The sequence below is a fragment of the Dietzia sp. 179-F 9C3 NHS genome, from assembly GCF_045369825.1.
GTDB lineage: Bacteria > Actinomycetota > Actinomycetes > Mycobacteriales > Mycobacteriaceae > Dietzia.
Map to the genome: position 1 here is coordinate 121,188 of NZ_JBIQES010000008.1, position 94,078 is coordinate 215,265.

The window sequence follows — 94,078 nt, forward strand, 5'->3', positions numbered from 1 at the left end:
CAAGGGGATCCCGGTGAGCCGGGACTCGATCTGGGCGCAGATGGGGTCGCACGGGTGGCGGCTCGTGTCCAACGTGTCAGTCGACAAGGTGTGGTCGGCGCTGCGGGCGCGCCCGCTCAAGCCCGGCGAGTGACCGCGGCGCCGCCCGGTGCCGGGCCGCTCCGTGCTGCGCCGTTAGGTGTGGAACTCGCCGCAGTCCACGGTGAGCGTCTGCCCGGTGATCCCCGACGCGCGGTCGGAGAGAAGGAAGAGCACGGGGTCCGCGATCTCGTCCTCGGTCGGCAGGCGGCGTAGGTCCATCTTGGCGGCCGTGTGCTGGTAGACGTCCTCGAGCGTGCCGCCGTACTTGCCGGCGAGATGCTCGAAGTAGGCCTTGAGGGTGTCGCCGTAGATGTAGCCGGGGGCGACGGTGTTGACCCGGATGCCGCGCGGCCCGAGCTCGGTGGCCAGGGAGTGACCGAGCGCGACCAGGGCGGTCTTGGCGATCTTGTAGCCGGCGTAGCGCTCGCGCGAGTGGTGGATGACGGCCGAGGCCATCATCACGACCGAGCCGCCGGACCGCTCACCCGTGCCCGAGCCGCCTGCGCCCCCCGCCTCGAGCAGCGGCGTGAACTCCTGGGTGGCACGCAGGGCGCCGAGGACGGACAGGTCGATGCCGCGCGCGATCTGTTCGTGGTCGGTCTGCGCGAGCGGCTTCATGCTGGGCGTGGCAAAGGCGCTGTTGACCAGACCGTGGACCGCGTCGGTGTGCTCGGCGACCTTCTCCCGGAGTACCCGGACCGACGTGGCGTCGGAGGCGTCCACCGCCACGGAGTAGGCGCGGCCCCCGGCGGACCGGATGTCGTGGACCATGGCGTCGAGCCGGGAGGCGGTGCGAGCGGCGACGACGACGGTGGCCCCCTCCGCGGCGGCGCGCAGGGCGAGCCTGCGCCCGAAACCCGGTCCCGCGCCGACGATCACGATGGTCTTGCCCTCGAGGAGTCCGGTCCGCTGTTGCTGCGCCATGCCCCCATCCAACCAGCCCCGCCCCCCGGTCGGGCGCGCGTCAAGAGGATGTTCACCTGCGCGGGCTACGATCCCCCGGTGCCCACCATCCCGGACCAGTATCTTCGCAGTTCACAGGCCCCGCCGCCGCGCACGCTCCTCGACGTGCTCGAGGCGGCGGCGGACGCCCACCCGGACGCGCCGTGCCTCGACGACGGCACCCGCGTCCTGAGCTACGCCGAGGTCTGGCGGGAGATCCACACCGCCGCCGCCTGGATGCACGACCAGGGCGTCGGCGCGGGCGACGCGGTGGGCATCCACATGCCGTCCGGCGGCGTCGAGCTGTACCTGGCGATCCTGGCCACGCTGGCCGCCGGTGCCGCGTACGTGCCCGTGGACGTGGAGGACCCGGCCGAGCGTGCCGAGCTCGTCTTTGGCCAGGCCCGCGTCGCCGCGATCTACACGGCCGAGGGGATGCGGGTCACCGGCGCCTCCGGTCCGGTCGGGGACGACCGCCGCCGCGGTCCCGGACCCGACGACGACTGCTGGGTCATCTTCACGTCCGGCACCACAGGCCTGCCCAAGGGCGTGGCCGTGACGCACCGCAGCGCCGCCGCCTTCGTGGACGCCGAGTCGCGGATCTTCCTGCAGGACGCCCCGCTCGGCCCCGGCGACCGCGTCCTCGCCGGCCTGTCCGTGGCGTTCGACGCGAGCTGCGAGGAGATGTGGCTGGCCTGGGCCCACGGCGCGTGCCTGGTCCCGGCGCCGCGGTCGATCGTCAAGTCGGGTCTCGACCTGGGCCCCTGGCTGCAGAAACGCGGCATCACCGTCATCTCCACCGTGCCGACGCTGGCCTCGATGTGGCCGGACGCGATGCTCGCCGACGTGCGCCTGGTGATCCTCGGTGGCGAGGCCTGCCCGCCCGAGCTCGCCGCCCGCCTACAGTGGCCGGGCCGCGAGGTGTGGAACACGTACGGCCCCACCGAGGCCACCGTGGTCGCCTGCGCGGCCCCGCTGACGGGCGCTGGCGAGGTGAGCATCGGGCTGCCGTTGGACGGCTGGGACCTCGCCGTCGTCGACTCCTCCGGCCACCCCGTGGCCTATGGCGAGGCGGGTGAGCTGGTGATCGGCGGCGTGGGGCTGGCCCGCTACCTCGACCCCGCGAAGGACGCCGAGAAGTACGCGCCGATGCCGAGCCTCGGCTGGGAACGCGCGTATCGCTCGGGCGACGTGGTGCGGCTCGAGGCGGACGGCCTGTACTTCAACGGCCGCGTGGACGACCAGGTCAAGATCGGCGGCCGCCGCCTCGAGCTGGGCGAGGTCGACACCGCCGTGTCCGCCCTGCCCGGGGTGAGCGCGGGCGCCGCGGCGATCAAGAAAACCGATGCCGGGCAATCGGTGCTGGTGGCCTACCTCGTGGCCGAGGATCCGGAGACGTTCGACCTCGGCCACGCCGCCGGCATCCTGCGCGAACACCTGCCCGCCGGCGTCGTCCCGCGCCTGGCGCTGGTGGACGACCTGCCCACCCGCACCTCCGGCAAGGTGGACCGCGCCGCGCTGCCGTGGCCGCTCGCGCAGACCTCGGCGGCGGACTCCGACCTCGACGGCACGGAGGCGTGGGTGGCCGAACTGTGGTCCTCAGCGCTCGGGGCCGACGTCTCCGGCGTCGACGAGGACTTCTTCGCCCTCGGCGGCGGCTCGCTGGCCGCCGCGCACGTCGTGGTGGCCGTCCGCGAGCGCTTCCCCGCCGTCACCGTGGGCGACATCTACGACCGGCCCCGCCTCGGCGACTTCGCCGCCTACCTCGACGAGCTCGAGCCCGTGGCCTCCGTGGAGCCGCGCGAGGTCCGGCCCGTCGGCCGCGGTGCGCAACTGCTCCAGGTGGCCGCGACGATCCCGCTACTCACCGTGACCGGCCTGCAGTGGCTCACCTGGCTGGGCGTGGCCAACAATGTGGCCGCGTGGGCGGGCGTGCAGTGGGCGCGGCCCGTGTCGTGGTGGGTGCTGGCCGTGCTCGCGGTGCTACTCATCCTGCCCGCCGGCCGGATGGTGGTGACGGCGGGCCTGTGCCGCGCGCTCATGGCGGGCGTCCGGCCCGGGACGTACCCGCGGGCCGGGTCCGTGCACCTGCGGCTCTGGGCAGCCGAGCGGCTCGTCGAGACCTCCGGGGCGGTCTCCCTCGGCGGCGCCGGGTGGCTGGTGGCCTTCGCTCGGTTACTCGGCGCGCGGATCGGCCGCGGCGTGGACCTGCACACCCTGCCGCCGGTGACCGGCCTGCTCACCGTGGGCGCCCACGCCTCGATCGAGCCCGAGGTGGACCTCGCCGGCTACTGGATCGACGGCGACGTGGTGCACATCGGCGCCGTGGAGATCGGCGAGAACGCCGTGGTGGGCGCGCGCTCGACCCTGCTGCCGGGCGCGACCGTCGGCCGCGGGGCGCACGTCGAGATCGGCTCCGCTGTGGTGGGCTCGGTGAAGGCCGGCAAGCGCTACGCCGGCTCGCCCGCGCTCAAGCGGGGCAAGCGCGGGTCGAGCTGGCCGCGCGAACTGGCCCCGCACAGCCGCGCGTGGAGCGTCGTCTATCAGCTCTCCGCCGGGATCCTGGGCGCGCTGCCGCTGCTCGCCCTGGGCGCCGGCCTCGCCGTGGTGGCCTGGGGCACCCGCGACGCCGCCGGCTCCGCCGAGCTCGTCGTGCGCGCGGCACTGTGGTCGCTGCCCGGCGCGCTGCTCGCCCTGGCGCTCTTCGCGGCTGTCACCCTGGTGTCTATCCGGCTGCTCTCGCTCGGCCTGCGGGAGGGCTTCCACCCCGTCCACTCGCGCGTCGCGTGGCAGGGCTGGTGCTCGGAGCGGCTCATGGACGCCGCCCGCACCTGGCTCTACCCGCTGTACGCCTCGATGCTCACCCCGGCCTGGCTGCGGGCCCTGGGCGCGCGGATCGGCAAGGACGTCGAGGCCTCCACCGTGCTGCTCATCCCCTCGCTCACCACGGTCCGCGACGGCGCCTTCCTCGCCGACGACACCATGGTCGCCCCCTACGAACTGGGCTCCGGCTGGATGCGGCTCGAGCACGCGCAGATCGGCAAGCGCGCATTCCTCGGCAACTCCGGCATCGCCTCCGCCGGCCGCAAGGTGCCCAAGCACGGGCTCGTCGCCGTCCTGTCCTCCGCGCCGCAGAAAGCCAAGAAGGGCACCTCGTGGCTGGGCTCGCCGCCGCAGAAGCTGCCCCGGGCCGTCGCCACCTCCGACGGCGACGCGCGCACCTACCAGCCCCCGACCCGCCTCAAGGCCGCCCGCGGCGCCTGGGAGACCCTGCGCCTGGTGCCCGTGTGGCTCTCGTTCCTGTTGCTCGTGAGCGTGCTCGTCCTGATGCAGGGCGTGCACCAGAAGTGGGGCTTCGGCGTGGCCGCGGCGGCCTCCGGGCTGGCGCTCGCCTACGCGGGGCTGGTGGCGCTCATGCTCACCGTCCTGGCCAAATGGCTGTTGGTGGGCCGCATCCGGGCCGGCGAGCAGCCGCTGTGGTCGTCGTTCGTCTGGCGCAACGAGGTCGCCGACGCCTTCGTCGAACTGTTGGCCGCGCCTTGGATGGCCCGCCCCGCGACCGGCACTCCCGTGCTCACGTTCCTGCTCCGGATGCTGGGCTCGAAGATCGGCCGCGGCGTGTGGTGCGAGTCCTACTGGCTACCCGAGGCCGACCTCATCTCGTTGGGTGACGGCGCCACCGTCAACCGCGGCTGCGTGGTGCAGACGCACCTGTTCCACGACCGGATCATGCAGCTCGACCGCGTGGACCTCGAGGCCGGGGCGACCCTCGGTTGCCACTGCGTGGCGCTGCCCGCGTCCTCGATCGGCGCCGGCTCCACCGTGGGCCCGGCCTCGCTCGTCATGCGCGGAGACCGCATCCCCGCGGGTACGCGCTGGCAGGGCAACCCGATCGCGCCCTGGCGCGGCTGAGCCCACGTGCTCCACTGCGGCACGCAGCCTGTTCCAGCCCCGGGTTGCGCATCATGTGTGTCTCCCACCCCGGTGGTTGCGCATCCGTCCCGCGACGGAACGGATGCACAGCTGGCACTCGCGGCGGCGGAGAGGATGCACAACCCGGGGGCGGCGGTCCTCGAAGGTCGCCGGGCGCCGACTCACGGTCACGTGGTCTCCTGAAGCGGGGGAGCCCTCGTCCGAGAGTCTGCTCGCGGTCACCGAGGTGAACCGCCACGAGGACGGTCGTTTGACGCTGCCCAGCTCCGATTCCGACGCCACGGCGCGGGCCCTGCTCACCTCGACCTCGGCGCGCGAGATGGAGATCGCCCGCCACTTTCTCGACGACGCCTTCGTCGCGCTCACCGGGCGCGCCGACCGCTGGGAGGCGACCGCATGAACTCACGTACCTTCGCATCGACCTGGCCCGCAGCCTGCGACCCGGGTTACGCATCACGTGTGTCGCCCACACCGGGGGTTGCGCATCCGTCCTATTCCGGAACGGGTGCACAACCTGCGGGCGTAGCGACGGTGAGGATGCGCAACCCCCAGGGGGCCGGGGCTCAGCCGCCGGCGATCGCGCGCAGGGCCTCGAGGTGCGACTCGAACGCGCGGCGGCCGTCGCGGGTGAGCGAAAGCCACGTCCGCGGCCGCTTGCCCACATAGCCCTTCTTGACCTTGACGTACCCGGCCTTCTCCAACACGGAGACCTGCTTGGACAGGGTCGAGTCGGTGACCTCGATCGCGTCGCGGACGGTCGCGAATTCGGCCTCGTCGGCGCCGGCGAGGGCGGCGACGATCGATAAGCGCACGGGCGCGTGGATGGTCTCGTCGAGCCGGTGCCGGGCGTGCCCGCCGGAGGCGGCCGCGGAGGCGGCACCGTCCGCGGTGGCGCCGTCCCGGGCGGAGCCCGCGGGGGTGGAGGAACTCGTCGTCGTCATCGCGTCCCCCTCCCCTCTCACCGGCGGCCCCGCCGCGCGATGAGCCACGCGGCGACCAGGCCGGGCAGCGCCACCACGACCGCGCCGAGCACGTACCACCACCAGGTGAGGCCCAGCGTGGTGCGGACGACGTGGAGCCCGGTGACGACGACGACGATGAGCACGCCCGAGCCGCCGACCCCCCAGGTGTACGTCCGGCCCGCGCCCAGGGGGCTCGCCCCGCTGGCGCGGCGCTGCCACCAGATGAGGCCGAACAGGGCGAGGACGTAAGGGATCATCGCCCAGTTGGAGAGCATGATCGCGACGGTGCCGACGCCCATGACGACGGCGATCGCGGCGGCGAACCCGGCGTAGATCCGGACGTCGCGCTCGGTGGTGACGGGTCCGCGCCCCTCGGCCTCAGCGAGCAGGCGCGCGGCCTCGGCGCGATCGACGGTCCCGGCGTTGCCGGTGGTGGCGTTCTCGGTGCTCATGTCATTCCCTCCTCATCGCCGTCGCCGAGAGCCTTTCCCTCATGACGACAATTCCATCATAGGCATCTACTTTCCTAGTTGGCAAGTACTTCCCAGAATTGGCCCGCGCGGCCGCCGGCAGGCGAGCCCCGGCGCGGGCGCGGGAGAGCTGCGTCCGGACCGCGGTCCACTACACTCGCGCTGGTCATGGATATCAGGGCAGTCAAAAAGGACCTCGTCGCCAAGGTCGCGGCACCACGCAACCCCTCACGCGCGGACCCGGTCGACCCGTACCTGCCCACCGCCGGCAACCACGGCTACACCGTCTCGCGCTACGAGTTGGACCTCACCTACAAGATGAGCTCCAACAACCTGCGCGGCACGGCCGTCATCACCGCCACCGCCACCGAGCCGCTCAAGTCCATCCACCTGGACCTCTCGCCGCACCTGGACGTGTCCAAGGTGACGCTCGACCGGGGCCGCGTCGCCCGGTACACGCGGCCGCGGGGCAAGCTCACAGTGACGCCGACCGATCCCCTGCCGGTGGGCGCCGCGTTCTCGGTGACCGTCAAGTACGACGGCAACCCGCGCCCCATCCGGGGCAGCTGGGGGGAGGTGGGCTGGGAGGAGCTCGAGGACGGCGTGTTGGTGGCCAACCAACCCAACGGCGCGGCCAGCTGGTTCCCGTGCGACGACCACCCGGCGTCCAAGGCCCCGTTCCACATCCGGCTCACCACGGACTCGCCGTACCGCGCGGTGGTCACGGGCACGCTCGTGGGCAAGAAGCGCAGCGGCAGCATGACGACGTGGGAGTTCGACCTGCCCCAGCCCACGTCCACGTACCTGGTCACGGTAAACCTCGGCCGATACGAGCACCTGGAGGTCTCCGGCGGGGAGGTCCCGGTGCACGCCTACGTGCCGGCGGACCTCAAGCGCGGCTTCCGCGCGGCGTTCGGCAGGCAGCTCGAGATGCTCGAGGTGTTCTCCAGGCTCTTCGGCCCGTACCCGTACGACGCGTACAAGATCGTGGTCACCGACGACGAGCTGGAGATCCCCCTCGAGGCCATGGGGATGTCGACGTTCGGGCGCAACACGGTGGAGGCCGGCACGGACGACGAGCGGCTCATCGCTCACGAGCTGGCCCACCAGTGGTTCGGCAACGCGGTCACGGCCGCGGCGTGGAAGCACATCTGGCTGCACGAGGGGTTCGCCTGCTACGCCGAGTGGCTGTGGACGGAGTTCTCGGGCGGCGCCGACGCCGGCAGCCACGCCCTGCGCTACTACTCCAAGTTGCAGAACTCGCCGCAGGACATCCTGCTGTCCGACCCCGGCCCCAAGGACATGTTCGACGACCGCGTGTACAAGCGCGGCGCCCTGACCCTGCACGCGCTGCGGCTGACGATCGGCGACGACGCCTTCTTCCGCCTGCTCAAGAAGTGGGTCGCCACGTATTCCGGGAAGACCGCGACGACGGACGACTTCCTCCACCTGTCGGCCGACCACACCACCGTGGACCTGCGTCCGCTGTGGAACGCCTGGCTGTTCGCGCGCGAGTTGCCCCCCACCCTCGGCATGCCCGATGTCGACCCCGGCCGCGGCTGACCCGGCACCGGCCGGCCCGGTGGGCAGCGGGGCGACGACGACGAAGGGGTCCGCCGCCGGCATGCGGGCGCTGACCCTGGCGACGCTCTTCGCCGCCGCCTCGGGGTACGTTGTCATGCTCGTGGCCGGTCGCGCGCTCGGCCCGGTCGACTACCCGCTGTTCGCCACCTACTGGGGCGCGTTCTTCGCGCTCGGCGGCGTGGCCAACGGGCTCATGCAGGAGGGCACGCGGGCCGTCCGCGCGGCCCGGACCGCGGGCGCCGACCACGCCTCCGGCCAGGCCCCGCCGCCGGCGCCGGCCAACCGCCGGGTCCGGCTCCTGCCCGCCGGCCTCGTTCTGGGCCTGGTGCTCGCCGCCGGCGTCGCGGCGAGTTGGCCGGCGTGGCCGTCGCTCGGGCTTCCCACGTTCGCGGGGCTCGGGGTGGCGATCATGGCGGTCGGCATCTGCGGCTTCACTCTCCAGGCCGCCACCGCCGGCGCGCTGTCCGGGACCGAGCGCTGGGGGCTGTACGCGGTGCTGCTCACGGTGGACGCGGCGCTGCGGCTGGCGGTCGCGGGCGTGGCGTGGGCGGTCGGCGGGTCCGGGCTCGGCTTCGCCCTGGCCACCGTCGCGGGCACGGTCACGTGGGCGCTGCTCGTGGCGCTGATCCCGGCGGTCCGCGCGGCGCTGGCCTCGTCGCTCGATGTGGGGGCGCGCCGTTTCTGGCGCAACACCGGCACGGCGATGCTCGCCTCGGCCGGCACGTCCGCGCTGGTCACCGGCTTCCCCGTGTTCGTCACCGCCACCGTCCGCGCGTCGGACCCCACGCCGCTGGTGGGCGCGGTGATCCTCGCGATCACGCTCACCCGAGCCCCGCTGCTCGTGCCGCTGACGAGCTTCCAGAGCGCGATCATCGTGCACTTCGTGGAGCGCCGGGCCCGGGGGGTCCGTGCGCTCGCGGCGCCGCTGGCGGCCGTCACCGCGGTGGGCGTCGCGGGCGCCGGGGCGGCGTGGCTGGTCGGCCCGTGGCTCATCCGCGTGCTGTTCGGCGCGGAGTTCGTCCTTCCCGGCGCGGTGCTCGCCGCGCTCACCGCCGCGTCCGTGGGCACGGCCGCGCTCATGGTGACCGGCAACGCGGCGCTGGCCTTCGACCGGCACCTGCTCTACAACGCCGGCTGGTGGCTGGCGGTCGTGGCGGCGGCGGTGCTGCTCGTCGCCGTGCCGGCCCCGCTCGACGACCGCTCGGCGATCGCCCTGCTCGCCGGCCCCGGACTGGGGGTCGTCCTGCACGTCGGCGGGATACTGCGCGGAACGCGATGACCGGGGCCCGACTCCTCATCCGTAGAGGCACCGAGTTGCTCGCGGCGCTCGTCGTGGCCACGCTCGTGGGCGGGCTCACGCTCGCGGCGGTGGACCGGTTGTCGTTCGCCCAGCCCAGCTGGTTGCCGCGGGCGTTCGGCGCCACCCTCGCCGCCGGCTTCGTCGCGCTCGCCGGGTGGCTGCTGCTGCGCCGTGGCCGCGACGGCCGGGGAACCGACGAGCGCGGCCTGTGGCTCCTCGGCACCGCCGGCCCGGCGTTCCTCGCCGCGGGCCACCTCGGCCTGGTCCTCCACGGGACGCCGCACTACCTGTTCGGCCTCGGCGGCGACCAGCTCAACCGGGTCGCCTACGTCACCCGCTTCGCCGACTCGCCCGCCCTCGACGACGTCTTCTACGCCGACGCCGCCCCCTTCTACCCACCGCAGTGGTTCTGGGTGGGCGGCCGGCTGGCGGCGCTGGCGGGGGTTGACGGCTGGGAGTTCTACAAGCCGTACGCGATCGTCACCATGGCGATCGCGGGCGCGATCGCGTTCGTCGCCTGGCGCTGGCTCGTCCCCGCCCGGATCGCGGCCCTGCTGGGCCTGGCCACGTCCGTGGTGGGCGTCCACACCAACGCCTACGAGCCGTACTCGTGGATCCTCATCTGCCTGCTCCCGCAGGTCGTGGTGGCCACGCTGCTGCTGTGCGGCCGGGTCCGCTCGGGCCGCGACGGCGCGCCCGGTGAAGGGGTAGGTGCCGATCCCGGGCCGACCTGGCCGCTGGTCGTCACGATCAGCGTGTACCTCGGCTGGGCGGCACTGGGGTACACGCTCATCGCGGGCTTCGCGGCGCTGGTGGCGGGCCTCGTCGTCGTCGGCGCCGCCTGGCTCTCCCGGGCCGACCGCGGCGTGGCCGTGGCGCTGCTCGCCCACCTCGCCGCCGTGGCCGCGATCTCGGCCGCGCTCGCGCTGGTGTTCTGGCACCGCTTCCTCCTGGCCGTGCTCGGCGGCGCCGGCACCGAGCCGTCGGTGGCCTACGACTTCGCCCCGGAGTCCGCCACGCGCTGGCCACTGCCGATGTTCGAGCCGTCCGCGACCGGGGTGCTCAGCCTGCTCGGCCTGGTGTGGATCCTCGCCACGGTGTGGCCGCGCGGCGCCGGGCGCGTGGCCGGGTGGGGCGCGGAATCGGTGCGGCACCGGGTGGGACCGGCGGGGACGGTGCGTGACGACGACGAGGTCGCGTCCCTGCCCGCGGACCGTGCCCTGGTGATCGCCCGGGCGCTCGCGGTGCTGGTGGCCGCGTCGTTCGGGTGGTTCGTGCTGTCCGGGCTGCGGGCCGTCACCGGGAGCACGCTGCTGCCGTTCCGCATGATCCCGGTGGTCGGGCTCGCCCTCGCCCTGGCCGGCGTCCTGGGGGGCCTCGCGCTGGCCCGGTGGGCGGTGGCCACCACCCCGCGGCCGTCGCGCGGCCGAGTCCGCGCGGTGGCGGTGGTGCTGGCCGGACTGGCCGCCGTGCAGTCGGTGCAGCACGTGTCCGAGGAGGACGCCCAGTTCGCCGCCGTCGCCCGCGCGCAGTCGCCGGTGCCGCACGGGGTTCTGGGGGCGATCGACGCGATGACACCGGGCCGCGGGCCGTCCGACCTCGTCGTCGTCACCGCCGACCACACCCTCTACGCCTACCGTCCCTACTTCACCTTCCAGGCGCCCGCGCAGGCCTACGCGGCGCCGACGGGGCGGTACGAGGAGCGGCTCGACCAGCTCCGCAGGTGGGCCGCCGCGGCCGGGCCCGCCGAGCTGACCGCAGCCCTGGACTCGGGGCCGTTCCGCGCCCCGGACGTGTTCGTGCTCGACCGCGCCGACGGCGGGTGGCTCACCCTCCCGGTGCTGGTCAACGTGATGCCGCTCGAGCACAACAACGAGACCGAGCAGATCCGCTTCGCCCCGCGGCAGTTCGCCGACCCGACCCTCTTCGACGTCCGCGAGGTGGGCTCGCGCGTGGTGATCGTACGGCGGTAGGTGTCGGGTCATCCGTTCGCAGGACAGACAACGACCCGGGAGCCCCTTACGCTGAACGACCGACCACACAGAACACAGGCACACCGGGGGCGCCCATGGGTACAGGGAATCTCAGGCCGACCGTGGTGGGCGCGGCGCTCGCCGGTCTCGTCGTGACGGCGGGCTGCACCTCCATCATCTCCGGGCCCGACCCCACGGCCGCGGAGCGGACCGGGCCCCCGGCATGGTCCACGCACGCGAGCTCCCCGCCGGCGAGCCCCTCGCAGGCGAGCTCATCACCGGCGAGCTCCTCGCCGGCGTCCGAGACCTCGACGACGGCAGCGAACTCGAGGACGGCTGACTCCTCGGCACAGGCCGCGCCCGCACAGGCGGGGGCGAGCGGCCGGGAGGATTGCGGCAGCGTCGCGGGTCCCCTAGACAAGCCCCTGTGGACCGAGGGGGGCCTCAGCTGCGCGGACGGTGCGTCGCTCCTCGAGACCTTCCTCGCGTCACCAGGCGTGCGTGCCGGAGACAAGGGGGCCGAGATCGACGGGTTCAACTGCGGGATCATGGGCGCCGGAGAGGCACAGGAATACGGATACGTCATCCGCTGCGTGGCGTCGGACGGGCGGGGCGTATTCCAGTAACCGCCGCCCCGGCGAACACCCCCGGTTGACTCACCGCGGCGTTCACACGCATCGGAGTACCCCCGGAGCGGCGGACGCCGGACCCCGGCCTCCGGTTTGCCCAACATCAGCGAGGTGTCCGTCCAGTGACCCCCGTGCTGGTGTTGTGCCGATCCGGGCCGGTTCAGCTGGATCAGGCCTCGCGGAGTTCGTCCGGCGCGGGGAAGGGCACCACGATCGCGCGGCCCACGTCCTCGACCGCGTCGGTGAGCGCCGTGGTGAGTACGATCCGGTCGTCGTAGATGTGCGCGATGCGGACGACCGTCTCGCGCCCGCCCTCGTCGACCACGTAGCGGCCCATGAGAAAACGCAGGCCGATGCCGTCGAGCACCTGCTCGGCCTCGTGCCAGTCGTCCACCGGGTCGAGCGCGCGGCCCAGCCGGTCGACGGGTACGAGCAGCGGCTCGGCAACGGTCATGTCGATCCAGCCGACGAGTTCGCCGTCGTCACGTCGGTGCGGGATCCAGGTCTCGGGGATACCGGTCATGCCGGACATTCCACCCCCTCACGCCGGGTCAGGGTCCAGCCGACCGATCCGGGCCGCCGGTCAGAACCTGCGGAAAGTGTGCCCGAGCAGCTTCTTGCCGCCCTCGGCGAGCTTGCCGGCCTTCGCCGCGGTCGGGATGAGCGACAGCGCGTTGAGTCGCGACGTGACATGCAGGCGGGCGGCCCTCTCGGCGTTCTTCCATCCGCGGGCGGCAAAGGCGTCGGCCTCAGCGGCGAAGAAGCGGGCCTCCTCGTCGAACCGCCGGCCGTCGAGCGCGCGCACCGAGGAGTCGGAGGCGGAGTGGCGGCGGTAGAGGAACGCCAGCGTCGGGTCGTAGATCATGTGACCGCCGCCGGTGATCACGTCCACCAACAGGGCGAGGTCCTGCACCACGTCCAGGCCCTCGCGGAAGCCGATCCGCGTGACCCACTCCGAGCTCCACGCGAGCGACGGGAAGTAGGTCCAGTTGCCGTGCATGAGCGAGGTCATGAGCTTCTCGCCATGCAGGACGGTGCGGCCGTCGGCCTTGGGCGAGGTGAACGACTTGACCGAGTCGGACAAGCCGCGCACGGGCGCTCCGTGCTCGTCGATCACGCTGACGCCCACCTCCATGACGGCGGCGTCGGGGACGGCGGCGAAGCCGTCGGCGACCACCTGAAGGTAGTTGGGCAGCATGACGTCGTCGGCGCCCATCACCACGACGATCGGCGCGGTGACCATGTCGAGGCACTTGCGGTAGTTGCCGTTGGCGCCGAGGTTGGTCTCGTTCTTCTCATACGAGACCCGCTCGTCGCTCGCGGTGATCTCGCCCATGTACCGGGCGGGCTCCGGGTCCGGGTAGCCGTCGTCCACCACGACTAGGCGAAAGTCCCGGTAGCTCTGGGCGAGGACACTGTCCACGGCCTTCTTGAAGTGGTCGACGTCCCCGTAGTAGGGGAGCATTACGTCAATGGCCATCAGGGGAACCGCCGTCCTTGTCGTTGCCGCCGTGCACGTCCGATCGCATAGTATCGACCCGCGATGAGCGGTGAGGCGGTGCGGCGGTCAGGGGAACACGCGGCGGGTGGTCGGGACGACACCCGCAACCTCGACGTCTGGCTGGTCGTGCCGTGCTTCAACGAGGGCACCGTGATCGAGGAGGTCCTCGTCAGCGCGCGCGAGACGTTCCCCAACATCGTGGCGGTGGACGACGGTTCGGCGGACGACTCGGCCGCGGCCATCCACCGCGCGGGGGCGCACCTGGTGCAGCATCCGGTGAACCTCGGTCAGGGCGCGGCCATCCAGACCGGCGTCGAGTACGCCCGCGCCCAGCCCGGCGCCCGCTACTTCGTCACCTTCGACGCCGACGGACAGCACCAGGTCAAGGACGTGCAGGCGATGGTCGGCCGGCTGCGCAGCGAACCGATCGACATCGTGGTGGGCACGCGCTTCGGCCGCCCCCGCGGCGAGGACGACCAGGTGCCGCTGCTCAAGCGCATCGTGCTGCGCACCGTCGTCCTGCTCTCCCCCCGGACCCGGCGGCTCGGCCTGACCGACGCCCACAACGGGCTGCGCGCGTTCAACCGCCGCGTCGCCGAGGATCTCAACCTGCGGATGAACGGCATGAGCCACGCGAGCGAGTTCGTGGAGCTCATGGATTCCCGCGGCTGGCGGACCGCCGAGCAGCACGTCGACATCCTCTACACGGAGTACTCCATGTCCAAGGGACAGTCGCTGCTCAACGGGATCAACATTCTCTCCGATGGCTTCGTGGGACGGAGACTGCCCCGATGATCAAGGTCCTGCTCCTGCTGGCCGGCGCCGCGCTGGTCCTGTTCTTCCTGGCCAACCGCCGCAAGGCGCGTGCCAAGGCCGGCGTGAAGATCGGGTTCGTGCTGTTCGTGGTGTTCATGGTGTACGCCGTGGTCCGCCCCGACGACCTCACGGTGGTCGCCAACGCACTGGGCGTCCAGCGTGGCACCGACCTGGTGCTCTACGCGCTGGTCATGGGCTTCGCCTTTGTCACCGTCTCCACCTACGTGCGCTTCCGCGAGCAGGAGCTGCGGTACGCCCGGCTCGCCCGCGCGGTCGCCCTGCAGAACGCCGTCCGCCCCGACGACACGGCCTACCTCGCAGAGCCGGGCGGCCCCGACGAAGCTGCCGCCCCGCCCGCAGAGCCCGGCCCGCCGCGGCGGTGACCGACCCCCGGACGTCCGACGCCCCGGCACCCGACGCCGTGCGCGGCGAGGCCGCACGCCTGTCCCGCCGGCTGGCCGTCGCCCGCGAGCGCCTCGCCGCCGCACCCTCCCCGCGCGCGGCCGGTGCTCCCGCGCGGGTACCCACGCGCGCGAACGCACAAAGTGCGCGCGGGAGCGACGGAGCGGGTCCGGGGGCCCGGGTGGAGGGCGCCGACGACGAGGTGCGCGCCCTCCTGCACCCGGCCGGCGACCGGCTGGCCCGCCTCGCCGCGCTGGTGGAGGCGCTCGCCGGCGGGGAGCTGTCCGAGGAGGCGGCGGCCGAGGCGGCCCGCGCCGTGAGCGCCGACCAGCCCGTGCGGCGGCCGCGATGACCGGCGCGCTCCCCGAGAACCCGCCGCCGGGGCGGGTGCTCCGGCTACTCGAGCTGGCCGCGCAGCTCGTGTCCGCGCGCGACGCGCTCACCTCCGCGCGGGACGCGCTCGCGTCGTCGCCGACCCGCTCCCCCGCCCTCGCCGCGTTGGCCGACGCCCTCGACGGCGAGGCGCGCGGCCTCGCCGACCTGCTCTCCGGCATCTACCGGCTGGTCGAGCTGGCCGAGGACACGTGGGACGACCTCGACGGCCCCGACCCACTGCCCGCGGCGGAACGGGACGCGCTCGCCGACCGGCTGGGCAGGGCCGTGGCCAACGCGCTCGGCGACCTCACCCGACTCGCCGGAGCCGGCAGGAGCCAGGCCGGCGGCGCCGGGACGCTCGACACCCGCGCGACGGTCGCGGCGTGGGCGGACGCGTCGCCGGCCGAGGTATACGCGGGTGTCGAGCACATGAGCACGGCCGACCGGCGCCTGCTCGCGCTGGCCGAGCCCGAGGCGGTCGGCGGCACGTACGGCGTGCCGTGGGCGGTGCGCGCCCGCGCCAACGCGGTCTCGGTGCGCCGGGCCCTGCACCGCGAGCAGCTCGCGGGCACACCGTGGAGCCCGCGGATCGGCCGGCTCGAGACGATGCTACGGCGCGACGGCCGGCGCCGGCGGTCGTTCGTCGGGTTCTCGGCGCACCGGGGCGGCCGGATGATCGAGGTCGTGGGCGACGTCGGCCCCGGCACCGACGCGGTGGCGGTGTACGTCCCCGGCACGGGCACCAACTTAGACATGTCGCACGTCAACACTGACGTCGCCGTGGACCTCGTCGCAGCCGGCGGCGGTCGGCTGGCGGTACTGGCGTTCCTCGACGGCGAGTTCCCGCAGGACATCATGGCCGACGCGGGCCGCCCCCGGTTCGCCGAGGCGATGGCCCCGCGCCTCGTCCGCTTCTGCCGCGAGGTGGACCGCGTCCTGGAGATCGAGTGCCCCGGCGCCGAGCTCACCGTGGTGGGCCACTCCTACGGCGGGCGCATCGTGGGCACGGCCGAGCGGCTCGGGCTGCGGGCCGACCGGATCGTCTACGCCGAGTCCCCCGACCTCGGGGTGGGCGTGTCCGGACCGTCGGACTGGCGCCCGCCGGGGCCCGTCCGGCGCTATTCGCTCACCGCGCCCGCCGACCCGGTGGAACTGCTCCAGGTGCGGTTCGGCCTGCGTCACCGCTGGTCCACCTCCGACCTCGGTGAGGCCGCCGTCCGTCTCGACACCGGCTACTTCGCCGACGGCAGCCCGGTCTACGGCACCCGCGGACACGGCGGGGTCTTCGACACCGGCTGCGGCGCGTTCGAGGCGATGCTCGCCGTGATGCTCGGCGGTACGGTCCCGCTGTGGCGCGACCGCGAGATCCGCGCCCGCCACACCGCCGTCCGCCGGGGCGACGACGGGCGGGTCCTGCCGACCGTGTGGCGGCACGCCCGCGGGCTGTGGCTCCATCGCGCGGACGAGCCCTACGCCGACCCCGCGGTGACGTGGGAGGCGGACGTACGCCTCGTCGTCGTCCCCCCGACCCGCCGGGCCCTCGCGGCTCAGCCGCGGAAGTAGTCCACCGTCCGGGCCACGCCCTCGCGGATCGGCACGGCCGGCGCCCAGCCCAGGATCTCCGCGGCGCGGCCGGCGTCGAGCGCCGAGCGGGCCACGTCGCCCAGGCGGGCGGGGGCGTACTCGGGGTCGTCGGCGGCGCCCGCGGCCGCGGCGACGAGGGTGTGGAGCTCGCGGTCACTGGTCTCTACACCCGTACCGACGTTGAAGCGCAGGCCGGCCGCCTCCGGGACCGTGGCGGCGCGGACGAAGGCGTCCACCACGTCGTCCACGTACACGTAGTCGCGGGTGTTGCCGCCGTCGCCGAACACCCGCGTGGGCTCGCCGGCCAGCAGGCGCTGGGAGAAGATCGCCACCACGCCCGCCTCGCCGTGCGGGTCCTGGCGCGGGCCGTACACGTTGGCCGGGGCGACGGCCGCCCACTCGAGGCCGTACAGCTTGGCGTACATCTCCAGATAGATCTCACCGGCCACCTTGCCGGCGGCGTACGGGCTCATGGGGTCCACGGGCCGCGTCTCGGCGACGGGCAGCTCGGTGACGGGGCCGTAGATGGAGCCGCCGGAGGAGGTGAAGACGATCCGGCGGACCCCGGCCCGGCGCGCGGCCTCGGCCAGGCGGACGGTGCCCACCACGTTGACCTCGGCGTCGTGCACCGGATCCTCGACGGACAGGCGCACGTCGATCTGCGCCGCGAGGTGGAACACCACGTCCGGCCGCGCCCGCTCCACCACCTCCGTGATCGCCGGGTCGGCAATCGACAGCTCGTGAAAGACGAAGCGGTTGCCGGCCCCGCGGGCGGAATCGAGGTTGGCGGCGCGGCCGCGGGAGAGGTCATCGACCACCGTCACCTCGTGACCCTCCGCCAGCAGTCGGTCCACCAGCGTCGAGCCGATGAATCCGGCCCCGCCGGTCACGAGTGCGCGCATGTGCATCCCCTCCCGGTGTGCGGCGTCCCCGCCGCGCCGCCCCGGCGGGCGACCGTCACCAGAGTACGGCGCGGCCCGTCACCCGGTCCCGTACTCGACGCTCGCGCGGGTGAGCGGGGTGCGCTGCTCGGGCGGGAAGGGCGACGAGGCCCGGATCCGATCCAGTTCGGCGTCGGTGAACGCGGCCCGCACCGCGAAGATCCGGACGTGCGTGTCCGCGTACACCTTGACCAGCCCGGGCGTGTCGTCGAGCTCGAGCAGGTGCGGGTTGGGCTTCTGGAAGCCCCAGTAGTTGGGCGGGCTGATGTACACGTAGGTCACGCCCAGCTCGGCGAGCGCGGAGTCCACGCGCGGGTTGAGACCCGCCTGGTCCATCGTGTGGAAGAGGAACGAGGTGAGCGGGGCCGTGTCCAGTGGCGCGAGATAGTGACGCTCGGTGGAGGGCAGGCCGTGGGTGGCGTACATCCAGCCCGAGCCCTCGTCGGGGTTGGTGTAGACGAGGCCCGTATAGGCCTGCGGCTGCTCGGCCAGCCAGTCGAACGCCCGCAGGTCGTGGGCGCCCACCATCCGCGCCCACCGCTGGCTCGTGCCCGCGGCGACGGCGTACTCGGGCGAAGCCTGGATCACCCACGACCCGGTGGCGACCAGCGCGATCAGGGCGGTCATGAGCCGGGTCGCAGTGCCGCCCCGGCCGGCGCCGTCGGTGACCGGGGCGACCAGACGGCCGAGCCACCCGGCCACCAGTTGCGCGGTGGCGCCCACCCCCACGCCGACGACCGCCGCCACGACGATCGCGAGGATCACGCCGATGCGCCGCGGGTCGTTGTAGTAGACGCTGCCCGCTACCCGGAGCCACCCGCCGGTCCAGTTGCCGAACACGCTCATGGCGTTGACGCACACCACCAGCAGCCCGCCCCACAGCAGCACCGGCCACAGGACGACGCGCCGCAGCAGGACCAGCAGGCCGAGGGCCGCCAGGGAGAGGAGCACCCAGCGGATGCCCCAGTCCTGGACGTGCCGCACCTGCAGCGTGACCGCCTTGCCCCAGGTCTCGGCGCGGCCCAGGCCGATCTCGAACTCGAAGGACGCGATGTCGTCGGCGTCCCCGGACACGATGAGGACCTGCGGCAGCAGCGTCAGTCCCCCGGCGAGGGCGACCCCGGCGAGCACCGCGAGGTCGCGCAGTCGCGTCCGAACCGGCCGCCATAGTCCCTCGAAGAGCCACCAGAACAGGACGAACACCCCAGTGGTGACCATCGCCGACGGGTGCACGCCGCCGACCCCCACCAGGCTGAGCGCGGCCAGCGGCAGGAGCCGCCGCTCGGCGAGCGCGGCCACCGTGACGGCGGCGACGACGCCGGCGAGGCCGTTGGCGGCGGCCGACGGGGTGGCCGCCACCATGATCTCGACGAACGGCAGTCCCGGGAACAGCGGCGTGGCCATCGCGGCCACGGCGGCGGCGGTCGCCGATGCGGGCCGGGAGAAGCGGTCCCGCGTGAGGAGCCAGGCCAGGGCGGCCACGCCGAGCGGAAAGGAGAGGGCGAGCGTCCCGATCTGCACGAGGTTGTAGGTCTCCACCGCGCCGATCCCGCGCAGGCCCATGACGAGGGCGGCCACGGCGTGCCACGTGCTCGGGTAGTAGAGCGGCGCCGCGTTCTCCGGGTAGCGCAGCTCGCCGGCCCGGTCGGGGGCGGCCTGGCCCTCGTCGTGGATGAACCGGATGTAGTTGGCGTGCCAGTGCGCGTCCCAGCCCTGGAAGATGTCGGCGGTGCCTCCGGGGGTCGCGGACAGTTCGGTGATGACCATCTGGCCGATGAGCCACGCGCTCACCAGCACGGACGCGCCGGGCAGCAGCCACCACCAGCCGCGGTCGGTCCGGGAGCGGGCACCACGGTCAACGCGGTCGGCGCTGTCGGCGCGGCCTGCGCGCGCGGGGGCCGTGGTCGCCCGGGCCGACCTGCGGCGCCGGCGCCGCGTCCCCGCCACGGCGGCCAGGCTCGCGAGCCCCACGATCAGGGCCGTGACGGCGGTGGCCACGACGTACCCGGTCAGCGACCAGGGGACGCCGATGTGGCCGTAGACAAAGGTGGCGATGGTGACGACACCGTAGGTGGCGGGGATCGCCCCGACCGCCGCGAGACGGAACGGGAGCCCGGCGGCCAGGCCCACGACGAGGCCGGGAACCACCAGGAGGACGCCGAGCGTCACCATGACCATAGCGATGTCGATGTCCGGCCTCCCTCCGTCGCCTCCCGCCCGGCGGTTCTCCGCCCGGCCCGCCCATTATGGTGCACCCTCGGTCCGACACCTCAGCGCGGCACGAGCACCCCCACCGGTCCGCTGCCCACGCACAGTTCCGAGACCCCGTCGCCCGGTTCGAGGGTGACGCCCTCCCCCGAGCCCTCGACGCGGACGAACACCGTGCCCAGCCCCTGCCGGATGGGGACCCGCACCTCCTCGCCCTCGTCGAGGCGGACGGCCACGGTGCCGTCGGCGTCGGCCAGCAGGTTGAGCTGCAGCACCCAGTCGCGGCCGAGCAGGGGGCCGTCGAGCGGGATGCGCGTCCCGCCGGCCACCCGGTACCCGCAGTCCGGCTCGGGTCCCTGCCCGATGGTCCGCCCCGGGACGACGGCGGCCGAGTGGAGCGCGCCGTGGGCGTCGATCGTCACCGGGTCGGTGGTCCACGCGCCGATCGGCGGAAGCCCGTCGACGCCCGCGAGCACCGCCGAGAGCCGGTTGTCGGGGGCGGTGAGCGGCAGCAGCACCTCGGGCGGCACCTCGGCGTCGAGCATCGGCGCGGTTCGCTCGTGCAGCGCCGTAACCAGCGGCTCGAGGTAGTCGCGGGAGGGTTGCTCGGCCCAGGTGTCCCGGTAGGCGGCGGTGGAGAGTGACGACGACGAGGCCAGCACCACCACCAGCCCGGCCACCGCGGCCGGTTCCCATCGCGCCGCCCGCGAGCCGTTCCGCTGCGCCGGCGACCGGCGGGTCGCCGTCCACGCGAGCGCGAGCGCCGCGGCCAGCACCACCGCCACGTCCGAGTGGTAACGCAGCGTCTGGACGATCTCGGTGGCGGTGTCCGGGCCGCCGCGGCCGACCGCCACGAGCAGCGCCGAGACCAGCGGATACACCGCGGCGGCGGCCCAGATCGGCCCGGTCCGGCGGCGGGTGAGCAGGGACCAGGCGAGCACGGCCGCGCAGACGAACGCGCCCGCCGTGACGGCCGCCACGCCCGGGTCGGCCATCGGTGGGCCGGGGTGCCAGCGCTCCCACCGCCACGGGCCGCCCGCCAGGGTGGGGCCCACCGCGAGGCGGTACGAGTGGTCGATGAGTCCCCACAGGCCGGGCCGGTCGCCCTCGGAGTCGCTGGGTACGTCGCCACCGCCTGCCCGGCCCACGGCCAGGGCGAAAAGCACGGCCCACGCCGCCACGACCAGCGCCTGTGCCGCCCACAGCGCGCGTGTGGCGGGCCAGATCCCTCGGAGGTCGGCGCCGCGCACCCACTGTCGGCCCACCAGGACGGCGACGGCGACGACCGGCACGAGCACCGCCTTCTCCCCGAAGAACAGGCCCACCGCGGTGGCTGCCACCGCGCCCACGCCGTGCCGGGGCCGTCCCGTATCGGCGTACCGGAGCGTCGAGGCCACCGCCCACGCCATCGCCGCCGTGAGCGGGAGCGCGTTGAGCGCCGAGCTCCACCACGTGGCCGCCGGCAGGCCCAGCGGCAGCACCAGCGCCAGGACGAGCGGCGCGAGCAGGATCGGCCGGCCCCGCAGGAGCACCCACAGCATCCGGGCCAGCGCCACGCCCGCGAGGACCTGGAGCAGCGCGATCTGCAGCAGCGGAAGGCGGAAGTCCAGGGGCGCCGTGTGCGCGGCGAGCCAGGCCAGGAGCATGCCCCCGGGCATGAGGTGGCCGTCGTGGTCGGTGAGCAGCAGTCCCGGCGACGGCCAGGCGTGCCGGGCGGCCAGGCCGTGCAGGAGCAGGTCGTCCCAGTAGAACCAGCCCGCCGAGGCCACCCACGTCCGTAGCACCGTCGCGGCCAGCACCACCAGGGCGCACAGCCCCGCGAGCAGCCGCACGGGGGCGGCGGGGCTCGCGCCGGCGGCGGCTCCGGGGGTGTCGGCGTCCTCGGTGGTGGGCGGCATCGCCGCCAGGCTATCCCGCCCCGGTATGCACAACCTCAGCCAGGCATCGCTCGAGTAGACCCCAAGCTGAGGTTGTGCAAACCGGCGAGAGGGCGGGGAAGCCGTGTCCGACCGGATCGCTAGGGTGCGGACATGCCCTCACGATCCACACGGGCCACACGAGCCCCGCAGGCCGCGATTGCCGTCGTCGTGGCCCTCCTCGTGCTGGCCGGGATCGGACGCCTGGCGGGATCCGACGACGACGCGGGCGGCGTGACGGGCACGGCCCCGACGTCGTCCGCGGTCGCGCAGTCGCCACCCTCGTCGTCACCAGAGTCGACCCCGGCTCCCCCGCCGCCGCCTCCGCCCCCGGAGGAACCTCTCCCGCCTCCGACCCCGGAGGGGGTGCCGGCCGTCGATCCGCTGGTCGGCCAGGCGCGGGCCGCGCTGCCGCTGCTCGAGGTCAAGGGCCGCGCGCCGCGGACGGGATACGACCGCGACCTCTTCGGCCAGCGGTGGTCCGACGACGTCTCGGTGGAACTCGGGCGCAACGGATGCGACACGCGCAACGACATCCTCCGGCGTGATCTGCGGGAGGTGGTGACCAAGCCGGGGACGCGGGACTGCGTGGTGCTCTCGGGTGTGCTGGACGGGCCGTACACCGGGGAGCGGATCGACTTCGTGCGCGGGCGGAGCACCTCGAACCTCGTGCAGATCGACCACGTGGTGGCGATGGCCGACGCCTGGCAGAAGGGGGCCCAGCAGCTCAGCGAAGAGCGGCGCCGCGATTTCGCCAATGACCCGCTCAACCTGCTCGCCGTGGCCGGGCACAGCAACCAGCACAAGGGCGCCGGCGACGCGGCCACCTGGCTGCCGCCGCGCAAGGAGTTCCGCTGCGCCTACGTGGCGCGGCAGGTGCTCGTCAAGGATCGCTACGACCTGTGGGTGACGCCCGCCGAGCGCGACGCCATGGACCGGATCCTCGCCGGCTGCGGTTGAGCGGGGCCGGGACGGGTTCGCGGGCCCGGGGCGGGCCCGTGCGGCCGGGGTCAGAAGTCGAAGAAGCCCCCGCCGTCGCCACCGAACAGGCCGCCGTCGAAGAACCCTCCGCCGTCGCCGCCCCCGCCGTCGCCACCGAACAGGCCACCGTCGAAGAAACCCCCACCGTCGCCACCGGCATCGCCGCCGTCGCCGCCCATCAGGCCGCCGTCGAAGAACCCGCCGTCGTCGCCGCCCATGTCCCCCATATCGCCGCCCTCGCCCATGCCGGAGGCGAACTCCTCGCCGCCGTAGGCGACGCCGGACATCCCGGCGAACATCATGTTGAACAGCATCATCGAGCTCATCATCCACACGCCCGTGCGGAGCGCGGACGCCCACCACGGCTCGGAGTACCAGCCGGCGGGCACGGGTCGTCCGGCCACCATGCCGCCCGGGTAGTAGTGCGGATTCTGGTCACTGGGGTGGTCGGAGGCGCTGAGTTGGCGGCCCTCGAAGTCGACGGTCCGGTCCTCGGTCACGCGGCCGGCGCGGTCCTGCCCGTCGGTCTTGGGCAGCTCCGGCCCCGGGTCCATGTTCATCGCCAGTCGGGCGGCGCGCACGTAGTACAGGCCCTCGAGCGCGGTGTCCTTGGCCAGCCGCGCCTGCACGGGGGTACGGGCGTTCTCCAACTCGGTGGCGGCGGCGGTGTACCTCTCGGACGCGTCGGCCATGGCCTGTTTAGAGGCGTCGTCGGTGCCCTCGAGGTTGAGAACCTGGCCGCCGAGCCGCTCGATCCAGCGGGCCGCCTCGGCGCGGTGGTCCTCGATCGCGTGGGCCTGCTGCGCCTCGAGCTGCGTCTGCCCCCTGCTCTGGGAACGGGAGACGACGGCGACGGCCACCGCGAGCACGGCGGCGATGAGGAGGAATTCCACGGGCTGACCTTTCTCGGCACTGCCCTGTCGAGCCTACCGAGGTCCTACCCGGACGCGTCGGCCGCGGACCTCGTCGTGGTCCCGTCCCGTCGCCGCGCCCTCCCCCGCCGTCAGGGTCCGTGGCCGCGCCGCAGCGACACGACTGTCGACAGGGCCGTCGCGGCCGACGCCGCCCCGGACAGTAGGAACACCCCGCCCGGCCCCGCGGCCCCCGCCACCACGCCGGCCGCGAGCGGCATCGCCACCTGCGCGGCGCGGTTGCCGGTGATGCGCAGCGAGAGCGCCGCGGCGCGGTTCCCGGACGGCGCGGCGGCGGTCACCCAGTTCATGGTGACGGGCTGGTTGAGGCCCCACACCAGGCCGATCGCGGCCAGCGCGGCGCCCAGGACCAGCACGTGCCCGGACACGCCCAGGACGATCAGGGCCGGGGTCGCGACCGCCGGCGCCGCCAGCAGCACGGCGCGCTGTCCCCACCGCCGCAGAACCCACGGGGTGGCGGCGCGCGCGGCCATCGAGAGCACCGACCGCGTGGCCACGAGCAGCGTCACCACCAGCGGCGTCAGCCCGGCGTTCTCGCCAACCACTGGCAAGTAGGCGGTGATGAGGTCGATGCCGGAGACGACGACGAGGGAGGCGAACACCGCCGGGGCCATCCCGGGGCGGGCCAACAGGGTCGTCATCGGGGTGGGCCGGTCGGGCGCCGCGGTGCCCGCCTCGGGGAGGGCCCGTCGGGGCAGGCTCAGCGCGAACGGCAACGCGGCCGCGATCACGGCGGCCGTGACGAGCAGGGGCATCGCGGTCTCGACGGCGCCGCCGGGGCCCGCGCGCAGCAGCAGGCCCATCGCCGGGGTGCCGACGGACTGCCCCACGGAGACGGCGAGGGTGAACATGGCGAAGCCGTTGACGTGCCGGTCCCGCTCGAGCAGTTCCATGACGAAGCCCTGGGCACCGATGAGCGTCATGATCTGCCCCAGCCCGAGGACCGTGTTGGCGGCGGCGAGCAGCAGGAGTGACGGCGAGGCGGCAGCGCCCGCCACGGCGACGGCGGCGGTCGTGATCCCCACCACGAAGATCCCCTTGCTGCCCCGCCGGTCCACGAGCCGACCGAAGCGCAGCGCGAGAAACATCGGCACGACCGCGAACATCGCGGCCACGAGCCCGACGGAGGTGGCGTCGCCGCCCAGTGCGAGCACCCGGTAGGACACCGCGACCCGGATGGCGTCGAAGACGCCGTTGACCAGGACGACGGCCACGAAGAGCCGCCCGAGCGGAGGGATCACGGGCCCAGGCTAGTCACCGGCCTGGTCCCGGAGCCGGGCGCGGCGGGCGCGGGCCGTGCCCGTCAGCGTCCCCGATACTCGCCCGGGCGCTTCTCGCCGAACGCGGAGAGTGCCTCGCGGTGGTCCTCGGTGTGGTGGGCCAGGGCCTGCATCGCCGCCGACAGTTCGAGCAACGACTCCAGGGACTGGTGCTGGGACTCGCGCAGGAGCTTCTTGGCCATTCGCACCGAGTGCGGCGGGTTCTTGGCCACCCGACCGGCCAGGGCGCGCGCCGCCCCGAGCAGCTCCTCGGGCTCGACGACCTGGTTGACCAGCCCCCACTCCAGCGCGGTAGCGGCATCGACCCGGTCGCCGGTCAGCGCCATCTCCGCCGCCCGCGCCGGACCGATCGCCTTGGTCAGCAGCCACGCCCCGCCGTCACCGGGGATGATCCCCAGCTGCACGAAGCTCTCGGCGAACCACGCCCTCGTGGAGGCCACCCGCATGTCGCACATCATCGTCAGGTCACACCCCGCCCCCACCGCCGGGCCGTTGACCGCGGCGATCACCGGCACCTCGCAGTGGTACAGCGCCCGCGGGATCCGCTGGATCCCTCCCCGGTAGCCGTCCCGCACCTCGTACGGGCTGCCCCCGAACATCCCCGAGCGCTCGACCATGTCCTTGACGTTGCCCCCGGCCGAGAACGCCGACCCCGACCCCGTGAGCACCACCGCCCGCACGTCCGGATCCGCGTTGACCGCCGCCACCTGCGCCACCAACGCCTCGACGATCTCGGGTGCCGAGATCGGATTACGGATCTCCGGCAGGTTCAACGTCCACGTCTCCACGTGATCCGCACGCTCGACCACCAGCGGGGCGCCGGAGGTCTCGGTCTTCTCCTGAGGCTGGGTCACGGCGGGGTCCTCTCGTCGGGCGGTGATGGGCGTCGGCTGGCTCGGACGCTAGTGGACCGGGCGTGGGCCGGCACCACGAACGCGGACGGAGGGCACCTTGAACCCAGGACGCCCCCGCCCCGGTTGTTCCGGAGCGGGGGCGCTTCCCCTGCTGAGCCGCGTGTCGGAATCGAACCGACGACCTTTTCATTACGAGTGAAATGCTCTACCGACTGAGCTAACGCGGCACGCCCTTGTGGGGCAGGGCAACTATATACGACCCCCTGGGCGGCCCCGAAAACGCGGGGTGAGGGAGGGTGTGGCCCCTCCCACGCCCCGCGGCGTCTCAGCCCAGCGCCTGGCGGATCTCCCCCACCATGGCCGAGACGGCGAACTTGGGTTTGACGTTGACGTCGATCGCGGCGCGGCACCGCTGGATGGCCTCGATGGCCCGCAGGACCGCGGCCGGCGGGTAGTGGCCGCCGAGGCGGGCGGACTCGGAGACCTTGTCCGGGTGCACGGGCGGCACGTCGTGGGCGCCCAGGCCCGCCATGAGGGCGTCGCGGTAGAAGCCGGCCAGGTCCACCAACGCCAGGTCCAGGGAGTCGCGGGTGGAGCGGGTGCGGCGGGACTTCTGCGCCCGCTCGAGCTCCTTGACCGCACCCGAGGCGCCGCGGCCGGCGGCAGCCGTGCCCTTCCCGGTGCCGCCCGCGCCGAGGGCGGTGCGCAGCTCGTCCACCTCGCGCTCGTCGGACTCGGCGGTGCGGGCGGTGGCCTCCTGCTCGGCGGCGGCCACCAGTCGGTCGGCCAACGGGAACGCCCGGCCGGGGTTGTGCATGACCATCGGCAGCTCGAGCACGCCGTCACGCCGCTCCCGGGTCGCCTCGTCGGTGGCGAGCCACCGGGCCCGCCCGACGTGGCCCGACGACACCGACGCCGCCCACCGCGCGCGCTCCGGCTCGACCTGCCCCTCGGCGAGCAGAACCCGCTCCACGGCGGCGACACCCGGCTGGCGCAGCGCGACGTTCCGGGACCGCGACCGCAGGGTCACCATGATGTCCATCGGGTCCGTTGTGGGCGAGCACAGCAGGAAAACGGTGCGGCTGGGCGGCTCCTCGACCACCTTGAGCAGGGCGTTGCCCGACTGCTCCGTGAGTCGGTCCGCCTCCTGCACCACGACGATCTGCCAGCGGCCGGTGCCGGGCCGGCTGGCCGCGCGGTGGATGGTCTCCTTGACGTCCTTGAGCAGGATGTTGACGCCCTGCGGGGCGAGGTGGTGGACGTCGGCGTGCGTCCCGGCGAGCACCGTGTGGCAGGCGCGGCACTCGCCGCAGCCCACGATCTCCGGGTGCTCGCACTGCAGCGCGGCCGCGAAACACGTGGCGGCGACGCTGCGCCCGCTGCCGGGAGGCCCGGTGAACAGCCAGGCGTGGACCATCCGCGGGTCCGACCCCTCCCAGCCCTGGCCGGGAACCCGGGCTCGCGCCGCCAGTGCCGCGGCGGTCAGCTCCGCCACGGCTTCCTCCTGACCTGCGAGTCGTTCGAACACCTCGGGCATGGCACCACACTAGCCGTGGCCTACGACACCGCACCTCCCCGCGGCGGCGTCCGCGCACTACGCTGGGACCGATGGAGCGTTGGGTCAGGCTGTTGCGGTGGCTATGGACCACCCCGTGGCCCGTCTACGCCCTGACGATGTTGCAGGCCAACATCATCGGTGCCGTCTTCGTCTTCGCCTTCCTCCGCTTCGTCCTGCCGATAGACCGCTTCCTCGACCTCGACGACTTCCGGTTCATCAACCAGTACCTCTTCATCGGCTACCTGGTCCTGGCCTTTGTCGCCGGCACCCTCGCCTCGACGTGGCTCATCATGCCGGTGTTGCGCGCCGACCGGGTGGGCGGCGCGTTCGACGGCGCGGTGCGCAGCCGCGCGCTGCGGATCCCCTTCCACCAGTCGCTCCTGTCCGCCGTCATCTGGACCGTCGGCACCCTGGTGTTCGTGGCGGCCAACGTGGGCCACTCCCCGCGGCTCGCACTGATGGTGGCGGTGACGAGCATGCTCGGCGCCGGCACCACGTGCCTCATCTCGTACCTCCAGGCCGAGCGGATCATGCGGCCCATCACCGTGCGCGCGCTGGCCCAGGGTGTCCCCGAGGACCGGCGGGTGCCCGGCGTCCGGCGGCGCATCTTCCTGGGCTGGGGGTTGACGACGGTGATCCCGGTCGCCGGCACCCTGCTCATCATCACGGGCCAGTGGGCGGGGATGTTCGGCCCCGACGCCGGGCTCATCCTGGTGGCCCTGGCCGTGCTCTCCTCGGTGGCGATCATCGCCGGCGCGATCGGCATGAGTCTGGTCTCCGACTCGATCGCCGACCCGGTCCGCGAGATGCAGGCCGGGGTCAAGCGGGTCGAGAAGGGCGACCTCGAGGCGCGCGTGACGATCTACGACGGCTCCGAGATCGGCCGCCTGGGCCAGGGTTTCAACGAGATGGTGGCCGGCCTGCAGGAGCGCGAGGCCATCCAGGATCTCTTCGGCCGCTACGTCGGCGAGGACGTGGTCCTCCACGCCCTCGAGCGCGGCACGGAGCTGGGCGGGCAGGAGCGGGAGGTCGCCGTCCTCTTCGTGGACCTCACCGGCTCCACCGAGTTCGCCGCCGCCCACGAGCCCGCCGAGGTGGTGGCGATGCTCAACGAGTTCTTCCGCATCGCCGTCGACGCCGTGGACTCCAACGGCGGCTACATCAACAAGTTCCAGGGCGACGCCATCCTCGCCGTCTTCGGCGCGCCCGTCGAGGTGGAGAACCAGGCCGGCCGCGCCCTGCGCGCCGCCCGCGAGCTGCAGCACCGCGTCTCCGAGCTCACTCCGCTGTCCGCCGGCATCGGCGTCTCCTACGGCACCGTCATCGCCGGACACATCGGCCACGCCAAGCGCTTCGAGTACACGGTGATCGGCGACCCGGTCAACGAGGCCGCCCGGCTCACCACCCTGGCCAAGTCCGAGCAGGGGCGGGCCCTGGCCTCGGCCGCCGTGATCCGGCACGCCGACGCCCCCGAGGCCGCCCGCTGGGTCCTGGGCCGCAGCGTGGAGCTGCGCGGACGCGGCGTCATGACCCAGCTCGCGCGGCCCCTACGGCCCACGCTGGCAGACCGCTGGCAGGCCGGGTCCGTGCCGCTGCGGCCGGCCGCCGACGCCTGACGCCTCCGGGCGAGACAGGGTCGGGCCGAGGCGAGCCCGCTCAGCGGCGGGAGGCCGCCTTCCTGGCGGGCCGCTTGGCCGCGCGCTTGGCCGGGGCCTTCTTGGCGGGAGCCTTGGCGCGCCGCTCGGAGAGCAGCTCGGAGGCGCGGGCGTCGGTGAGGGTCTCCACGGTGTCGCCCTTGCGCAGGGAGGCGTTGGTCTCGCCGTCGGTCACGTACGGGCCGAAGCGGCCGTCCTTGACCAGCATCTGCTTGCCGGAAACCTCGTCCACACCCAATTCGCGCAAAGCCTTGGGGGCCGCCGCCTGGCGGCCGCGGCGCTTGGGCTCGGAGTAGATCTTGAGCGCCTGCTCGAGGGTGGTGGAGAAGACGGCGTCCTCGGACTCAAGAGTCCGCGAGTCGCTGCCCTTGCGCAAATACGGGCCGTAGCGACCGAGCTGCGCGGTGATCTCCTCGCCACTGGCGGGGTCCGTGCCCACCACGCGCGGCAGGGAGAGCAGCTTGAGCGCGTCCTCGAGCGTCACGGTGGCGGGGTCCATGGACTGCATGAGTGAGCCGGTGCGCGGCTTGGGGCCGGTCGGGCTGTCCGCGTCCTTCTTGGCCTTGCGCGTGACGGCGGCCTTGGCCTTGGTGGCGGCCTTCTTGGCCTCGGCCACGGCCGTGGCGTCGTCGCCCGCGGCGGCCACGGCGGCGTCACGCTCGGCGTCGATCCGCTTCTTCTCGGCGTCGGCCTCGGCGAGCACCTTCTGCGCCCATGCGGCCTTCTCGGCGTCGGTGGGCTCGGGCAGTTTCTCGGTGACGTAGGGGCCGAAGCGGCCGTCCTTGACCACGATCTCGTGGCCCGTCTCCGGGTCCGTGCCCAGCGGCCGCCCGTCCTGCGGGGTGGCGAAAAGCTTCTCGGCCACCTCGAGCGTGAGCTCGTCGGGGCTCATCCCCTCGGGCAGGTTGGCGCGCTGCGACTCCTGCTCGCCCCCCTCGCCGGCGACAATCCGCTCGAGGTACGGCCCGAACCGGCCGACGCGCACGTGGACCGGCCGCCCCTTCGCGTCGTCGAACACCTTGATCGAGTTGATGCTGCGGGCGTCGATCGCCTCGAGGTTCACGTCCACGAGATTCTTGAGCCCCAGCGCGTACGGGGAGTCGGCGCCGCGGGTGCCCTCGCCGGCGCCGAAGTAGAAGCGGCGCAGCCAGTCGTCGCGGTTCTCGCGCCCCTCGGCGATCGCGTCGAGCTCGTCCTCCATGAGGGAGGTGAAGTCGTAGTCCACGAGCGGGCCGAAGTTCTGCTCGAGCAGGCCCACCACGGCGAACGCCACCCAGCTGGGAACCAGGGCGTTGCCGCGCGAGTAGACGTAGCCGCGGTCCTGGATGGTGCGGATGATGCTCGCGTAGGTGGACGGGCGGCCGATGCCCATCTCCTCCATGGCCTTGACCAGGCTGGCTTCGGTGTAGCGGGCCGGCGGGCTCGTGGTGTGGCCGTCGGCGGTGAGCTCGGAGCCGGTGAGGACCTGGCCCTCGGTGAGGCGCGGGAGCCGCTTCTCGGCGTCGTCGGCGGTGGCGCCCTGCTCGGCTGTCTCGTCGACGGCCTCGACGTAGGCCTTGAGGAAGCCGGGGAACGTGATGGTGCGGCCCGAGGCGGCGAAGGTGGCCTCGCGGTGGCCGGAGGCGTTCTCGCCGGCCGAGCCGGTGATCCGCACACTCACGGTGGTGCCCTTGGCGTCGGCCATCTGGGAGGCGACGGTCCGCTGCCAGATCAGTTCGTAGAGGCGGTACTCCTCGGCATCGAGGACGCCGTGCAGCGAGCCGGGGGTGGCGAAGTTCTCGCCGGCGGGGCGGATCGCCTCGTGCGCCTCCTGCGAGTTCTTGACCTTGCGCGTGTACTGGCGCGGCGAGGGCGAGACGTACTCGCTGCCGTACAGCTCGGTGGCCTGGGCGCGGGCCGCCGCGATGCCGGACTCGCTCAGCGTGGTGGAGTCCGTACGCATGTAGGTGATGTAGCCGTTCTCGTACAGCCGTTGCGCGATCCGCATGGTGCGCTCGGAGGTGTACCGCAGCTTGCGGCCGGCCTCCTGCTGCAGCGTCGAGGTCATGAACGGCGCGTAGGGGCGGCGCGTGTAGGGCTTGGACTCCACGGAGTCGACGACGAAGTCGGCGCCCTCGAGGGCCGTGGCCAGCGCGGTGGCGGCCGACTCGCCGAGGACGAGGGAGCCGGCCGCCGCGGCGGTGTTCTTGAGCCGGCCGTCCTGGCCGAAGTCGCGGCCCTGGGCGACGCGGGTGCCGTCGACGGCGGAGAGGCGGGCCGAAAAGCTGCGGGGCTCGCCCGCGTCGCCGGCCGAACCGCCGCCCTGCGTGGCGAGCACGGCGGTGATGTCCCAGTAGTCGGCGGCGACAAAGGCCATGCGCTCGCGCTCGCGCTCCACGATGACGCGGGTGGCGACGGACTGGACCCGGCCCGCGGACAGGCGCGGCATGACCTTCTTCCACAGCACCGGCGAGACCTCGTAGCCGTACAGGCGGTCGAGGATGCGGCGGGTCTCCTGGGCGTCCACGAGGTCCGTGTCGAGCTCGCGGGTGTTCTCGGCGGCGGCGAGGATCGCGGGCTTGGTGATCTCGTGGAACACCATGCGCTTGACCGGGACCTTGGGCTTGAGCACCTCGAGCAGATGCCAGGCGATCGCTTCGCCCTCGCGGTCGGGGTCCGTCGCCAGGAGGAGCTGGTCGACCCCGGCGAGTTCCTTCTTGAGCTCGGCGACCTTCTTCTTCTTGTCCGCGCTCACCACATAGATGGGCTCGAAGTCGTCGTCCGGGTTCACCCCGAGGCGCGCCCACGGCTCCTTCTTGTACTTGGCGGGCACGTCGGCGGCACCCTTCGGCAGGTCGCGGATGTGGCCGACCGAGGCCTCCACCACGTAGTCCTTGCCCAGATAGGGCTGGATCTTGCGGGCCTTGGTGGCGGACTCGACGATCACCAGGCTCCGCAGTCCGCCCGAAGCCGCCTGCTTGCTCGCCACGTCACATGCTCCCAACCTGCACAGATTCCCTCGGCGGCAGGACACCGCCGGTCAGGGCGCCCACGTCGACAGGTGTCGACCACACGCCTCCCTATAGGAATTCATACCAGGCGACCCGGACAATCCCCGCGTCCCGATCTGCCCGACCTGGGGATCGGGGGCACCGCGGACCCCGACTGGCAAACGATAGACAGGTCGGTCTACTGTGGACGTCGGGAGTTCCGGCGACAAACTGGAACGTGTTACATTTTCGGGAAACCGCGCGGCCGAGGCGCCGCGCGCGACCGGCGTATCGTGGGTGGTCGGACATCGACCGCGGCACTCGCGCACATTCGAGACGAACTGGAGGTCACCAGCGGTGGGCAATGCGTCCAAGACCAAGCTGGACAAGGTGGTCATCCGCATCGCGGGGGACTCGGGCGACGGCATGCAGCTCGCCGGCGACCAGTTCACGTCCGAGGCCGCGGCCTTCGGCAACGACCTGGCCACGCAGCCGAACTTCCCCGCGGAGATCCGCGCCCCCCAGGGCACGATCCACGGCGTCTCGAGCTTCCAGATCCAGATCGCGGACTACGACATCCTCACGGCCGGCGACCGTCCGGACGTGCTCGTGGCCATGAACCCCGCGGCGCTCAAGGCCAACATCGAGGACCTGCCGACCGGCGGCATCCTCATCGTCAACTCCGACGAGTTCACCAAGCGCAACCTCGCCAAGGTCGGCTACGAGTCCAACCCCCTCGGCTCCCCCGCCTTCGAGGCGCACCAGGTGCACGAGGTGGCCATGGGCACGCTCACCATCGGCGCCGTGGAGAGTGTGGACATCGGCAAGAAGGACGCCGAGCGTTGCAAGAACATGTTCGCACTGGGCCTGCTCACGTGGATGTACGGCCGCACGGTGGACTCGATCGAGACCTTCCTGCGGCAGAAGTTCGCCAAGAAGCCGACGATCCTCGAGGCCAACGTCCTGGCCCTGCACGCCGGCTGGAACTACGGCGAGACCACAGAGGCCTTCGCCTCCGAGTACGAGATCCTGCCGGCTCAGCTGCCCGCCGGGCGCTACCGCCAGGTCACCGGCAACACCGCGCTGGCCTACGGCCTCGTCACCGCCGGCATCTCCGGCGACATGCCGGTCTTCCTGGGCACCTACCCCATCACCCCGGCCTCGGACATCCTGCACGAGCTGAGCAAGCTCAAGCAGTTCGACGTGACCACGTTCCAGGCCGAGGACGAGATCGCGGGCGTCGCGGCCGCACTCGGCGCCTCGTACGGCGGCGCCCTGGGTGTGACCTCCACGTCCGGCCCGGGTCTGGCCCTCAAGTCGGAGGCGATCGGCCTCGCCGTCATGACCGAGCTGCCGCTCGTCGTGATCGACGTACAGCGCGGCGGCCCCTCCACCGGCCTGCCCACCAAGACCGAGCAGTCGGACCTGCTGCAGGCTCTGTTCGGCCGCAACGGCGAGTCGCCGGTCGCGGTGGTGGCGCCGCAGTCGCCCGCCGACTGCTTCGAGATCGCCCGCGAGGCCGCCCGGATCGCCGTGGAGTACCGCACCCCCGTGCTCGTCCTCTCCGACGGCGCGATCGCCAACGGCTCCGAGCCGTGGCTGCTACCCGACGTGGCGGACCTGCCGGCGATCGACAAGAACCTCACCCCGGCCCGTGAGGAGGGTGACGACGACGCCGGCGCCGCCGACTACCTGCCGTACGCCCGCGACCCGCACACCCTCGCCCGCAACTGGGCGGTCCCGGGCGAGCCCGGCCTCGAGCACCGCATCGGTGGCCTCGAGAAGGCCAACGGCACCGGCAACATCTCGTACACTCCGGACAACCACGACCTCATGACCCGCACCCGCGCGCTGCGGATCGCGCTCATCGACGTGCCGGACCTCGAGGTCGACGACCCGTCGGGCGAGGCCGACGTGCTGGTCATCGGCTGGGGGTCCTCGTACGGCCCCATCGGCGAGGCCGTGCGCCGCGCCCGCGCCAACGGTCACCGCGTGGCCCGGGCGCACATCCGCCACCTCAACCCGCTGCCCCACAACATCGGCGAGGTGCTCGCGAACTACCGCCGGGTGCTCGTGCCCGAGATGAACCTCGGCCAGCTGGCGATGCTGCTCAAGGCGCGGTTCCCCGCCGAGATCCAGCCCATCACCAAGGTGCAGGGCATGGCGTTCCTCGCGGACGAGCTGCAGGAGGCGATCGAGGCCGAGTTCTCCGGTCGCCTGACCCACGCCGAACACGGCAAGTATCGGCAGGCGCTCGAGGGCGTCGTCACCACCACCGGTGAGCCCGCCGCGCCGACCCGCCGCATCGGCCACACCGCCACCGGCACCACCACCGGCACCCAGCGGACGCGTTGAGACGAGCCGAGGAGAGGATTCCCATGACGACCACCGAGAACGGACTCGTCGGCACGCCCCTGCCGCTCGACGCGCTGGCGGCGGTACCCAAGACGGACGAGCCGCAGAAGCCCAAGGACTACACCTCCGACCAGGAGGTGCGCTGGTGCCCGGGCTGTGGCGACTACGTCATCCTGGCCACCATCCGCGCCCTGCTGCCCAAGCTGGGCCTCAAGCGCGAGAACATCACGTTCATCTCCGGCATCGGCTGCTCGAGCCGGTTCCCGTACTACCTCGAGACCTACGGGATGCACTCGATCCACGGCCGCGCCCCGGCCATCGCCACGGGCCTGGCCACCACGCGCGAGGACCTGTCGGTGTGGGTGATCACCGGCGACGGCGACGCGATGTCGATCGGCGGTAACCACCTCATCCACACGCTGCGCCGCAACGTCAACCTCAACGTCCTGATGTTCAACAACCGGATCTACGGGCTGACCAAGGGCCAGTACTCGCCCACCTCGGAGACCGGCAAGGTCACCAAGTCGAGCCCGATGGGCTCGTTGGACCACCCGTTCAACACCCTGTCTCTGGCCATCGGCGCGCAGGGCACCTTCGTGGCCCGCGCCCTGGACTCGGACCGCAAGGGTCTGACCGAGGTGCTCGAGGCCGCCGCCCGCCACCGCGGCACCTCGTTCGTGGAGATCATGCAGGACTGCCCGATCTTCAACGACGGCAGCTTCGACCTGCTCCGCAAGGAGGACGCCGCCGACCACCTCATCCCGGTACGCCACGGCGAGAAGATCGTCTTCGGCGACTCCGGCCAGCACTGCGTGGTCCGCGACGGCTTCTCCCTGAAGGTCGCCGCGACCGCCGAGGTCGACGAGGCGGACATCATCGTCCACGACGCCCACTGCGAGGACCCGGCCTACGCCCAGGCGCTGGCCAGCCTGTCCAGCCAGGATCTGGAGTACACCGTCACCGGCATCATCCGGCAGGTCCACCGCGAGACCTACGACGACCTGGCCCGCGCCCAGGTCGCCTCCGCCAAGGAGACCGCCACCGCCGACCTGCAGGCCCTGCTCGACGGCGGCAACACCTGGACCGTCCCGGACTCCGAGTCGCGCCCCGTGCGCTGACCCGACCGCACGCGTCCCGCGGGGGCGGTCACCGGCTCAGATCGAGGCGGTGACCGTCCCCGCGGCGCGTCCGTGTCCGTCCCACGTGCGCTCCACCACGTCGACTCTCCCGTGTTCGTCGACGCGCACCGCCGTCGTCGACCTCGTGCCGTACCACCGGCCCACCCGCACGAAGCGCGAGGACAGTCGCCACTCCTGCCACAGCGGCACCCCGGTGCGCGGTAGGTGCCGCAACGGGGCGGGGCGGCGGTCGGCGAGCAGATCCAGCAGCGGCCCGGCCCAGTCGGGGCGGCCCGCGCCGCCGGCGCCGAGGAGTGCGCGGACGTCCTGCACGGCCCCGACGACCTTGGGCCACGGGGTGTCGAGCGCGGCGTTGGACAGGCCGTGCACGCCCCGGCCGAGGGGCATCGGGCCGCGGGTCGAGCGGTTGGAGGCCCACCACAGCGCGTCGGGGTCGCCGGCGAGGAGGTTGACGCCGCCGTAGCGGTCGAGCCCGTCCACGACCCGGTGCGCGAAGTCGGTCACCGCCCCCGGCCCGGTGAGCGCTGCGACGGGTAGCTCGCCGCGGGAGGCCGGGGCGTCAGGCACGTGGCCGGGCTCGCGCACGTTGGTGACGGCGCCGATCCGGCCGCCGGCGCCGAGCGCCATCCACGTCCCGCCGGCGGTGACGTCGCGGCCGGCGAGGAACCCCTCGGCGCCCTCGCGCTCCGCGGTCCACGCGTGGAGCGGTTCGGTGGGCCGGGTGAGGACTTCGTCGCGGTTGGCCACCACGACGAGGGGGTACCGCGGGTCGACCCGGCGCGCGACGACGAGCATGCACATGAGGTGAACACTCCCCCACGGCCGGGCGCGCCGCAACACGCGCCCACGGGGGCGCGTCTCCGCGGCCACTGGACCCTGCTGACATGACCCGACCGACGGGGTGCTCGACCTCACGCGCCGGGCCAGGCCCCCGGCGGCGCCCCGGGCGGGGCCTGCCCGATCGCCTCGGCGAGTCGCCGTCGCGCCCGCGCCGTGCCCACCCGCAGCGCCGGGCCCCCGCCCCGGACGCCGACGTAGGTGGTGCGCACGCCCGCCCGCGCGAGCGCCTCTGCCAGGGCCTCGCGGCGCGGGGCGTGGTGTTCGACGGCCGCGTCGAGCCTCAGGTCCACCGCCCCGCCCTCGGTCACCCGCCCGGCCGTGAGCACCCACGCGCGCAGCGCCCCCTCGGAGGGCGTCCAGCCCGCGGGGACCGCCGAGACCGCGCCACGCCGCCAGCGTCGCACCACGTCGACGAGCTCCGGGCTCCGGGCCGTGGCCACGGTGCTGCGTCCGTCGGCCCCGGCCGGGGACCGGGTCGGCTCGAGGCCGGCGGCGGCGAACAGCTCGGCGAGGGCGTCGGCCCGCCAGGTGTCGGCGACAACGACGGAGACCTGCGCGACGCCTCCGGCGAGCGTGGACTGCCCGTGGGCCGCCAGGACCCCCTCGAGGTGGGCGGGTTCGCCGACGGTCGCGTCCGCGGCGAAGAGCGAGAGCTGCTGCACGGGGCCGAGCCTACGGTGGCACCACGACAGGCGACGGGGTCGTCGACCGACGACGGGGCCCCTGCCGCGATGGCAGGGGCCCCGTCGGGGTCGACCGGGGTCCGGTCAGAGCGAGCGGACGGCCTGGGCCTGCGGGCCCTTCTGGCCTTCGCCGATCTCGAACTCGACGCGCTGGTTCTCCTCGAGCGTCTTGAAGCCGTTGCCCTCGATGGAGGAGTAGTGGACGAAGACGTCGGCAGAGCCGTCCTCGGGCTCGATGAACCCGTAGCCCTTCTCGGCGTTGAACCACTTCACGGTGCCCTGTGCCATGTGTATTGCGTTCCTTTGTCGTGCTGTCCGGTGCGGCACGCGAGACGTTCACCCGTGCCGGGCCGACCCCGTCTTCCCCGGGCGACCCGGATGTCCACAACGACGGCCGACACCAGTAGACCACGGTTCGGGCACGTCGGGGCCAGTCCGCCCAGTGCTTTTCCGGTGGCCGCGGCCCGGCGCCGCGCGGAGACGATGGATCCGGGGGTATCGCTCGCTGCGGAGGAAAGGTGGTGTTCATCCCTCGTTCGCGAGGAGGCCATCCGCTCGGGGGTCCCCCCGGGCGGGTCACGGGTCGCCTCTAGGGTCATAGGGGTGACGACCTTCGGACGCGAGCTGCTCGGGCACCTGCTCGAGCACGTTCCCCGCGACGCGTCCCCGCTCACCCACGCGGCGGACCTGCCCGCCCGCGAGGCCCGGTTCGCCGACTGGCCGGAGTGGGCGCACGCAGGGCTCGTCGCCGAGTGGCGCGACCGCGGCGTCGAGCGACCGTGGGAGCACCAGGTCGCCACGGCCGAGCACGCGTGGGCCGGCCGCCACGTCGTGGTGGCCACCGGCACGGCGTCCGGTAAGTCGCTCGGGTACCAGCTGCCCGCCCTGAGCGCGCTCTCCGCCAACCGGAACGCCTGCGTCCTGTATCTCTCCCCCACCAAGGCGCTCGGGCAGGACCAACTCGCGTCGGTGGTCTCGCTCGTGGACGCGGTCCCCGAGCTGGCCCACGTCGCGCCCGCCTCGTACGACGGCGACACCCCGACCGACGCCCGCCCATGGATCCGGGAGAACTCGCGCTGGATCGTCACCAACCCGGACATGCTCCACCTCTCGCTACTCGGCCGGGCCCGCCAGTGGACGCGGGTCCTGCGGGGGCTGCGCTTCGTCGTCGTCGACGAGTGCCACTCCTACCGCGGCGTCTTCGGTTCCAACGTGGCCCTCGTGCTGCGGCGCCTGGACCGGCTCGCCCGAGCCCTGGGGGCGTCGCCGACGTTCGTGCTCGCCTCCGCCACCACCTCCGACGCCGGGGCCGCCGCCACCACGCTCGTCGGCCGCCAGTGCGTCGAGGTGACCGACGACGCCTCCCCGCAGGGCGGGCGGACCGTCGCACTGTGGGAGCCGCCGCTCATGGAGGGCCTCACCGGTGAGCACGGCGCGCCCGTGCGGCGGCCCGCGCCGGTGGAGGCGTCCTCGCTCATGGCCGCACTCGTGGCCGAGGGCGCGCGGACCCTGACCTTCGTGCGCTCGCGCGCCGGCGCCGAGTCCACCGCGTTGCGGGCGCGCGAGCGGCTGGTCGAGGACCACGGCGCGCGGGGCGCCGAGCTCGCCGGGCGGATCGCCGCCTACCGCGCCGGCTACCTCGCCGAGGACCGCCGCGCGCTCGAGCGGGGCCTGGCCGAGGGCGAGCTCGTGGGCGTGGCGTCCACCTCCGCGCTCGAGCTGGGCGTGGACATCTCCGGACTCGACGCCGTGCTGAGCGCCGGATTCCCCGGGACCATCGCGTCGTTCTGGCAGCAGGCCGGCCGGGCCGGGCGGCGCGGCCAGGGCGCGCTGGTCGTGCTGGTGGCCCGCGACGACCCCCTGGACACCTACCTGGTGCACCACCCCGAGGCGCTGCTCGGCCGGCCCGTCGAGGCCACCGTCACCGACCCGCGCAACCCGGTCCTGCTCGCCGGGCAGCTGCGCTGCGCCCTGGCCGAGCGACCGATGAGCCACGCCGAGGCGGAGGTCTGGGGCGCGGTGCCGGTGCTCGAGGCGATGGCCGCCGACGGGCTCGTGCGCCGCCGGCCCGCCGGCTGGTACCCGGCCGCCGACGACCACGCCCCGCACGCCGAAGTGGACATCCGCGGCACCGGCGGGGCCGAGGTCGTGATCGTGGACGCCACCGACGGTCGCATGCTCGGCACGATCGACTCCGTGCGCGCCCGCTCGCAGGTGCATTCCGGGGCGCTCTACCTGCACCAGGGCGAGTCGTTCGTGGTGGACGAACTGGACCTCGACGACGGGCTCGCACTGTGCCACCCGGAGGTCCCCGAGTGGACCACCTCCGCGCGCGAGCAGGTGTCGATCGACCTGGTGGAGACACTCGAGTCGGTCGAGGCCGGTCCGGTCACCCTGTCGCTCACCGAGGTCGAGGTGACCACCCTCGTCACCGGGTACCAGCGGCGGCTACGCGGCGGCGAGATCCTCGACGTGACCCCTCTCGACCTGCCGCCCACGACGCTGGCCACACGCGCGGTCGTGTACACGCTCACCCCACAGCTGTTGCGGGCGGCCGGACTCGAGGAGGCCGACTGGCCGGGCGCGCTGCACGCGGCCGAACACGCGGCGATCGGGCTGCTTCCGCTGGTGGCCACGTGCGACCGCTGGGACATCGGCGGCGTCTCCACCGCGCTGCACGCCGACACCGGGCTGCCGACGGTGTTCGTCTACGACGGCTACGCCGGCGGCGCCGGGTTCGCCGAGCGCGGCTACCGCCGGGCCGCCACCTGGTTGGGTGCCACGCTCGAGGCGATCCGCGCGTGCGAGTGCGAGTCCGGGTGCCCCTCCTGTATCCAGTCGCCCAAGTGCGGCAACGGCAACGACCCGCTCTCCAAGCAGGGCGCGGTCGCGCTGCTCGCCGAGGTCGTGGGGCAACTGCGGGAGGTGTAGCGGTGGCGGGTCACCGCGGTGACGCCGTGTAGATCTCGATCCCCTCGGGCACGCCCTTGACCCTCTTCGTCCAGAAGGAACGCTTACGGCGGGGCTCGACGCGTGACCGGTCGAGGCGTTCCATGGCCGGCCCGCTGACGAGGATCTCGCCGGCACCCGCCCGCTCCGCGAGCCTGGCGGCGATGTTGACGTCCACGCCGAGGTAGTCGCCGCCGAGCGCCCGGGGGCGCCCGGTGTGGATCCCGACCCGGATCCGCGGCGTCCAGCCCCCGACCTCCACCTCCTCGAGCCCCGCGAGGCAGTCCAGGACCGCGTCGTAGGCGAGTTGAGGGTCCGGGAAGACAGCCATCATCCCATCGCCGAGCCGCTTGACGACGTGCCCGCGATGCCGACGGACGTGGGGTTCGGTGGCGGAGGAGACCGCCCTGAGCAGGCGGAGGGTCTCCTCGTCACCGGCCCGTAGGGCCCAGTCCGAGAAGCCGACGATGTCAGTGAACACGAGCGTGACCTCCGCGTCGCCGGATCCCCCTCCCGCGCGTTCCAGCAATGCCTGCCAGACCTGCAGCCCGCTCAGCGTCAGTTCGCGGGAGGCCGTGGGTTGCTCGTCGAACAGCACGCCGGCCACCCGGGCGACCGTTCCCGCACTGTCGCGTCCGGCGGCGGACAGCGGATCTCCGAACCCGGAGTCCCCGGGTAGCGCCCGTCGGACACGGCGGACCCCGTCGACCATCCTCGGACTGCGGTCGATCTCGCGCACCCGCGCGGTGATCCGGGCCACCGCATCGCGGACCTGGTGCCACCGAGGATTCGCGATGCACACACACTAATCACCGCGGACCGGAGTCCGGGCCCGTCGTGCTGCTGCCCCGGGCGCCCGCGCCGTGTCTTTGCGCCTGCGCGTTACCGCTCATACCGGTCCGGCGCGGGCGGTCGCGGTGGCCGCGCGGACGCCGACCGCGCCCAGCGCCACGCGGACCTCGGCGCGGACGACCACGTCGTCGGCGTCGATCGCGCACGAGACCACGCTCGCCCGGTTGGCCTCGGCTACGCGCGAGGCCACGGCGCAGGCCTCCTCCCCAAACAGCAGTGCGCGGGCGCCGGCGAGGGCTGCGAGATCGGCGGCCGCCTGTGCCGAGTGCGCCGCGACGGCCGCCCGCCCCACGAGCAGCACGGCCACGGTGAGCGCGAGAACGGTAGCGGCGGCGAACGCCGCCGTGACGGTCATGGACCCCTCGTCGTCGTCCACCGCCCGGCGCAGCCGACCCGCGCAGGTCACCCCTCCACTCACGGCACGAGACCCGGTTCGACCCGGGCGACGGCACGGGCGGACAGCTCCACTCCGGGCAGGCCCCGGGCGGGGGCGTACACCTCGGCCGCGACCCACTCGCCGCCGCCCGTGACACCCACGTGCGCCGACGGCGCGGCGGCCCGCCCGGCCGCGGCACCGGCGTCGATGCCGGACATCGCCGCGACCCGGGCGGCCTCGCGTGCGGCGCCGACGAGCTGGATCTGGGTGAGTGCCGCGGCGGCCCCGGCGGCGGCAACGGCCAGCACCACCACGAGCGAGGCGATCCCGAGAGCCGCCTCGACCGTCACGGAGCCATCGTCCCCCGCCATCGCCGCGCGGAGCCTGCGGAGCATCGTCACACCCTGGTGTTGAGCGCCCGCTCGATGATCCCGCCGAGCGCGTCGGGGATCGAGTCGCCGCTCACCACGGTGTAGAGCACCGCCCCGAAGGCCGCGGCGGCGATCGTCCCCACGGCGTACTCGACCGTGCTCATGCCCGCATCGCCCGTCAGGGCGCGCGCGAACCTCCTGGTGACCGCCTTGCGGACGCGGACGAGTCGGCGCGGAGTGCGCAGTGCCGTAATGGTCATGTCGGTTCTCCTCTACATTCACCGAGGCGGCGTGTCCGCCCCGGAGCACGGTGGCCGGGTGCCCGCTCACGGCAGGACTCCCGGCAGCATCCCGTCGGCCAGGCCGATCACGACGGGAACGACCCCCAGGCACACGAACGCCGGGAGGAAGCACAGGCCGAGCGGTCCGGCCACGAGAACCGCCGCCCGCTCGGCACGGGATACGGCCGCGGCGTCGGCCTCGGACCGCAGGCGCTGCGCTGCGTGGTCGAGCGCGGCCCGCACAGATCCACCACCGTCGGTCGCGCGCGCCAGGACCGACGCGATGGGCGCGATCTGCTCCGCCCCGGGCACCTCCGCCCAGGCCTCCGCGGCACCGGCTCCGAGCTGTACCCGGGCAGCCGCCGCCCGTAGCGGCGGCGCGGTGACGGCGTGGGTGGCCGCGAGAGCATCGGCGGTCGCCGACAGCGCGGCGTGCGTCGGCAATCCGGCGACCAGTGCGGCCGCGAGCAGGTCGAGCAGTCGGGCAAGCGCATCCGCCGGGGCGGCGTCGCCGCGGCGGGGGCCGAACCACGCCGCCACGGCGCGCAGCGCGACGGCACCACGCTGCGCACCAGCACCGCGCAGCGAGACGGCACCACGCAACGCCTCAGCCCCGCGGGGCGACGGCCCGACCCGGCGATCGGTGCCCGCCGCCCCGAGCTCACGGAGCCGCTCCTGTGCCGGCCCCGTCCAGGGCGCGACGAGCAGCGCGGCCGCGAGCAGCACCAGCCCTGCGTTCACGCCCGGGCCCCGTCCACGATCCGGTTGGTCCACATCAGTCCCGCCGCGAGGAAGCCGGCGCCGACCAGGCACAGCACCCCACCGAGCGGACCCGAGACCAACACTCCCACCGGGTCGGCGCCGAAGCCGGAGCCCATGAGCACACCGAAGCCGGGCAGGGCGGTGAGGATGACGGCCGTCGCGCGCGGGCCCGCGAGGGTGGCGTCGGCGCGGACGGACCGCTCCCGCCGGGCGGCCACGTCGGCACGCAACCCGTCCACCGCGGCGACCAACGGGACGCCGTGTCGGCTCGCGAGCAGCCACGCCCCGGCGAGATCCGCGGCCACGGGATCGCCCGCTCCCCGTAGCGACGCGGGGACGTCCCCGCCGAGGCGGGCGTGCGCGCAGGCGGCGCGCAGGACCGCCGCCACATCGGTCCCGCCCGCGGTGTCGCCCCCGGCCACGGCCGCCGCGCGGTCCATCGCCAGGTCGGGCCCGGCGCCGGCGCGCAGGGCCGAGGAGGCCTCGTCCAGGGCCCGCTCCCAGGCCGCGATCGCGCGCAACCGGTCACGGTGCGCCCGCGCGCGACCGCGCAGGTCGGCCACTGTGGCGGCGAGCAGTGCCGCTGCGCAGCCCTGCAGCAGCCCGGCGGCCACGAGCGCCACCACGCCGGCGAGGACCGGCGCCGCCACGGCGACGGGCACACGGTCGGTGAGCCCCCGCCAGGCCCCGTGACCACCGGCCGCGCGGCCGCCGGTCACCGCGCGCAGCCGGTCGTACGCGGCCCCATCGGGCCACACCAGGAGTGCGCCGGCGAGCGCGAGCAGCGTCAGCACGATGCCGCCCGGCCCGCGACGAGCGCGTCGAACCGCGCACGCCCGGGAACGGCACCGCCGTCGGCGCGCCACGCCGGATCCACCACGATGCCCTCGGCCTCGCGTCGCACCACTCCGATCGAGTCCACGGCCCGCCGGCCGTCGGGGAGCCGGCGCATGCCCACGACCACCTGCAACGAGGCCGCGACCTGTGCCGACAGCGCCGCTCGGTCGAGCCCGCCCAGCGCGCCCAGAGCCTCGAGACGGGCCGGCAGCTCGGTGGGCGAGTTGGCGTGGACGGTGCCGGCGCTGCCGTCGTGCCCGGTGTTGAGCGCCGCCAGCAGGTCGGCCACCTCGGCGCCCCGCACCTCCCCCACTGCGATGCGGTCCGGGCGCATCCGTAGGGCCTGGCGAACGAGGTCGCTCATCGCCACCGCGCCGGCGCCCTCGACGTTGCCGTGCCTCACGACCAGGCGGACGACATGCGGGTGGTCGGGCCGCAGCTCCGGCGAGTCCTCCACGCACAGCAGCCGCTCGGTCGGCGGCACGAGCCCGAGCATCGCGGCCAGCAGGGTGGTCTTGCCCGAGCCGGTGCCGCCCACCACGAGGTAGCCGACCCGCGCGGCGACGATCGCGCGCAGCAGCGGTTCGACCTCCTCCGGCACGGCCCCGGAGGCCACGAGGCGGTCGAACGTCGCGCGCGCCGGCCTCGACACCCGTAGCGAGAGGCACGTGCCGTCGACCGCCACCGGCGGCAGCACCGCGTGCAGGCGCCACGCCATCCCGTCGCGCGAGCGCACCACACCGTCGGCCCACGGCCGGGCGTCGTCGAGCCGTTGCCCGGCGCGCCCGGCCAGCCGCACCGCCAGTGCCCGCAGTTCGGCCTCGGTGCGCACCACGACGTCGGTCGGCTCGAGCCCGTGGCCGCGGTCCACCATCGCGGGCCCGGGCCCGTCCACCACGACGTCGGTCACCCCGTCCCCGGCGAGCAGCGCCTCGAGCGGCCCGGCGCCGGCGAGGTGCTCCCGCACGAGCCGAGCGGTCCGCAGCAGGTCCAGGTGCCCGTGCAGCGCGCCTGATTCGGCCCGGACGGCGCGCACCACCTCGTCCGGCTCCGGCTCCACCCCGAGCCCGGCCAGCCGCGTCCGCACCCGGTCCACGAGCCCCGCCGGCAGACCGGTGCCGACCCCGTCGTCAGTCCCCATCGACGCCCACATCCCCGAGGAGCCCGTCCGCGAGCCGCGCCAGGCCGCGTACCCGTCCGCCCCCGCGGGAGAGCGCGCGGCCGAGGTCGCCGGCCCCCGCCAGGCGCCGGACCGCCGCGATCTCCGGCAGCGCGTGCCACCTCCCGGCACCGGCGCAGTTCGCCACGTCCCCGGCGTGGAGCGGGTCGCCCCGGAGGGACCGCACCACCAGCGCCGCCCGCTCCGCCGGGCCGACGGGGTCGGCGGCGAGGGCCCGGCGGGCCGCGAGGGCCCCCGCGAGGTCGGCCCGGGTCACGACGACGACGAGATCCGCTCGCCCCAGCACCGGGTCCTCGTCGCGGGGCGCGCCCACATCGCAGACCGCGAGCCCGCCGGCGTCCCGGTGGGCGAACGCGGCCCCGGCCGCACCGGCGGCCTCGCCCCCGCCCGCGCGGTCCTCCGTCGATCGGCCGCGGGCGAGCACCCCGCAGCCGGGCACCGCCGCCGGGACCGCCGACCACAGCGCGTCCGGGTCGGGGCCGCCGAGTGCGGCGCGGACGTCCGCCACGCGGGCGCCCGACTCGGACTCCAGGCCCAGCAGCAGGTCGAGGCCGACGCCCCGGGGATCGCACTCGACGAGCAGCGACCGCACCCGGGGCGCCGCCCGGACCGCCAGCGCCGCCGCGAGCACGCTGGCGCCGCAGCCGCCGACCGCGCCGGCGACGGCCACCAGGCGACCGGCCGACGCGGCGACCGGCGCGGTCAGCAGCGCCACGAGGCGGGCGGTCCCTGAGGGCAGGGGGACGACCTCGTCGTCGTCACCGGACCCGTCCACACACACGCGGATCACCCGCGCCGCCCCGCCGGCCACACCCCCGCCGGGAAGGTCGGTGACCAGCACGTCCGCGGGCGGTCCGCCCCCGTGGTGGGTGGGCAGCGCGAGCGCGGCGAGGACGGCGCGGACGTCGGCGTCCAGGTCCGGGTCCGCCACGTCGAGGGCGACGGTGCGTGCGGCCGCGGCGGCGGGGAGGTGGTCGGTCACGGGCCCAGCGTGGCGCACCCGGCGGGCCCCGACCCCCGCGAAACGGCCCGCGCGGGCGCCGCCTGTGGAGATGCCCCGGGGGCTGTGGAGAACCCGCGCGGCACCGCCGAAATGGCGAGAAACCGCGGCAGGGGGTGCCGCGGCTTCTCTGTTGTCTCAGTTCAAGGGGGGACGAACTGAGCACCATATAGGGGGATTGCCCTTGCGGGCATGTCAAGTATCACCGATCGTGCGGACGAGCGCAAGGACCGCCCCGGGGTCCGTATCGTGGAGATCGTGACCGCGCAACATCGACCGGGTCCACGGTCCTCGCGGCGCCCTCGGAGGGTCGCCGCGTTCTTCGACCTCGACAAGACGATCATCGCCACCTCGTCGGTGTTCGCCTTCAACAAGTCCTTCCTCGACGAGGGGCTGCTCTCCCGCCGGTCCGTCATCGACCTCGCCTACACGCAGCTCGCCTTCAGCCTCTCCGGCGCCGACGACGACCAGATGGCCAAGGTCCGCCAGGCCATGGCCGCCGCGACGAAGGGCTGGGAGCCGGCCAAGGTCGAACAGATCGTCACCGAGGCGCTCACCGAGGTCGTCCGCCCCACCGTCTTCGCCGAGGCCCGCGACCTCCTCGCCGAGCACCGCGCGCTGGGGCACGACCTGGTGATCGTCTCCGCGTCCGGCGAGGAGCTCGTCGCCCCCATCGCCCGCATGCTGGGCACGGACCACTACGCCGGCACCCGCATGGCCCGCGACGCCGACGGCCGGTACGCCGGCGAGATCGAGTTCTACTGCCAGGGCAGAGGGAAGGCCGAGGCGGTGCGCGTGTTCGCCGAGCGGTACGGCTACGACCTCGACTCCTGCTACGCCTACTCCGACTCCTCGACCGACCTGCCGATGCTCGAGGAGGTGGGGCACCCCACCGCCATCAACCCGGACCGCGTCCTGCGGCGGGAGGCGCTCGAGCGCGGCTGGCCCATTCTCACCTTCGAGAACCCCATGCCGCTGCTGCCGTCGATCGAGCCGGCCACCGGGCCGATCGTCGGCGTCGCCTCGCTCGTGCTCGCCCTGGGCGCGGCGGCGTGCTCCTACGCCCTCGCCGCACGCCGGGAGCGTTGAACGCACCGCACTGCGGGCCCGCCCGCGGTGCCACGTCCCAATCACTCATCGTGCGACGCCGAGCGGCTCGGGCACGATAGCCGGACCCCACCACGGTCCTCCGCGAAGATTTGTGGGTTTCCACCATCGTCCGGGACGCGCAAGGGGCGGCATGCTGTGGTCACGGTGGCGGAGACGCCAGGGTCGCGGCGGAAGAGAAGTCACGATCCCCCGCCCTCGCCACCGTCGTCGACATTCCGGAACCCACGCGACGGAGAATGCCCGAGAGGCGAACCAGCCGTGGAGTCCGCGCCGATCGTCGCCGACGGTCGTCCCGGGCCGGCACACACGGCTTACCACAGGACGCCTGGTACCCGGTATCCCTCGACGGAATCGCAGTGAAGCAGGCGGGCCGGCACGGATGTGCCGGCCCGCCATTCACGTGCGCGGAGCCCGGGGCAGGGAGCCCGGCCCGGGCCCCGTCGGCCGTCAGCCGCCCGCGGCGTCGGCGATCGACGTCGCCTCGCGCGCCCCGGCCTCCAGCGCGCCGCAGCAGTGGACGATCCATGCGGCCACGCCGTCGCCTGTGCCGGCGACGAAGCCGTCCAGTGCGGCGCGGTGCCCGGCGGGATCGCGGTAGAAGCTCACCTCGGGCACGCCCAGGCCGTGCGGGTCCAGCCCGGTCGCCACCCCGACGAGCCGGAACGCGGCCCGCGCCACCAGCCCGTCCGCCGACCCGAACGGCTGCAGGGCCATGAGCTCGCCCAGCACCACCGAGGCGAGCACGGGCGCCGGCACGCGGGTGCCGCCCGTGACCAGCTCGGCCAGCGCCTGCAGCCGCTCGGCCACCCCGGCGTCGGCGCGCGGCCGGCCGAGCGTGGCCGGGTCCACGCCCGGCCCGGACGCGGCCAACAGGTGCAGGTGCGCGAGCTGCTGGAGCGGCGAGCGCGTCCACACCGCCACGGCCCGGTCGAGTGACTCCCCGGTCAGCCCCCCGGCGACCCGCAGTGCGGCGGCGAGCACCTCGTCGTCGACCTCGTCTCCGTCGAGCCGCACCGATGCGCCCTCGACTCCCGCCGAGGCCCGCGCCCCGCGCAGCACCGACTCAGCCGCCGTCGTGGCCCAGCCGCGCCGGTTGGCGGGGTGGCGGTGGACGGTGGCCAGGGCCGACCGCGCGGCCTCGGACGCCTCCGCCACACCGGGCAGGGACATCAGCGGGGCGAGGGGGTCGGGCACGTCGGTCGTCACCCGGTCGAGGCTACCGACCCGCCCATCCGGCGAGTTCGGCGACGCCGCGATCCGGCGACACGTGTCGCGACACCGCACTCAACCGTTGTCGAGCTGGTGTAATCGGCTGGAGCGGGCCGTCACCCCCGTCCCGTCGACCACCTCGACCCCCGGAGGCCACGTGACCCTCAAGGACCAGCTCGACTCGCTTCTCGCCGCGACGGCCTTCGACTCGGCGGGCACCAAGATCGGCGCCGTCCGGCAGGTGTATGTGGACGACGGCACCGGCAAGATCACCTTCGCCACCGTGTCCACGGGCATCTTCTCCTCCGACGCGATCGTCCCCCTGCACGGCGCCCGGCTCCTCGACGGCGAGCTCCACGTCGACCACACGCGCTCCGCCGTGCGTGACTCCCCCCGCCCCGACCACACCGAGGACGGGCTCACCCCCGACCAGGAGATCGAGCTCCTCGAGCACTACGGCGTCGAGATCCCCCCGCGCAGCCGCGACGCCGCAGAGCCCGGAGCGGACGCCGGTGCGGGGCGTGGCCCGGGTGCGGGACGTGGCACGGGGCCGCAGGACGCGTGCGGCGCCACGCGCCCGGCGAAGGGCGACGCGGCACAGGAGGAGAAGGGCGCGACGACGACGAGGGCCACCGACACCGACCCGGGGCCGACTCCGAAGCCCGCCGACGAGCCGAACGGGAAGAAGACCGACAAGGCGGTCACAGCCGCCGCGCCGAAGCCGGAGAAGGGCGACCGGGCCGCCGCGCCGAAGCCGACGACCGGACCGAAGCCGGACGTGAAGCCCGCCCCCGGTGCCGAGAGGCCGGAGGAGTCCCCGGACCGGGCCTGACCTCGCGAAATCACGGAGGGGTCGGCGCGTCGTCCCCCGGACGGGTGTGGCCTCGTCCCCCACGGCGGTAGTGTGATTACCCTCACAGCGGTCGGCCGGGCAGGTGACCGTGACGCTCCCCGGCCGCTGTGCCGTCGCCCGACCGTGCGTCCGATCCCGAGGAGAGCCCGCTGATGACCGAACACGACCACCCCGCCTCCTACGCTCCCGCCGCCGCGTTCACGGAGCAGGCCAACGCGCAGGCGGACCTCTACGACCACGCCGCGGCGGACCGCCTGGCGTTCTGGGACGAGCAGGCCCGGCGCCTCGACTGGGCCCGGGACTGGTCCGAGGTCCTGGACTGGTCCGACGCCCCCGTCGCGAAGTGGTTCGTCGACGGCCGGCTCAACGTGGCGCACAACTGCGTGGACCGCCACGTCGAGGCCGGCAACGGCGACCGGGTGGCCATCCACTGGATCGGCGAGCCGACCGACGACGCGCGCGACATCACCTACGCCGAACTGAAGGACGAGGTGAGCCGGGCGGCCAACTACCTGTCCTCGCTGGGCCTGCAGGCCGGTGACCGCGTGGCCATCTACATGCCGCTGCTGCCCGAGACGTACGTGGCGATGCTGGCGTGCGCCCGCCTCGGCCTGACGCACTCGGTGGTCTTCGGCGGCTTCTCCTCCGCCGCGCTGCGCTCGCGCGTGGACGACGCGGAGGCCAAGGTCGTCATCACCGCCGACGGGCAGTTCCGCCGCGGCAAGCCGGCGCCGCTCAAGGCCGCCGTGGACGAGGCGCTCTCCGACGCCCCCGACGACGTGGACGGGCACGCCGAGTCGGTCCAGACGGTCCTCGTGGTGCGCCGCACCGGCATCGACGTGGACTGGACCGAGGGCCGCGACGTGTGGTGGGACGAGGTCGTCCCCCAGCAGCCCACCGAGCACACCCCCGAGGCCTTCGACTCCGAGCACCCGCTGTTCCTGCTCTACACCTCCGGCACGACCGGCAAACCCAAGGGCATCGTCCACACCTCGGGTGGCTACCTCACGCAGGCCTCGTACACGCACCACGTCGTCTTCGACCACAAGGTGGGCGAGGACGTCTACTGGTGCACGGCGGACGTCGGCTGGGTCACCGGCCACACCTACGGCGTCTACGGCCCCCTCTCCAACGGAGCCACGTGCATCGTCTACGAGGGCACACCCAACTCGCCGAACGAGCACCGGCACTTCGAGATCATCGAGAAGTACGGCGTCTCCATCTACTACGCGGCGCCCACACTCATCCGCACGTTCATGAAGTGGGGCACGGAGATCCCGGCCGCCCACGACCTGTCGTCGATCCGCCTCCTCGGCTCGGTCGGCGAGCCCATCAACCCCGAGGCGTGGCGCTGGTACCGCGACAACATCGGCGGCGGCGACGTGCCGATCGTCGACACGTGGTGGCAGACGGAGACGGGTGCCATCATGATCTCGCCACTGCCCGGCGTCACCGAGTGCAAGCCGGGGTCGGCGATGCGGCCGCTGCCGGGCATCGAGGTGGCGATCGTCGACGGCGACGCCGCCGAGCTCCCCCGCGAGGAGCAGGGTTTCCTCGTCATCACCGAGCCGTGGCCGGCGATGCTCCGCGGCATCTGGGGCGACATGGAACGCTACCGCGACACCTACTGGTCGCGTTTCGCCGAGGAGGGCTACTACTTCGCCGGCGACGGCGCCAAGTGGGACTCCGACGGCGCGCTGTGGGTGCTGGGCCGCGTCGACGACGTCATGAACGTCTCCGGCCACCGCATCTCCACCTCGGAGGTCGAGTCGGCCCTCGTCGGCCACCCCGCGGTCGCCGAGGCCGCGGTCGTGGGCGCCGCCGACGACACCACCGGCCAGGCGATCGTCGCCTACGTGATCCTCCGCGAGGGCAAGGGAGGGGATGACGACGAGAACCTCAGGCTCATCGACGAGATGCGTGCCGAGGTGTCCCGGGAGATCTCGCCCATCGCCAAGCCGCGGGACATCACGATCGTCCCCGAGCTGCCCAAGACCCGCTCGGGCAAGATCATGCGGCGTTTGCTCAAGGACATGGCCGAGGGCAAGGAGAACGGCGACACCTCGACGCTCGCCGACCCCACGATCATGGACCAGATCAAGTCCAAGGGCACGAGGGGCTGACGTCCCCGGACGTCGGCCACGGCGGGGCGCGCGGCACGCAGCGCTTGCGAGCGCGCCCCGCCGTGGCACGATGGACCCCGGTGCACCCGCCACCTGACGACACAAGGAGCAATCGTGAGCCACGCCCAGGGAACCCACACGCCGTCCGAGGCCTCGATCCCCCTCCACGACGCCGACTCCATCGGCCGCGGTGACGCGAGCATCGGCACCCTGGTCAAGAACGCCTCCACCCAGGTCTCCACGCTCCTGCGCGCGGAGATCGAGTTGGCCAAGACCGAGGTCACCGATCAGGTCAAGAAGGCCGCGACCGGCTCCGGTTTCTTCGTGGCCGCGCTGCTGTTCCTGGTGATGTCCTTCTTCCCGTTCGTCTTCATGTGGGCCAAGCTGATCTCGATGTGGTTCGGCACCAAGACGTGGGACTGGATGGGCTTCCTCATCGTCTTCGTGGTCCTGGTCCTTCTGGCCGCGGTCTTCGGTCTGCTCGGCTACCTCAAGGTCAAGAAGATCCGTAAGCCGCAGCGCACGATCGACTCGGTGCAGGATCTCAAGCTGGCCATGCCCACCGGCAACGCGCCCAGGGCCGGGACGGTCCGCACCACGGAGACGCCCACCCCGTCGGTGCGCAACTGAGGTCTCCGGCCCGCCGGCCGCCCGACCCGTCGATCGTCCGGGTCGACGGTCCGTGGCGGCACCGTGACGTCTCGGCCAACGGCATCCGCCTCCACGTGGCCGAGGCGCTCCCCGCCGACGCCCCACCCGGTGCGCTCCCGCCGCTGGTCCTGCTGATCCACGGCCTGGGCGGCATCTGGTGGACCATGCGGGCGCCCATGGTGGCGCTCGCCGAGGCGGGGTTCCACGCCGTGTCCGTGGACCTGCGCGGGCACGGCGACTCGGACAAGCCGCCCCGCGGCTACGACGCGTGGACGCTCGCGTCGGACGTCACCAACCTCATCCGCGCGCTCGGCCACGCCGACGCGGTGATCGTGGGCCAGGGCGAGGGCGGCTTCGTGGCGTGGACGGCGGCGTATCGCCGGCCCCGGGCGGTGCGCGGCCTCGTCGTCGTCGGCTCTCCCCACCCCCTCGCCGCCCGCCGTGCCGCCCTGCGCGACCCGGCGCAGCGCCGCGCCTTCGTGCCGCGGCTGCTCGCCGACCAGACCCCGCGGCTACCGGAGCGCCGGCTCCGGGCCGACGGGGCGGCGGCGGTCGAGGAGATGCTCCGCGCCCGCTCCGGCCCCATCTGGCCGCACACCGACGACTTCCGCGAGACCGCGGACCTTCTGCGGCGCGCCATGCTCATCCCCAAGGTGGCGCACCTGTCGCTGGAGAGCCGGCGCTGGATGGTCCGCAGCCAGTTCCGCCCCGACGGCCGCGACTTCCGCCGCACCGTCGCGCGCGTCCTCGAGCAGCCGGTGCTGGGGATCAGCGGCGCCGAGGACCGGTTCATCCTGCCTGCCACCCTCGCGGCCTCGCGGCCCTGGTCGCGCCACTTCGACACGGCGCTGGTGGCCGGCGCGGGGCACTACCCGGCGATGGAGGCCCCGCCGGCGACGTCGCGGCTCGTCGTGGACTTCGCCCGCCGGGTCTGACGCCCCGGCCCCGCAGGCTCCGAGCGACGAGGCGCGGTGCCGGCCGTTACCGCGCGCCGACGCAACTGCCGGTGGAGACCGCACCGTCGGCGTCCACGGCCGCCTCGAGCTGGGGCAGCACCTGCTCCACGGTGAGCGCGTAGCCGGTGTCCGCGGTGTCCATGGCGGCGCCGAACACCACGCCCACGACCTGCCCGGCCGGGGTGAGCAGCGGGCCGCCGGAGTTCCCCTCGCGGACGGTGCCGCGCAGGATGTAGACCTCGCGCTCGACGGTCTGCTCGCGGTAGATGTCGGGGCCGCGCAGGGTCACCCTCTCGCGGATACGCGCCGCGTCGGGCCGGTAGGGGCCGTTGCCCGGAAAGCCCACGACGATCGCGTCGTCGCCGGTCCGGGCCCGCTCGGGGGCGAAGGGCAGCGGCGCAGCCTGCAGGCCCGGGACCCGCAGCACCGCGATGTCCACACCCGAGTCGTAGACCACCACCTGGGCGTCGAGCTCGCCGTCCACGGTCTCCACCCTGACCGAGTCCGTGCCGGCCACCACGTGGGCGTTGGTCATGACGAGTCCGGGGGCCGCCACGAAGCCGGACCCCTCGAGGGCGCGGCTGCACGACTCTGCGCGGCCGAGGATCTTGAGCACCGACGGACGTACCGCGTTGACCACCTCCGACCCGGCGAGCACCGGGTCCGGCGGCGGCACCTCCTGCATGGGGGTCGTGCCGAAGGGCCCCAGGATGTCGGGGAAGCCGGTGGTGCCGAGCACCGAGGTGAACGCCGCCGGGATCTTGTGCAGCTGATCGGGCGCCACCTCGTCGATCTTGGCCAGCACAGTGGACCCGCGCACCGTCTTGCCCAGCCCCGGCCCCTCCTGGGCCGCCACCGGGATGGCCACGAGCCACGCCACGAGCAGCACGGCCGCGGCCTGGAACCCGGCGCCGAGGGTGCTGTCGACGAGCCGGGCACCCGTGCCGTTGAGGTAGCGGCGGGCGGCGCGCCCGATGGTGACGCCGGCGATCTGGCCGATCGCCACCATCATCGCCACCACCGCCAGGCCCGCCATGAGCCGGCCCACCGGGGCGTCGATCTCGCGGACGAGGTGCGGCGCCACGAGCAGGCCCGAGGTGGCGCCGATGCCCACGCCGAGCAGCGCGAAACCCGACGCCGCCGCGCCGTTGACCCACCCGGAGATGGCGGCCGCAGCGGCCAACGCGAACAGTGCGAGGTCCAGCCACTGCGAGCCCGTCACCGGTATCCCCGCCTCGGGTCGTCCGCCGGCAGGTCCAGCGGCTCCTCGTCGCGGTGACCCGAGCGCACGCCGGGGACCCCGGCAACGGTGCGGTCGGCGATCGCGTCGGCGTGGTCCGCCTCGCGGCGCGCCTCCTCGGCGGACATGCGGTACCGCTCCCCGTTGGCGGAGGCGGCCAACGTGGTCTCGAGGTCGCGGACGTCGTCGGTGTCCCAGTCCAGGTCCCAGCCGGCGGAGTGGAACATCGCGGCGAGGATGCCGGCGGTGAATCCCCACAGGACCAGGTCGTCGAGGTGGAACGCCGGGCCGGTCCAACCGGTGGTGTGGCGGAGCAGGAAGCGGTTGGCCGGGTCGAGGAGCTGGCTCACCGGCACCGTCATCACCCGGGACGTCTCCGCCGGGTCCACCACGTCCACCTCCATGGGCTCGCGCCAGTAGCCCAGCACCGGCGCCACCGAGAAGTTGGACACGGGGATGTACAGCTCGGGCAGCACCGCGAGCACGTCCACGCCGTCGCGCTCGAGCCCGGTCTCCTCCCAGGCCTCCCGCAGCGCCGCCTCGACGGGCCCGCTGTCCTCGGGGTCCACGCCGCCGCCGGGGAAGGACACCTGGCCGGAGTGGTTGCGCAGGGTCGGGGCACGGTGGGTGAGCAGGACCCGCGCGTCCTCCGGCGGCCGCGGGCCGGGGTCGGAGGACGAGCCGGAGAACAACACGAGCACCGCCGCGTCGCGGTGCGGGCGGCCCATCTCGTTGGGCCCGCGGTCCTCGGGCGGGCGCCGGCGGGGCAGCAGGCCGTCGAAGCTGCCGTCGGTGCACGCCGCCATGAGCGGGTCCATCCAGCCGGGGTGGGGCACGCCGATCACGTCGCCGGGCCGCGGAGCGTGGGTCACGCCGTCACCCCCAGGTGCTCGGACACGGCGTCGAGGATCTCCTGCTCGGTGTCCATCGGCTCGATGAGCACCCGCGCCACGCTGCCGTCCTCGCGGACCAGCACGGTGAGCGGCAGGACCGGCGGCGCGCCGAGCAGCGTGGGCAGCTCCTCGTCCTGGTCGGACACGGAGATGAGCTCGTCGATCCCGAGCGCGGCCAACGTGTCCAGTCCCTTGGTCTCGGACGGGTCGGTGTGGCTGATCACCACGCGGACGCTGTTGCCGAGCGTGGCCTGCGCGGCCTGGAGGGCGGGCAGCTCGCGGCGGCACGGCTCACACCAATAGGCCCACAGGTTGACGAGCATCGGCTTCCCGGCCTGGATCTTGCCGAGCATGGTGGTGGTGCCGTCGTCCATGCACCGCACCAGGAACCCGGCCACGGGGCCGTCGGTCGTCGCGGCGGCGGCCCGGTCGCGGCACTCGGGGAGCCCGGAGGCCTCGCGCGCCTCGGGCTCGAGGGTCGTGTGCGGCTCGTCGGTGGGCGGGGTGCCCACCGGCGGCGCGGAGGGGGTCGGCGCGGGTGCGGCGCCCTGTCCACCCCCGCCGCCACCCAGGGTGGTGAGGAGCGCGACGACGACGCCGACCAGCGCCACCAGGGCCACGGCCGTCCAACGCGCCGACGTACTCACGACGCCTCGCCCAGGCCGACGAGGTCCAGCAGGTGGTCGCGTTCGGGCCCGGCCACGAGCCGGGCGGCGGCCACGGGGTCGAGCGGGCCGGCCTCGCCGGCGGACGGGCAGTCGTCGACCAGGACGCACGCACCGCACGCGGCGGTTCGGGCGTGGCACACGCGGCGGCCGTGGAAGATGATCCGGTGACTCGCGTCGGTCCAGGTCGGGCGGGGCAGCAGGCGCGCCACCGCGCGCTCGATCCGTACGGCGTCGGTGAGTGGCTCCGCCGTCCAACGCCAGCGGTTCACGAGCCGGATGAAGTGGGTGTCGACGGTCAGGCCCGGGACATCGAACGCGTTGCCCAGCACGACGTTGGCCGTCTTTCGGCCGAAGCCGGGGAGCTTCACGAGGTCCTCGAGCCGTCCAGGGACCTCGCCGCCGTGCCGCTCCACCAGCGCCGCGCCGAGCCCCTGGATGCTGCGCGCCTTGTTGCGGTAGAAGCCGGTCGGGCGGATGAGTGCCTCGAGCTCCTCGGGGTCCGCAGCCGCGTAGTCCGCCGCCGTGCGGTAGCGGGCGAACAGGGCGGGGGTGACCTCGTTGACCCGCTTGTCCGTGCACTGGGCGGACAGGATCGTGGCCACGCTCAACTCGAGGGGGGTGGTGAAGTCGAGTTCGCAGTAGACGTGCGGAAAGGCGCGTTCGAGATCGCGCATCATGCGCCTGGCGCGCCGGGTCCGCCCGAGGTCGGTCTCGACCCCCCTCGCGGCTGCCCCCGGACGCCGGCGCCGCCGGGCGGGAACGGTAGCGGGGTCGGGCATGTCGTCCAGAGTACGGCCCGAGTGACCCCGGATGTGGGTAAGGCACCGGCGGGTCGATCCCGCGCCCTCCCCCCGGGACCGTGTTTACTTGGGGGCATGCAGGGAATCCTCGTCGTCCTCGTCCCGGTTCTCATCGCCGGTTTCGCGCTGCTCATGGACCGTTTCGAGACCGCGATCCTCTCCGAGCCCGACCCGTCCGACGCCGAGGCGGGCCCCGGCCGGGCCTGAGCCCGAACCCCTCTCCGCTGCCGCCACAGCGGAATCGACCGCGGGTCACCCGCGCGTTGCCGCGCCCGTGAGGGCTTCACCGACTACAGTGGCATTCGCCACACGCACGCCTTGGCGCGGCCCAGTCGGGCCGGCGCCCGAAACGGAAGGTCACCCACAGTGACGATCGATCGCCGCACGGACCAGTCCGCCGAGGACGTTCTCACCCGCGCCGGCATCTTCCAGGGTGTCGAGCCGTCAGCCGTCACGGCGTTGCGTGCCGATCTCACCCCGGAGGAGTACTCCAAGGGCGACGTGATCATCCGCGAGGGCGAGCAGGGCGACAGCCTGTACATCGTCACCTCCGGGAAGGTGAAGCTCTCCCGCAAGGCACCCGACGGCCGCGAGAACCTGCTCTCGATCCTCGGCCCGTCGGACATGTTCGGCGAGCTGTCCATCTTCGACCCCGGCCCGCGCACCTCGTCGGCCGTGTGCGTCACCGACGTCGCCGTCCAGTCCATGGACCGCACCGCCCTCAAGCGGTGGATCGCCGAGCGCCCCGATATCTCGGACCAGCTCCTGCGCGTCCTGGCGCGCCGCCTGCGGCGCACCAACAACAACCTCGCCGACCTCATCTTTACCGACGTTCCCGGCCGCGTCGCCAAGGCCCTGCTGCAGCTGGCCCAGCGCTTCGGCACGCAGGAGGGCGCCAACATCCGCGTGACCCACGACCTCACGCAGGAGGAGATCGCCCAGCTCGTCGGCGCCTCCCGCGAGACGGTCAACAAGGCCCTCGCCGAGTTCGCGCACCGCGGCTGGCTGCGCCTCGAGGGCAAGTCGGTCATCATCTCGGACACCGAGCGCCTGGCCCGCCGCGCCCGCTGACCCCGCCCCGCGCCCGCTCCTCCCGAAATCGGCGACTCCGCCGATGAATCGGCACCCCATGTGGGGGTCGCCGATCCCGCGATCGACTCGCCGATTTCGGCAGGGCTGGGGAGCGCCTCACCGCGGGGCACCCGCCGTCGGCAGCAGGCCCAGCCGCAGCGCTCAGGCGCCGTCGCGGTCCAGGCGGTCGAGGTAGCGCAGCGCCACGAGCGTGGACTGCTCGGCCACGGTGAGCAGGAACGGCGAGACGTCGCGGTAGATGTGCTGCGTGATCGCCGCGGCGGAGGCGTCGGCACCGAGTTCGGCGCGCGCGGCCACGATCTGCTCGAGCCGGTCGCGCCGGTGCCGTGCCAGGACCTGGGCGGCGCGGGCGGTGTTCTCCACGTCGGGCCCGTGGCCGGGGATGCCCGTCACGCCGTCGGCTCGCGCGGCCAGGGTGTCGAGGCTCGACAGGTAGTCGCCGAGGTCGCCGTCGGTCGAGTCGAGCACGGTCGAGTCGCGGCCGAGGATCGTGTCGCCCAGCACCACGCAGTCGGCGGGGGCGGTGAACCCGGCGCCGGCCCGCCGGACCTCGACGCACACCGAGTCGGCGGTGTGTCCGGGCGTCGCGAGCACGGTGAGGTCCAGTCCGGCGGCGTGCACCACCTCGTCGTCGTCGAGCGGCGCGGCGTCCCGGCAGAACCTCTCCTGCACCGCGCGGACGGGCACGGCACCTCCCGCGCCCGCGCCCACTCTCTCCCCCTGCGCGGCGAGGGCGTCGCGCAGCTGGTCGATGCCGTCGGTGTGGTCGGCGTGGCGGTGGGTGACGACGACGAGTTCGACCGCCCCGGCAAGGGCGGCCACCCGCTCGGCGTGCCCGCGGTCGTCCGGTCCGGGGTCCACCACGACGGAGGTGGGCGAGCCCGGGGCACGTAGGACGACCGTGTTGGTGCCCTCGAACGTCATCTCCGAGGGGTTGTCGCAGAGGATCACCCCGGCCAGATCCGTGACCGGTCGCAGCGTCTCGTACGCCGGGAACCGGATCGGGGAGAGGCCGGAGCTCATGTCGGTCAGGCCTCGACCTCGACGACCATCTCGACCTCGACCGGCGCGTCCAGAGGCAGTTCGGAGACGCCAACAGCGGAGCGGGCGTGCACACCGGAGTCGCCGAAGATCTCGCCGAGCACGTCGGAGGCGCCGTTGACGACGGCCGGCTGGCCGCCGAATCCGGGCGCGGAGGCCACAAAGCCCACGACCTTGACGATCCGCACCACCGAGTCGATGCCCACGAGGCCGTCAACCGCGGCGAGCGCGTTGAGGGCGCAGCGGCGGGCGAGCTCAACGGCGTCCTCGGGGGACACCTCGGCGCCGACCTTGCCGGTCGCGGCGAGCGCGCCGTCGACCATCGGGAGTTGGCCGGAGGTGAAGATGTAGGCGCCGGAGCGCACGGCCGGCACGTAGTTGGCCACCGGTGGCACGACGGTCGGGAGCTCGATCCCGAGCTGCTCGAGCTTGCGGGTCCAGTAGCCGGGGGTGTCGGAGTCCGGCATCAGAGCCGACGCTTCATGTAGGCGACGTGCTGCTCACCCGTGGGGCCCGGCAGCACGGAGACGAGCTCCCAGCCGTCACCGCCCCACTGGTCGAGGATCTGCTTGGTGGCGTGGGTGAGCAGCGGGACGGTGGCGTACTCCCACCGGGCCGGGCTCGCGGCTGTGGCGTCGGTCTCGCTCATGCGCCCCACTCTAGGGAATGGCGCACCTCCCCGCGAGGAGGGCCTCCGCCGCCTAGGGTGGAACCCATGCCCTCCACGTCCCAGTCCGCGGCGCCGCCGACCCAGGCGACCATCGCCGACGCGCTCTCCACCGGGTGGTCCGAGAACTCGGCACGCGCCGAGCTCCACTACGTGTCCGGGAAGGGGGGAACCGGCAAGACCACCGTCGCCACGTCGCTGGCGCTAGCGCTGGCCTCCCGCGGGCAGCGGGTGCTGCTGGTGGAGGTCGAGGAGCGCCAGGGCATCGCCCGCGCCTTCGACCGCGAGGCGCTGCCCTACCGCGAGGAGCTGGTGGCCAAGGTCGAGGGCGGCGGACGCGTGTACGCGCTGGCGATCGACATCGAGGCCGCGATGCTCGAGTACCTCGACACCTTCTACCACCTGGGGATGGTGGGCAAGGCCATGCGCACGGTGGGGGCGATCGAGTTCGCCACCACCATCGCGCCCGGCCTCAAGGACGTGTTGCTCACCGGCAAGATCTACGAGGTGGTGACGCGCGAGCACACCAAGAAGGAGGTCTCGTACGACGCTGTGGTGGTGGACGCCCCGCCCACGGGCCGCATCGGCAAGTTCCTCGACGTGACCACCGCGATGGCCGACCTCGCGGCGGGCGGGCCGATCCGTCGGCAGGCCGAAGCCGTATCCGAGCTCGTCCACTCGCCGCGGACGGTGGTGCACCTGGTCACGCTGCTCGAGTCGCTGCCCGTGCAGGAGACGATCGAGGCGGTCGAGGAGCTCGCCGGGCACGGCATCCGGGTGGGCGAGGTGGTGGTCAACCGCGCCGAGCCACGACACCTGGACGACGACGGGCTCGCGCGCATCGCCGACGAGCAGATCGACGCCGAGGCCGTCCTGGACGGGCTCACCGAGGCCGGCCTGAAGCTCGACGAGGAGGGCCTGCAGGGTCTGCTCGTCCAGGCCATCGAACACGCCCGCGTGGCCACCGGCCAGCTCGAGGCCGGCGAGCGCCTCACCTCGGCCGGCTGCTCGACCGTGGTCCTGCCGGCCCTGCCCCACGGCGTCGAGGTCGCCGATCTCTACGACCTCGCCTCCGCCCTCGTCGACCAGGGAGTGCGCTGACATGACACGACGCCTCGACATCGCCGGACTGCTCTCCGACCCCGCGACCCGGGTGGTGGTCTGCACCGGCGCCGGCGGCGTGGGTAAGACCACCACCGCCGCGGCCGTGGCGCTACGCGCAGCGGAACTGGGCCGGCACACCGTGGTCCTCACGATCGACCCCGCGCGGCGCCTCGCCCAGGCGATGGGCGTGGACGACCTGTCCAACGAGCCGTCCCCCGTCGAGCTCGAGCCCGAGGTGGCCGAGGCGGGCGGCTCGCTGCACGCGATGATGCTCGACATGCGTCGAACCTTCGACGAGCTGGTCACCGCCAACACCACGCCCGAGAAGGCGAAGTCGATCCTGGACAACCGCTTCTACCAGACCATGGTCACCTCCTTCGCCGGCACGCAGGAGTACATGGCCATGGAGAAACTCGGGCAGTTGCTCGACGACTCGACGTGGGACCTCGTCGTCGTCGACACTCCCCCCTCCCGCAACGCCCTGGACTTCCTCGACGCGCCCCGGCGCCTCGGGTCGTTTCTCGACAGCCGCCTCATGCGGCTGCTCTCGGCGCCGGGCCGCGGCGTGGGCCGGCTCGTCACCGGCGCCATGAGTACCGCGCTGCGCGGCGTGTCAACGGTGGTGGGCTCGAGCATGCTCAAGGACGCCTCCGAGGTCGTGGTAGCGCTGGACACGACGTTCGGCGGGTTCACCACGCGCGCGGCGCGGACGCAGGCGATCCTGCGCCGCAAGGGCACGGAGTTCCTCGTGGTCTCGTCGGCGGAGCGGCCCGCGCTGCGGGAGGCCGCGTTCTTCGCCGAGCGACTCTCGGAGGAGAAGATGCCGCTGGCCGGGGTCGTGGTCAACCGCACCCACCCGCGGCTCACGGACCTCACGGCCGAGCAGGCGTGTGCGGCGGCGGACCGGCTCGCGGACAGCAACCCGGAGGCGGAGGCGGTGCTGCGGATCCACGCCGACCGGGCGCGGACAGCGACGCGGGAGGTGCGGCTGCTGGAGTCGTTCACCAGCACCCACCCGGACGTCGCGATCGTCGGCGTGCCGTCGCTGCCCTTCGAGATCTCCAATCTCGAGGCGCTGCGGTCGGTGGGCGATCAACTCTGCGGCTGACGCCGTAGACCCGCGGGTGTGAGCCGGGGTTCCTCAGTTCGTGTCGGAGTGGCGCTGGATCTGCTGGGCGAAGAAGTCCGCCCAGGACCGGACCTCGGGGTGCTGCTTGAGCAGGGCGCGGCGCTGACGCTCGGTCATGCCGCCCCACACGCCGAACTCCACGCGGTTGTCGAGCGCGTCGGCGCGGCACTGGAGCAGGACGGGGCAGTGCCGGCAGATCGAGGCGGCCTTACGCTGGGCGGCGCCGCGGACGAAGAGCTCGTCCGGGTCGATGTCGCGGCAGCGGGCCTGGGCGACCCATTCCTGACGACCCTCCCCGAGGATCGTCTCCTCGGAGCCGAGGGGGTTGCTGGTCCCGGGGCGGACCCGGGGGTAGGCAGAACGCGAGGTTCCGGGAAGGGTGGCCGTCATCGAAGTACCCCTGTCTGTGTGGAGACACCCCGGGAACCCCAGCGCGCCTCCGGCCTTCTGAACCCGCCCGGCTCGGCGGGTCCACCAACTTGCCGCGATGGACCGGAACTCGTCCCGGCCGTCCCGCGTTCCCCCATATTGTTACCGCAGTCACACAACAGAAGTAAAGAGTCAGCTCACCGACACGGCCCGCCGAGGGTGTCCGAACGGGGGTGTTCACGTACCCTGGGCGCGTGTCGGCCTTCAATTCCCTGGGAAAACTCGCCGCGGCCTGCGTCGCGGCGGGGGTGGTCGCGGCCGGCGCCGTGTTCCCCCTCGCCGGAGCAGCAGGCCTCGCCTCCAACAAGATGGCGGATTCCCTCGCCGGGACGTCGGCCGACCTCATCAAGGGCGACCTGCCGTCGATCTCCACGGTCACCGACTCCGCGGGGGAGCCGATCGCGTGGCTGTACGACCAGCAGCGGGTTCTCGTCCCCAGCGAGGAGATCTCGCAGAACATGAAGCTGGCGATCATCGCGATCGAGGACCGCCGCTTCGCCGACCACCAGGGCGTGGACTGGCGCGGTACCGTCCGCGCGTTCCTCACCAACGCCACGGCCGGCGACGTCCAGCAGGGCGCCTCCACCATCGACCAGCAGCTGGTCAAGAACTTCCAGTTCCTCGTCTCCGCGGAGAACGACGCCGAACGGCGCGCCGCCGTCGAGACCACCCCCGCCCGCAAGATCAAAGAGATCCGGATGGCGCTCACCCTGGACAAGGAGCTGAGCAAGGAGGAGATCCTCACCAAGTACCTCAACCTGGTCTCCTTCGGCAACGGCGCCTTCGGCATCCAGACCGCCGCCCAGACCTACTTCGGGGTCGACGCCAAGGACCTCACCGTCCCGCAGTCGGCGATGCTCGCCGGCATGGTCCAGTCCACCAGCGGGTTCAACCCGTACACCAACCCCGAGGCCACCACGGACCGCCGCAACACGGTCATCGACACGATGGTGGAGACCGGCGCCATCCCGGCGGCCGACGGCGCGGCGTACAAGGCCGAGCCGCTCGGCGTCCTCGACCGGCCCAAGTCGCTGCCCCGCGGCTGCATCACGGCCGGCGGAGCCGGCTTCTTCTGCGACTACGTGCTGGACTACCTCAACCAGAACGGCCTGAGCCGGGAGATGGTCGAGCAGGGCGGGTACACCATCCGTACCACCCTCGACGAGCGCGTCCAGGCCTCGGTCCAGCGGTCGCTGGACACGTTCGGCAACCCCAAGGGCCAGGGCGTGGCCGAGGTGATGAGCGTCGTGCGCCCCGGCAAGGAGTCCCACAAGGTCGTGGCGGTGGCCTCGAGCCGCCAGTACGGCCTGGACCAGTCCGCCATGGAGACCGTGCAGCCGCAGCCGTTCTCCCTCGTCGGCGACGGCGCGGGCTCGGTGTTCAAGATCTTCACCGTGGCCGCCGCCATGGAGCAGGGCATGGGAACCAACGCCACTCTCTCGGTGCCGAGCCGCGTCCAGGTGTCGGGCCTCGGCGCCGGCGGCGCCGCCGGCTGCCCGCCCGGCCAGTACTGCGTGGAGAACGCCGGCGCCTACCCGGGCTCGCTGTCCGTGTCGGACGCGCTCGCCCAGTCCCCCAACACCACGTTCGTCAACCTCATCAAGGACGTCGGCGTCTCCCCCACCGTGGACATGGCGGTGCGCCTGGGGTTGCGGACCTACGACCAGAAGGGGTCGGGCCCGGGCGGCGAGTCGATCGCCGGGTTCGTCAAGAAGAACAACCTCGGCTCGTTCACCCTGGGCCCCAATGCCGTCAACCCGCTCGAGCTCTCCAACGTGGGCGCCACCATCGCCTCGGGCGGCGTGTGGTGCCCGCCGAGCCCCATCGAGTCCATCACCGACCGCAACGGCAAGCCCGTCGAGCTCGCGGAGCCGGAGTGCGAGCAGGTGGTCGAGCAGGGCCTGGCCGACACGCTCGCCGTGGCCATGTCCAAGGACGGCGTGGGCGCCGGCACCGCGGCCAACGCCGCGGGCGCGGCGGGCTGGAGCCTGCCCAGCTCGGGCAAGACCGGCACCACCGAGGCCCACCGCTCGTCGGCGTTCCTCGGGTTCACCAACCAGTACGCCGCCGCCGTGTACGCCTACAACGACGGCACCACCACCACCGAGCTGTGCTCGGCCCCGCTGCGCCAGTGCTCGTACGGCGACCTCTTCGGCGGTATGGAGCCGGCCCGCACCTGGTACTCGGCGATGAGCCCCATCTCGACGATCTACGGCCCGGTCGCCCTCCCCGACCCGGACCCGGCCTACCAGCGCGGTAAGAGCTCGGGCGGCCTGCCGGACGTCGAGGGCATGAGCCAGTCCGCGGCCACCTCGGTGCTCACCGCAGCCGGGTTCCAGGTCAACTCGCAGTTCGTCTCCGGCACCGGCCGCCCGTACGGCACGGTGATCGGGCTCGACGGCGGCACCGGCGTCCCCGGCGGCACGGTGACGATCCGCGTCTCCGACGGCTCCCGCGCGTCCGGCGGAGCGGGCGCGAGCGGCGGCCAGGGCGACTCGGGACCGCCGGCGGCGATCGGCGACGACCCCGTCGTCCTCAACGTCCCGGGCCTGGCCCCCATCACCATCGCCCCGCCGCCCTGAGCCCACCGCCCCGAGCCGCGTGACCCCGCCCGCCCGCAGCCCGGTGGGCCCGCGCCCGCGTCGGTAGGCTGGCCGGATGCATCGCCCCTACCGCCGGAACCGTTCCTCTGTCGTCGCCGCCCGCGCGGCCGCCGTCCTCGCCGGGGCGGCCGCGGCCGGCACCGCCTACGCGGGCGCATGGGAGCGCAACGCCTTCGCCCTGCGCCGCTACACGCTGCCGCTGCTGGCGCCCGGCTCCGAGCCGCTGACGATCCTGCACCTGTCCGACCTGCACATGCTGCCCGGGCAGAAGCGCAAGCAGCGGTTCGTGTCCGCGCTGGCCGAGTTGTCGCCGGACCTCGTCGTCAACACCGGCGACAACCTGTCCAGCGACCGCGCAGTGCCCACCGTGGTGCAGACGCTCGGCCCGCTGCTCGACGTGCCGGGCGCGTTCGTCTTCGGCTCCAACGACTACTACGCGCCCGTGCCCAAGAACCCGCTGCCCTACCTCGGAATCGGGGAGAAGACGCACTCGGAGATCCCGCTGCCGTGGCGGGACCTGCGCGCGGCGTTCACCGAGCGCGGCTGGGTGGACGTCACGCACCGGCGCGCCGAGATCGCCGTGGACGGCCGCTCGGTGCTGGTGGCCGGGGTCGACGACCCGCACATCGGGCGCGACCGGTACGACGAGATCGCCGGCCCCGCCGGCCCCGCCTTCGACCTGCGGATCGGCCTGACCCACGCGCCGGAGCCGCGGGTGTTGGACCGGTTCGACGACGACGGCTACGACCTCGCCCTGGCCGGCCACACGCACGGCGGGCAGCTCCGCCTGCCCACGGGCGCGATCGTCACCAATTGCGGGATCGACCGCTCGCGGGCCCGGGGCGTCTCCGCGTGGGGCCGGAACCTCGTGCTGCACGTCTCGGCCGGGCTCGGCACGTCGCCGTACGTGCCGATCCGCACGTTCTGCCGGCCCGAGGCCGCACTGCTCACGCTGGTCGGCGGCCCCGGCGGCGGCGAGGCGGAGACGCCGGTGGAGCCCGTGCAGATCCGGGAGCCGCAGTTCGCCTGAGCCAGGGTGGCCGTCACCCGGTTTCGCGTATCGGCCGGGCGGGCGCTAGAGTGTCTCTCGTTGCACCACGGGGTGTGGCGCAGCTTGGTAGCGCGCTTCGTTCGGGACGAAGAGGCCGTGGGTTCAAATCCCGCCACCCCGACCATCGAGAGGGCCCTTCCGCCACGCGCGGAGGGGCCCTTTTCGGTGTCCGCCCCGCGCGCGTCTCCGTAGAGTCGGGGCATGACCTCCGAGACCGACGTCCAGAAGTCCGCCGACGGGTCCGCCCCCGGGACCCCCACCACCCCACCGCCCGCCCGCCCCGCCTTCGGCCGGGTCACCGGCCCCGCCGGTCCGGGCGACACCGCGCTCGCCGCGGCCCTGCAGAAGGTCCTCGACGGCCACTGGGCCGACACACGCCGCGCGACGCGCGAGGCGATGACCCCGGAGGTGCTCTCCCCGATCGGGCTGTCGATGGAGGAGCACCGGGAGCACGTGCTCGGCCAGCTCTCCCGCCTCGCGGAGACGGGTATCCCCAAGCTGGGCTTCCGCAAGGAGGACGGGGGCGCGGGCGACGCGGGCGGCGTGCTCACGGCGTTCGAGATGCTCGGCCACGGCGACCTGTCCCTCATGGTCAAGGCGGGCGTGCAGTGGGGCCTGTTCGGTGGTGCGATCTCCAACCTCGGTAACGCCGAGACGCGGAAGAAGTACCTGCCGGACGCGATCTCGCTGGACCTGCTCGGCTGCTTCGCCATGACCGAGCTCGGCCAGGGCTCGGACGTGCAGAACCTCGAGACCACGGCGACCTTCGATCCGGAGACCGGCGAGTTCGTCGTCCACACCCCCACCCCGAGCGCCGAGAAGGCCTACATCGGCAACGCGGCCCGCGACGGCCGGCTGGCCGCGGTGTTCGCCCAGCTCATCACGCCCAACAAGGACGGGGAGCCGGACAACCACGGCGTGCACTGCCTGCTCGTGCCGATCCGTGACGAGGACGGCAACGACCTGCCGGGCATCACGACCACGGACCACGGCCACAAGGGCGGGCTGCTGGGCGTGGACAACGGTCGGATCCGGTTCGACAACGTCCGGGTGCCGCGGGAAGCGCTGCTCGACCGGTTCGGTGCGGTCGACGAGAAGGGGCAGTACTCGTCGTCGATCGAATCCGACGGCGCCCGGTTCTTCACCATGCTCGGCACCCTGATCCGCGGCCGGGTGTCGGTGGGCGCGGCGGCGGGCGCGGCGGCGCGCACGGCGCTCGCGCTGGCGGTGCGCTACGGGCTGGTCCGCCGCCAGTTCGACCACCCGGAGACCGGCAAGGGCATCCCGCTGCTGGAGTACCGCGAGCACCAGCGCCGTCTCATGCCGCGCGTCGCCCGGGCGTACGCCTACGCGTGCGCGCAGAACGCGATCATCGCCGAGCTCGACGAGTTCGAGAAGTTCCCGGACTCCTTCGACGACCGCCGCCGGCGGGAGATGGAGGCGCACGCCGCGGGTATCAAGGCCGCGGTCACCGGCTGGGCCAACGAGACGATCAGCGAGGCCCGCCTGGCGTGCGGCGGCGCGGGGTACATGGCGGAGAACCGCTTCACCGCGATGCGCGCGGACGTGGACGTGTTCTCGACCTTCGAGGGCGACAACGTGGTGCTCATGCAGCTCGTCGGCAAGGAGCTGCTCACCGCGTACGCGAGCGAGTTCGGCGACATGAACCAGAAGGAGACCGTGTCGTTCGCGCTCAACATGGTGGCCGAGGTGGTGCAGGAGAAGACCCGCGCCTCCACGCTGTGGCAGAAGCTCGTGGACTCGGTGACCGACCGCGAGCACACGGACCTGCTCGACCGGGGCAACCAGCTCGAGCTGCTCGTGGACCGCTCGGAGCACCTGGTGGAGACGGCGGCTCGGCGGCTGCGCAAGGCGCAGGGCGAGGACGGCTCGGAGGCGTTCAAGGTGTTCAACTCGGCGCAGGACCACATCCTCGCGGCGGGCCGGGCCCACATGGACAGCTGGGTGTTCATGCAGTTCGTCGAGGCGATCGAGGCGTGCGAGGACGACGCGGCCCGCGAGATGTTGGGCATGATCGCCGACGTGTTCGTGCTGGACGTGGTGGACCGCGACAAGGGTTGGTTCCTCGAGCACAACCGGCTCACCACGGAGCGGACCAAGGCTGCCACGGCCGCGCTCAACCGGCTGTGCACCAAGCTCGCCGGCAAGGCGCGCACGCTGGTGGACGCGTTCGCGATCCCCGAGTTCGTCTTTGACGTCCCGATGCTCAACGACGGCGGGGTCGACGCCCCCGTCGAGGCCTCCGCGGGCGCCGAGGGCCTGGGCTAACGCACCACCCGCGCGGCGAGGACCGAGGCCGTAGCCACCGCGGCAAGCACGACGGCGGCGGTCCACGCCACGCCCGCGGGCCCGCCCAACAGGAGCGCGTCGAGCGCGGCGGTGGCCTGGCCGGCGGGGGTGCCCGAGACGGCGGTGACGGCGGCGCCGGGCGCGGTGCCGGAGACCCACACCCACCACGCCCCGCCGATCGACAGGCCGGCGGTGGCCAGCGCGACGAGGCGGCCGGGCCAGGCCCCGAGGGCGGCGGCGAGGGCGCGCCACAGGGCCCAGGAGGCGACGACGGCGAGGGCCACGATCGCCACGGTGGCCACCGCGGTGGCGGCGGTCGGGGTGTCCGCGGTGGCGAGCGACCACGCGGCGAGGCCTGCGACGAGCGCGCCCAGGGCGAGGGCGGTCTCGGCGACGGCGCCGCGACCGGCCTCCTCGTCCGGGCGCTGCCGCCGGACGAGCTGGACGAGCAGGGTGCCGAGGACGGCGCCGGCGGCCACGGCGAGGATCCCGGCGCTGGTGCGACGGTGCGAGGCGTCCTCGGCCTGCGCGGCTGCGGCGCCGGCGTCGCCCTGCTCCGCGGCCAGGGCCTTGCCTGCGCGGCCGATCGCGTCGTGGGTCCGGTTCGCGGAGTCACTCACGCCCGCCGCGCCGTCGCGCAGCTGCCCGGCGCCGTCGGCGAGTTCAGCGGCGCCGTCGCGGAGCTGGTGTGAGCCGCTGGTGGCCTGGAAGACGCCGTCGCGCAGCGGAGCACCGGCCTCGGAGAGCTGGCGGGCGAGTTCGTCGGCGCCGCCCTCGAGCCGGTCGAGGTCGGAGAGCATGCCCTGGTTCATGCCCTGGGTCTCGAGCTGCCGGCGCAGGCCGGTGAGCGCGTCGCGGGCCCGCACGGTCTCGGGTGCGTCGCCCTGCAGGCGGCCGAGCGCGTCGTCGATCGCCGTCATCACCTGGCCCTGGACCACGGCCACGCCGCGGACGGCGCCCACCACCTGACGCACTCCCCCGGCCACCTCGGTGGCGCCGGTGCCGGCCTGGCCGAACCCGGCCTGGAGCTGGTCCATGCCCTCGGCGAGCTCGGCGCCGCCGGTGCGCATCTGCTCGGCGCCGTCGGAGAGTTCGGCGGATCCCTCGCGCAGCCGGTCGGCGCCGGCGGTGGTGAAGGACGAGTTGGCGGAGGCGTCCGAGAGCGCCGACTGCAGTGGCCCGCCGATCCCGGGTTGGTCCGTGTCGTCGTCGGGGGTGGGGCCGACCACCGCCCACAGGGCGGCGAGCACGAGCGGTGCCACCACGAGCACCAGCGCGAGCAGCCGCCGCACGGGCGACACCGGGCCGGCTGCCCGCCCCCGTCCCGGTCGGTCCCCGGGCTCCGGTTCCCGTCGGGGCCCGGCGGGGTCGGCCGGGGGGAGCTCGGTGGTGACGGCGTCGTCGTGGGCCTCGGGAACGTCCGGGGAGGTCATGCCCGGATGCTAGCCGCGACTGACACACGTTCCCGCAGGTCACCCGGCATGCCCCCGCATTGATGTCCGAGCCGATTGATAGGCTCGTCACAAGCCCGATCTCCGGCCCCGGCGCCGGACCCCTCCCGCTCCCCTCGACGGCGCCGGAAAGGAGTCATGAGCCCCGCCTTCTCCTCCCCTGTGCTGGCCCTGGCAGCGGCCGGCCTGGCCATGCTCCTGGCGTGGCCGCTCACGCGGTGGTTCGGCAGGGCGGCGGGCTGGCCGCTCGCGGCGCTCTACCTGCTCGGCGCGGCGGCGCTCGTCCCCGACGTGGCCGCCGCGCGCGACGGCATCCCCGCGAGCTACACGCGGATCCCGTGGGTCCCCGGGCGCGACTGGACCCTGGACCTCCTGCCCGACCCCATGGGCCTGCTCTTCGCGATGCTCGCGCTCGTGATCGGCGCGGTGGTGCTGGCCTATTCCACGGCGTACCTCGGGGAGATCGACGACGACGGGGGCAGGCTTCAGCACTACGGCTTCTACCAGCTCATGACCCTCTTCACGGTCTCGATGGTGGGGCTGGTCCTCACGGACTCGCTGCTGGTGCTGTTCGTGTGCTGGGAGCTCACGTCGCTGGCGTCGTTCGCGCTCATCGCCAACTCGGGCCGGTCGGCGTACGGCTCGGCCATGCGGACGCTGCTCGTGACGTTCGCCGGCGGCCTGGCCCTGCTCGCCGCGGTGGTGGCCATCTGGCTGCGGACCGGCACCACGTCGCTCTCGGAGGCGCTCGCTCACGAGGTGTGGGCCACGGACCCGGGCTTCACCACCGCGATGGCCGTGCTCGTGGCCGTGGCCGCGTTCACCAAGTCGGCCCAGTTCCCGTTCCACTTCTGGCTGCCCGACGCGATGGCCGCCATCACCCCGGTGAGCGCTTACCTGCACGCCGCGGCGGTGGTCAAGGCCGGCATCTTTCTGCTCATGCGCTTCTCGCCGGCGTTCCACGACGTACCGGTGTGGAACGCGCTGCTCGTGTCGGTGGGCATGGCCACGGCGGTCATGGCCGCGCTGTTCGCGCTGCAGAAGACCGACCTCAAGCAGCTCATGGCGTACTCCACGGTGAGCCAGCTCGGCTGGATCGTCGCCGCGATCGGCGTGGGCACGCAGGCCTCGCTCGCCGCCGCCGCGCTGCACACCCTGGCCCACGCGCTGTTCAAGTCCGGGCTGTTCATGCTCGTCGGCGTGGTGGACCACGAGGCCGGCTCGCGCGACATCCGCCGCCTGGGCCCGCTGTGGCGGCGCATGCCGTTCAGCTTCGGCGCCACCGTGCTCGGCGCGGCCGCGATGGCCGGCATCCCACCCACGCTCGGGTTCGTCTCCAAGGAATCGATGCTCATCGCGTTCGGCGACGTGGCGGGCGGCGGCCGGGCGGCCGTCGTCGCCCTGCTCGCCGCGGCCGTCCTGGGCGCGATCCTCACGTTCCTCTACTGCGCCCGCATCGTCATGGGCGCGTTCCTCGGCCTGTACTCCGACCGCACCGACGTCTCCGGTATCCACGAGGCGCCGGTGCGGCTCTGGCTGCCCGCCGCCCTGCCGGCCGTCATCGGCCTGCCGCTCGCCTTTGCCGGCGGCGTCCTCGACGCCCCGCTCACCGCGATCGCGCGGTACGCCGGTGGGCTCACCTCACACGCCTACGAGGCCCACGTCGAGCTCTGGCACGGGGTCACCCTCGAACTCGGGCTCACCGCGCTCATCCTGGTGGTCGGCGCGCTGCTCGTGTGGCAGCGCCGCCACATCGACCGGGCCCTGGACCGCGACCTGCTGCCGTTCTCCGGCGCGTCCGCGCTCGAGGCGCTCACCCGCGCCACCGTCCGCGGCGGCCGCGCGCTCGTCCGGCCCACCGCCTCGGACTCCCCGGCCCGCCACGCCGGGGCGCTGCTCGCCACGATGAGCGCCTTCGCCATCGGCGTGGGCGGCTGGGCGCTGGTAACCGGCGCCGAGCTGCCCGCGCGCGTCGGCGACCTCGACCGGACGGTCGACGTGGTGATGCTCGTCGTCATCGTCGTCGCCGTCGCCGGGCTGACCGCCGCGCCCTCGCGCATCGCGGCCGTCGTGCTGCTCTCGGCGGTCGGCATCGCCACCACCATCCAGATCTTCGCGCTCGGCGCCCCCGACGTGGGCCTCACCCAGCTGCTCGTCGAGGCGCTGACGATCATCGTGTTCATGCTCGTGCTGCGCCGGCTGCCGGGGACGTTCGTCAAGCCGTCGCGGCACCGCCGCACCGCGGCGATCGTGCTCGGCGTGGTCTCCGGCCTCGCCGCCACCGCCGGCGTGCTCGCCTTTACCGGCCGCCGCGAGCGCTCACCCATCGGGATGTACCTGCTGGAGAACGGCGCGGAGATCACCGGCGGCTACAACGTCGTCAACACGATCCTCGTGGAGTTCCGCGCACTCGACACCTTCGGCGAGGTGTCGGTTCTCGGCGTGGCCGGCATCGCGATCCTCGCGGTGCTCGGCTCCGTGCGGGCCGCGGACCGCGACCCGGAGGACGAGGCCACCGTCGCCTACCCGCTGTGGACCCGGCCCCGCACCGGCCGCGGCGGCGAGGCGCTCGAGGACGCCGCCCGCAACACCGCCCCGCTGCGGCTGCTCGCCCTGGGTGTCGCCCCGGTCCTCGTCGTGGTGTCGGTGATCCTCCTGTGGCGCGGCCACAACGAACCCGGCGGCGGGTTCATCGCCGCGCTCGTCGCCTCGTGCGCAGTGGCCCTGATCTACCTCGCCCGCGAGTCCGACGCCCCGGTGAGCCGGCCCTCGACACCCGTGGCGCTCATCGGCGGCGGTCTTCTCATAGCCGGCCTCACCGGCGTGGGCGGCTACGCGCTCGGCGCGTTCCTCCAGCCCGCTCACGTCCACCTCGCCGGACAGCACCTCAGCAGCGCCCTGCTGTTCGACCTCGGCGTGTTCGCGGGCGTACTCGGGCTGGTCATGACGGCGTTCAACACGCTCGGCACCGGCCGCCTGCGCACGTTCCTCGAAGGCGCCGGCACCGCCGAGGCCCGCCGCGGGCAGGCCGAGATCGAGCGGGAGCAGTCCGAGCGCGAGGAGGCCGAGCAATGACCCTGGCCCTGACCATCGGCGTCCTGGTGGGCGGCGGCGTCTACCTCATGATGCAGCGCGGCATGGTCCGCATCGTCTTCGGACTCACCCTGGTCAGCCACGCCGTCAACCTCATCCTGCTGGCCGCCGGGGTCTCCGCGTGGCGCGCCGAACCGCTCACCGACGTCAACGACCCGTCCGTCGCGGCCGACCCCCTGCCCCAGGCGTTCGTGCTCACGGCGATCGTCATCACGCTCGCCGTCACCGTGTTCATGCTCTCCCTGGCCGTGGTCGGCCGCGACGACGACACCCACCGCACCCCCGAGACCGGAGAGGGGCACGACCGATGACGGCCCTGCTCCTCCCCCTGCTCGCGGCGGTTCCGGTGATGGCCGCGGCGCTCACCGCGATCCTGCCGTGGCGCCTGCCCGGCCGTGCGCTCGCGCTCGCCGTCCCCGCGATCACCGCGGTCACCGGCCTCGGCCTGCTCGCACATCACCGCTCCACACCCGTCGAGGTGGCGCACGTGGGCGGTTTCGTGCCCGGGGTCGCGATCCCGTTCGTCTCCGACTCGTTCACCGCGATCATGCTCGTCGCGACCGGAGTCGTGGCGACGCTCGCCCTGCTCTTCGCCGACCTCACCGGCGAGTTCGCGCGCAGTCGCTACTTCGCGCCGCTCGCCCTGCTGCTGCTCGCCGGCTCCAACGGGGCGCTGCTCACCGGGGACCTGTTCAACCTGTTCGTCTTCGTGGAGGTCATGCTCCTGCCGTCGTACGCGCTCATCGCCATGACCGGCGGCTGGCGCCGGCTGGGGATCGGACGCCTCTTCGTCGTCGTCAACCTCCTCACCTCCACCCTCCTCCTCGCCGGGGTGGGCTTCGTCTACGCCACCGCCGGCGCCGTCAACATCGCGGCCCTCGCCGGGGCCGCCACCGAGGACGGGCGGGTGGCCGCCACGCTCGGCGTGGTGATCATGGCGCTGTGCATCAAGGCCGGCGCCGTGCCCGTCCACGGCTGGCTGCCCCGCTCCTACCCGGGCACCTCGGCCGGGGTCATGGCGCTGTTCTCCGCGCTGCACACCAAGGTCGCGCTCTATGCGGTGATCCGGATCTGGGCCACCGCCTTCGACCTCGACCCCGCGTGGGGGCGTGTCCTGCTCGTGGTCGCGCTCGTCACCGTGATGTGGGGCGCGATCGCCTCGGTCGCACCGACCCTCGGGCGCGAGGTCCTGGCCTGGCAGATGGTCTCCGGCGTCGGCGTCATCCTCGCCGCGCTCACGGTGGCACCGCCCGTCGGGCAGGCCGGCGGCGGCGCCGGGCCGGGCGGCGCGATCGTTTACATGGTCCACCACATGGTCACCATCGGCGCGCTCGTCATGCTGCTCGGCGCGGCGGAACACGTGTACGGTACCGGCCGCCTCGACCGGCTGTCCGGCCTGTGGCACCGCGAGCGACCGCTGGCGGTGCTGCTCGTGATCGCGATCGCCGCGCTCGTCGGGCTTCCGCCCACCTCCGGTCTCACCGGCAAGCTCGAGGTACTTCTTGCGTCCATGGCCACCGGCGGCGGCTGGGGCGTGGCGACGATCGCCGTGGTCCTGGTCGGCTCCCTCGTGGGGCTCGTCGCCATGGTCCGCCTGTGGCGCGAGGCCATGTGGGGCGCCCCCATGACCCGGTACCGTCCGCTGGACGTCGAGGGTCGGCGCACCGGGTGGACCGGGCTCGACGACGAGGTGCGCGTCCCCGCCCGACTGCTCCTGCCGGCCGGGCTCCTCTGCGCCCTGTCCGTGGCCATGTTCCTCGGCTACGGGGCCGTCGCCCCCGAGGTCGACCGCGCGGTGGCCGGGCTCATCGACACGAGCGGCTACGTCGACGCCGTGCTCGGCGGGGGCGGAGCCGGCGGAGGCGAGGCGCTCACCGAGACGACCGTCGGAGGTGCCCGATGACCGGGCATGAGCCGACCGGGCGCGGGTCGGCGGGGCGGACGCCGACGGGTCGGGGCCTCCCCGGCCGCATCGTGCGGGCGCCGCTCGTGCTGCTGTGGCTGCTCTGGCACGTGGTCCTGTCGTCGGTCGCGCTGACGCGCGCCGCGCTCACCCCGGGCCCGATGGGCTCCCCCGTCCTGGTCCGCTACCCCATGCACAGCCGCACCGACGTCGAGGTCACGGCCCTGGCCTGGGCCATCACCGTGACCCCCGGCACCCTGGTCACCGTGATCGGCGAGACCGACCTGTGGGTGCACGTGGTCCTGGGTGGCCCGCGCGAGGAGATGATCGACATGCTCCGGGAGACCGAGGACAGGATCCTGTCCGTGCTGCGCGCGCCGGGCGACCGGCTCGACGCCGAGCGGGGTGGGTCCGCATGAGCACGCTGCTCACCGTGCTCCTCGCGATCGGGACCGTGATCGTGGCCGCAAGCATGCTCATGGCCGCCGCCCGGGTGCTGCGCGGGCCCGATGACGCCACCCGCGCTGTCATGGCCGACCTCACCTACTTCTGCGCGCTCGCCCTCTTCGTCCTCTTTGTGATCCGCGTCGGCTCGACGGTCGCGATGGACGTGGTGATGCTGGGCTCGCTCATCGGTGTGCTGGCCACGGTCGCGCTCTCGCGGCTGCTGTCGAGGGGACGGAGGTAGCGCGATGCTCATGGACCTGCTCATCGGCGTGCCCGTCCTGCTCGGCTCGCTGTGCTTCCTCGCCGCCTCGGTGGCCATGAACCGCGCGGGCGACGCGATCTCCCGGATCAACGTGCTGTCCGTGGCCACCGGCCTCGGGATGATGCTGTTCATCGTGGCCGCCTTCGTCCACGAGCTCCGCTCCGGCTTCCACTGGATCACGCTCGTCATGGCACTCGTGGCGTGGGGCGCTACGGTGGTGGTGACCTCGGTCGCCTCCATCACCCTCGCCCGCGCCGCGTACCGCGCGGACATCGTGCTGGACCCTCGGACCGGGTACGACGACCTCTCCGGGGAGGACTGACGTGACGATCGACCCGATCGACCTGCGCGACCCCGCCGAGGCCGCCCGGCTCATCGACCAGTTCCTCGACGACGACGACCTGCGCGGCGCCGCCGAGCTCGTGGCCGCGATGCCGCCGTGGCTCGTGGTGGACGTCCTCGAGCGGGCCGGCGCCCGGGAGCGGGCGGTGCTGTTCCGGCTGCTGTCCAAGGACGCCGCGCACGTGGCGTTCGAGGCGCTCGACCCGCCGCTGCAGTCCGAGCTCATCCGGGACCTGCACGCCGACCGCGTCGGCCAGATCTTCGCCGGCCTCGACCCCGACGATCGCGCCGGGCTCGTCGACGAACTGCCCGCGCACGTCGCCACGCGGCTACTACGCGCGCTGTCCGAGGACGAGCAGGCCCTCACCGAGACGGTCCTCGGCTACCCGACCGGATCCGTGGGCCGCCGCATGACCCCGGAGTTCGTCACCACCCACCCCGGCACCACCGCGGCCGAGACCCTCGACCGGGTCGCCCGGCGCATCGACGAGGTCGAGACGATCTACGCCCTGCCCGTGACCGACGACCAGCGGCGCCTCGTGGGGATCGTGGGCCTGCGCGCGGTGATGCGGGCCGACCCGGACACCCTGATCAGCGAGCTCATGAACGAGGCGGTGACGGCGAGGGCACGCGACTCCGCGGAGAAGGCGGCCCGCCGCGTGGCCGACGAGCGGCTCATCGTGCTGCCGATCGTCGACGACGAGACCCGGCTCGTCGGGATCCTCACCTTTGACGACGCCCTCCAGGTTCTCGAGGACGCCGAATCCGAGGACGTCGCCCGCCAGGGTGGCGCCGAGCCGCTGCGGCGCCCCTACCTCTCCACTCCGGTGCGGTCGCTCTTCCGCTCGCGGATCGTGTGGCTGCTCGTCCTCGCCCTGGGCGCCGCGCTCACCGTGCAGGTGCTCGAGGTGTTCGAGTCGACGCTCGAGGAGGTGGTGGCGCTCTCGCTGTTCGTGCCGCTCATCATCGGCACCGGCGGCAACACCGGCAACCAGGCCGCCACCACCGTGACCCGTGCGCTCGCCCTGGGCGACGTCAGACCCAGCGACGCACTACGGGTGCTCGTACAGGAGGTCCGCACCGGCTTCACACTCGGACTGGTCCTGGGCGGCTGCGGGTTCGGGCTCGCCGGCCTGGTCTACGGGTTCGACCTCGGGCTGGTGATCGGGGCTACCCTGCTCTCGCTGTGCACCATCGCCGCCACGGTCGGTGGGCTCATGCCGCTGCTCGCACGGTCCGTGCGCGCCGACCCGGCGGTGTTCTCCAACCCGTTCATCACCACGTTCGTCGACGCCACCGGGCTGGTGGTGTACTTCCTCATCGCGCGCACCGTCCTCGGGTTGTAGGCGCCCGTCGACGCAGACAGCCGCCGCGGCCGGAGCCGGGGCGGCTGCCCGTGACGGGGCGCGGCTGGTCGGCGGCACCCGTCTCGACCTACACGGCCTGCGCCTGCCACATCCAGTGCAGCTGCTCGAGCCGCGCGGTGATCCCGATGAGCAGGTCCTCGGTCACCGGATCGGCACCGCCCACCTTCTCGATGTTCCTCCGCAGTCGCTTGATCGTCGCCGTGAGGGCGGCCGTGGTGATATCCACGACGTCCTCGTCTGCGGTGAACCCCTCGCCGACCTTGGCCAGCGCCGAGTCCTTGGCGACCGTGGTGGAGCGCCCGTCCGGCATGACGCCGATCGCGGTGGCCCGCTCGGCCACCTCGTCGGTGAACGTCCGGGCGTCCGCCACGACCTCGTCGAGCGCCAGGTGGACGCTCCGGAAGCGGGGACCCACCACCGCCCAGTGGACCTGCTTGGTCACCAGCGACAGGTCGATGAGGTCGACCAGCGACTGCTGCAGCGCCGCGCCGGCTGTCTTCTGCTGCGCTGCGGTGAGCGTCGAGGTGATCGGGCTCGTCGCCGCCGACGAGGTCTTGGCGACCGCCGACTTCGTGTCGGCCTTCTTGGTGTTCTTCTTGGTGTCCTTGGCCATGGTGGTGGCCTCCTTTCGGTGGTGTCCCCGCTGCACCGGGCTCTCTCGGACAACTCTCGGACGTCTCCCAGACATCGGCGACTCCGTCACCGGATCGGCAGGCCTCAGATGGGCTGCCGATCCGGCCGGAGGGTCTCCGATGTCAGGGACGCGGAGCGGCGGCGCGGGGGTGGTGGGCCGGTGAGCCCTGCGGTCTAGACCCGCAGGCGGTGGTTACCGCGCTCGGCCAGCCCCTCGACGCCCTTGCGGACGTTGTCCCCGAGCTCGGGGTCCACGGCCGACCAGTAGGCGTAGACCCGCTCGAGCAGCTCGGTCTCGGAGGGGTCGATCTTCCCGACGTGCCCGGCGATGTTGTAGGCCAGTCGCTCGCGGGCCGCGTCGTCGAGGACCTCGCGGTACAGGGTGGTGGCCTGCACCTGGTCGGTGTCCTCGGCGTGCGGCTCGACGTCCTGCCGGCTGATGTCCGAGCCCTTGGTGTCCCACTCGCCGAAGTCGTAGGCCTTCGACGCGTCGGCGGTCGGGCCGTCGATCGAGTTGGGGTGGTACTCGGCCATCTCCGCCTGGTTGAACGCGTACTGCATCTGCCCCTCCTTGGAGTAGGAGTTCAGCGGCGAGATCGGCGCGTTGACCGGCAGCTGCGTGTAGTTGGGGCCGATGCGGTAGCGGTGGATGTCCGGGTAGGCGAAGATCCGGCCGAGCAGCATCTTGTCGGGCGAGAAGCCGATTCCGCGCACGATGTTGGTCGGCGCGAACGCGGCCTGCTCGATCTGCGCGTGGTGGTTGTCCGGGTTCCGGTTGAGGGTCATGGTGCCGACCTTGCGCTTCGGGTAGTCCTTCTGCGACCAGGTCTTGGTCAGGTCGAAGGGGTTGAAGCGGTAGCCGTCGGCCTCCTCGAGCGGCATGACCTGCACGTACAGGTCCCACGACGGGTAGTCGCCGTTGCGGATGGACTCGTAGAGGTCCTCACGGTGCAAGTCGGGGTCCGTGCCGGCCAGCCGGTCGGCCTCATCGGCGGTGAGGAAGTCGATGCCCTGGTTGGTCTTGAAGTGGAACTTGACCCAGTGGCGCTTCCCCTCGGCGTTGATGAACTGGTACGTGTGCGAACCGAAGCCGTCCATGTGGCGCCACGTCTTGGGGATGCCGCGGTCGCCCATGAGCCAGGTGACCTGGTGGGTGGTCTCGGGACTCAGGGTCCAGAAGTCCCACTGCATGGCGTGGTTGCGCAGGCCCGAGGCACTCTTGCGGCGCTGCGAGTGGATGAAGTCCGGGAACTTGATCGCGTCACGGATGAAGAAGATCGGGGTGTTGTTGCCCACGAGGTCGTAGTTGCCCTCCTGGGTGTAGAACTTCAGCGCGAAGCCACGCGGGTCGCGCCAGGTGTCCGGGCTGCCCTTCTCGCCGGCGACGGTGGAGAACCGCGCGAGCATCGGGGTCTTGACGCCCTTCTGGAACAGGCCGGCGCAGGTGATGTCGGAGACGTCCTCGGTGGTCTCGAACTCGCCGAAGGCGCCGGAGCCCTTGGCGTGCGGGATGCGCTCGGGGACGTTCTCCCGGTTGAAGTGGGCCAGCTTCTCGATCAGGTAGAAGTCCTGGATCGTCTGCGGGCCCTGCTTGCCGACGGTCGCGCTGAACTCGTCGTGTGGGACGGGGACACCACTATCCGTGGTGGTCGGCGCCTTGGCTTGGACGTCGCGACGTCCTTTGTCGGCGGGATGGGTGCTCATCGTGATTTCTCCTCAGGGGTGGGCGGGCGGAGTGTGGTGTGGGTCTCAGTCTGCCGCGAGGGCCGCCTCGCTGGTCCGGCATTCGGGGCACACTCCCCAGAACACGACCTCGGCCTCGTCGATCTCGAAGCCGCGGTCGTCCGACGCGGTGAGGCAGGGTGGGCTGCCCACCGCGCAGTCGATGTCCTCGATGCGGCCGCAGTGCCGACACACGAGGTGGTGGTGGTTGTCGCCGACCCGGCGCTCGTAGCGCGCCGGGGACCCGGCGGGTTCGATGCGGCGCATGAGGCCGGCGGTGGTGCACACGCGCAGCGCGTCGTAGACGGTCTGCGTGGACACGGCGCCGAGCCGCTCCCGAACACGGGTGGCGACGTCCTCGGCCGAGATGTGCGGCCGGGACTCGACGACGTCGAGGACCGCCAGCCGCGGCGCGGTGACCCGCAGCCCGGCCGACCGGAGCAGCGCCCCGGGTTCGTGCGTCTCCGTCGTCATGTCGTTGACCCTAACCGATAAACTGGAATGTGTCCATAAAACGAAAAGATCTGTTTTGGGCACCCGGTGCCACTGCCGGGTTGTGCCCCGGCGGCGCCGACTAGGCTGGGTTGAGCCTGACGCCGCACCCAGGAGGAACTCATGTCGGAGCCCGCCATCGGACCGGTCATCTGCGGATACGACGGATCGCGGGACGCGCGCCGCGCCGTCGCCTGGGCCGCCGGCTGGGCCCGCGACCACGGCGCCCCGCTCGAGGTGATCTCCGCCGACCGCGCCGTCGGCCGGGTGGTCCGATTCGACGAGACCGCCCGCGCCAACGTCGAGGGAGCGATGCGGGACCAGCTCGCCGAGCTGACCTCCGACGTCGAGTCCCGCTACCGCGTCGTGGCCGACACTCCCGTGGGCGCACTCGTCGAAGCGTCCCGGAACGCCTCCGCCGTGGTGGTGGGCAGCCGCGGCCTCACCGCCCGCGAGGATTTCGCGATGGGCTCCACCTCCGCCGGCATCGTCGAGCACGCGAGTTGCCCGGTCATCGTCATCACCCCGCACGCCTCTGAGACGCCGCCGGCCGGCCCTGTCGTCCTCGCCGCCGACGGCTCCCCCGCCGGCGAGCCGGCCGTCGCGTTCGCCTTCGCCGAGGCCGAGCGCCGCCGCACGAGCCTGCGCGCCGTGCACTGCGTGGAGGTGCCGCGCCTGCCCGGCGCCTCGCTGTTCGACCTGGACCGCCTCGCCGAGAGCGTGCTGGCCGAGGACGAGAAGGAGATCACCGACGCCCTCGCCCCGCACGAGGCCCGCCACCCCGACGTGTCCGTGGACCTCGTCCTGGTGGTGGGCGAGCCCGCCGTGACGATCGCCGAGGAGTCCCGCGACGCCGCCGTGCTGGTCACCGGCTCGCGCGGCCACGGCGGCTTCGCCGGCATGCTGCTCGGCTCCGTCTCGCGGCGCCTGCTCCAGAAGGCCCCCTGCGCCGTCATCGTCGTCCGCTGACGCGGGGCGGGGGCGGGGCCCCTACCCGATCCGCAGCATCCGCGTGAGCGTCGGCTGCCACATCACGCCGGGCCCGTCGCCGCGCGCGGCGACCGTCCCGGTGAGCTCCATGGGTTCGTCGATCGGCGCCACCCCGACAGGCGTCCGCGCCGCCTCCCGTCCCGTCTCCACGTCGATGGAGAGCGCGTCCACCGGGCCCGCCTTCTGCGCCAGCCCGTGGTCGAGGAACGGGTGGGGCGCCCGCGGCCCGTACGCGAGTGAGTGGATCTGTCCGTCCCCGCGCGTGAGCTTGGGCAGCGAGGCTGTGCGGGCAGTCGAGGTCCACGCGCGGCCGGCGCACGAGCCGTCGGGGCGGACGTCCACGCGGGTCATCCCGCCCGCGTACGGGGCGCCCGCCGGCACGGCCGGGCCGTCCGTCGCGAACGGCGGGTACTCGAACCCGTAAGTGTTGACCAGCACCAACGCCGTGTCCCCACCGGACTGCCCGGCCGCGATGATCGAGTTCTCGGTGGCCGCGGGCCCGTCGATGAGGACACCGTCCGGCGCGGCGCTCGTCGGGTCCAGCGTGGTGGCGAAGGCGGGCGTGCGGCAGAGCACCTCGCCGTCATCGCGCCGCAGCACCAGCAGGTCGGGCCGGTCGGTGTCGTCGGTGATCGCCACCAACCCGTTGCCGGGCCCGAAGTACGTTGGCGTGGTGCCCGAGCCGTGGGCGAGCAGTCCGGGTTTGCGTCCCGGCCCCACGTCGTAGCCGTGCCGCCAGCGAACCGTGGGCGTGCCGTCGGCGGCCAGGTCCACCTCGTACAGCGCGCGCGTGGTGAGGATGGACGCGCCGCCGGGCCGCACGGTGAGCCCGTTGGTGATCTTCTCCCCCGCCGGCAGAGTGAGGGTGCGTAGCGAGGCGTCGTCGCCGGGGCGCACCGTCCCGACCGTGCCGCCGGAGGTCGCGTACCAGATCCGCCCGTCGAAGGCCGGGGCCAGGCCGGTGACGGCGTCGCCGTCGGGCACCCCGGCGGACAGGTCGGCGAGCACCTCGACCGTCATCCGCCACGGCCCGTCCGGCGTGCGCTCGTGCCCCACGGCGAGCAGGCGCCGGTTGCCGTCGGCCACCACCACGCGGTCGCGGTCGTCGAGGTAGCCGTAGACGCCGCCGAGCAACGCCCCCTTGGCCAGTTGGATCTCGGCCAGCACCTCGGCGGTGTCGGGGTGGAGCAGCTTGACCGTCGGCGCGAGCGGCGTGGGCGGGTGCAGACCCAGGTAGGCGGTGCACAGCGCGACCGGCAGGCCGTCGGAGCCCACGAACACGGTCGAGCAGGTGGCGCCGGTGAGCGCGGCGGTCACGCGCGCGTGCGGCCCGGGCCCGCGGCCGGGCAGGGTGTCGGTGGAGGCCATGTCGCCGTGGACCGACGACGTGCCGTCGGGCCCGAGCCCGGGTGGGGAGGCGGCGGCCGGCGCGGCGTGGCCGGTGAGTGCGGCGGCGGGGGTGACGACGACGAGTGCCACGATCGCCGCCAGTGTCCGCACCGCCCTCATGTGCCCATTCCACCACACTCTCCGCGAGCACCTCCCGGGATCGGCCCGATTCCCCGTGGTCGGCCGGGTCCGACACCCCCGGTGTCGGTCGCTCGGGGAGGGACGGCCGGCCACACCTCGGTGGCCAGGGCTGTCCTGATCGAGTAGCGCACTCGGTCGGCACGCCGGCACATCTACCATGACCCCATGAGGATGCAGGTCTATGCCCTGCTCGCGATCATGGCGTTGACGGTGGCCGTGGCGGCCGGGCAGGCGATGGATTCGCTCGGCACCGTGCCGGGCCTGGCAGTGGGTGTGCTCGGCCTTGCCCTGATCGTCGGTTCCGGGATGTGGATGCTGCGCAAGGGCCGTCACACGCCGTGGCCGGAGGCCGAGGCCGCTCTCGCGGACGGGGCGGCCGTCGCGCTGTGGAAGCCGGGTTGCTCCTTCTGCGAGCTGCTGCTCCGGGCGCTGGCGGACGACGAGCGCGTGGTGTGGGTCAACGTGTGGCGCGACGACGACGCCAACCAGCGTGTCCGCGAACTCAACGACGGCGCCGAGTACACCCCGACCGTGCTCGTGGGCGACACGGTGCTGCGTAACCCGTCGGCCGCCGCGGTCCGCGAGGCACTGGCCTCCGGCACCTGACCACCGGGCGGCCGCCGGGTCTACAACGTCGCCGCGAGCTCCACCCCCTGCTTGATCGCGCGCTTGGCGTCCAGCTCGGCGGCCACGTCGGCGCCGCCGATCACGTGAACACGCGGCCCGGCGCCGGAGCCGGTCCCGGCGAGCTCGTCGGCGAGGTCACGCACGGACTCCTGGCCGGCACACACGACGATCGAGTCCACGGGCACGAGCACGGCGTTGCCATCGGAGGTGCTGATGTGCAGGCCGTCGTCGTCGATCCGCTGGTAGCTCACGCCGGTGTGCATCCGGACGCCGCCCATCTTGAGCTCGGCGCGGTGGACCCAGCCGGTGGTCTTGCCCAGTCCCTTGCCGATGCTCGAGGTCTTGCGCTGCAGCAGGTGCACCTCGTGCGCGGGCTCCTCGCGCACGGCGGTGCCGAGGCCGGCGCGCTCGACGGCCGGATCCACGACGCCCCAGTGCGCCTTCCACGCCTCGACATCCGTGGAGTGCCCGTGGGGTTCGCGGCCGTCGACCGCGATGCCGGGCCCGCCGGCGAGGAGGAACTCGGAGACGTCCACCCCGATCCCGCCGGCGCCGATCACGGCGACGCGGCGGCCCACCTCGCGGGCGCCGGTGAGCAGCTCGGGGTAGGTCATCACCATGGGATGGTCGATGCCCGGCATGTCGAGCACACGCGGGGTGACGCCGGTGGCCACCACGACGTGGTCAAAGCCCTCGACGTCCGTAGCGGTGGTGCGGCGGCCCAGGTGGACGGGCACGCCGAGCACCTCGAGGCGGCGCCGGAAGTAGTCGAGCGAACCGGCGAACTCCTCCTTGCCGGGCACGCGCATGGCGTAGCGGAACTGGCCGCCGATCTCGGACTCGGCCTCGAACACCTCGACGTGCAGGCCACGAGAGGCGGCGGCCTCGGCGCAGGAGAGCCCGGCGGGCCCGGCGCCCACCACGGCGACCCGCTTGCGCACCGGCGAGACGCTCAGCACGAGGTCGGTCTCGCGGCCGGCGCGCGGATTGACCAGGCAGGAGGCGCGCTTGTTGGCGAAGGTGTGGTCGAGGCAGGCCTGGTTGCAGGCGATGCACAGGTTGATCTCGTCGGCGCGCCCCTCGGCGACCTTGGCGGCGAAGGCCGCGTCGGCGAGCAGCGGCCGCGCCATGGAGACGAGGTCGGCCTTGCCGGTGGCGAGGATCTCCTCGGCGACGTCCGGGGTGTTGATCCGGTTGGAGGCGGTGACGGGGACGCCGACGGTCTCCTTGAGGCGAGCGGTCACGTCGACGAACGCGGCGCGCGGCACGGAGGTGACGATCGTGGGGATGCGGGCCTCGTGCCAGCCGATGCCGGTGTTGAACACGTCGACTCCTGCGACCTCGAGCCGCTGGGCGAGCTCGGCGGTCTCGTCCCACGTCTGGCCGCCCTCGACCAGGTCGAGCAGGCTGATGCGGTACTGCAGGAGGAAGTCGCGCCCCACCTCGGCGCGGATCCGGCGGACGATCTCCTCGGGGAACCGCATGCGCTTGCTCGCGGTGCCGCCCCAGGCGTCGGTGCGCGTGTTGGTGCGCTCGGCGAGGAACTGGTTGATGAGGTAGCCCTCGGAGCCCATGATCTCGATGCCGTCGTAGCCCGCCCGCTTGGCGAGCTTCGCGGCACGCACCCACGCGCCGATGGTGCGCTCGACCTCGCGGGAGCTCAGTCCGCGGGCCCTGAAGGGGCTGATCGGCGACGTGGTGGAGGAGGCCGAGCGCACGAACGGCTGGTAGCCGTAGCGGCCGGCGTGCAGCACCTGGAGCAGGATGTGGGCGCCCTCGGCGTGGACGGCGTCGGTGAGGCCGCGGTGCTTGTCGGCCATGCGGCGGCTGGCCATCATCGACCCGGCCGGCAGCAGCCAGCCCTCGACGTTGGGCGCATAGCCGCCGGTGACGAGCAGTGCCGTGCCGCCGCGGGCCCGCTCGGCGAAGTAGGCGGTGAGCTCGGGCAGGTGCTTGCTGCGATCCTCCAGGCCGGTGTGCATGGAGCCCATGACGAGACGGTTGCGCAGGGTGAGGTGCCCGACGGCGAGGGGTCTGAGGAGATGAGGGTGGCTCTGGCTCATGGGGCCCATTCTGCCCGTCCGGGGCGACAAGTTACTCGCGGGTAGGACAATTTCCACTCACCTGATGTGCGCGATGTCAACGTTTGCGCCAGGCGCGTGCGCTGGGCGGCAGGCCCGGGCGCGTGGCACCCCCTCCGAGGTCCTGGACACCCGGCCTGATTCGCCGATCCGTCAACCACGGCGGCTGACCTGCGATAACACCGAATCCCTCGTCGTCACACCGGTCCGCCCTCCCCCGGGGCCGGGCGGCGCGGACCCTCTAGCCTGGTGTCGCCGATTCCCCTGTCGGTACCCGGCCCCTCCCCCGGGCCGGGATCATGCGAGAGGGCGGCCGCCCCCATCCCCCCGGGAGCGGCCGCCCTTCGTGCGTCGCCCTGTGTAACGAATGTGACTGAAGTGACGAATGATGCATGAGTGAACTCGCTGCGCTAGTGTGGCGAGTCAGAAGTTCCGGACCGGGCCCGGCCCCGTCCGTGACCCGAGGAAAGGACCACCACGTGCGTCATCCGATCCGCTCCGCCGTTGCCGTCGCCGCCTCCGCCGCGCTCCTGGCCGCGGGGTCCGGCACCGCCTCCGCGCAGGGCTCGCTGCAGGGCGCGCTGCCGTTCCCGCTGGACCTGGGCTCGCTCTCGGCGCTGCTCCAGGGTTCGCCCGCCGCCCCGGGCGCCCCGGCTGCGCAGCTGGCGCCGGCCGTGCGTGGTGTGCCGCCGGAGCTCGCCCAGCAGGCATTCGCCGGGCGCGTGGTGGCCGCGATCAACGAGGCCCGCCTCGCGGTGAACGCCGACCGGTTGGTCACCGACCCCGCGCTCGAGGCCACCGCCACCGAGCGCGCCGACGAGCTCGCGCGCGGCGACGACACCACCGGCGACCTCTCCGCCCCCGAGGGCACCGAGACGCTGCACCGCACCACCCTCGCCCTGCCCGAGGGCGCGACCCCGCAAAAGGCGCTCACCGAGATGCTCGGCGACACCGGGATGCGCGAGCGCATGCTCGAGGGCGAGTTCACGACGATCGGCGTGGGCACCGCCACCGCCGCCGACGGCACCGTGCACGTGGTCGTGGACTTCGCCTGATCCCGACCGGAGGTGATCCGCGCCGTCCGCGCGTAGAGTGACGCCCCACCGGGGCCGCCCGGCCCCGCCGAGCTCGTGACCGACAAGCGGAGGGAGCCTCCATGAGTGACGGCCTTCTCGTGATCGGGTCCGGCCCCGCGGGGGTGTCCGCGGCGCAGGCGTACCGCGACGCCGGCGGACCGGGCCCGATCCGCATCGTCAGCGCCGACGAGCACCCGCCGTACCAGCGCCCGCCGCTGAGTAAGGACCTGCTGCGCGGGGACGCGCCGGCCGAGCCGGTGCCGATCAACGACGAGGACCCGGACCTGCGCGGCATCACCGTGGACCTGCGCACCCGGGTCGACCGCGTGGACACCGATGCCCGGGTGGTCCACGCCGCGGGGCGGGAGTTCGGGTACCGCTCCCTCGTCGTCGCCGCCGGATCCGCGCCCAACCCCCTCCCCACCGCCGAGGACGGCGCCGAGGTGTACCTGCTGCGCAGCCACGCCGACGCCGAGCGGCTCGTCGAGGCCGCCTCCCACGCGCGGTCGGCCGTGGTGATCGGCTCGGGGTTCATCGGATGCGAGGCCGCGGTGTCGCTGGCCCGGCGCGAGATCGCGGTGACCGTGGCCAGCACCGAGCCCGCGCCGCAGTTCGACCGGTTGGGCGAGCGCGCCTCGCGGCTGTTGGCGGGCTGGCTGGCCGACGAGGGCGTCACCGTGATCCCCGACGTCCGCGTGACCGGTGTCGGGGCCCCGCGCGAGGTGCACCTGTCCGACGGCACCACCCACTCCCCCGACCTCGTCCTGGCCGCCGTGGGCGTCTCCCCCGCGACCGGGTTCCTCGAGGGGTCCGGAGTCGAGGTGACCGACGGGTTCGTGGTGGTCGACGAGCGGCTGCGCACCACCGTGCCCGGCGTGTGGGCGGCGGGCGACCTGGTCCGCGCGCACAACGCCACCGCCGGACGGGCCCTGCACGTGGAGCACTGGGGCGACGCCCTGACCATGGGCGGGATCGCCGGCCGCAACGCCGCCGGCGGCGAGGAGACGTGGGGGTCCGCGCCCGGCTTCTGGTCGGAGATCGGGGACCGCACGCACAAGCACTCGGCGTGGGGCGACGGGTTCGACGAGGTCCGGGTGGTGGAGCACGGCGACGACGACGAGGCCGGCGTCACCGTCTGGTATGCCCTCGACGGGGTGGTCGTGGGCGCACTGACCTACGAGGCCGACACCGACTACGAACGGGCCGAGGACCTCATGGCCCGGCGGGCGCCGCTCGACGAGGTGTAGCGGAGCGGTCACGAGGCGCCACGTGTGGCCAGGGCTCCCAGGTTCAGCTCAGTCGCGGCGTTGCAGATACGTGACGTGTCCACGGCACGCACATCAGCTGATCTCGGGGCGTGCGCACGGGGTTCTCGTCGTCGTCACCTCCCCACCGGCCGCGACGCCGGGGCCGCGGGGAGGATTAACCGTTGGCTTATGTCACGTCTCGGTCACTACCGTCTGCCGGGCGGTCCGAACGGGCCGTGATGCCTCGCCCCCACGGGGCCTTTCGACACCCGCCCGCCCGGGCGGCCCGCCGTCATCGGCGGCCACACGAAAGGGATCGCACCATGGCCCGAGTCCTCCGTAGCCTGCGCAACGGCCTGCTGCTCGTGTCCGCCGCGTCCATGGCGCTGGCGCTCAACGCCGCGCCCGCCGCGAACGCGCAGATGCCGCAGATCAACCTTCCCGGCCTGACGGTCGGCCTCGCCGGCCCCGCGCCCGCCGGCGAGCCGGCCGTGGACGCGGCCGGCGCCGAGTACCGCGCCCAGCTCGAGCAGGCCACCAACGCCGCCCGCGAGCGCGTGGGCCTGGCGCCCCTGCGGATCAACGGCGACCTCTCGCGCGTGGCCACCGACTGGAGCGGCGTGCAGGCCGCGCAGAACCGCATGTTCCACAACCCCGACGTGGGCGGCCAGATCCCCGGAGGCTGGCGCCACTACTCGGAGAACGTGCTGCAGGACTACGAGCACGCCACCCCGCAGCAGCTCGTGGACCAGTGGCTGGCCTCCCCCGGTCACGCCGTGAACCTCCTGCGCCCGGACCACACGGACCTCGGCGTGGGCGTCGCCGTGGCCGGCGACGGCAAGCTCTACGCGACGCAGGTGTTCGCGGGGTACTGAGTTCCCGGGGTCCGCTGAACATGCGGGACTTGGAGACAGCGTCGTAGGTGCGAGGTACTAGTGGTCACATGACCGATGCCCTCGTGGTTGCCGCCGCTGTCTCCGTACGAGATGGCACAGTGCTCGCGTGTCGCCGAGCACCCCACAAAACAGCGCCCGGCAAGTGGGAGTTCCCCGGGGGGAAGGTAGAGCCTGGGGAAAGCGCGGAGGTGGCCCTGGCCCGCGAGCTCCACGAGGAGCTCGGGGTCGAGGCCGCCGTCGGGGGGCTCCTCGACAGGTCGACGACGAGGGTGGGCGGCACCGATATCGAGCTCGCCTGCTACTGGGTAACACTCACCGCGGCTCCTGTCACCAGTACCGACCATGACGAGATCCGCTGGCAACCCCAAGCCGATCTCGACCAGTTGGACTGGGCTGAACCAGACTTACCTGCCGTGCGGATCCTCGTTGCAGGTGCGCAATGACGACCCCCCTACCTGACGGGCTTTACGAATCGGTCGTCACTCCACGGCTGCAGGCGCGCCTGTCCCAGACGACGAGCACTGCGGACATTCAGCAGATCCCACGGGCACAGCTCCCCGCTGTGATCGGCCGGCACGTCGGCACCGCCGTCGAGCGGTTCCTCGAATCGCTCCCGGAAGAAGAACATCTCGCCGCAGTCGAGCAACTCGTCGCCATGCTGGGCCCCGATCTTGACGCAGCGGCCACGACCCAGCTGCTCCACAGTGTGTGGCCCGCCGACTCTCCTTTTCCTCGTCGGCCGACGACTCCCCTTGCCGACGGCGCCCTGTTCACGAACGCTCGCGACGAGCCCACGCTCGGTTCGGAACTTGCGCTGGAGATGGAATCGGCGGATTCCGTGGATCTTCTGTGCGCGTTCATTAAATTCCCCGGAATCCGCGTACTTGAACCGCAGCTACGTGGACTCCGTGAGCGAGGTGTGCCGTTGCGAGTCATCACCACGACCTACATGGGAGCGACCGACCACAAGGCACTCGACATACTTGTGAACGAGTTCGGGGCCGAGCTCAAGGTCCGCTACGAGCTGGCATCCACTCGGCTCCATGCCAAGGCGTGGTTGTTCCGCCGTAACTCCGGCTTCAACACCGCCTACGTCGGCAGTTCTAACCTCTCCCGATCCGCCCTTGTCGACGGACTGGAGTGGAACGTGCGCTTATCGTCGGTCGCGCACCGGTCACAGATTCTCAAGTTTACCAAGGTCTTCGACTCTTACTGGGATCAAGCGGAGTTCGAGCCCTATCACCCCGACGTCGACGGAGATCGGATCCACAAGGCGCTTACTGACGCACGCGGAGGCGGGAGCGGGCGCTCTGTCATTGCCCTATCGGGACTCGAGGTCCGTCCGTACCCGTACCAGCAACTTATGCTCAATGCCCTCGACACCGAACGTACGGTGTTTGATCGTCACCGAAATTTGCTGGTCGCGGCCACGGGAACGGGAAAAACTGTCGTCGCTGCGCTCGACTACGTCCGGCTGTGCCCAGCCAACCAGATTGACCGCCCCACCTTGCTCTTCATCGCTCACCGCAAGGAAATCCTGGCTCAATCGCTTCGGACCTACCGCGAGGCTCTGGGCGACGGCAACTTCGGCGAGCTCTTTGTCGATGGTGAGCGCCCTACCCGCTGGAAGCACGTATTTGCGAGCATTCAGTCCTTGAGCGCCTCCTTGGACGAGCTTCCCCTCGAGTGGGATGTCGTGGTGATTGACGAGTTCCACCACGCGCACGCAGCGGGATACCGCCGAGTCAGTGCCGAACTCACTGCTGGCGAATTCCTCGGACTCACGGCCACGCCCGAGCGTCACGACGGCTTCGACGTTCGATCGCTTTTCGACAGCCGCGCCGCGTACGAACTTCGCCTGTGGGACGCTCTGGAACAGGACCTTCTCTGCCCGTTTCACTATTACGGCATCGCAGACAACACTGACCTCCGGGGCATAACGTGGCAGAAGGGGAACTACGACCAAGCGCAGCTGTCCGAGCTGTATACGGGCAACCACGCCCGAGTGCACCTCATTATGAAGGCGCTCCAGAACAAGATCGTTGACCCCGGCACAATGAAGGCTCTCGGATTCTGTGTCTCAGTCGAGCACGCGGAGTTTATGACTGCGCAGTTCACCAAGCATGGCGTGAGATCAGCAGTCGTGATCGGCACTACGCCCCGGGAGGATCGACGCCGCCATGTTGATGCCCTCAAGGCGGGTGATATCCAGTGCATCTTCACAGTCGATGTGTTTAACGAAGGTATCGATATCCCCGCTGTGGACGTCGTCCTCATGCTGCGCCCCACCGCGAGCCCCACAATCTACGTCCAGCAGCTCGGCCGCGGCCTGCGCCGCTCACCCGGAAAGGCCCTGCTCACTGTTCTCGACTTTGTGGGCCACCATCGTGCGGACTTTGACTTCTCCGCTCGATTCACCGCGATGACGGGTCACACACGCCGACGGCTAGAACAAGAAGTTGCCTCCGAGTTTCCCTCGCTCCCGGGGGCCTCGCGCATCGTGCTGGACGATGTCACTAAGAAGGAAGTCCTCGACGCCATCAAGCGCGCCACCGCCGCGACCGACATTCGTGCACTGTGCCGGGATGCCGCTGCAATCGGAATTGAAGCCAGGCTCAAGGAATTTCTGCACGAGTCTCGGCGCACGCTCGACGAGGTGTACCGCAAGGACCGCTCGTGGACGAATATCGTTCTTCGGACCTCTGAGCAGGAGGCCCCACCTCGGGAAGAGCAAACCTTACTCAACAAGATGCACCGCCTTCGCACGGTGGACGACCCTGAGCGAATCGCCGCGTACACCCGCGTCGCAGAAGGACTCCTGCGAGGAACTCCGGTCAACGGCGACGATCCGTGGACCCGCATGCTCGTTGATTTCCTCATGCCCAAGGGAAAGCTAGAGTCGTATGACGACGCACTGCGCCACCTTTCGACGTTTCCGCGGGCCCTCAACGAAATCGTCCAGCTCATGGAAGCAGCGCTCGACAACATCGCCGCAGTGCCCGAGCCGCTCATCGGCTCGCTTTCCGGGCTGCCGCTCCGCACCCACGCCCGCTACCAGCGCGAAGAGCTCCTATCTGCGCTCGGCTGGACAAGCAATGTTCGTCGACCAGGCCAGCATCGTGAAGGCGTAGCGTGGTGCGAGGCATCGAACGCTGACCTTTTGCTCATCAATCTGCACAAGAGCGCCAAGGATTTCAGCCCGACCACCATGTATCGGGACATCCCGGTCTCGCCCGAGCTTTTTGATTGGGAATCCCAGTCCACTACCAGCCAGGCATCCCCGACCGGCAAGCGCTACCTCAATCAAAACCCTGCTTCGACAGACGTAGTGCTCGCCGTACGCAATGCTCCGGAAGATGAGCTCGGCACTGCCGCGTTCACGCTTCTTGGAACTGCTGACCTCGTTTCCCATCACGGAGACAGGCCAATCCAGATCCGCTGGAAGCTCCGTCGCTCAATGCCACCCCATGGCGGCAGCGATTGACGTCGGCTAATGGCATGACATGGCGGCGCCCATCAAACAAGTGTCAACCTCATCGTCGTCACCTTCTACCAGAAGATGAGTGCTCGGCCCCGACCCCACACCAGGCGAGCCGGGGCCGAGCACTCACGCCGCGAGGTCGAACTACTTGACCAGCAACTCCGCGATCTGGATGGTGTTGAGCGCCGCGCCCTTGCGCAAGTTGTCGCCAGAGACCACCAGGTTGAGGCCCTTGTCGCCCTCGATCGACTGGTCCTGGCGAATGCGGCCGACCAGGGACTCGTCGATGCCGGCGGCCTCGAGCGGCGTGGGCACGTCCACAACCTTCACGCCGGGCGCGTTGAGCAGCAGCTCCCGCGCCTGCTCGGGCGTGAGGGCGCGCTCGAACTCGGCGTTGATGCTCAGCGTGTGGCCGGTGAACACCGGCACGCGCACGCAGGTGCCGGCCACGCGCAGCTCGGGGATGCCGAGGATCTTGCGCGACTCGTTGCGCAGCTTCTGCTCCTCGTCGGTCTCCTCGGAACCGTCGTCCACGATCGAGCCGGCCATCGGAAGGACGTTGAAGGCGATCGGCGCCACGTACGGGCCGGTCTCGTCGACCTTCAGCACCGAGCCGTCGTGCACCAGCTCGTGGCCCGCGCCGACGTTGCCGGTGATCTGGTCGTTGAGCGTGTCCACGCCGGCCAGTCCGGACCCGGACACGGCCTGATAGGTGGACACCACGAGCCGCTCCAGCCCGGCCGCGTCGTGCAGCACCTTGAGCACCGGCATCGCGGCCATGGTCGTGCAGTTGGGGTTGGCGATGATCCCCTTGGGCGGGTTCTGCGCGGCCTCCGGGTTCACCTCGGACACCACGAGCGGCACGTCGGGATCCTTACGCCAGGCGGAGGAGTTGTCGACGACCACGGCGCCCGCCGCCGCGAAGCGCGGAGCCTGCTCCTTGGACATTGTCCCACCGGCCGAGAACAGGGCGATGTCGATGCCCTTGAGGTCCTCGTCGCTGGTGGCGGCCGTGTCCTCGACCACGATCTCCTCGCCGCGGAACGGCAGCGTGGTGCCGGCCGAGCGGGCGGACGCAAAGAAACGGACCTTGTCTGCCGGGAAGTTCCGCTCCTCGAGCAGGGTGCGCATCACGCGCCCCACCTGGCCCGTGGCTCCGACGACGGCGACAGTGGTCATGTGTGAGGTCAACTCCTGAAAGTCTTCACCCGGCCACGCGCGGGCGGGATCTCCACCCTGTGCTCGAGCAGCCGGCAGTCGCCCATGCTACCGCCCGCGGCAATCCGGTCGAGAGTCGTGCGTCACAGCCGGTCCGGACCATGAGCGTCGATTCGGCCAGCCCGTAGCAGGGCGCGAGCGGCGTCTCGCGCAGACCGTAAGCGGCGAACATGTGGTTGAACGCCGTCAGCGTCTCGGCCCGGACGGGCTCCGAACCGTTGAGGATCGTCGACAGCCGCGACAGGTCAACCCCCTCCATCTGCTCGGACCGCACCCTGCGGGCACACATCTCGAAGGCGAAGTTCGGTGCCACCGTGCCCGTCGCCCCCCACTCGCTCATCGCCCGCAACCACACGTGTGGGCGCTTGAGGAACGTCGCGGGAGACAGGTTCACTCCCAGGGCACCCGCGTAGAGCGGATACAGCAGCCCACCGATCAGGCCCATGTCGTGGAAGTGCGGGAGCCACTGGCAGACCGTGCCCGACTCACCCGTTCGGCACGCGCGGTCGATCACCCCGAGGTTGTGCACGAGGTTTCCAAAGGTGCGTCCGGCGCGCCAGGCGCTGCGCCCCCCTCGGACTCGATCAGATCCACTGCGGTCACGTCCGGCCTCGGCTCGAGTTCCACCGAGTCGAGCCAGTCGGTGACCAGCCCGAGCAGGTCAGACGTCGTGAGGACTTCCGAGACCCCGGCATCGCGGACGATCTTCTCCAACCGCGCCAGGCCCTTGACGTCGCCCGGCAACGGGGCCGGCACCGCCACGACCCCGGCCTGGAGCGCCGCCAGGAACGACACGAGGAAGGGCAGGCCGGGGGCCGTGAGCACGAGCGCGCGCTCCCCCTCCCGCCTGCGCGACGCCAGATCGGCTGCCAGCACCGCGACATCGTCTGCCCTGAGTTGGACCTCTTGAATCCGTTTTCGGCTTCTGCGGGTTGGTAGGTGCTGGTCAGGGGATTTTGGGGGCTGATTTCGGGGCACTAAGCCGAGCGGTATTTTGGTGTGGTGAGCCCGTACGTGCGCAAGGTGAAGACTGCCTCCGGGGCCACGGCCGTGCAGATTGTGGAGAAGGTTCGGGGCCAGCGGCGGATTCTCGAGCACATCGGGTCCGCGCACACCGACGGCGAGCTGGCGGCGTTGATCGCGGTGGCGCGGGGCAAGATCCATGCCGGGCAGGAGCGGCTCGACCTAGGCCTGCAGGGCCCAGAGCAGGTCAGGACCAGAGGGGACGCGGTCGTGACCAAGTACAGCAGCGAAGTGCTGTGGACGACACTGACCAGCACCTACGACCATCTCGGTTTCGAGCGTCTGGCCTGAGTTGGACCTCTTGAATCCGTTTTCGGCTTCTGCGGGTTGGTAGGTGCTGGTCAGGGGATTTTGGGGGCTGATTTCGGGGCACTAAGCCGAGCGGTATTTTGGTGTGGTGAGCCCGTACGTGCGCAAGGTGAAGACTGCCTCCGGGGCCACGGCCGTGCAGATTGTGGAGAAGGTTCGGGGCCAGCGGCGGATTCTCGAGCACATCGGGTCCGCGCACACCGACGGCGAGCTGGCGGCGTTGATCGCGGTGGCGCGGGGCAAGATCCATGCCGGGCAGGAGCGGCTCGACCTAGGCCTGCAGGGCCCAGAGCAGGTCAGGACCAGAGGGGACGCGGTCGTGACCAAGTACAGCAGCGAAGTGCTGTGGACGACACTGACCAGCACCTACGACCATCTCGGTTTCGAGCGTCTGGGCGATGAGACCTTCCGGTCGCTGGTGTGCGCACGGCTAGTACTGCCGACCAGCAAACTCGAGACCATCGAGGTCCTCGAGGACATCGGCGCCC

83 protein-coding genes, 2 tRNA genes and 2 pseudogenes are annotated in these 94,078 nt (G+C 72.8%); 44 read left to right on the forward strand and 43 right to left on the reverse strand.

From position 1 onward, the window contains the following. Positions 1-174: 174 nt before the first annotated feature. Positions 175-1,005 (reverse strand): SDR family oxidoreductase, encoded by an 831-nt coding sequence (locus ACH0BZ_RS11440; protein WP_406898479.1) that lies wholly within the window; start codon positions 1,003-1,005, stop codon positions 175-177. A 48-nt stretch (positions 1,006-1,053) separates the two neighbouring features. On the opposite strand from ACH0BZ_RS11440, the gene ACH0BZ_RS11445 reads away from it, so the two are divergent. Together ACH0BZ_RS11445 and ACH0BZ_RS11450 are read left to right on the forward strand one after the other, a co-directional pair. Beyond that, complete coding sequence (locus tag ACH0BZ_RS11445) at positions 1,054-4,935, forward strand: Pls/PosA family non-ribosomal peptide synthetase (protein ID WP_406898481.1); 3,882 nt, start codon at positions 1,054-1,056, stop codon at positions 4,933-4,935. Positions 4,936-5,206: 271 nt separating this feature from the next. Further along, positions 5,207-5,356: a hypothetical protein gene (locus ACH0BZ_RS11450; RefSeq protein ID WP_406898483.1), complete on the forward strand. Its 150-nt coding sequence runs from the start codon at positions 5,207-5,209 to the stop codon at positions 5,354-5,356. A 163-nt stretch (positions 5,357-5,519) separates the two neighbouring features. On the opposite strand, the gene ACH0BZ_RS11455 is transcribed toward ACH0BZ_RS11450, so the two are convergent. Together ACH0BZ_RS11455 and ACH0BZ_RS11460 are read right to left on the reverse strand one after the other, a co-directional pair. Continuing rightward, the gene (locus ACH0BZ_RS11455; protein ID WP_406898484.1) at positions 5,520-5,897 is read right to left on the reverse strand and encodes a winged helix-turn-helix domain-containing protein; all 378 of its coding nucleotides are present in this window, start codon (positions 5,895-5,897) and stop codon (positions 5,520-5,522) included. A 17-nt stretch (positions 5,898-5,914) separates the two neighbouring features. Continuing rightward, positions 5,915-6,370, reverse strand: a complete 456-nt coding sequence (locus ACH0BZ_RS11460; protein WP_406898486.1) for a hypothetical protein — start codon at positions 6,368-6,370, stop codon at positions 5,915-5,917. A 192-nt stretch (positions 6,371-6,562) separates the two neighbouring features. Between ACH0BZ_RS11460 and ACH0BZ_RS11465 the strand changes: the two genes are divergently transcribed. From ACH0BZ_RS11465 to ACH0BZ_RS11480, 4 genes are all read left to right on the forward strand, one after another. Further along, positions 6,563-7,951: a M1 family metallopeptidase gene (locus tag ACH0BZ_RS11465; protein WP_406898585.1), complete on the forward strand. Its 1,389-nt coding sequence runs from the start codon at positions 6,563-6,565 to the stop codon at positions 7,949-7,951. Beyond that, positions 7,929-9,251, forward strand: coding sequence for a polysaccharide biosynthesis protein (locus ACH0BZ_RS11470; protein WP_406898487.1), 1,323 nt, complete (start codon positions 7,929-7,931; stop codon positions 9,249-9,251). Before ACH0BZ_RS11465 ends, ACH0BZ_RS11470 begins: the two co-directional genes overlap by 23 nt. Beyond that, positions 9,248-11,245 carry an arabinofuranosyltransferase gene (locus ACH0BZ_RS11475; RefSeq protein WP_406898489.1) on the forward strand — a complete coding sequence of 666 codons (1,998 nt, stop codon included), beginning with the start codon at positions 9,248-9,250 and terminating at the stop codon, positions 11,243-11,245. The genes ACH0BZ_RS11470 and ACH0BZ_RS11475 overlap by 4 nt, the downstream gene beginning before the upstream one ends. 497 nt (positions 11,246-11,742) lie before the next feature. Next, complete coding sequence (locus ACH0BZ_RS11480) at positions 11,743-11,871, forward strand: hypothetical protein (protein ID WP_406898490.1); 129 nt, start codon at positions 11,743-11,745, stop codon at positions 11,869-11,871. A 172-nt stretch (positions 11,872-12,043) separates the two neighbouring features. Here ACH0BZ_RS11480 and ACH0BZ_RS11485 read toward each other — a convergent pair whose 3' ends face one another. Beyond that, a complete protein-coding gene (locus ACH0BZ_RS11485; protein WP_406898492.1) occupies positions 12,044-12,397 on the reverse strand; it encodes a hypothetical protein in 354 nt (117 codons plus the stop codon). Positions 12,398-12,457: 60 nt separating this feature from the next. Continuing rightward, positions 12,458-13,354, reverse strand: coding sequence for a glycosyltransferase family 2 protein (locus ACH0BZ_RS11490; RefSeq protein WP_406898493.1), 897 nt, complete (start codon positions 13,352-13,354; stop codon positions 12,458-12,460). 63 nt (positions 13,355-13,417) lie between these two features. Here ACH0BZ_RS11490 and ACH0BZ_RS11495 point away from each other — a divergent pair, with 63 nt between their 5' ends. The 4 genes from ACH0BZ_RS11495 to ACH0BZ_RS11510 are packed head-to-tail and all read left to right on the forward strand — an operon-like array spanning position 13,418 to position 16,531. Then, a complete protein-coding gene (locus ACH0BZ_RS11495) occupies positions 13,418-14,170 on the forward strand; it encodes a glycosyltransferase family 2 protein (RefSeq protein ID WP_406898494.1) in 753 nt (250 codons plus the stop codon). Next, on the forward strand, positions 14,167-14,574 hold the full coding sequence (locus tag ACH0BZ_RS11500) for a DUF2304 domain-containing protein (RefSeq protein WP_406898495.1): 408 nt from the start codon (positions 14,167-14,169) through the stop codon (positions 14,572-14,574). Before ACH0BZ_RS11495 ends, ACH0BZ_RS11500 begins: the two co-directional genes overlap by 4 nt. After that, positions 14,571-14,945, forward strand: a complete 375-nt coding sequence (locus ACH0BZ_RS11505) for a hypothetical protein (RefSeq protein ID WP_406898496.1) — start codon at positions 14,571-14,573, stop codon at positions 14,943-14,945. Before ACH0BZ_RS11500 ends, ACH0BZ_RS11505 begins: the two co-directional genes overlap by 4 nt. Then, on the forward strand, positions 14,942-16,531 hold the full coding sequence (locus tag ACH0BZ_RS11510; protein WP_406898497.1) for an alpha/beta hydrolase: 1,590 nt from the start codon (positions 14,942-14,944) through the stop codon (positions 16,529-16,531). The genes ACH0BZ_RS11505 and ACH0BZ_RS11510 overlap by 4 nt, the downstream gene beginning before the upstream one ends. Here the strand turns inward: ACH0BZ_RS11510 and ACH0BZ_RS11515 are convergent. The 3 genes from ACH0BZ_RS11515 to ACH0BZ_RS11525 all read right to left on the reverse strand — a co-directional run bounded on the left by ACH0BZ_RS11515 (position 16,516) and on the right by ACH0BZ_RS11525 (position 21,599). After that, a complete protein-coding gene (locus tag ACH0BZ_RS11515; protein ID WP_406898499.1) occupies positions 16,516-17,454 on the reverse strand; it encodes an SDR family NAD(P)-dependent oxidoreductase in 939 nt (312 codons plus the stop codon). The two genes, ACH0BZ_RS11510 and ACH0BZ_RS11515, sit on opposite strands and share 16 nt — an antisense overlap. A 78-nt stretch (positions 17,455-17,532) precedes the next feature. Then, entirely contained in the window at positions 17,533-19,662 is a 2,130-nt protein-coding gene (locus tag ACH0BZ_RS11520; RefSeq protein ID WP_406898501.1) for a DUF6541 family protein, read from the reverse strand. A 101-nt stretch (positions 19,663-19,763) separates the two neighbouring features. Beyond that, the gene (locus ACH0BZ_RS11525) at positions 19,764-21,599 is read right to left on the reverse strand and encodes a hypothetical protein (protein ID WP_406898502.1); all 1,836 of its coding nucleotides are present in this window, start codon (positions 21,597-21,599) and stop codon (positions 19,764-19,766) included. Between the two features lie 132 nt (positions 21,600-21,731). Here ACH0BZ_RS11525 and ACH0BZ_RS11530 point away from each other — a divergent pair, with 132 nt between their 5' ends. Further along, positions 21,732-22,577, forward strand: coding sequence for an HNH endonuclease family protein (locus tag ACH0BZ_RS11530; RefSeq protein ID WP_406898503.1), 846 nt, complete (start codon positions 21,732-21,734; stop codon positions 22,575-22,577). 50 nt (positions 22,578-22,627) lie between these two features. On the opposite strand, the gene ACH0BZ_RS11535 is transcribed toward ACH0BZ_RS11530, so the two are convergent. The 5 genes from ACH0BZ_RS11535 to ACH0BZ_RS11555 all read right to left on the reverse strand — a co-directional run bounded on the left by ACH0BZ_RS11535 (position 22,628) and on the right by ACH0BZ_RS11555 (position 27,201). Continuing rightward, a complete protein-coding gene (locus tag ACH0BZ_RS11535) occupies positions 22,628-23,491 on the reverse strand; it encodes a DUF1542 domain-containing protein (RefSeq protein WP_406898504.1) in 864 nt (287 codons plus the stop codon). Between the two features lie 110 nt (positions 23,492-23,601). After that, complete coding sequence (locus ACH0BZ_RS11540) at positions 23,602-24,771, reverse strand: MFS transporter (RefSeq protein ID WP_406898506.1); 1,170 nt, start codon at positions 24,769-24,771, stop codon at positions 23,602-23,604. A 62-nt stretch (positions 24,772-24,833) separates the two neighbouring features. Next, positions 24,834-25,622: a crotonase/enoyl-CoA hydratase family protein gene (locus ACH0BZ_RS11545; protein ID WP_406898586.1), complete on the reverse strand. Its 789-nt coding sequence runs from the start codon at positions 25,620-25,622 to the stop codon at positions 24,834-24,836. Positions 25,623-25,818: 196 nt separating this feature from the next. Further along, positions 25,819-25,891, reverse strand: a tRNA-Thr gene (locus tag ACH0BZ_RS11550). Positions 25,892-25,989: 98 nt separating this feature from the next. Then, the gene (locus tag ACH0BZ_RS11555; RefSeq protein ID WP_406898507.1) at positions 25,990-27,201 is read right to left on the reverse strand and encodes a DNA polymerase III subunit delta'; all 1,212 of its coding nucleotides are present in this window, start codon (positions 27,199-27,201) and stop codon (positions 25,990-25,992) included. 71 nt (positions 27,202-27,272) lie between these two features. Here ACH0BZ_RS11555 and ACH0BZ_RS11560 point away from each other — a divergent pair, with 71 nt between their 5' ends. Further along, a complete protein-coding gene (locus tag ACH0BZ_RS11560) occupies positions 27,273-28,838 on the forward strand; it encodes an adenylate/guanylate cyclase domain-containing protein (RefSeq protein ID WP_406898508.1) in 1,566 nt (521 codons plus the stop codon). A gap of 40 nt (positions 28,839-28,878) precedes the next feature. Here ACH0BZ_RS11560 and topA read toward each other — a convergent pair whose 3' ends face one another. After that, the gene (topA, locus tag ACH0BZ_RS11565; protein ID WP_406898587.1) at positions 28,879-31,803 is read right to left on the reverse strand and encodes a type I DNA topoisomerase; all 2,925 of its coding nucleotides are present in this window, start codon (positions 31,801-31,803) and stop codon (positions 28,879-28,881) included. 400 nt (positions 31,804-32,203) lie between these two features. On the opposite strand from topA, the gene ACH0BZ_RS11570 reads away from it, so the two are divergent. Together ACH0BZ_RS11570 and ACH0BZ_RS11575 are read left to right on the forward strand one after the other, a co-directional pair. After that, complete coding sequence (locus ACH0BZ_RS11570; protein ID WP_406898511.1) at positions 32,204-34,201, forward strand: 2-oxoacid:acceptor oxidoreductase subunit alpha; 1,998 nt, start codon at positions 32,204-32,206, stop codon at positions 34,199-34,201. Positions 34,202-34,224: 23 nt separating this feature from the next. After that, positions 34,225-35,319, forward strand: coding sequence for a 2-oxoacid:ferredoxin oxidoreductase subunit beta (locus ACH0BZ_RS11575; protein WP_406898513.1), 1,095 nt, complete (start codon positions 34,225-34,227; stop codon positions 35,317-35,319). A gap of 36 nt (positions 35,320-35,355) precedes the next feature. Here ACH0BZ_RS11575 and ACH0BZ_RS11580 read toward each other — a convergent pair whose 3' ends face one another. The 3 genes from ACH0BZ_RS11580 to ACH0BZ_RS11590 form a co-directional block, all read right to left on the reverse strand. Continuing rightward, positions 35,356-36,141, reverse strand: a complete 786-nt coding sequence (locus tag ACH0BZ_RS11580; RefSeq protein ID WP_406898515.1) for an NRDE family protein — start codon at positions 36,139-36,141, stop codon at positions 35,356-35,358. 110 nt (positions 36,142-36,251) lie between these two features. Continuing rightward, positions 36,252-36,842, reverse strand: a complete 591-nt coding sequence (locus tag ACH0BZ_RS11585) for a hypothetical protein (RefSeq protein WP_406898516.1) — start codon at positions 36,840-36,842, stop codon at positions 36,252-36,254. 105 nt (positions 36,843-36,947) lie between these two features. After that, a complete protein-coding gene (locus ACH0BZ_RS11590; protein ID WP_406898517.1) occupies positions 36,948-37,151 on the reverse strand; it encodes a cold-shock protein in 204 nt (67 codons plus the stop codon). A 315-nt stretch (positions 37,152-37,466) separates the two neighbouring features. Between ACH0BZ_RS11590 and ACH0BZ_RS11595 the strand changes: the two genes are divergently transcribed. Continuing rightward, positions 37,467-39,794, forward strand: a complete 2,328-nt coding sequence (locus tag ACH0BZ_RS11595) for a DEAD/DEAH box helicase (protein ID WP_406898518.1) — start codon at positions 37,467-37,469, stop codon at positions 39,792-39,794. A gap of 10 nt (positions 39,795-39,804) precedes the next feature. Here the strand turns inward: ACH0BZ_RS11595 and ACH0BZ_RS11600 are convergent, their stop codons facing one another. The 8 genes from ACH0BZ_RS11600 to ACH0BZ_RS11635 all read right to left on the reverse strand — a co-directional run bounded on the left by ACH0BZ_RS11600 (position 39,805) and on the right by ACH0BZ_RS11635 (position 45,453). Further along, positions 39,805-40,572 (reverse strand): adenylate/guanylate cyclase domain-containing protein, encoded by a 768-nt coding sequence (locus ACH0BZ_RS11600; RefSeq protein ID WP_406898520.1) that lies wholly within the window; start codon positions 40,570-40,572, stop codon positions 39,805-39,807. A gap of 129 nt (positions 40,573-40,701) precedes the next feature. After that, entirely contained in the window at positions 40,702-41,070 is a 369-nt protein-coding gene (locus ACH0BZ_RS11605) for an Rv3654c family TadE-like protein (protein ID WP_406898521.1), read from the reverse strand. A gap of 8 nt (positions 41,071-41,078) precedes the next feature. After that, positions 41,079-41,435, reverse strand: coding sequence for a TadE family type IV pilus minor pilin (locus ACH0BZ_RS11610; protein WP_406898523.1), 357 nt, complete (start codon positions 41,433-41,435; stop codon positions 41,079-41,081). Positions 41,436-41,437: 2 nt separating this feature from the next. Continuing rightward, entirely contained in the window at positions 41,438-41,671 is a 234-nt protein-coding gene (locus ACH0BZ_RS11615) for a DUF4244 domain-containing protein (RefSeq protein ID WP_406898525.1), read from the reverse strand. Between the two features lie 66 nt (positions 41,672-41,737). Further along, entirely contained in the window at positions 41,738-42,433 is a 696-nt protein-coding gene (locus ACH0BZ_RS11620) for a type II secretion system F family protein (RefSeq protein WP_406898526.1), read from the reverse strand. After that, positions 42,430-43,248: a type II secretion system F family protein gene (locus ACH0BZ_RS11625; RefSeq protein ID WP_406898527.1), complete on the reverse strand. Its 819-nt coding sequence runs from the start codon at positions 43,246-43,248 to the stop codon at positions 42,430-42,432. The genes ACH0BZ_RS11620 and ACH0BZ_RS11625 overlap by 4 nt, the downstream gene beginning before the upstream one ends. After that, entirely contained in the window at positions 43,242-44,432 is a 1,191-nt protein-coding gene (locus ACH0BZ_RS11630; protein ID WP_406898528.1) for a TadA family conjugal transfer-associated ATPase, read from the reverse strand. Before ACH0BZ_RS11630 ends, ACH0BZ_RS11625 begins: the two co-directional genes overlap by 7 nt. Then, positions 44,422-45,453 (reverse strand): chromosome partitioning protein, encoded by a 1,032-nt coding sequence (locus tag ACH0BZ_RS11635; RefSeq protein ID WP_406898529.1) that lies wholly within the window; start codon positions 45,451-45,453, stop codon positions 44,422-44,424. Before ACH0BZ_RS11635 ends, ACH0BZ_RS11630 begins: the two co-directional genes overlap by 11 nt. 276 nt (positions 45,454-45,729) lie before the next feature. Between ACH0BZ_RS11635 and ACH0BZ_RS11640 the strand changes: the two genes are divergently transcribed. Next, positions 45,730-46,560 (forward strand): HAD family hydrolase, encoded by an 831-nt coding sequence (locus ACH0BZ_RS11640; protein ID WP_406898589.1) that lies wholly within the window; start codon positions 45,730-45,732, stop codon positions 46,558-46,560. A gap of 468 nt (positions 46,561-47,028) precedes the next feature. Here the strand turns inward: ACH0BZ_RS11640 and ACH0BZ_RS11645 are convergent, their stop codons facing one another. After that, the gene (locus ACH0BZ_RS11645) at positions 47,029-47,775 is read right to left on the reverse strand and encodes an oxidoreductase (RefSeq protein ID WP_406898591.1); all 747 of its coding nucleotides are present in this window, start codon (positions 47,773-47,775) and stop codon (positions 47,029-47,031) included. Positions 47,776-47,947: 172 nt separating this feature from the next. Between ACH0BZ_RS11645 and ACH0BZ_RS11650 the strand changes: the two genes are divergently transcribed. The 4 genes from ACH0BZ_RS11650 (at position 47,948) to ACH0BZ_RS11665 (ending at position 52,352) form a co-directional block, all read left to right on the forward strand. Next, the gene (locus tag ACH0BZ_RS11650; RefSeq protein ID WP_406898531.1) at positions 47,948-48,622 is read left to right on the forward strand and encodes a PRC-barrel domain-containing protein; all 675 of its coding nucleotides are present in this window, start codon (positions 47,948-47,950) and stop codon (positions 48,620-48,622) included. A gap of 173 nt (positions 48,623-48,795) precedes the next feature. After that, complete coding sequence (gene acs / locus ACH0BZ_RS11655; RefSeq protein ID WP_406898533.1) at positions 48,796-50,766, forward strand: acetate--CoA ligase; 1,971 nt, start codon at positions 48,796-48,798, stop codon at positions 50,764-50,766. Positions 50,767-50,880: 114 nt separating this feature from the next. Continuing rightward, entirely contained in the window at positions 50,881-51,396 is a 516-nt protein-coding gene (locus tag ACH0BZ_RS11660) for a phage holin family protein (protein ID WP_406898534.1), read from the forward strand. Positions 51,397-51,491: 95 nt separating this feature from the next. Next, positions 51,492-52,352: an alpha/beta fold hydrolase gene (locus tag ACH0BZ_RS11665; RefSeq protein ID WP_406898535.1), complete on the forward strand. Its 861-nt coding sequence runs from the start codon at positions 51,492-51,494 to the stop codon at positions 52,350-52,352. Between the two features lie 46 nt (positions 52,353-52,398). Here ACH0BZ_RS11665 and ACH0BZ_RS11670 read toward each other — a convergent pair whose 3' ends face one another. The 4 genes from ACH0BZ_RS11670 to nth are packed head-to-tail and all read right to left on the reverse strand — an operon-like array spanning position 52,399 to position 55,851. Then, positions 52,399-53,595 (reverse strand): MarP family serine protease, encoded by a 1,197-nt coding sequence (locus ACH0BZ_RS11670; RefSeq protein WP_406898536.1) that lies wholly within the window; start codon positions 53,593-53,595, stop codon positions 52,399-52,401. Beyond that, positions 53,592-54,431 (reverse strand): NUDIX hydrolase, encoded by an 840-nt coding sequence (locus ACH0BZ_RS11675; protein ID WP_406898592.1) that lies wholly within the window; start codon positions 54,429-54,431, stop codon positions 53,592-53,594. Before ACH0BZ_RS11675 ends, ACH0BZ_RS11670 begins: the two co-directional genes overlap by 4 nt. Positions 54,432-54,481: 50 nt before the next feature. Then, the gene (locus tag ACH0BZ_RS11680; RefSeq protein WP_406898537.1) at positions 54,482-55,153 is read right to left on the reverse strand and encodes a TlpA family protein disulfide reductase; all 672 of its coding nucleotides are present in this window, start codon (positions 55,151-55,153) and stop codon (positions 54,482-54,484) included. Then, on the reverse strand, positions 55,150-55,851 hold the full coding sequence (gene nth, locus ACH0BZ_RS11685) for an endonuclease III (RefSeq protein WP_406898594.1): 702 nt from the start codon (positions 55,849-55,851) through the stop codon (positions 55,150-55,152). Before nth ends, ACH0BZ_RS11680 begins: the two co-directional genes overlap by 4 nt. A gap of 198 nt (positions 55,852-56,049) precedes the next feature. Here nth and ACH0BZ_RS11690 point away from each other — a divergent pair, with 198 nt between their 5' ends. Together ACH0BZ_RS11690 and ACH0BZ_RS11695 are read left to right on the forward strand one after the other, a co-directional pair. Beyond that, positions 56,050-56,181 (forward strand): hypothetical protein, encoded by a 132-nt coding sequence (locus ACH0BZ_RS11690; protein WP_406898538.1) that lies wholly within the window; start codon positions 56,050-56,052, stop codon positions 56,179-56,181. Between the two features lie 159 nt (positions 56,182-56,340). Beyond that, positions 56,341-57,045: a Crp/Fnr family transcriptional regulator gene (locus ACH0BZ_RS11695; protein ID WP_406898539.1), complete on the forward strand. Its 705-nt coding sequence runs from the start codon at positions 56,341-56,343 to the stop codon at positions 57,043-57,045. Positions 57,046-57,207: 162 nt separating this feature from the next. Here ACH0BZ_RS11695 and ACH0BZ_RS11700 read toward each other — a convergent pair whose 3' ends face one another. The 3 genes from ACH0BZ_RS11700 to ACH0BZ_RS11710 are packed head-to-tail and all read right to left on the reverse strand — an operon-like array spanning position 57,208 to position 58,756. Next, positions 57,208-58,089 carry an MBL fold metallo-hydrolase gene (locus ACH0BZ_RS11700; RefSeq protein WP_406898540.1) on the reverse strand — a complete coding sequence of 294 codons (882 nt, stop codon included), beginning with the start codon at positions 58,087-58,089 and terminating at the stop codon, positions 57,208-57,210. A gap of 5 nt (positions 58,090-58,094) precedes the next feature. After that, positions 58,095-58,574, reverse strand: a complete 480-nt coding sequence (locus tag ACH0BZ_RS11705) for a RidA family protein (protein WP_406898541.1) — start codon at positions 58,572-58,574, stop codon at positions 58,095-58,097. After that, a complete protein-coding gene (locus ACH0BZ_RS11710) occupies positions 58,574-58,756 on the reverse strand; it encodes a hypothetical protein (RefSeq protein ID WP_406898542.1) in 183 nt (60 codons plus the stop codon). Before ACH0BZ_RS11710 ends, ACH0BZ_RS11705 begins: the two co-directional genes overlap by 1 nt. Before the next feature lie 66 nt (positions 58,757-58,822). Here ACH0BZ_RS11710 and ACH0BZ_RS11715 point away from each other — a divergent pair, with 66 nt between their 5' ends. Together ACH0BZ_RS11715 and ACH0BZ_RS11720 are read left to right on the forward strand one after the other, a co-directional pair. Beyond that, positions 58,823-59,875, forward strand: coding sequence for an ArsA family ATPase (locus ACH0BZ_RS11715; RefSeq protein WP_406898544.1), 1,053 nt, complete (start codon positions 58,823-58,825; stop codon positions 59,873-59,875). A 1-nt stretch (position 59,876) separates the two neighbouring features. Next, positions 59,877-60,986: an ArsA family ATPase gene (locus ACH0BZ_RS11720; RefSeq protein ID WP_406898545.1), complete on the forward strand. Its 1,110-nt coding sequence runs from the start codon at positions 59,877-59,879 to the stop codon at positions 60,984-60,986. Positions 60,987-61,019: 33 nt separating this feature from the next. Here ACH0BZ_RS11720 and ACH0BZ_RS11725 read toward each other — a convergent pair whose 3' ends face one another. Beyond that, entirely contained in the window at positions 61,020-61,397 is a 378-nt protein-coding gene (locus ACH0BZ_RS11725) for a WhiB family transcriptional regulator (protein WP_406898546.1), read from the reverse strand. Between the two features lie 233 nt (positions 61,398-61,630). Between ACH0BZ_RS11725 and ACH0BZ_RS11730 the strand changes: the two genes are divergently transcribed. From ACH0BZ_RS11730 to ACH0BZ_RS11745, 4 genes are all read left to right on the forward strand, one after another. After that, positions 61,631-64,018: a transglycosylase domain-containing protein gene (locus tag ACH0BZ_RS11730; protein WP_406898547.1), complete on the forward strand. Its 2,388-nt coding sequence runs from the start codon at positions 61,631-61,633 to the stop codon at positions 64,016-64,018. A gap of 76 nt (positions 64,019-64,094) precedes the next feature. After that, positions 64,095-65,069 (forward strand): metallophosphoesterase, encoded by a 975-nt coding sequence (locus ACH0BZ_RS11735; protein ID WP_406898548.1) that lies wholly within the window; start codon positions 64,095-64,097, stop codon positions 65,067-65,069. 68 nt (positions 65,070-65,137) lie between these two features. Further along, positions 65,138-65,214, forward strand: a tRNA-Pro gene (locus tag ACH0BZ_RS11740). A 77-nt stretch (positions 65,215-65,291) separates the two neighbouring features. Next, entirely contained in the window at positions 65,292-67,379 is a 2,088-nt protein-coding gene (locus ACH0BZ_RS11745; protein ID WP_406898549.1) for an acyl-CoA dehydrogenase, read from the forward strand. On the opposite strand, the gene ACH0BZ_RS11750 is transcribed toward ACH0BZ_RS11745, so the two are convergent. Then, positions 67,376-68,833, reverse strand: coding sequence for a hypothetical protein (locus ACH0BZ_RS11750; protein ID WP_406898551.1), 1,458 nt, complete (start codon positions 68,831-68,833; stop codon positions 67,376-67,378). The genes ACH0BZ_RS11745 and ACH0BZ_RS11750 overlap by 4 nt on opposite strands. A gap of 156 nt (positions 68,834-68,989) precedes the next feature. Here ACH0BZ_RS11750 and ACH0BZ_RS11755 point away from each other — a divergent pair, with 156 nt between their 5' ends. The 7 genes and pseudogenes from ACH0BZ_RS11755 to mgtE all read left to right on the forward strand — a co-directional run bounded on the left by ACH0BZ_RS11755 (position 68,990) and on the right by mgtE (position 76,244). After that, a complete protein-coding gene (locus ACH0BZ_RS11755; protein ID WP_406898552.1) occupies positions 68,990-71,926 on the forward strand; it encodes a DUF4040 family protein in 2,937 nt (978 codons plus the stop codon). Next, a pseudogene (locus ACH0BZ_RS11760) lies at positions 71,923-72,216 on the forward strand (sodium:proton antiporter); the annotation flags it as partial. The gene ACH0BZ_RS11755 and the pseudogene ACH0BZ_RS11760, both read left to right, overlap by 4 nt. A gap of 35 nt (positions 72,217-72,251) precedes the next feature. Further along, positions 72,252-73,847, forward strand: coding sequence for a proton-conducting transporter membrane subunit (locus tag ACH0BZ_RS11765; protein WP_406898554.1), 1,596 nt, complete (start codon positions 72,252-72,254; stop codon positions 73,845-73,847). Then, positions 73,844-74,266: a Na+/H+ antiporter subunit E gene (locus ACH0BZ_RS11770; RefSeq protein ID WP_406898555.1), complete on the forward strand. Its 423-nt coding sequence runs from the start codon at positions 73,844-73,846 to the stop codon at positions 74,264-74,266. The genes ACH0BZ_RS11765 and ACH0BZ_RS11770 overlap by 4 nt, the downstream gene beginning before the upstream one ends. Further along, positions 74,263-74,535, forward strand: coding sequence for a monovalent cation/H+ antiporter complex subunit F (locus ACH0BZ_RS11775; RefSeq protein ID WP_406898556.1), 273 nt, complete (start codon positions 74,263-74,265; stop codon positions 74,533-74,535). Before ACH0BZ_RS11770 ends, ACH0BZ_RS11775 begins: the two co-directional genes overlap by 4 nt. A 4-nt stretch (positions 74,536-74,539) precedes the next feature. Continuing rightward, the gene (locus ACH0BZ_RS11780) at positions 74,540-74,878 is read left to right on the forward strand and encodes a cation:proton antiporter (protein ID WP_406898557.1); all 339 of its coding nucleotides are present in this window, start codon (positions 74,540-74,542) and stop codon (positions 74,876-74,878) included. Positions 74,879-74,885: 7 nt separating this feature from the next. Continuing rightward, on the forward strand, positions 74,886-76,244 hold the full coding sequence (mgtE, locus tag ACH0BZ_RS11785; RefSeq protein ID WP_406898595.1) for a magnesium transporter: 1,359 nt from the start codon (positions 74,886-74,888) through the stop codon (positions 76,242-76,244). Between the two features lie 88 nt (positions 76,245-76,332). Here mgtE and ACH0BZ_RS11790 read toward each other — a convergent pair whose 3' ends face one another. The 3 genes from ACH0BZ_RS11790 to ACH0BZ_RS11800 all read right to left on the reverse strand — a co-directional run bounded on the left by ACH0BZ_RS11790 (position 76,333) and on the right by ACH0BZ_RS11800 (position 79,094). Then, the gene (locus tag ACH0BZ_RS11790; protein ID WP_406898558.1) at positions 76,333-76,878 is read right to left on the reverse strand and encodes a Dps family protein; all 546 of its coding nucleotides are present in this window, start codon (positions 76,876-76,878) and stop codon (positions 76,333-76,335) included. Positions 76,879-77,072: 194 nt separating this feature from the next. Further along, positions 77,073-78,602, reverse strand: a complete 1,530-nt coding sequence (locus ACH0BZ_RS11795) for a catalase (RefSeq protein WP_406898560.1) — start codon at positions 78,600-78,602, stop codon at positions 77,073-77,075. A 45-nt stretch (positions 78,603-78,647) separates the two neighbouring features. After that, positions 78,648-79,094: a Fur family transcriptional regulator gene (locus tag ACH0BZ_RS11800; protein ID WP_406898561.1), complete on the reverse strand. Its 447-nt coding sequence runs from the start codon at positions 79,092-79,094 to the stop codon at positions 78,648-78,650. Between the two features lie 141 nt (positions 79,095-79,235). Here ACH0BZ_RS11800 and ACH0BZ_RS11805 point away from each other — a divergent pair, with 141 nt between their 5' ends. Continuing rightward, the gene (locus ACH0BZ_RS11805) at positions 79,236-80,081 is read left to right on the forward strand and encodes a universal stress protein (RefSeq protein WP_406898562.1); all 846 of its coding nucleotides are present in this window, start codon (positions 79,236-79,238) and stop codon (positions 80,079-80,081) included. Between the two features lie 21 nt (positions 80,082-80,102). Here the strand turns inward: ACH0BZ_RS11805 and ACH0BZ_RS11810 are convergent, their stop codons facing one another. Then, entirely contained in the window at positions 80,103-81,611 is a 1,509-nt protein-coding gene (locus ACH0BZ_RS11810) for a hypothetical protein (protein ID WP_406898563.1), read from the reverse strand. Positions 81,612-81,797: 186 nt separating this feature from the next. Here ACH0BZ_RS11810 and ACH0BZ_RS11815 point away from each other — a divergent pair, with 186 nt between their 5' ends. Further along, entirely contained in the window at positions 81,798-82,238 is a 441-nt protein-coding gene (locus ACH0BZ_RS11815) for a glutaredoxin family protein (protein WP_406898565.1), read from the forward strand. 20 nt (positions 82,239-82,258) lie between these two features. On the opposite strand, the gene ACH0BZ_RS11820 is transcribed toward ACH0BZ_RS11815, so the two are convergent. Further along, on the reverse strand, positions 82,259-84,322 hold the full coding sequence (locus ACH0BZ_RS11820; RefSeq protein ID WP_406898567.1) for an FAD-dependent oxidoreductase: 2,064 nt from the start codon (positions 84,320-84,322) through the stop codon (positions 82,259-82,261). Between the two features lie 497 nt (positions 84,323-84,819). Between ACH0BZ_RS11820 and ACH0BZ_RS11825 the strand changes: the two genes are divergently transcribed. The 5 genes from ACH0BZ_RS11825 to ACH0BZ_RS11845 all read left to right on the forward strand — a co-directional run bounded on the left by ACH0BZ_RS11825 (position 84,820) and on the right by ACH0BZ_RS11845 (position 91,043). Then, on the forward strand, positions 84,820-85,395 hold the full coding sequence (locus ACH0BZ_RS11825) for a CAP domain-containing protein (RefSeq protein ID WP_406898568.1): 576 nt from the start codon (positions 84,820-84,822) through the stop codon (positions 85,393-85,395). A 101-nt stretch (positions 85,396-85,496) separates the two neighbouring features. Next, on the forward strand, positions 85,497-86,663 hold the full coding sequence (locus ACH0BZ_RS11830) for an NAD(P)/FAD-dependent oxidoreductase (protein ID WP_406898569.1): 1,167 nt from the start codon (positions 85,497-85,499) through the stop codon (positions 86,661-86,663). Positions 86,664-86,986: 323 nt separating this feature from the next. Next, the gene (locus ACH0BZ_RS11835; protein ID WP_406898570.1) at positions 86,987-87,538 is read left to right on the forward strand and encodes a CAP domain-containing protein; all 552 of its coding nucleotides are present in this window, start codon (positions 86,987-86,989) and stop codon (positions 87,536-87,538) included. Between the two features lie 68 nt (positions 87,539-87,606). Further along, positions 87,607-88,002, forward strand: a complete 396-nt coding sequence (locus tag ACH0BZ_RS11840; protein ID WP_406898571.1) for a (deoxy)nucleoside triphosphate pyrophosphohydrolase — start codon at positions 87,607-87,609, stop codon at positions 88,000-88,002. After that, the gene (locus tag ACH0BZ_RS11845; RefSeq protein ID WP_406898572.1) at positions 87,999-91,043 is read left to right on the forward strand and encodes a DUF3427 domain-containing protein; all 3,045 of its coding nucleotides are present in this window, start codon (positions 87,999-88,001) and stop codon (positions 91,041-91,043) included. The genes ACH0BZ_RS11840 and ACH0BZ_RS11845 overlap by 4 nt, the downstream gene beginning before the upstream one ends. 141 nt (positions 91,044-91,184) lie before the next feature. On the opposite strand, the gene ACH0BZ_RS11850 is transcribed toward ACH0BZ_RS11845, so the two are convergent. The 3 genes from ACH0BZ_RS11850 to ACH0BZ_RS11860 are packed head-to-tail and all read right to left on the reverse strand — an operon-like array spanning position 91,185 to position 93,134. Next, the gene (locus ACH0BZ_RS11850; RefSeq protein WP_406898574.1) at positions 91,185-92,219 is read right to left on the reverse strand and encodes an aspartate-semialdehyde dehydrogenase; all 1,035 of its coding nucleotides are present in this window, start codon (positions 92,217-92,219) and stop codon (positions 91,185-91,187) included. A 25-nt stretch (positions 92,220-92,244) separates the two neighbouring features. After that, positions 92,245-92,787: an AMP-binding protein gene (locus tag ACH0BZ_RS11855; RefSeq protein ID WP_406898575.1), complete on the reverse strand. Its 543-nt coding sequence runs from the start codon at positions 92,785-92,787 to the stop codon at positions 92,245-92,247. After that, positions 92,769-93,134, reverse strand: coding sequence for a hypothetical protein (locus ACH0BZ_RS11860; RefSeq protein WP_406898576.1), 366 nt, complete (start codon positions 93,132-93,134; stop codon positions 92,769-92,771). The genes ACH0BZ_RS11855 and ACH0BZ_RS11860 overlap by 19 nt, the downstream gene beginning before the upstream one ends. A 126-nt stretch (positions 93,135-93,260) precedes the next feature. Here ACH0BZ_RS11860 and ACH0BZ_RS11865 point away from each other — a divergent pair, with 126 nt between their 5' ends. Beyond that, a complete protein-coding gene (locus ACH0BZ_RS11865; RefSeq protein ID WP_406898577.1) occupies positions 93,261-93,572 on the forward strand; it encodes a hypothetical protein in 312 nt (103 codons plus the stop codon). 106 nt (positions 93,573-93,678) lie between these two features. After that, positions 93,679-94,078, forward strand: a pseudogene (locus ACH0BZ_RS11870) (IS1634 family transposase); the annotation flags it as partial.

What these genes read in the sequence shown, in the direction of transcription:
- ACH0BZ_RS11440 (WP_406898479.1), bottom strand. Translation starts at nt 1,005, where the DNA reads ATGGCGCAGCAACAGCGGACCGGACTCCTCGAGGGCAAGACCATCGTG.
- ACH0BZ_RS11445 (WP_406898481.1), top strand. Translation starts at nt 1,054, where the DNA reads ATGTTCACCTGCGCGGGCTACGATCCCCCGGTGCCCACCATCCCGGAC.
- ACH0BZ_RS11455 (WP_406898484.1), bottom strand. Translation starts at nt 5,897, where the DNA reads ATGACGACGACGAGTTCCTCCACCCCCGCGGGCTCCGCCCGGGACGGC.
- ACH0BZ_RS11460 (WP_406898486.1), bottom strand. Translation starts at nt 6,370, where the DNA reads ATGAGCACCGAGAACGCCACCACCGGCAACGCCGGGACCGTCGATCGC.
- ACH0BZ_RS11470 (WP_406898487.1), top strand. Translation starts at nt 7,929, where the DNA reads ATGTCGACCCCGGCCGCGGCTGACCCGGCACCGGCCGGCCCGGTGGGC.
- ACH0BZ_RS11475 (WP_406898489.1), top strand. Translation starts at nt 9,248, where the DNA reads ATGACCGGGGCCCGACTCCTCATCCGTAGAGGCACCGAGTTGCTCGCG.
- ACH0BZ_RS11485 (WP_406898492.1), bottom strand. Translation starts at nt 12,397, where the DNA reads ATGACCGGTATCCCCGAGACCTGGATCCCGCACCGACGTGACGACGGC.
- ACH0BZ_RS11490 (WP_406898493.1), bottom strand. Translation starts at nt 13,354, where the DNA reads ATGGCCATTGACGTAATGCTCCCCTACTACGGGGACGTCGACCACTTC.
- ACH0BZ_RS11495 (WP_406898494.1), top strand. Translation starts at nt 13,418, where the DNA reads ATGAGCGGTGAGGCGGTGCGGCGGTCAGGGGAACACGCGGCGGGTGGT.
- ACH0BZ_RS11500 (WP_406898495.1), top strand. Translation starts at nt 14,167, where the DNA reads ATGATCAAGGTCCTGCTCCTGCTGGCCGGCGCCGCGCTGGTCCTGTTC.
- ACH0BZ_RS11510 (WP_406898497.1), top strand. Translation starts at nt 14,942, where the DNA reads ATGACCGGCGCGCTCCCCGAGAACCCGCCGCCGGGGCGGGTGCTCCGG.
- ACH0BZ_RS11515 (WP_406898499.1), bottom strand. Translation starts at nt 17,454, where the DNA reads ATGCGCGCACTCGTGACCGGCGGGGCCGGATTCATCGGCTCGACGCTG.
- ACH0BZ_RS11525 (WP_406898502.1), bottom strand. Translation starts at nt 21,599, where the DNA reads ATGCCGCCCACCACCGAGGACGCCGACACCCCCGGAGCCGCCGCCGGC.
- ACH0BZ_RS11530 (WP_406898503.1), top strand. Translation starts at nt 21,732, where the DNA reads ATGCCCTCACGATCCACACGGGCCACACGAGCCCCGCAGGCCGCGATT.
- ACH0BZ_RS11555 (WP_406898507.1), bottom strand. Translation starts at nt 27,201, where the DNA reads ATGCCCGAGGTGTTCGAACGACTCGCAGGTCAGGAGGAAGCCGTGGCG.
- ACH0BZ_RS11560 (WP_406898508.1), top strand. Translation starts at nt 27,273, where the DNA reads ATGGAGCGTTGGGTCAGGCTGTTGCGGTGGCTATGGACCACCCCGTGG.
- ACH0BZ_RS11575 (WP_406898513.1), top strand. Translation starts at nt 34,225, where the DNA reads ATGACGACCACCGAGAACGGACTCGTCGGCACGCCCCTGCCGCTCGAC.
- ACH0BZ_RS11580 (WP_406898515.1), bottom strand. Translation starts at nt 36,141, where the DNA reads ATGTGCATGCTCGTCGTCGCGCGCCGGGTCGACCCGCGGTACCCCCTC.
- ACH0BZ_RS11590 (WP_406898517.1), bottom strand. Translation starts at nt 37,151, where the DNA reads ATGGCACAGGGCACCGTGAAGTGGTTCAACGCCGAGAAGGGCTACGGG.
- ACH0BZ_RS11610 (WP_406898523.1), bottom strand. Translation starts at nt 41,435, where the DNA reads ATGCTCCGCAGGCTCCGCGCGGCGATGGCGGGGGACGATGGCTCCGTG.
- ACH0BZ_RS11615 (WP_406898525.1), bottom strand. Translation starts at nt 41,671, where the DNA reads ATGACCATTACGGCACTGCGCACTCCGCGCCGACTCGTCCGCGTCCGC.
- ACH0BZ_RS11630 (WP_406898528.1), bottom strand. Translation starts at nt 44,432, where the DNA reads ATGGGGACTGACGACGGGGTCGGCACCGGTCTGCCGGCGGGGCTCGTG.
- acs (WP_406898533.1), top strand. Translation starts at nt 48,796, where the DNA reads ATGACCGAACACGACCACCCCGCCTCCTACGCTCCCGCCGCCGCGTTC.
- ACH0BZ_RS11675 (WP_406898592.1), bottom strand. Translation starts at nt 54,431, where the DNA reads ATGGACCCGCTCATGGCGGCGTGCACCGACGGCAGCTTCGACGGCCTG.
- nth (WP_406898594.1), bottom strand. Translation starts at nt 55,851, where the DNA reads ATGATGCGCGATCTCGAACGCGCCTTTCCGCACGTCTACTGCGAACTC.
- ACH0BZ_RS11690 (WP_406898538.1), top strand. Translation starts at nt 56,050, where the DNA reads ATGCAGGGAATCCTCGTCGTCCTCGTCCCGGTTCTCATCGCCGGTTTC.
- ACH0BZ_RS11700 (WP_406898540.1), bottom strand. Translation starts at nt 58,089, where the DNA reads ATGAGCTCCGGCCTCTCCCCGATCCGGTTCCCGGCGTACGAGACGCTG.
- ACH0BZ_RS11705 (WP_406898541.1), bottom strand. Translation starts at nt 58,574, where the DNA reads ATGCCGGACTCCGACACCCCCGGCTACTGGACCCGCAAGCTCGAGCAG.
- ACH0BZ_RS11710 (WP_406898542.1), bottom strand. Translation starts at nt 58,756, where the DNA reads ATGAGCGAGACCGACGCCACAGCCGCGAGCCCGGCCCGGTGGGAGTAC.
- ACH0BZ_RS11715 (WP_406898544.1), top strand. Translation starts at nt 58,823, where the DNA reads ATGCCCTCCACGTCCCAGTCCGCGGCGCCGCCGACCCAGGCGACCATC.
- ACH0BZ_RS11720 (WP_406898545.1), top strand. Translation starts at nt 59,877, where the DNA reads ATGACACGACGCCTCGACATCGCCGGACTGCTCTCCGACCCCGCGACC.
- ACH0BZ_RS11725 (WP_406898546.1), bottom strand. Translation starts at nt 61,397, where the DNA reads ATGACGGCCACCCTTCCCGGAACCTCGCGTTCTGCCTACCCCCGGGTC.
- ACH0BZ_RS11735 (WP_406898548.1), top strand. Translation starts at nt 64,095, where the DNA reads ATGCATCGCCCCTACCGCCGGAACCGTTCCTCTGTCGTCGCCGCCCGC.
- ACH0BZ_RS11745 (WP_406898549.1), top strand. Translation starts at nt 65,292, where the DNA reads ATGACCTCCGAGACCGACGTCCAGAAGTCCGCCGACGGGTCCGCCCCC.
- ACH0BZ_RS11750 (WP_406898551.1), bottom strand. Translation starts at nt 68,833, where the DNA reads ATGACCTCCCCGGACGTTCCCGAGGCCCACGACGACGCCGTCACCACC.
- ACH0BZ_RS11755 (WP_406898552.1), top strand. Translation starts at nt 68,990, where the DNA reads ATGAGCCCCGCCTTCTCCTCCCCTGTGCTGGCCCTGGCAGCGGCCGGC.
- ACH0BZ_RS11765 (WP_406898554.1), top strand. Translation starts at nt 72,252, where the DNA reads ATGACGGCCCTGCTCCTCCCCCTGCTCGCGGCGGTTCCGGTGATGGCC.
- ACH0BZ_RS11770 (WP_406898555.1), top strand. Translation starts at nt 73,844, where the DNA reads ATGACCGGGCATGAGCCGACCGGGCGCGGGTCGGCGGGGCGGACGCCG.
- ACH0BZ_RS11775 (WP_406898556.1), top strand. Translation starts at nt 74,263, where the DNA reads ATGAGCACGCTGCTCACCGTGCTCCTCGCGATCGGGACCGTGATCGTG.
- ACH0BZ_RS11780 (WP_406898557.1), top strand. Translation starts at nt 74,540, where the DNA reads ATGCTCATGGACCTGCTCATCGGCGTGCCCGTCCTGCTCGGCTCGCTG.
- ACH0BZ_RS11790 (WP_406898558.1), bottom strand. Translation starts at nt 76,878, where the DNA reads ATGGCCAAGGACACCAAGAAGAACACCAAGAAGGCCGACACGAAGTCG.
- ACH0BZ_RS11795 (WP_406898560.1), bottom strand. Translation starts at nt 78,602, where the DNA reads ATGAGCACCCATCCCGCCGACAAAGGACGTCGCGACGTCCAAGCCAAG.
- ACH0BZ_RS11800 (WP_406898561.1), bottom strand. Translation starts at nt 79,094, where the DNA reads ATGACGACGGAGACGCACGAACCCGGGGCGCTGCTCCGGTCGGCCGGG.
- ACH0BZ_RS11805 (WP_406898562.1), top strand. Translation starts at nt 79,236, where the DNA reads ATGTCGGAGCCCGCCATCGGACCGGTCATCTGCGGATACGACGGATCG.
- ACH0BZ_RS11810 (WP_406898563.1), bottom strand. Translation starts at nt 81,611, where the DNA reads ATGAGGGCGGTGCGGACACTGGCGGCGATCGTGGCACTCGTCGTCGTC.
- ACH0BZ_RS11815 (WP_406898565.1), top strand. Translation starts at nt 81,798, where the DNA reads ATGAGGATGCAGGTCTATGCCCTGCTCGCGATCATGGCGTTGACGGTG.
- ACH0BZ_RS11820 (WP_406898567.1), bottom strand. Translation starts at nt 84,322, where the DNA reads ATGAGCCAGAGCCACCCTCATCTCCTCAGACCCCTCGCCGTCGGGCAC.
- ACH0BZ_RS11830 (WP_406898569.1), top strand. Translation starts at nt 85,497, where the DNA reads ATGAGTGACGGCCTTCTCGTGATCGGGTCCGGCCCCGCGGGGGTGTCC.
- ACH0BZ_RS11835 (WP_406898570.1), top strand. Translation starts at nt 86,987, where the DNA reads ATGGCCCGAGTCCTCCGTAGCCTGCGCAACGGCCTGCTGCTCGTGTCC.
- ACH0BZ_RS11840 (WP_406898571.1), top strand. Translation starts at nt 87,607, where the DNA reads ATGACCGATGCCCTCGTGGTTGCCGCCGCTGTCTCCGTACGAGATGGC.
- ACH0BZ_RS11845 (WP_406898572.1), top strand. Translation starts at nt 87,999, where the DNA reads ATGACGACCCCCCTACCTGACGGGCTTTACGAATCGGTCGTCACTCCA.
- ACH0BZ_RS11850 (WP_406898574.1), bottom strand. Translation starts at nt 92,219, where the DNA reads ATGACCACTGTCGCCGTCGTCGGAGCCACGGGCCAGGTGGGGCGCGTG.